The 95,538-nt window shown below is 57.3% G+C and carries 63 protein-coding genes and 3 tRNA genes; 27 read left to right on the forward strand and 39 right to left on the reverse strand.

The window, feature by feature from the left end; genetic code table 11:
- Positions 1-24: 24 nt before the first annotated feature.
- The 10 genes from HMPREF1323_RS09040 to HMPREF1323_RS07330 all read right to left on the reverse strand — a co-directional run bounded on the left by HMPREF1323_RS09040 (position 25) and on the right by HMPREF1323_RS07330 (position 13,932).
- A complete protein-coding gene (locus HMPREF1323_RS09040; RefSeq protein WP_009433561.1) occupies positions 25-804 on the reverse strand; it encodes a 3'-5' exonuclease in 780 nt (259 codons plus the stop codon).
- A gap of 5 nt (positions 805-809) precedes the next feature.
- Positions 810-2,588 (reverse strand): bifunctional metallophosphatase/5'-nucleotidase, encoded by a 1,779-nt coding sequence (locus HMPREF1323_RS07290; RefSeq protein ID WP_009433531.1) that lies wholly within the window; start codon positions 2,586-2,588, stop codon positions 810-812.
- Positions 2,589-2,632: 44 nt separating this feature from the next.
- On the reverse strand, positions 2,633-4,675 hold the full coding sequence (gene metG / locus HMPREF1323_RS07295) for a methionine--tRNA ligase (RefSeq protein ID WP_009433544.1): 2,043 nt from the start codon (positions 4,673-4,675) through the stop codon (positions 2,633-2,635).
- 81 nt (positions 4,676-4,756) lie between these two features.
- Positions 4,757-5,791: a UDP-glucose 4-epimerase GalE gene (gene galE, locus HMPREF1323_RS07300; RefSeq protein WP_009433559.1), complete on the reverse strand. Its 1,035-nt coding sequence runs from the start codon at positions 5,789-5,791 to the stop codon at positions 4,757-4,759.
- Positions 5,792-5,812: 21 nt separating this feature from the next.
- Entirely contained in the window at positions 5,813-6,409 is a 597-nt protein-coding gene (yihA, locus tag HMPREF1323_RS07305; protein ID WP_009433530.1) for a ribosome biogenesis GTP-binding protein YihA/YsxC, read from the reverse strand.
- A 394-nt stretch (positions 6,410-6,803) separates the two neighbouring features.
- Positions 6,804-9,320, reverse strand: a complete 2,517-nt coding sequence (locus HMPREF1323_RS07310) for a glycosyl hydrolase family 95 catalytic domain-containing protein (protein WP_009433538.1) — start codon at positions 9,318-9,320, stop codon at positions 6,804-6,806.
- A gap of 202 nt (positions 9,321-9,522) precedes the next feature.
- Positions 9,523-10,860, reverse strand: a complete 1,338-nt coding sequence (gdhA, locus tag HMPREF1323_RS07315) for an NADP-specific glutamate dehydrogenase (protein ID WP_009433563.1) — start codon at positions 10,858-10,860, stop codon at positions 9,523-9,525.
- 325 nt (positions 10,861-11,185) lie between these two features.
- Complete coding sequence (locus HMPREF1323_RS07320) at positions 11,186-12,418, reverse strand: ABC transporter permease (RefSeq protein ID WP_009433558.1); 1,233 nt, start codon at positions 12,416-12,418, stop codon at positions 11,186-11,188.
- A gap of 28 nt (positions 12,419-12,446) precedes the next feature.
- The gene (gene rbfA / locus HMPREF1323_RS07325) at positions 12,447-12,791 is read right to left on the reverse strand and encodes a 30S ribosome-binding factor RbfA (RefSeq protein WP_009433517.1); all 345 of its coding nucleotides are present in this window, start codon (positions 12,789-12,791) and stop codon (positions 12,447-12,449) included.
- 637 nt (positions 12,792-13,428) lie between these two features.
- Positions 13,429-13,932: a hypothetical protein gene (locus HMPREF1323_RS07330; protein ID WP_009433524.1), complete on the reverse strand. Its 504-nt coding sequence runs from the start codon at positions 13,930-13,932 to the stop codon at positions 13,429-13,431.
- A gap of 560 nt (positions 13,933-14,492) precedes the next feature.
- Here HMPREF1323_RS07330 and cas9 point away from each other — a divergent pair.
- From cas9 to HMPREF1323_RS07355, 5 genes are all read left to right on the forward strand, one after another.
- The gene (gene cas9 / locus HMPREF1323_RS07335; protein WP_198004378.1) at positions 14,493-18,080 is read left to right on the forward strand and encodes a type II CRISPR RNA-guided endonuclease Cas9; all 3,588 of its coding nucleotides are present in this window, start codon (positions 14,493-14,495) and stop codon (positions 18,078-18,080) included.
- A gap of 15 nt (positions 18,081-18,095) precedes the next feature.
- Complete coding sequence (gene cas1 / locus HMPREF1323_RS07340) at positions 18,096-19,019, forward strand: type II CRISPR-associated endonuclease Cas1 (protein WP_009433508.1); 924 nt, start codon at positions 18,096-18,098, stop codon at positions 19,017-19,019.
- Positions 19,001-19,339: a CRISPR-associated endonuclease Cas2 gene (gene cas2 / locus HMPREF1323_RS07345; RefSeq protein ID WP_009433512.1), complete on the forward strand. Its 339-nt coding sequence runs from the start codon at positions 19,001-19,003 to the stop codon at positions 19,337-19,339. Before cas1 ends, cas2 begins: the two co-directional genes overlap by 19 nt.
- Before the next feature lie 1,186 nt (positions 19,340-20,525).
- A tRNA-Asn gene (locus tag HMPREF1323_RS07350) sits at positions 20,526-20,599 on the forward strand.
- A gap of 55 nt (positions 20,600-20,654) precedes the next feature.
- Positions 20,655-20,728 (forward strand) — tRNA-Asn (locus HMPREF1323_RS07355).
- Positions 20,729-20,894: 166 nt separating this feature from the next.
- On the opposite strand, the gene trxB is transcribed toward HMPREF1323_RS07355, so the two are convergent.
- The 8 genes from trxB to HMPREF1323_RS07395 form a co-directional block, all read right to left on the reverse strand.
- Entirely contained in the window at positions 20,895-21,839 is a 945-nt protein-coding gene (gene trxB, locus HMPREF1323_RS07360; RefSeq protein ID WP_009433521.1) for a thioredoxin-disulfide reductase, read from the reverse strand.
- A 45-nt stretch (positions 21,840-21,884) separates the two neighbouring features.
- Positions 21,885-22,388, reverse strand: a complete 504-nt coding sequence (locus tag HMPREF1323_RS07365) for an RNA polymerase sigma factor (protein WP_044115306.1) — start codon at positions 22,386-22,388, stop codon at positions 21,885-21,887.
- Between the two features lie 152 nt (positions 22,389-22,540).
- Positions 22,541-23,209, reverse strand: a complete 669-nt coding sequence (ung, locus tag HMPREF1323_RS07370; RefSeq protein ID WP_009433519.1) for a uracil-DNA glycosylase — start codon at positions 23,207-23,209, stop codon at positions 22,541-22,543.
- Positions 23,206-24,078 (reverse strand): HAD family hydrolase, encoded by an 873-nt coding sequence (locus HMPREF1323_RS07375; RefSeq protein ID WP_009433502.1) that lies wholly within the window; start codon positions 24,076-24,078, stop codon positions 23,206-23,208. The genes ung and HMPREF1323_RS07375 overlap by 4 nt, the downstream gene beginning before the upstream one ends.
- Positions 24,079-24,152: 74 nt before the next feature.
- Positions 24,153-24,231 (reverse strand) — tRNA-His (locus HMPREF1323_RS07380).
- Between the two features lie 65 nt (positions 24,232-24,296).
- Positions 24,297-24,992: an RluA family pseudouridine synthase gene (locus tag HMPREF1323_RS07385; RefSeq protein ID WP_009433528.1), complete on the reverse strand. Its 696-nt coding sequence runs from the start codon at positions 24,990-24,992 to the stop codon at positions 24,297-24,299.
- 23 nt (positions 24,993-25,015) lie between these two features.
- Positions 25,016-26,812: a chloride channel protein gene (locus HMPREF1323_RS07390; RefSeq protein ID WP_009433513.1), complete on the reverse strand. Its 1,797-nt coding sequence runs from the start codon at positions 26,810-26,812 to the stop codon at positions 25,016-25,018.
- A 15-nt stretch (positions 26,813-26,827) separates the two neighbouring features.
- Positions 26,828-27,424, reverse strand: coding sequence for an L-threonylcarbamoyladenylate synthase (locus HMPREF1323_RS07395; protein WP_009433540.1), 597 nt, complete (start codon positions 27,422-27,424; stop codon positions 26,828-26,830).
- An 819-nt stretch (positions 27,425-28,243) separates the two neighbouring features.
- Between HMPREF1323_RS07395 and HMPREF1323_RS07400 the strand changes: the two genes are divergently transcribed.
- On the forward strand, positions 28,244-30,631 hold the full coding sequence (locus HMPREF1323_RS07400) for an outer membrane beta-barrel protein (protein WP_044124212.1): 2,388 nt from the start codon (positions 28,244-28,246) through the stop codon (positions 30,629-30,631).
- Positions 30,632-31,105: 474 nt separating this feature from the next.
- On the opposite strand, the gene rfbB is transcribed toward HMPREF1323_RS07400, so the two are convergent.
- Together rfbB and rfbD are read right to left on the reverse strand one after the other, a co-directional pair.
- Positions 31,106-32,146, reverse strand: a complete 1,041-nt coding sequence (gene rfbB, locus HMPREF1323_RS07405) for a dTDP-glucose 4,6-dehydratase (protein ID WP_009433547.1) — start codon at positions 32,144-32,146, stop codon at positions 31,106-31,108.
- A 19-nt stretch (positions 32,147-32,165) separates the two neighbouring features.
- The gene (gene rfbD, locus HMPREF1323_RS07410; protein ID WP_009433566.1) at positions 32,166-33,029 is read right to left on the reverse strand and encodes a dTDP-4-dehydrorhamnose reductase; all 864 of its coding nucleotides are present in this window, start codon (positions 33,027-33,029) and stop codon (positions 32,166-32,168) included.
- 2 nt (positions 33,030-33,031) lie between these two features.
- Here rfbD and HMPREF1323_RS07415 point away from each other — a divergent pair, with 2 nt between their 5' ends.
- Entirely contained in the window at positions 33,032-33,244 is a 213-nt protein-coding gene (locus HMPREF1323_RS07415) for a hypothetical protein (protein ID WP_044124213.1), read from the forward strand.
- Positions 33,245-33,347: 103 nt separating this feature from the next.
- On the opposite strand, the gene HMPREF1323_RS07420 is transcribed toward HMPREF1323_RS07415, so the two are convergent.
- From HMPREF1323_RS07420 to HMPREF1323_RS07495, 16 genes are all read right to left on the reverse strand, one after another.
- A complete protein-coding gene (locus tag HMPREF1323_RS07420; protein ID WP_009433541.1) occupies positions 33,348-34,073 on the reverse strand; it encodes a Bax inhibitor-1/YccA family protein in 726 nt (241 codons plus the stop codon).
- 73 nt (positions 34,074-34,146) lie between these two features.
- Positions 34,147-35,862 (reverse strand): OmpP1/FadL family transporter, encoded by a 1,716-nt coding sequence (locus HMPREF1323_RS07425; RefSeq protein WP_009433523.1) that lies wholly within the window; start codon positions 35,860-35,862, stop codon positions 34,147-34,149.
- A gap of 52 nt (positions 35,863-35,914) precedes the next feature.
- A complete protein-coding gene (locus HMPREF1323_RS07430) occupies positions 35,915-37,030 on the reverse strand; it encodes a hypothetical protein (protein ID WP_009433568.1) in 1,116 nt (371 codons plus the stop codon).
- A gap of 274 nt (positions 37,031-37,304) precedes the next feature.
- Entirely contained in the window at positions 37,305-37,829 is a 525-nt protein-coding gene (locus HMPREF1323_RS07435; RefSeq protein WP_009433564.1) for a hypothetical protein, read from the reverse strand.
- Between the two features lie 657 nt (positions 37,830-38,486).
- Entirely contained in the window at positions 38,487-39,215 is a 729-nt protein-coding gene (locus HMPREF1323_RS07440) for a glycosyltransferase family 2 protein (RefSeq protein ID WP_009433516.1), read from the reverse strand.
- 22 nt (positions 39,216-39,237) lie between these two features.
- Complete coding sequence (locus HMPREF1323_RS07445; protein WP_009433525.1) at positions 39,238-40,593, reverse strand: glycosyltransferase; 1,356 nt, start codon at positions 40,591-40,593, stop codon at positions 39,238-39,240.
- Positions 40,594-40,605: 12 nt separating this feature from the next.
- On the reverse strand, positions 40,606-42,126 hold the full coding sequence (locus HMPREF1323_RS07450; RefSeq protein ID WP_009433536.1) for a lipopolysaccharide biosynthesis protein: 1,521 nt from the start codon (positions 42,124-42,126) through the stop codon (positions 40,606-40,608).
- Positions 42,127-42,136: 10 nt separating this feature from the next.
- The gene (gene aroC, locus HMPREF1323_RS07455) at positions 42,137-43,255 is read right to left on the reverse strand and encodes a chorismate synthase (RefSeq protein ID WP_044124214.1); all 1,119 of its coding nucleotides are present in this window, start codon (positions 43,253-43,255) and stop codon (positions 42,137-42,139) included.
- A gap of 91 nt (positions 43,256-43,346) precedes the next feature.
- Positions 43,347-43,925 carry an FKBP-type peptidyl-prolyl cis-trans isomerase gene (locus tag HMPREF1323_RS07460; RefSeq protein WP_009433537.1) on the reverse strand — a complete coding sequence of 193 codons (579 nt, stop codon included), beginning with the start codon at positions 43,923-43,925 and terminating at the stop codon, positions 43,347-43,349.
- 525 nt (positions 43,926-44,450) lie between these two features.
- Positions 44,451-46,883, reverse strand: a complete 2,433-nt coding sequence (locus HMPREF1323_RS07465) for a translocation and assembly module lipoprotein TamL (protein ID WP_009433542.1) — start codon at positions 46,881-46,883, stop codon at positions 44,451-44,453.
- Positions 46,884-46,919: 36 nt separating this feature from the next.
- Positions 46,920-49,502 (reverse strand): translocation/assembly module TamB domain-containing protein, encoded by a 2,583-nt coding sequence (locus HMPREF1323_RS09355; RefSeq protein WP_410524588.1) that lies wholly within the window; start codon positions 49,500-49,502, stop codon positions 46,920-46,922.
- 2,239 nt (positions 49,503-51,741) lie between these two features.
- The gene (locus tag HMPREF1323_RS07475) at positions 51,742-52,830 is read right to left on the reverse strand and encodes a GDP-L-fucose synthase family protein (protein ID WP_009433534.1); all 1,089 of its coding nucleotides are present in this window, start codon (positions 52,828-52,830) and stop codon (positions 51,742-51,744) included.
- The gene (gene gmd / locus HMPREF1323_RS07480) at positions 52,830-53,897 is read right to left on the reverse strand and encodes a GDP-mannose 4,6-dehydratase (protein WP_009433549.1); all 1,068 of its coding nucleotides are present in this window, start codon (positions 53,895-53,897) and stop codon (positions 52,830-52,832) included. Before gmd ends, HMPREF1323_RS07475 begins: the two co-directional genes overlap by 1 nt.
- Before the next feature lie 53 nt (positions 53,898-53,950).
- Positions 53,951-55,000 (reverse strand): acyltransferase family protein, encoded by a 1,050-nt coding sequence (locus tag HMPREF1323_RS07485; protein ID WP_009433546.1) that lies wholly within the window; start codon positions 54,998-55,000, stop codon positions 53,951-53,953.
- Positions 55,001-55,053: 53 nt separating this feature from the next.
- On the reverse strand, positions 55,054-57,402 hold the full coding sequence (locus HMPREF1323_RS07490; RefSeq protein ID WP_009433543.1) for a transglycosylase domain-containing protein: 2,349 nt from the start codon (positions 57,400-57,402) through the stop codon (positions 55,054-55,056).
- A 283-nt stretch (positions 57,403-57,685) separates the two neighbouring features.
- Complete coding sequence (locus HMPREF1323_RS07495; protein WP_044124215.1) at positions 57,686-59,944, reverse strand: glycoside hydrolase family 20 protein; 2,259 nt, start codon at positions 59,942-59,944, stop codon at positions 57,686-57,688.
- Positions 59,945-60,413: 469 nt separating this feature from the next.
- On the opposite strand from HMPREF1323_RS07495, the gene HMPREF1323_RS07500 reads away from it, so the two are divergent.
- From HMPREF1323_RS07500 to HMPREF1323_RS07510, 3 genes are read left to right on the forward strand one after another with little or no spacing between them, the layout of a single operon-like run.
- Positions 60,414-61,406, forward strand: a complete 993-nt coding sequence (locus HMPREF1323_RS07500; protein WP_009433550.1) for a lipopolysaccharide kinase InaA family protein — start codon at positions 60,414-60,416, stop codon at positions 61,404-61,406.
- 3 nt (positions 61,407-61,409) lie between these two features.
- Complete coding sequence (locus tag HMPREF1323_RS07505; protein WP_009433509.1) at positions 61,410-62,957, forward strand: GH3 auxin-responsive promoter family protein; 1,548 nt, start codon at positions 61,410-61,412, stop codon at positions 62,955-62,957.
- Positions 62,958-62,972: 15 nt separating this feature from the next.
- Positions 62,973-63,215: a hypothetical protein gene (locus HMPREF1323_RS07510; protein ID WP_009433522.1), complete on the forward strand. Its 243-nt coding sequence runs from the start codon at positions 62,973-62,975 to the stop codon at positions 63,213-63,215.
- 88 nt (positions 63,216-63,303) lie between these two features.
- Here HMPREF1323_RS07510 and feoB read toward each other — a convergent pair whose 3' ends face one another.
- The 3 genes from feoB to HMPREF1323_RS07525 all read right to left on the reverse strand — a co-directional run bounded on the left by feoB (position 63,304) and on the right by HMPREF1323_RS07525 (position 67,444).
- On the reverse strand, positions 63,304-65,451 hold the full coding sequence (feoB, locus tag HMPREF1323_RS07515; RefSeq protein WP_009433507.1) for a ferrous iron transport protein B: 2,148 nt from the start codon (positions 65,449-65,451) through the stop codon (positions 63,304-63,306).
- Positions 65,432-66,427, reverse strand: coding sequence for a metal-dependent transcriptional regulator (locus HMPREF1323_RS07520; protein ID WP_009433511.1), 996 nt, complete (start codon positions 66,425-66,427; stop codon positions 65,432-65,434). Before HMPREF1323_RS07520 ends, feoB begins: the two co-directional genes overlap by 20 nt.
- Before the next feature lie 153 nt (positions 66,428-66,580).
- Complete coding sequence (locus tag HMPREF1323_RS07525) at positions 66,581-67,444, reverse strand: sigma-70 family RNA polymerase sigma factor (protein WP_009433515.1); 864 nt, start codon at positions 67,442-67,444, stop codon at positions 66,581-66,583.
- A gap of 964 nt (positions 67,445-68,408) precedes the next feature.
- On the opposite strand from HMPREF1323_RS07525, the gene HMPREF1323_RS07530 reads away from it, so the two are divergent.
- From HMPREF1323_RS07530 to HMPREF1323_RS07610, 17 genes are all read left to right on the forward strand, one after another.
- Entirely contained in the window at positions 68,409-69,842 is a 1,434-nt protein-coding gene (locus HMPREF1323_RS07530) for a TolC family protein (protein ID WP_044124216.1), read from the forward strand.
- 54 nt (positions 69,843-69,896) lie between these two features.
- Positions 69,897-70,931: an efflux RND transporter periplasmic adaptor subunit gene (locus HMPREF1323_RS07535; protein WP_009433551.1), complete on the forward strand. Its 1,035-nt coding sequence runs from the start codon at positions 69,897-69,899 to the stop codon at positions 70,929-70,931.
- Between the two features lie 18 nt (positions 70,932-70,949).
- A complete protein-coding gene (locus HMPREF1323_RS07540) occupies positions 70,950-74,099 on the forward strand; it encodes an efflux RND transporter permease subunit (protein WP_009433501.1) in 3,150 nt (1,049 codons plus the stop codon).
- A gap of 15 nt (positions 74,100-74,114) precedes the next feature.
- Complete coding sequence (locus HMPREF1323_RS07545) at positions 74,115-74,444, forward strand: PG0541 family transporter-associated protein (RefSeq protein WP_009433506.1); 330 nt, start codon at positions 74,115-74,117, stop codon at positions 74,442-74,444.
- A gap of 1,121 nt (positions 74,445-75,565) precedes the next feature.
- Entirely contained in the window at positions 75,566-77,968 is a 2,403-nt protein-coding gene (locus HMPREF1323_RS07550) for an anaerobic ribonucleoside triphosphate reductase (protein ID WP_009433565.1), read from the forward strand.
- A gap of 112 nt (positions 77,969-78,080) precedes the next feature.
- Positions 78,081-78,590 (forward strand): anaerobic ribonucleoside-triphosphate reductase activating protein, encoded by a 510-nt coding sequence (nrdG, locus tag HMPREF1323_RS07555; protein ID WP_009433573.1) that lies wholly within the window; start codon positions 78,081-78,083, stop codon positions 78,588-78,590.
- A 92-nt stretch (positions 78,591-78,682) separates the two neighbouring features.
- A complete protein-coding gene (gene rmuC / locus HMPREF1323_RS07560) occupies positions 78,683-80,032 on the forward strand; it encodes a DNA recombination protein RmuC (protein ID WP_009433514.1) in 1,350 nt (449 codons plus the stop codon).
- A 173-nt stretch (positions 80,033-80,205) separates the two neighbouring features.
- Positions 80,206-80,904, forward strand: coding sequence for a redox-sensing transcriptional repressor Rex (locus HMPREF1323_RS07565; RefSeq protein WP_009433504.1), 699 nt, complete (start codon positions 80,206-80,208; stop codon positions 80,902-80,904).
- Complete coding sequence (locus HMPREF1323_RS07570; protein WP_009433503.1) at positions 80,901-81,530, forward strand: fumarylacetoacetate hydrolase family protein; 630 nt, start codon at positions 80,901-80,903, stop codon at positions 81,528-81,530. The genes HMPREF1323_RS07565 and HMPREF1323_RS07570 overlap by 4 nt, the downstream gene beginning before the upstream one ends.
- Positions 81,531-82,264: 734 nt before the next feature.
- The gene (locus HMPREF1323_RS07575) at positions 82,265-86,533 is read left to right on the forward strand and encodes a cobaltochelatase subunit CobN (protein ID WP_232203997.1); all 4,269 of its coding nucleotides are present in this window, start codon (positions 82,265-82,267) and stop codon (positions 86,531-86,533) included.
- Between the two features lie 37 nt (positions 86,534-86,570).
- Positions 86,571-87,254, forward strand: coding sequence for a hypothetical protein (locus HMPREF1323_RS07580; RefSeq protein WP_009433567.1), 684 nt, complete (start codon positions 86,571-86,573; stop codon positions 87,252-87,254).
- A 20-nt stretch (positions 87,255-87,274) separates the two neighbouring features.
- Positions 87,275-87,874, forward strand: coding sequence for a MotA/TolQ/ExbB proton channel family protein (locus tag HMPREF1323_RS07585; RefSeq protein ID WP_009433526.1), 600 nt, complete (start codon positions 87,275-87,277; stop codon positions 87,872-87,874).
- A gap of 2 nt (positions 87,875-87,876) precedes the next feature.
- A complete protein-coding gene (locus HMPREF1323_RS07590) occupies positions 87,877-88,242 on the forward strand; it encodes a DUF2149 domain-containing protein (RefSeq protein ID WP_009433527.1) in 366 nt (121 codons plus the stop codon).
- A gap of 18 nt (positions 88,243-88,260) precedes the next feature.
- Positions 88,261-91,389 carry a SusC/RagA family TonB-linked outer membrane protein gene (locus tag HMPREF1323_RS07595; protein WP_009433520.1) on the forward strand — a complete coding sequence of 1,043 codons (3,129 nt, stop codon included), beginning with the start codon at positions 88,261-88,263 and terminating at the stop codon, positions 91,387-91,389.
- Complete coding sequence (locus HMPREF1323_RS07600) at positions 91,389-92,828, forward strand: RagB/SusD family nutrient uptake outer membrane protein (RefSeq protein WP_009433535.1); 1,440 nt, start codon at positions 91,389-91,391, stop codon at positions 92,826-92,828. The genes HMPREF1323_RS07595 and HMPREF1323_RS07600 overlap by 1 nt, the downstream gene beginning before the upstream one ends.
- A 29-nt stretch (positions 92,829-92,857) precedes the next feature.
- On the forward strand, positions 92,858-94,120 hold the full coding sequence (locus tag HMPREF1323_RS07605; protein ID WP_044124217.1) for a DUF4929 family protein: 1,263 nt from the start codon (positions 92,858-92,860) through the stop codon (positions 94,118-94,120).
- Between the two features lie 747 nt (positions 94,121-94,867).
- A partial coding sequence (locus HMPREF1323_RS07610; RefSeq protein WP_009433539.1) for a GLPGLI family protein occupies positions 94,868-95,538 on the forward strand: 671 nt, incomplete at its 3' end.

A 95,538-nucleotide genomic window follows, 5' to 3' on the forward strand; every position in this document is an offset into this window, starting at 1 on the left:
GTTTATAGCTATGCGTGGAGTGCGCTACACGATGAGCTGCCTAAGGCAAGCCGCGCAGAGGCGGATGTCACGCAGGCCCTTGTGGCGGAAGCGCACGTGGACGGCTGGCTGGTGTAGGTAGAGGTAGCCGAAGAGTTCGCTGAGCTTGGGATAGGCTGCCTCGCCCGAAGCGCGGCGCTTGAATCCTAAGACTCGCCCGCGCTCCATCGTGCAGAGGGTGGGGAGTGCCTCCAGCGAAGCTGTCGGTAGCCCTACGGTTTCCAGCTCTGAGAGGACAAGGGTGCGATGGAAGCGGACGTTGTGTGCGACGAGTACTTTCGCCTCGCTCACGGCTTGGAGCAAGCGCTCCAGCACGGGGCGTAGCTCCTCGCCCTCACACTCCATCTGCTCCGTCGTGATGCCGTGTAGGGCGGTAGCTTCCTCCGTTATAGAGGCACTACGGAGGATGAGGTGCGTCTCCTCGGAGAGGCAGGCACCTGTAGCGTCCAGCACCTGCCACGAGAGCAGGATAATCGGCGAGGGTGCGAACTCTATCCCTACCTCCTCTTCGTGGAGGATATCCTGCGTCTCGGTATCGAGGACGAGGTAGTGGGGGAGGGCTTCTCTTGGAGCAGGACTGTCAAAGAGTGGGGACGAATCGACATCGACCTCTACAGCGATAGGTGCGTCCTGTCGCTGTAGAGGTCGATGCGTATGTGCCGAGCGGAGAAGCTCCGAGTGGCGCTGAAGGCCCCATCTCAAGAGAAGCTGCAGGAGTACCAGCGCAAGAGGTACCAAGAGCAGAAGGAGTGGGGTAAGGCGCATAAGGCTTACTTCTTAGGGAAGAGGAAGGCACGGCTACGCTCTGCGGCGGCCTTTGCCCAGTCCTCGGGGAGGAAGCGCCAGTTCTTCGGGTCTACGGGGCGGACGACCTTGTGACGGCGGAAGAATTCTGCTAAGTAATAGGACTGGTCGTGCGAGGTAGCGCCGACGATACGCTTCGGCAGGTCTTCCTTTGCGATGCCAGAGCCCGTAGTGAGCATCCCCCCAGCACCTCCAGCACGGTAGGAGTTGACGGCTACACGATAGGTGCGGTCGAGGTCGAAGGGCTCGCTATGCCCCGTGAGGCGAAGTATTGTCACACGCTCGCCCTCGGGCTTGGAGAGGTCTACGGTGTAGTCGATGCCTTGCGCCGCGCTGTAGTTGTAGGGCGGTACGAAGGTCTTATACTTGTCCGTCGGCTGTGCTCCAGTGCGCAGGCGGATGAGCCCGCCATCTTCGGTGATGGAGGTCGCAGCCCAGCCTGCATAGGAGTGCTCGAGGTAGCCACGTATCTCACGACCCGTGAGCTGCATAGCGTAGAGGAAGTTAGAGAAGGGGCAGAACTTAAAGAGGTCGCGTACATAGACCTTGCCAGCGGGGAGGACGGCAGTGGTCTTCAGCGGTGCGGCAAAGGAGATCTCTGCGCCCACCGACTCGAGCTGCATACGGTGGATGATATCCATATAGGGTGTCGTACCGAAGAGGGCATCTTCGCCACGCACCTCGGAGGCCAGCTCACCGACTTCAGTAGCCAGATAGTCATTCACTGCAGCGTACTCCTGGGCGAAGTGGCGGAGGAAGACCGAGTCTGGCTCTACACCCTCGAGTGAGATGAAGGAGGGGACGAGCTGCTTGGAGATGATGCGGCCACCTTCCTTGCGTACGGTGATCTGGATGTCCGCGACACGATCGAGATGGTTCGCGGGATTGATGAGGAGGACAGAGTCCGTCGTGCTTCCCTCAGGGCGGATCCACTCCAGCTCCTGACGGTGGTCGTGCCCAATGAGTAGGAGGTCAATGCCCATACCCTTGTTCGCCAGCGCACGGCCAGCATTCTCGAGGTAATCGGGGTTGTCATTCTCCAGCCCGGAGTGCATCAGCACTACAAGGAGGTCGGGCTTCTCGCGCTGCTGGATGAGGGGTACCCAGTGTGCTGCCGAGGTGAGGATATCGTCAAAGTGCAGGCCTTCCCAGAGATGGGCAGGTACCCACTGGGGGATGGCAGGCGTCGTGAAGCCTAAGACGGCTACACGCAGCCCAGCACGGGTGAAGACGTGATAGGGCTTGAAGTAAGGCTCGCCCGTCTTGTCGGAGATGATGTTCGCTGCGATGAGGGGAAACTTACACTCGCGCCCCCACTTGTCGAAGACGCTATGCCCAGGCTCGATGTCGTGGTTGCCCATGGCGACTGCATCGTAGCCGAGGTAGTTCATCGCCGAGGAGACGATGTGCGTCGAGAGGGTGTCGACGTAGTTGTAGTAGTATGTCGGGGGCTCGCCCTGCAGGAGGTCACCAGCGTCCAGCAGTAGGGTCTCGGGGTCGGTACGACGGATCTCGCGCAGTACTGTCGAGAGGCGTGACATACTCCCTGTGCCAGGGCGGTCATTGAGGAAGTCATAGGGGAAGATATTCCCGTGGACGTCAGTCGTGTGGAGGATACGGAGCTTGTGTTGCGTGACACGGGGCGTCTTCTGCGCCCAGGCTACGGAGCCTAAGAGGAAGAAGAGGACGAGTACCCCTGCCCAGCGTACTGGGCTAAGGATACTCGTCTTGAGAGAGCTATTCATGTAAGTGGGTTCTTGGTCTGAATAATCAGGGGAGGGGCGAAGCCTTACTTGACTTCGCTACCAGGGGTGATCGGGCCCTGAGGCGTGATCACGCGGAGCTGGCCCGTCGTGCGATCGGCTGCGGAGAGGATCATCCCCTGCGACTCGAGGCCACGGAGCTTGCGTGGAGGGAGGTTGGCGATGAAGCAGACCTGCTTGCCTACCAGCTCCTCGGGAGCGTAGTGCTCAGCGATACCCGAGATGATCGTACGGCCACCCAGACCGTCATCGATGTGGAACTGCAGGAGCTTGTCGGCCTTAGGCACCTTCGTGCACTCGGTGACGGTACCCACACGGATGTCCAGCTTGAGGAAGTCCTCGAAGTCGATATTCTCAGCGATGGGGGCAGCGTGATCTTCGGCAGCCTCGTTGGCTTCCTTCGTCGCCTGCAGCTTCTGGATCTGAGCCTCGATGACGTCATCCTCGATCTTCTCGAAGAGGAGGCTGGCCTCGCCGAGCGTGTGCCCAGCTTCGATGAGGTCGCTACGGCCGAGGTCGGTCCATGCGGGGAGGTCGATGGCGAGCATCTTGCAGAGCTTCTCGCTGCTCATCGGCAGGAAGGGCGCGAAGGCAATGGCGAGGTTAGCCGTGATCTGCAGGGAGATGTTGAGGATCGTGGCGACACGCTCCATATCGGTCTTCGCCAGCTTCCAAGGCTCGGTGTCGGCGAGGTACTTGTTGCCAAGGCGTGCCAGATTCATTGCTTCCTTGAGAGCTTCGCGGAAGTGGAAGTTGTCCAGCTCACGCTCGATGGCGGCACGGACGGTGGAGAGCTCTGCGAGGGTCTCGCGGTCGAAGTCGGTCAGCGCACCGAGGGCGGGAACCTTCCCGTCGAAGTACTTCGAGGTGAGGACGAGGGCACGGTTCACGAAGTTACCGAAGACAGCTACCAGCTCATTGTTGTTGCGTGCCTGGAAGTCACGCCACGTGAAGTCGTTGTCCTTCGTCTCGGGGGCATTGGCCGTGAGGACGTAGCGTAGGACGTCCTGCTTACCAGGCAGATCCTCGAGGTACTCGTTGAGCCAGACGGCCCAGTTGCGGCTCGTGGAGATCTTGTCGCCCTCGAGGTTGAGGAACTCATTGGCGGGGACGTTCTCGGGGAGGATGTAGGAGCCTTCGGCACGGAGCATCGCAGGGAAGACGATGCAGTGGAAGACGATGTTGTCCTTACCGATGAAGTGTAGGAGGCGCGTGTCTTCGCTCTTCCACCACTTCTCCCAGCTGTCGGGCAGGAGCTCCTTCGTATTGGAGATATAGCCGATAGGCGCATCGAACCACACGTAGAGCACCTTGCCCTCGGCACCCTCTACGGGTACGGGGATGCCCCAGTCGAGGTCACGGCTCACAGCACGGGGCTGCAGGCCTCCGTCGAGCCAGCTCTTACACTGCCCGTAGACATTGCTCTTCCACTCCTTGTGGTCCTCGAGGATCCACTGCTTGAGGAAGGGCTCGTGCTTGTCGAGGGGCAGATACCAGTGCTTTGTCTTGCGGAGCTCAGGCGTAGCACCGGAGATAGCGCTCTTGGGATGGATGAGGTCGGTGGGGTTCAGCGTCGAGCCACAGGACTCACACTGGTCACCATAGGCGCGCTCATTCTGACAGCGGGGGCAGGTACCCGTGATGTAGCGGTCCGCGAGGAACTGCTTGGCCTCGGGATCGTAGTACTGCTCGCTCTCTTCTTCGATGAAGCCGCCCTTATCGTAGATGGTTCGGAAGATCGAAGAGGCAAGCTCACGGTGCGTGGCGCTCGTCGTACGGCCGTAGGTATCGAAGGTGATACCGAAGTCAGCGAATGACTTGCGGATGATCCCGTCGTAGCGGTCGACGATATCCTGTGGGGTCACGCCTTCCTTCTTAGCCTTGATCGCGATGGGCACACCATGCTCGTCGCTACCACAGACGAAGAGCACCTCCTCTCCTCGGAGTCGCAGGTAGCGGGCATAGATATCAGAGGGGATGTACACACCTGCCAGGTGACCGATGTGCACGGGGCCGTTCGCATAAGGCAGGGCGGCGGTGATGAGGGTACGCTTGAAGTTCTTCTCCATCTATATTCTTTCTATCTAAGCACCATACGAAGGGGTAGGACGGATAAAAGTCCTACCCCTCGGCGCGCATGATGCGGTATATTACTTATTCTTCTCAATGAGGCGCTCCTGCCAAGCCCAAGCAGAGCGGAGCGTGTCGGCGAGGGATTCCTTAGCTTCCCAGCCGAGGATGGTGTTGGCCTTCGTCGGGTCAGCCCAGACCTTCTCGATGTCGCCTTCGCGGCGGCCGACGATCTTGTGGGGGACCTTCACGCCCGTGACAGCCTCGAAGGTGCGGATGAGCTCCAGCACGCTGACGCCACGACCGGTACCGATGTTGAAGGTCTCCAGAGGCTCGCTGCCCTTGGAGTCGTCCAGCATACGCTCGATAGCGATGACGTGGGCCTTCGCCAGGTCGACGACATTGATGTAGTCGCGGATGCAAGAGCCGTCGGGGGTGTTGTAGTCATCACCGAAGACGCTGAGCTGCTGACGGATACCAGCGGCGGTCTGCGTCAGGTAGGGGATGAGGTTCTGAGGCACACCATTGGGGAGCTCACCGATGAGTGCAGAGGGGTGAGCACCGATGGGGTTGAAGTAGCGCAGGCGGATGACCTTGTAGGGTACACCTGCATAGACTACATCGTTGAGGATCTCTTCATTGATCTGCTTCGTGTTGCCGTAGGGCGAGAGGGCTACCTGGATAGGCGCTTCCTCGGTGACGGGCAGGATCTCGGGCTGGCCGTAGACGGTGCATGACGAGGAGAAGACGATCCCCTTGGTACCGTGGCGCTGCATAGCCTCGAGGAGGACGATCAGTGAGAGCAAGTTATTCTTGTAGTAGAGCAGAGGCTTCTGTACGGATTCGCCGACAGCCTTGCTCGCAGCGAAGTGGATCACGCCCTGGATCGAGGGATGAGCCGTGAAGATGCGCTCGATAGCTGCCTCGTCATTGCAGTCAGCCTCGTAGAAGATGGGGCGAATGCCGGTGATCGCTTCGATGCCATCAAGGACCTCGATATTGGAGTTCGACAGGTTGTCAATGCTGACGACCTGATAGCCAGCCTGGATCAGTTCGACGGTGGTGTGAGAGCCGATATAGCCGGTACCGCCAGTGACGAGAATGGTTCCTTTCATTGTCTTACTTTGTGGAGTCTATTATAATGTAGTGTTGATTTCTTCGATGTAGCCGAGGAGCTCGTCACGCCCCATACGCTCCTCCGAGGAGGTGACGAAGATCGGGGGAAGCTCCTCCCACTCTTCGTGAAGCTTGGCCTTGTAGGCCTCGACGTTGGCTGCGAGACGACCCTTGCTGAGCTTGTCGGCCTTCGTGAAGACCAGAGCGAAGGGGACGCCTTCCTCACCCAGCCATTGGATGAACTCCAGGTCGATCTTCTGGGGCTCGTGTCGGCAGTCGAGGAGCACGAAGAGCAGTACCAGCTCCTTGCGCTCCAGTATGTAGTCCTCGATCATACGTCTCAGGCTATCACGGCTATCCTTGCCGAGGCGGGCATAGCCGTAGCCGGGGAGGTCGACGAGATACCACGCATCGTTGATGATGAAGTGGTTGATGAGCTGCGTCTTCCCAGGCTTCTGCGAGGTCATAGCCAGCCCCTTGCGTGCGGTGAGCATATTGATGAGCGAAGACTTCCCGACATTGGAGCGCCCGATGAAGGCGTATTCGGGGAGTCCCGTCGTCGGGCACTTCTCCACGCGACTATTGCTGATGACGAACTCTGCAGACTTGATGACCATAGGCTTTATTACGCTTATCTAGTGGCTACAAAGATACGGCTAAAGAAGCAAATAGCTACATCTCGCTCAGCTACCTTGTGCTGTAGGCTCTAAGTCGCTTCCGTAGCCACTACGTGAGGCTTTCCATACCCCGTACTCCCGTCTTCATCGTAGAGGGTGGTGCGAACCTATATTGGTCGGCGGGCTGACCAATATAGGTCGCTGCATCGACCAATATAGGTTCACACACGGACCAATATAGGTCAGCCCGCCGACCAATATAGGTTCGTCAAGGCTCCTCGGTAGGAGCGATGAGCAGACCAATAAGTAAGGGGCACGAACCGCAGTCGGTTCGTACCCCTTACTTGTGTGCCTCTTCTTGAGAGAGCCTGTGATAGCGTGGCTTGTGCGTTCCTTAGGCCTTCTTCACGACCTCCAGACGATCACCCGCCTGCATCTGGGGCAGGCGCAGGCGACCTTGGTGGAGGAGCGTCTTCGTGTCTAAGGGGCGGCCATTGAGTCGGAGGGCGTAGCCACGACCTTCGCCAGGCAGGAGGAGCGTGTGACGATAGGCGTGGTGTGCCTCGAGGACTAAGCGGTCGAGCTCGCCTGCAGACCAGCTGAGCGAGCAGGTGGCATTGCCGATGACGCGCAGGCCTTGGATGCTACCAGCCTTCCATGCCTTGGGCAGTGCAGGCAGCGGGATGATGCAGCCCGTCTCACTGCTGAGGAGCATCTCCATGATGCCCGAAGAGCCGCCGAAGTTCCCGTCGATCTGGAAGGGCGGATGCGAGCTGAAGAGGTTGGGCTCTGTACCACTGCCGTAGGGCTTATTCGTCTTGGGATCGATGGCGTCGACGGGGCGGAGGAGCATGTTCAGCACCTCATAAGCACCCTCAGCATCGCCCAGTCGTGCGTGGAAGTTCACCTTCCAGCCCATGGACCAGCTGGTGCTGCTTGAGCCACGTGCGATGAGTGTCTTCTTCGCCCCTTCGGCTAGCTCGGGCGTGCCGTGTGGCGTGATCTCGCTCCCAGGGAAGAGGCCGTAGAGATGCGATACGTGGCGGTGGTGTGGCTCGACCTCCTTGTAGTCCTCCATCCACTCCATGATACGCCCGTCAGGGCCGAGGGTAGTGGGCTTGAGCTGGCGCAGTGCCGTGGAGAGGCTGTCAACGAAGGTGCGGTCACGACCGAGAGTCATCGCCGCCTCGCGTGTCGTGGAGAAGAGCTCGCGCAGGATCTGATTGTCCATCGTTGAGCCTGCAGCTACGGCTACGGCCTTGCCTTGGGGCGTGTAGTAGCTGTTCTCTGGTGAGGTCGTGGGGACATTGACGAGGTAGCCGCTCTTGGGATCCTTGACCAGCGTCGTGAGGAAGAAGCGTGCTGCTCCCTGCATCACGGGGTAGATGCGCTCGAGGTAAGCACGGTCTTGGCTGTAGCGATAGTGATTGTAGAGGTGCTCGCAGAGCCAAGCGGCAGAGGTATTCGTGGCGCCCCAGCTAGGATGCTCGCCAGGGGCGGTGAACTGCCATACGTTGCCGAGGACGTGCGTGACCCAGCCCTTAGCACGGTAGAAGGTGCGTGCTGTACGCTCACCCGAGGGTACGATGCTCTCGACCCAATCCGTGAGCGCCCCGACGGTCTCGGGGAGTGCACCCTTCTCGGCAGGCCAGTAGTTCATCTGTAGGTTGATGTTCAGGTGGTAGTCCCCATTCCAAGGAGCTTGGATGGTTTCGGTCCATATGCCCTGCAGGTTGGGAGGCAGAGCGCCAGGGCGTGTGCTGGAGATCAGGAGGTAGCGGCCCAGCTGCATATAGAGGGCAGCCAGTGCTGGGTCACGCTCAGGATGCTCGTAGTAAGCGATGAGACGGCGCTGGATAGGCAGCGATGAGAGTGCTGGGTCAGAGCCGAGGAAGCGAGCCTGTACGCGGTCCATCTGTGCAGTGAAGCGCTGGACGTGCTCAGCGAAGAGGTTGGCTTCGCCCACAGCCTTAGCTTGGAGCGTCTGCTCGATGCTGCGTGCCATGACGGGCAGGCGCTTGTCGTAGTAGTTGGTGTTGTGCGCGATGTAGAGCTCGACCGTGGGGGCATTCACTATGAGTAGCTCATCGCCACGGGTGATGAGCGTACCGCCCTGAGGCAGGACGGGGCGTACGACGATGGCGTAGCTCATGCCACGACCGCCCTTGCCGTCGGGGAGCTGACCCGAGAGCGTCAAGAAGCCTGCTTCGGCTGCGGGGTGCCCATTCTCGGGGCGGGAGAGGGAGAGGCGCAGCGTGTCACGACGTGCCTCTTCGCTGTGGTTCGTGAGGTGCACGACCTGCACCTCACGGCCGAGGACGCTGTATAGACGCTTCGTGCGATAGGCTTGCCCGTCGACGACGAAGCTCTCTCTGCTGACGCCTTCACTGAGGCTCAGCCCGCGGTAGTAGCCGCTGAGCTCGGGAGCTTTGTCCCAATTGAGGTGAAGGAAGCCGCCGACTTGGTAGCTGCCGTAGGGGGTATTCGCTCCCTGTCCGCGTCCGCTCCCTACGCCACCGCAGACGAAGGTGCGATAGATGAGGTCTTCGGCTTCCTTAGCACGTCCAGCGAGGAGGAGCTTACGGATGGCGGGGAGTTGCTTGTAGGCCTCGGCGTTCCAAGCGGTGGAGTCGACCGAGCCGCTCCACATGGAGCTTTCGTTGAGGGTGATCCTCTGATGCTGTACGCCACCATCGGAGAGCATCCCCAGGCGGCCATTGCCGAGGGGGAGCGCCTCCATCATGCTCGTGGCCGGGCGATCGAAGAAATAGGTGAGGCTCTCGCGGTAAGCCTGGTCTACGGAGGTCGTCGTCTTAGCCCGCGGTGCCGCCGTCGTGGGGCTGGCGAAGGCGTTGCCTGCGCTGAGGGCTGCTGCGACGAGGGTGCAGCGAAGTAGGGTAGTATATGCCATAGGACTTGTGCAAGCGATATGGAAGCATCGGCTCCCGTTTGCCCGCAAAGATAAGCCATTCTTCCGCCCAAGCATCAGTCTCGCCTCTCAGTTCCCTCCTCTCGGTCGTTTCGCTGGGGCTATAAAAAGGCTCAGCCCGCATTCCCCGAGCGTGGGGAATGCGGGCTGTAAGCCTTATGAAACTTGAGGGAAGGGTCGCTCCTTAGAGGACGCCCTGCTCGAGCATTGCCTGAGCTACCTTGAGGAAGCCAGCAACGTTAGCACCCTTGACGTAGTTGATGTAGTCTCCTTCACGGCCATGAGCCACGCACTGTTCGTGGATGTCGCTCATGATCTGGTGGAGCTTAGCATCGACTTCTTCGTTGGTCCAGTAGAGGTGCATAGCGTTCTGAGTCATTTCGAGACCAGAGGTAGCTACACCACCAGCGTTGACTGCCTTACCAGGAGCGAAGAGCATCTTCTTTTCTACGAAGTACTCAGCAGCTTCGGCCGTACAACCCATGTTCGACGTTTCAGCTACGATGGTTACGCCGTTAGCGTGGAGCATCTTAGCATCTTCTTCGTTCATTTCGTTCTGCGTAGCGCAAGGCATAGCGATGTCTACCTTCTGCTCCCAAGGCTTCTTGCCAGCGAAGAACTGAGCGTTGGGGAACTTCTTAGCGTAGTCAGAGACGACGTCGTTACCGCTGGAGCGGAGGTCGAGCAGCGCCTGGAACTTCTCGGGGGTGTTGATACCGTCTGGGTCGTAGACGTAGCCGTCAGGACCAGAGATGGTGACGACCTTAGCACCGAGTTCGGTAGCCTTCTGAGCTACACCCCAAGCTACGTTACCGAAGCCAGAGATAGCTACCGTCTTGCCCTTGAGGTCGATGTTGTGCTGCTTGCAGATGTGCTGTACGAAGTAGACAGCGCCGAAGCCCGTAGATTCGGGACGCAGGCGAGAGCCACCGAAGGTGAAGCCCTTACCGGTCATCGTACCCGTGTGCTCATTAGCAAGGCGCTTGTACTGACCGTACATATAGGCGACTTCGCGACCACCTACGCCGATGTCCCCTGCGGGTACGTCGGTGTCAGGGCCGATGTGGCGCCACAGCTCGCGCATGAAGCTCTGGCAGAAAGTCATGATTTCGCGGTCGCTCTTACCCTTAGGAGAGAAGTCAGCACCGCCCTTACCACCGCCCATAGGCAGCGTGGTGAGTGCATTCTTGAAGGTCTGTTCGAAGCCGAGGAACTTCAGGATAGAGAGGTTGACAGAGGGATGGAAGCGGATACCACCCTTGTATGGGCCTATAGCGTTGTTGAACTGTACGCGGTAGCCGATGTTCACATGGACTTTACCTGCATCGTCGATCCAAGGTACACGGAAGGTGATGATACGGTCGGGCTCTACGAGGCGTTCCATGATAGCTGCCTTTTCAAACTCGGGGTGCTGGTTGTAGACTTCTTCTACAGAGAGAAGAACTTCCTTCACAGCCTGGAGGAATTCCTTTTCCCCAGGGTGCTTTGCCTCGAGCGAGGCTAAAATCTCAGCGGATTTCATAACTGATCGATCTAATAGTTTTGCGTGTACGGCTCGTGTAGGAGCCTTGATTTCACAGCAAATATATGCAATGATTTTTACCTTGACAAATGTAGTAGCTTCTTTTAATTTCTTAGGAAAGAAGCGCATCTACACGGCTTTTCCGCTATGTGTGAATAGGGGTGTGAAAGGCAAAATAGCTGGTGAAAATCGTGTGTTATCCCTCGGTATCGTGGCAAATCTTTTGCTTTTCACTTCACCCTCCTTCCCTGCATTCATGAGCACAGCACACCACCCTATATATAATAAGGTATAGGAGAGGTGAAGACGATGGGGCGGAATGCGCCTAACCGCGGCGGAAGAAACGGGTGGGGTAGAGGGAGATGAGGAAGGAGAGCGCCGTCACCGAGACGAAGATGACGAGCATATCCAGCGGGCGTACATCCACGGGGAGTGCCATCGCCTCGATACCGCTACCGGAGCGGAGGATGCCGAAGCGTGCCTGCAGGAGGCAGAGTATCCAGCCGAGGAGCATGCCGACGCTGGTCCCCGTGAGGGCGATCAGTAGGCCCACACGGCGGAAGACCTGCTGCGTGAAGCTGGGTGGTGCACCGAGGGCGGTGAAGATACGGCTGTCGTCCTGCTTCTCGATGAGGAGCATAGCCAGCGAGCTGGCGACGTTGAAGGCCGCCAGGAGGAGGATGAAGAGTAGGATGAGATAGGTCATAACCTTCTCCATACGGATGAGGTAGGAGAGGTCTGGGTGCTGCTCTTCGCGGTCGAGGGCGGTAAGGCGGTCGCCGTAGAGTGCCTTCACCTGCTGCTTGAATTCGGAGGTCTTGACGCCTGAGCGGAGGTGGATGCCGAGAGCCGATACTTCGCTCTCCTCATAGTCGAGTACGTCCTGCAGGTCAGCTAAGGGGAGGTAGATCGCAGCATCCGTCTCTTGGCTCGTGGGCTGATACTGCCCGATGACCCGTGCCTCGAGGCTCTGGAAGGACGAGGCAGGGGCTAAGGGATTGGTGAAGCCGAGGCGCTTGGGGAAGAGGACTTCGGCAGCGGGACCATTGTGCTCGGTGCGGCTACTATCCTGCGGGAGCTGAATCGCTGCGCCGAGCTGGATGGGGGTGATGGGTGCACCTTCGGCGTCTACGAGGGTCGTCGCCGAGTGGAGCTCAGGCACATCAGCTGCACGCCCCATCGGGTAGACGGAGGCAAAGGCCGAGTCCACCCCGACGGCATCCACGACCCACTGCTGCTCCCCTACACGTAGGAGTCCCTTGCTCTCCAGGCGTAGGGCAATCGCTTCGGCACCAGCCTTCGTGAGCTTGGTGCGGTAGTCGGGGAACTTCTTCAGGTCGAAGACTCCGCCCTCGGTGTCTCTTAGGACGATGTCGGCATCGACCTGCTTTGTAGCTCCGAGGATCATCGCCACATAGCCATTGTACACGCCGACGACAGCCACCAGCGCCATAGCGACGACAGCGATGGCGACGGCAGAGAGTGCCGTCACATAGTTCACTGCATGCAGGCGGGTGCGGCTGAAGAGGTAGCGGAGGGCTATGCGGAAGCTGAGCACGGACGAGGGGCGGGGAGTGGGGAGGTCGTTACTTGTCGTTCAGCCCGAGGAGGCTATCGATGCGCTCGAGGTAGTCGAGTGAGTCATCGATGAAGAAGGTCAGCTCGGGGAGCTTACGCAGCTGCTTACCTACGCGCAGGCCGAGGTCATAGCGGATGGTCTTTGCGCTGGAGCGAATTGACTCGAGTAGCTCTTCGGCCTTATCCGAGGGGAAGATGCTCAGGCGCACACGAGCGATGCTGAGGTCGGGGCTCACGGTCACCGACGTCACGGTGATCAGTGTGCCGGGGATGCTCTGGGTCTGTATGCGGAAGAGGTCGCTGATCTCCTTTTGGATGAGTCGATTGATTCGGCTCATTCTTGTATTATCCATTGTCTCTGTCTTTTTGAATTACGCTTACAAAGTTAGTCAAAGCTCGCCTCATCTCCCGCCTCTACGCGGGCGGTCGGCGAAGGTCAGACGGCTGACTGCCTATGTGAAGACTGTTGCTGCGAGTCCTGTTCTCTATTTAGAGTGCTAAGGTGTCGCACACCCGGCTCCCCGATAGACCTCTCCGAAGTGCCCTTCGCCTTATTGCGCGTATTCCTCTTATTCAGCGGAGGAGAAAGTGTCCTTCTCGTGAATAAAAAAGTGCCTTCCCGTAGCGGTTTTTCTCTGTCTGCGCACGTAGTCTTAAAGACCAGGCACGCAAATCCAAATATCCACGTACGTAGATATTAGATCCACGTACGTAGTCCAAACTTATTTGCCACTCGTTCACAACTTTTTATCCCTATGCGGAGCAACAACCTAATAGAGGTTACTTCACAAAGCTATATAGCTCTACCCATGCACCCATATACCGATATATGGGATCATTGCGCAAGCCCACCTCTTCATTACTTGTACCTTCTCCTCGAAAAGAGAAGATCCCACTTGATGCACCCTCGGATGGAGCGGTGTCAAGTGGGATCTTGCTTGGAATAATGCGTCAGAGAGCGTGTGGCCCTTCTAAGTCGGGGTCGTTTGGCTAGTTGCCGTTAGCCTCGACTTTGTAAAATTCACTTGATAATGACTGTGAAGAGGTGAGTGTTACCTCCTTCTCGTAGGTCTTGAGGTACTTGTTCCCTCTATACTGCTTCACGCTCGTCTTTACCTTGATGGATGCAGGACCATTACTATTATCGGGTCTGCGTACGATAATACCAACATATAGCCCCGAACCCTTGTGGGTGAAGGTCGTGCGATAGGACTTTGCGATGGGGTCTCTCCACTCGGAGTTGTAGATGGTCTGAGAGACGAGCTTGCCGTCACGGTAGATGTCAGATCCCCCTTCGGGGTTGGCTGTGAAGTGGACGCTGATCGGAGCGGATGCACTGATCGAGACCTCTTGCTTCAGGTCTGCGCTGCCAAAGCCGCCGAATTCTCCGCCTGGCAGGTCACTCTTGCCACCGCAAGAGCTGAGCACTAAGGCAAAGGAGAAGAGGAGAAGAGATAGGATGCCGAGTCGGCGAATTGATTGTTTTGTAGCCATTTTACTTGTAGTTGATGATGAGGCGGAGGGAGGGTAGACCGAGCTATCCAGCTCCGCAGTAATGGTTCCGTTAAATGAATTGTACTTAGGGAAGGAGTGTAAGACGGGCTTCTTCTCCTACCTTAACTACAACGAGAAAATGTATGGATATGTTGTTTTCTCGCGGAAATATGTTCGTGTATAATAGTATGTAGTAAATAAAGGTAAACTGTCTTCGCATCGTATATACCCCGAATTCGCGGAGAAGCAGCCTCAGGATAGCTCACTTTTGGTGTAGGGAAAGTGGGTGTATGGTGAGCCCTCCTGTGAGATGTAAGTCGCTCATGGATGCGGTGTTGCTTGCTCGACAGCGGGGAAGTTGCTACATTTGTTTCAGTACTACGGCTGATCGTAGTGGCCTGACCTCTCGGTCTGATCACAAAAAAGAAGGGTGAGAACCTCACTTAAGAGGCCCCACCCTGGATGTTCTCACAACGGAATAAATCCTTATTGTGATTAGCTTTCAGATTTCGTTACTGCAAATGTAGCCATTTTTCTTAATATCAACACAACCAATGCTTATGAGCAAACATGTACTTGGTCTTGACCTCGGAGTAGGATCAATAGGGTGGTGCCTTATCGCCCTCGATGCGCAGGGAGATCCTGCCGAAATCTTAGGTATGGGGAGCCGTGTCGTCCCCTTAAATAATGCTACCAAAGCAATTGAAGCCTTTAACGCAGGGGCAGCCTTCACGGCGAGCCAAGAGCGGACGGCGCGCCGTACGATGCGCCGAGGCTTTGCCCGCTATCAGCTGCGTCGCTACCGTCTACGTCGGGAGCTGGAGAAGGTCGGGATGCTCCCCGATGCCGCACTCATTCAGCTCCCTCTGCTGGAGCTGTGGGAGCTCCGCGAGCGGGCCGCTACAGCTGGTCGGCGCCTGACGCTGCCCGAGCTGGGGCGTGTGCTCTGCCACATCAATCAGAAGCGTGGCTACCGGCATGTCAAGAGTGATGCCGCTGCCATCGTCGGTGATGAGGGAGAGAAGAAGAAGGACTCGAATAGTGCCTACCTCGCTGGTATCCGTGCGAATGACGAGAAGCTCCAGGCTGAGCACAAGACGGTGGGACAGTACTTCGCCGAGCAGCTCCGTCAGAATCAGAGTGAGAGCCCCACGGGCGGCATCAGCTACCGCATCAAGGATCAGATCTTCTCCCGTCAGTGCTACATTGATGAGTACGATCAGATCATGGCGGTTCAGCGCGTGCACTATCCCGATATCCTCACAGACGAGTTCATCCGGATGCTACGCGATGAAGTCATCTTCATGCAGCGCCCGCTGAAGTCCTGCAAGCACCTGGTCTCACTGTGCGAGTTCGAGAAGCAGGAGAGGGTGATGCGCGTCCAGCAGGACGACGGCAAGGGCGGTTGGCAGCTCGTCGAGCGCAGGGTCAAGTTCGGCCCGAAGGTCGCTCCGAAGTCCTCGCCCCTCTTCCAGCTCTGCTGCATCTATGAGGCGGTGAATAATATCCGTCTGACCCGTCCCAACGGCTCACCGTGCGACATCACTCCCGAGGAGCGTGCTAAGATCGTCGCACATCTCCAGTCAAGTGCTTCGCTATCCTTCGCCGCGCTGAAGAAGCTTCTCAAGGAGAAGGCGCTCATCGCAGATCAGCTTACCTCAAAGAGTGGACTGAAGGGGAATAGCACGCGGGTCGCTCTCGCCTCGGCTCTGCAGCCCTATCCGCAGTATCACCACCTCCTCGATATGGAGCTGGAGACGCGTATGATGACCGTCCAGCTCACCGACGAAGAGACGGGCGAGGTCACCGAGCGAGAGGTCGCTGTCGTCACCGATAGCTACGTCCGCAAGCCCCTTTACCGCCTGTGGCACATCCTCTACTCCATCGAGGAGCGTGAGGCGATGCGCCGTGCTCTCATCACGCAGCTCGGCATGAAGGAGGAGGACCTGGACGGCGGGCTCTTGGATCAGCTCTATCGTCTGGACTTCGTCAAGCCTGGCTATGGGAATAAGTCCGCGAAGTTCATCTGCAAGCTCCTCCCCCAGCTACAGCAGGGGCTGGGCTATAGCGAGGCGTGCGCAGCCGTCGGCTACCGCCACTCGAATAGCCCTACCAGCGAAGAGATCACTGAGCGCACACTTCTGGAGAAGATACCGCTGCTGCAGCGCAATGAGCTGCGTCAGCCCCTCGTTGAGAAGATCCTCAACCAGATGATCAACCTTGTCAATGCGCTCAAGGCCGAGTACGGCATCGATGAAGTCCGTGTCGAGCTGGCGCGTGAGCTGAAGATGTCCCGCGAGGAGCGTGAGCGTATGGCTCGAAATAACAAGGATCGGGAGGAGCGTAATAAAGGAGTCGCTGCGAAGATCCGTGAGTGTGGGCTTTATCCGACGAAGCCTCGCATCCAAAAGTACATGTTGTGGAAGGAGGCTGGACGCCAGTGTCTGTATTGTGGTCGGTCAATTGAAGAGGAGCAGTGTCTCAGAGAAGGAGGTATGGAGGTCGAGCACATCATCCCGAAGTCCGTCCTCTACGATGATTCCTACGGCAATAAGACCTGCGCCTGCCGCCGATGCAATAAGGAGAAGGGCAATCGCACCGCTCTTGAGTACATCCGAGCAAAGGGTAGGGAAGCCGAGTATATGAAGCGCATCAATGACCTGCTGAAGGAGAAGAAGATTTCCTACAGCAAGCACCAGCGCCTACGCTGGCTGAAGGAAGATATCCCCTCCGACTTCCTCGAGCGCCAGCTACGTCTGACGCAGTACATCTCTCGCCAAGCTATGGCTATCCTCCAGCAGGGTATCCGCCGTGTCTCCGCGAGCGAGGGTGGAGTGACGGCTCGGCTTCGTAGCCTCTGGGGTTATGGTAAGATCCTCCATACGCTCAACCTCGATCGCTACGACTCGATGGGCGAGACCGAGCGCGTATCTCGGGAAGGTGAGGCGACCGAGGAGCTTCACATCACAAATTGGTCGAAGCGCATGGACCACCGCCACCACGCTATCGATGCTCTCGTCGTGGCATGTACTCGTCAGAGTTACATTCAGCGACTCAACCGCTTAAGCTCTGAGTTTGGGCGGGAGGATAAGAAGAAGGAAGATCAGGAAGCCCAGGAGCAGCAGGCGACGGAGACCGGTAGGCTCTCTAACCTAGAGCGCTGGCTGACCCAGCGTCCTCACTTCTCAGTGCGGACAGTCAGCGATAAGGTCGCCGAGATCCTCATCTCCTACCGACCAGGGCAGCGCGTCGTCACCCGCGGACGCAATATCTATCGTAAGAAGATGGCTGATGGTCGAGAAGTCTCCTGTGTACAGCGGGGCGTGCTGGTACCACGAGGAGAACTTATGGAGGCATCATTCTACGGGAAGATCCTCTCCCAAGGGAGGGTGCGTATTGTCAAGCGCTATCCTTTGCATGACCTTAAGGGGGAGGTCGTAGATCCGCACCTTCGTGAACTCATCACAACGTATAATCAAGAGCTTAAGTCTCGAGAGAAGGGGGCACCTATTCCTCCACTTTGCTTGGATAAGGATAAGAAGCAGGAGGTGCGCTCTGTGCGGTGCTATGCGAAAACACTGTCTTTGGATAAGGCTATTCCCATGTGCTTCGATGAGAAGGGAGAGCCCACCGCATTTGTAAAGTCGGCGAGTAATCATCACCTCGCCCTCTATCGTACTCCTAAGGGCAAGCTCGTGGAGTCTATCGTGACCTTTTGGGATGCTGTAGACCGTGCACGCTATGGGATCCCCTTAGTCATTACGCATCCGCGTGAGGTCATGGAGCAAGTCCTACAGCGCGGGGATATCCCCGAGCAGGTGCTGAGCTTACTTCCACCCTCCGATTGGGTATTTGTTGACTCCCTTCAGCAGGATGAGATGGTCGTCATTGGTCTGTCGGATGAGGAGCTTCAGCGAGCTCTCGAAGCACAGAATTATCGCAAGATCAGTGAACATCTCTACCGTGTGCAGAAGATGTCTTCCTCATACTATGTATTCAGATATCATTTGGAGACGAGTGTGGCAGATGATAAGAATACTTCGGGGCGTATTCCTAAATTTCATCGTGTGCAAAGCTTGAAAGCTTATGAGGAGAGGAATATCCGTAAGGTGCGTGTCGACCTTCTCGGACGGATCTCTCTGCTCTGATGCCCCCCTGCTACCATGATGAAGCGAACGATCTATATCGGCAATCCTGCCTACCTCTCTCTGCGCCTCAAGCAGATGGAGGTGCGGCAGCCGTTGGATGATCGTGAGACGACGGTACGGACGATCCCGATAGAGGATATCGGGGTCGTCCTCCTCGATCACCCACAGATTACGATCACCCATGCCCTCTTAGGGGCTTTGCTCGAGAATAATTGTGCTATCGTGACCTGCTCAGCGACGCACATGCCCTCGGGACTACTCCTCCCGCTGGACGGGCATACGCTCCAGACCGAGCGCTTCCGTGCACAGCTCGATGCCTCGCTTCCGCTGAGGAAGCAGCTCTGGCAACAGACGGTGCAGGCGAAGATCCTCAACCAAGCCCATGCCCTGCATACCGTCTTGGGAGAGCCTGCGAAGAATATGCTCGCTTGGTCCCGACAGGTCAAGAGCGGGGATGCAGACAATCTCGAGGCGCGGGCAGTAGCCTTCTATTGGCGCAACCTCTTCATCTCCCTCCCGGGCTTTGTGTGGGAGCGAGAGGAGGCCGCTCCGAACTCACTCCTGAACTACGGCTATGCCATCCTCAGAGCCATCATCGCACGGGCCCTCGTCGGCTGTGGCCTCCTCCCGACACTTGGTATTCATCACCACAATAAGTATAATGCTTATTGTCTGGCAGACGATATCATGGAGCCCTATCGCCCCTATGTGGATCTGCTCGTCGTGGAGATCTGTGAGGAGGAGGGCTTCCCTACGGAGCTGACGAAGGAGATCAAGGCACGACTACTCGCCCTCCCGACGCTGGATGTGGAGATCGAAGGACAGCGACGCCCGCTGATGTTGGCAGCGACGCAGACCGCGACCTCGCTCCTGCGTTGCTTCACGGGGGAGGCCCGCCGCTTGGCTTACCCTCTCTTGTCATGCGAGCCAAGCGCCTAAGTGAATACCGCATCATGTGGGTCTTTGTCTTCTTTGATCTGCCTACGAGTACGCCTAAGGAGCGCAAAGCGGCTACCAGCTTCCGCCAAGAGCTCCTGAAGGATGGCTTCACGATGTTTCAGTACTCCATATATATGCGCCATTGTGCGAGTATGGAGCAGGCACAGACGCATGTGCGTCGGGTCAAGGCGATGCTTCCCGATGAGGGCGAGGTGGTGATTATGACGCTTACCGACAAGCAGTTTGGTATGATGGAGCACTTCTCTTCGCGCAAGCCGACCGATGCCGTTCAGCTCCCTGACCTCTTCGATATGCTGTGAGATCTTAGATCGGAAAAGTCGCCAAGTAAAGGAAAAGCCCGTGGATATCCACGGGCTTTTCTCTTTCTAAATCCTTCAGCTAAGTGCTTGTTCCATAGACTCCTTTGTAGGGTCTGCTGTATTAGCAAGTGTGAAGGTACGGAATCTGAAAGCTAATCACAACAGAGACTTATTTACTACTGTACATTTGGTGGTGATAGTAATAGGTTGTTGCTCCGCGCATAGATAAAAGTTGTGGACGAGTAGCAGATAAGTTTGGGCTACGTACGTGGCTCTAATATCTACGTACGTGGATATTTGGATTTACGTGCCTGGTCTTTAAGACTACGTGCATAGATAGAAGAATACCACTACGGGAAGACGCTTTTTTCTTCACGAGAATGGCACTTTTCCCTCTGCTGAATAAGAGGAATACTCGCGATAAGGCGAAGGGCTTGTGTATCACTTCGGAGAGGTGTAATCGTGTAAACCACTTCTGTCTGCCCGGCTGGGTATGGTTTGCCAATCAGATGGTGATGTGAAGCTATATAGGTCTCTGGGTTGACCTATATAGGTTGACTCGCTGACCAATGTAGGTTGGTGTTGTTTTCTTATCGTGGGATAGATGCTATCTGTGTGCTGAGCCTGTGGTATGTGCGGCGAGGGAAAAGGGAATGGAGTCACGGATGACTCCGTGACTCCACCATGAAGTGTCACCCAGAGACCAGCGGAGCTTGAAGTTATCGCGCTTATAGTTTGCTGGCGTGCTGACAATGCAAAGATAATCCTTAACTTTGTGTTGCGAGGTACTCCGAATAGGGGACGTCGCTCCGATTAGCCCTATCCTCTGTCCAGAGCATAGGGCTAATCCTTATAGTACAAGCCCCACTCAAGTCGAGTGGGGCTTGCTGCAAAAAGCGAACGTACGGAGCTTGAAGTGATCGCGCCATAGGTAAATACGATCGCTTCGCTGGGTGCAAAGATAGTTTGTCTTTTCCTTGTCTCATCTTCTATCTCCTTGCTGTAGAGAAGGCTAAGCTATGGAGGTGGCGGAGCTTGAGGGGATGGGGTGCACTCGCTGATAGCTCCCTTGATGACAGGCTTTGTGCTCTCGAACTCTGCAGAGTTGCGGGCAAGTGGGGGAGGCGTTTGCGTATATGAAGAAGTTGTATTACCTTTGCAACCGCAACAAAGAAGGTGGTAATACTCTTCCTTAGCTCAGTCGGTTAGAGCATCTGACTGTTAATCAGAGGGTCCTTGGTTCAAGTCCAAGAGGAAGAGCTTCTCCCGAGTATGGGCGAGACGAATGAGCCCCTTCTGACGCTGCATTAAGTACTCTTCCTTAGCTCAGTCGGTTAGAGCATCTGACTGTTAATCAGAGGGTCCTTGGTTCAAGTCCAAGAGGAAGAGCTTAGAGAAGGAATTAGATTCAGGGAGATACCCTCAGGTCCAATTACGAGGACTTGGGGGTATTTCCTTTTATGTCCCCCCGTAGAGTGGGACGAAGACTATATAATGACAGCGCCCCTGCTCACCGATGGTGGGCAGGGGCGCTGCGCGTATAGGGGAGTGTGATTTAGAGCCCGTGTTCGCCGAGGTAGCGCTCAGCTTCAATAGCGGCCTTACAGCCTGAGGCTGCAGCGGTGACCGCCTGACGATAGAGGGGATCTGCGACGTCGCCAGCGGCGAAGACACCAGGGACGCGGGTGCGAGGCGTAGGCCCTTCGGTCTTGATGTAGCCCACTTCGTCTACCTCGACGTAGTCAGCGAAGAGCTCGGAGTTGGGGTGGTGACCGATAGCGAGGAAGAAGCCATCGATGGGCAGGTCTACGCGCTCTTCATCGGGCTGGCCGAGGCGCTTGACGAGATGTGCGCCTTCGACGCCATCTTCACCGTAGAGGCCCACGGTATTGTGCTCGTAGAGGACGGTGATCTTCTCGTTGGCTTCGACGCGCTGACGCATGATGTCAGAGGCGCGGAGGTAGTCCTTACGCACGATCATATAGACGTGCGAGGCGAGGCTCGCCAGATAGAGTGCCTCTTCGCAGGCCGTGTCACCGCCACCGACGACAGCGACCTTCTTATTGCGATAGAAGAAGCCATCACAGGTCGCACAGGCCGAGACGCCCATGCCTGCGTACTTCTCTTCGTCGGGCAGGCCGAGGTACTTAGCGGAAGCACCCGTAGCGATGATGACCGTATCGGCTTCGATCTCGACACCTTCCTCAAAGGTGATGACGTAGGGAGCCTTAGAGAGGTCAGCCTTCGTCGCCAGACCAGATCGGATCTCCGTACCGAAGCGCAGAGCCTGATTGCGGAGGTCCTGGGTGAGCGCTGGGCCGGTGACACCCTCGGGATAACCAGGGAAGTTCTCTACATCCGTGGTCTGCGTGAGCTGTCCTCCAGGCTGGATGCCTTCGTAGAGGAGTGGGGAGAGGTTGGCACGTGAGGCATAGATGGCTGCAGTGTAGCCAGCTGGGCCGGAGCCGATGATGAGGCAGCGGCGATGTTCTCTACTCATACTTGCGTAGTCTATATGTGATGGTGATAGAAACAGGGGCGAGTCTTAGCGCATATCGCGGAGCTTCTTCTGGAGCTCTTGGCGAGCGAAGAAGATGCGGCTCTTGACCGTACCGAGGGGGATGCCGAGGGTATCGGCGATCTCGTTGTACTTATACCCAGCGACAAACATGGAGAAAGGCTCCTTGAGTGAAGGCTGCAGCTCGGCGATAGCCCCCGTGATCTCCTTGATATCCATGGAGCCCTCGGGGGTGTTGTGTCCGCCTTCGCTAAGCAGAGGTACGTTGTAAGCGTCGACGTTGGGGTCGATGAAGCTCTGCGTACGCACGAGCTTGTGGTAGTTGTTGATGAAGATATTGCGCATGATCTTCAGCACCCACCCCTTGAAGTTGACGTTGTCGACGAACTTATCGTAGTTGTTTAGGACGCGCAGCGTAGTGTCTTGCGTCAGGTCTTCTGCATCGGCTTCGTCCTTCGTCAGCGTACGCGCGAAGTTCTTCATATAGTCCTGCATGCCGATCAGGTCCTTCTGTATCTGTAATACGTCCATGTCTGTAATGCTCTATTTTGTATAGTGAGGCGGTGCGCCGAGGGGCAATGTGGCGAGCCGTTTAATATCTTTTTTACAAAGATACTATTAATTCTTCCACAGAAAGCACGGAACTTTATATAGGTATATTGATATACTCAATATAGAGCGTATCACCAGCGGATGGGCGCCTTGCCCCACTGGGTGAGGTAGGCATTCGTCTGGCTGAAGTGACGGCATCCGAAGAAGCCACGATGGGCCGAGAGTGGGGAGGGATGTGGTGCTTCAAGTACAAGATGGCGGGTGCGATCGATCATACTTCCCTTGCGTCGGGCAGGGCTTCCCCAGAGGAGGAAGACGACGTGGTCACAGCTGCGGTTGATCGTCTCGATGATGGCATCGGTGAAGGTCTCCCAGCCGAGGCCCTGATGACTCGCTGCCATACCGGCGCGGACGGTGAGGGTGGTGTTGAGGAGGAGGACTCCCTGCTCCGCCCACGGCAGGAGGTGCCCGTCAGGGATGATCGAGGGCTGGCCGAGGTCGGAGGCGATCTCCTTCTTGATGTTGATGAGGCTCGGAGGTATAGGGACGCCCGCTGGCACGGAGAAGGCTAAGCCCTCGGCTTGCCCTGCACCGTGGTAGGGGTCTTGGCCTAAGATGACGACGCGCACCGTGGGGAGGGGGCAGGCATCGAGGGCACGGAAGATGAGCCCTCCAGGGGGATAGATAGGGCCTTCATGTTGGTAAGCCTGGCGGATGCGGTCGGTGAGGATGCTGAAGTAGAGCTTGTCGAACTCAGGCGCAAGGGCGGTACGCCAGCTCTCGTCGAGGCGGATGTTCATCGTGTAGTCGGGAAGAGGGGTGGGAGGTCTGCGGAGAGGATCTGATGGACGAGACCACGCAGGTCTCCGTGCCGTGCGGTGTAGAAGAGGGCGTGCCCTACGGCGGCGAGGGCGTCAAGGTCATTGGCACCATCGCCCGTATAGAGTGTCGAGGCGAGCGCCCCTGCAGTCCACTCCTCGAGGAAGGCACGCTTGCCCTCGGCATCAATGATAGCCTCGGGATCAAGTCCGTCGAAGTCGCCATCAGCGGTATAGCGTACGGCACTCCCTACAAAGGCGGAGAGCCCAACTCGCTCACAGATATCTTCGACGAAGGGCTGGTAAGCCCCCGTGACGATAGCCGTAGGGAGAGAGAGCTCACGAAGGAGAAGCGTGGTGTCGGTGGGGAGCGTGATGCTTCGGATGACCGAGTGAAGGGCCTCACGGGAGAGCCCACGAAGAAGCTCGGTGCGGTGCATGAAGCTCTCACGGAAGGGTGTGGCGCCTGCCATAGCCGCTTCGGTCAGGGCAGTCATCTCCTCCGAGCGACCTAAGAGACGGGCCAGCTCGGGCAGCAGCTCCGTCGTTGTGAGCGTGCCGTCGAGGTCGAAGGCGACGTGCGTGACCTCGGCTGTGGCACTCGAGGCAGGGAGGTAGAAGGCGCTGTGTGTGGTGCGCCCCCAAGGGATGAGGTGGGTGAGGAGCTCACGGCGTAGCTCCGTCTCGCTCACGCTTCGCTCTGTAGGATAGCTGTAGAGCCTGCCCTGTGGAGTGTCCGTGATACTTACCTTCGGTGCAGTGCCTATCGTCTCAGAGAGGAGGGCTCTGAGCTGCTGATCCTCTCCGTCCGTAGGGCGAGAGAAGAGATAGAGGTGCTGCACGTGGGGCATCGAGGCGGCGTGAGGGTATGTGTATATATAAAGCAAGAGTGCTTGACTTCGATAAGCCAAGCACTCTTCAGTTTTGGGGGTGGAAGATGGGATTCGAACCCACGACACCTGGAACCACAATCCAGTGCTCTAACCAACTGAGCTACAACCACCATATAAATGCTCTGCTTTTCGCTTGAGCACTGCAAAGGTAATACTACTTTCTCAATTCACCAAACCTACTGCGCGATGGTGGCTTCGAGGTCATGCCATAGCCGTTCGTCGGGCACGGGAGCTGTGAGCGTGAGGGCTTCCTTGCTCACGGGGTGCGTGAAGGATATCTGTCTGGAAAGTAGGCTGATACTCCCGCCGGGGTTGCTACGAGGTGCACCATACTTCAGGTCGCCCTTGATAGGGCAGCCGAGGGCAGCGAGCTGGCAACGGATCTGATGATGACGGCCCGTGTGGAGCTCGATCTCAAGGAGATGATAGTGTTCGCCCGAGGCCAGTAGGCGATAGGAGAGGCGGGCGAGCTTGGCGCCAGGCGTCGCAGCCCCTTGGCGAGCTACGTAGCTCTTGTTCTGCGACTCATTGCGCACGAGGTACTGCTCGAGGGTGTCGGAGTGCTTCGGCGGGCGGGCGGTGACGACGGCCCAGTAGCGCTTCGAGACGTCTCCCGTGCGGAAGAGCTCGTTCATGCGGCTGAGTGCCTTCGACGTCTTGGCGAAGAGGACGAGCCCACCCACGGGGCGGTCCAAGCGATGGATCACGCCGAGGTACACGTTGCCAGGCTTGTTGTACTTCTCCTTGAGCCAAGCCTTGAGGGCTTCGCTCATCGGCTCATCGCCCGTCTTGTCGCCCTGGACGATTTCGCCGGGGCGCTTGCTGACGCAGAGGAGGTGGTTGTCTTCGTAGACGACGGTAGGCTTATACATACGGGGATATGGGGAGGGGAGACTTAGTCCCCGATGAAGGTGCAGTTGAGTACCTCGCGGTAGCTATTGAAGATCGCGCTCTTGCTGATGAAGCCGAGGTAGCGCCCTTCCTCATCGACGACGGGCATCTTCCACGCCTTCGTCTCGTCGAAGAGGCGCATGACCTCCGTCATCGGGGTCGCTGAGGAGACCTTGACCTCGGGGGTGACCATGATCTTACGCACCTTGTAGCGGTCGTAGAGCTCGGGGCGGAACATGATGTTGCGTACATTATCCAGCTCGACGATGCCGACGAGTACCCCGCGCTCATCGACCACGGGGAAGGAGTTGCGGTGGCTCACCGAGATGACGCTGACCATCTCACCGAGGGTCATGTCGGGGGAGACGACCTCGAAGTCACGCTCCAGTACGCTCTCCAGATTCATCAGCGTCAGTACGGCCGTATCCTTCTGATGCGTGAGGAGCTTGCCTTGCTCTGCCAGACGGAGCGAGTAGATACTGTGGGGCATAAAGATACGGATCGTGGCGAAGGAGGTCAGCGACACGAGCATCAGTGGCAGGAAGAGGTTGTACCCTCCCGAGAGCTCAGCGATGAGGAAAACACCCGTCAGTGGGGCGTGCATCACGCCAGCGATCAGCCCTGCCATACCGAGCAAGATGTAGTTCTTCGGGGAGATGAAGACGTTGAGCGAACTGAAGTAGTTCACCAGATAGGAGAAGATGAAGCCCGTGAGCCCGCCCATGAAGAGGGTGGGAGCGAAGAGCCCGCCACAGCCACCGCCCGAGTTCGTCGCTACGGAGGCGAAGACCTTGAAGAGGACGGTGAGGAGGAAGAAGGCGAAGACCACCCAGTAGGAGTTCGAGAACGCCTCGAAGATACTCCCGTCAAGGAGCTGCGTGTACTGCCCATCCAAGAGGATATTCACCGAGTCATATCCTTCGCCATAGAGCGGAGGGAAGACGAAGATGAGCAGGGAGAGGATAGCTGCCGAGATGAGGTAGCGCAGGCGGATGTCCTTGATGCGCTTCAGCTCGCTCTCGAAGCGGAACATCGTCTTCGAGAAGTACAGCGACATCAGCCCGCACACCACGCCCAGCAGGATCATCAGCGGGATGCGCTCGATATGATAGGGGTCGGTCTGGATGAACTGGAAGAGGATCTCCTTCCCTGAGAGGACGTAGGCCACGGCAGCAGCCGAGACGGAGCTGACCAGGAGAGGGAGGACGGAGGCCATCGTGAGGTCAAGGAGTAGGACCTCGATGACGAAGACAAGCCCTGTGATAGGTGCCTTGAAGATGCCCCCGAGGGCACCAGCGACACCACAGCCGATGAGGAGCATAAGGTTACGCTGCTCGAGGCGGAAGAGACGTCCGAAGTTCGACCCCACGGCTGCACCCGTCATTACGATAGGGCTCTCAGCCCCTACCGATCCCCCGAAGCTAATGGTCAGAGCACTGGCTATGATGGAGCTCCAGGTGTTGTGCGGCTTGATACGGCTCTTACGCTGGGAGATGGAGCTGAGCACCTTCGTCACCCCATGGCTGATGTCGTCCCGCACGATGTAGCGGACGAAGAGCAGGGAGAGGAGAATCCCCAGCGCGGGGAAGAGCAGGTAGAGGTAGTGATGATCCTCGATATTCTGGAGGATGAAGGTCTCGACGACGTGGATGATGAACTTGAGGAGAGCAGCCACAAGCGCCATCGTCACCCCGATGAGAAGGCTCAGGATGAGGAGGAAGTAGCGCTCGCTGATGTGGCGCTCTCGCCAGCTGATGAGTCGGTCGAGCAGAGGTGTGATGGCTTGACTGAAGGCAGACATCGGCGTATGCAGCGGCTATGGGCGTATGACCTTGACCTCGCCCGTGGGACCGAGCATGATGATCTGAGAGGGTTCATGAGGCGTCTCGTCGCTCTGACGGTACTTGACGACATAGTCTACGCCAGCGACGATCTCGGGGCTGATGCCCGAGAAGAAGAGTGGGGTAGGCTCCCCACTGATGTTGGCGGAGGTGGAGACGATGGGACGGCGCAGGCGCTTGCAGAGGGCGGAGGAGAAGAGCTCACGGCTCTGGCGGATACCGAGGGAGCCCCCTTCGCCGAGGAGGTTAGGCGCTACGCCTGTGGCGTGGGGATAGATGATGGTGATGGGGCGCACGGCGAGCTCCATAAGGTCATAGGCGACCTCGGGGACTTCGCTCACCAGACGCTCGACTTCGTAGGTCTCTGCTACGAGGACGAGCATACTCTTGCTGTCTTCGCGGCGCTTGAGCTCGTAGATACGGCGCACCGCTTCTTCGTTGGTGGCATCGCAACCGATACCCCACACAGTATCTGTGGGATAGAGGATGATCCCACCGCGGCGCAGGGTTTCTACAGCTTCGTCCAGGTCAGCTTTGTCGTAAGGCTCTTGAGTAATCTTCTTTGTGTCCATCTCCATATATATAATAGGTAAGGACAAAGGTACGACCTTTTCCCCGTAGTCGCTCTGCCCGAAGCGGGTAATTCGAGACAAATAGCAGAAAAGGAATAGAAGCTACGAAGCCGTAGGTCCTATTGTCACTTGGTCGTCCTATAGAGGAGGGTGGCGTGAACCTATATTGGTCGATGGTACCACCAGTATTGGTTCGTTGCGTGACCTCTATTAGATTGTTGCTCTGCATAGGGATAAAAGTTGCGGACGAGTGCCAGATAAGTTGGGGCTACGTACGTGGCTCTAATATCTACGTACGTGGATATTTGGATTTGCGTGCCTGGTCTTTAAGACTACGTGCATAGATGTGGAAAAACCACTACGTGAAGGCACTTTTTCTTCACGGAAATGGCACTTTCCCCTCCGTAGGATCAGAGGAATACGCGTGATGAGGCGAAGGGCTTGTGTATCTCTTTGGAGAGGTATATCGGGGAGCTGGGCGTGCGATGCCTTAGTATTCTAAATAGAGGACAGGACTCTCGGCAACAGTCTCTATATATGCCCGTGGGCGAACCAATATAGCTTGACGCGCTCTCCTACAGCTTCACTCCACTTCCTCACGGACGCTCGGCTGAAGTGCTGTGTCAAGCACGAATAGCCTGCACCTTGATGTGGGCGCCGTGTGAACTTGTTGCTTAATAAAATTGATGTAATTAACCGTACCTTTGCTATATACCTGCATATAAGGGAATATCAAGTTGCTTCCGTAGCTCCTCGATATCTATCACAAGTATGGGGCGCTCTGTCCCAGCGAGCTTATAACTACCACCACTAATAGCGATGAATAGATTTACGCTAAGGCTCTTCCTGTTTTGTATGGCGATAGGCTGTGCTATCTCGGGAAGTGCGCAGACAAAGGTCACGGGGAGAGTCCTCGACGAGAACTGCCAGGGAGTGGATGCAGCCGTCGTCATGCTGGTAGCTTCTCCAGGAGATGTCCTCGTAGAGTCCGTACTCACTGATGCTGTTGGGCAGTATTCGATCCTCCAGCGCAAGGGAGAGTTCCTCCTTTGTATAAGGGCGCTGGGCTATAAGGAGGTGAAGAGAAAGATGGCTATCGCCTCGGCCGATACACTCCCCGATATCCAGCTGGAGGTAGAGGATGTTTCCCTAAAGGATGTCGTCGTCACCGCTCGCAAGTCCCGCTCGCTGACCAGCGCATCCAATGGGAAGATCCGGATTCACGTCGCTCAGTCTTACCTCACAGATATAGGGACTGCGCTGGATGTGCTGAAGCATTCTCCAGGCATCTTGGTGAGCAACAAGGGGGATATCTCCTTAGCGCCCATCGGGGGAACAGCGATATATGTCAATGGGCGGAAGCTGATGCTAAAGGGGGAAGAGCTATCGGCTTATCTACGCTCGCTCCCCTCCTCAAAGATCTCCAGCATAGAGACTTCCCCGAGTCCGAATGCTAGCTTCGGGGCTGATGGAGCTGGTGGTGTCATCAATATCATCACGAAGGCATCCGTTCGGTCTGGCTTTTACCTCACCACCTCACACAGCTTCGCCTATTGGGAGAACCTTCGCCAGAGCTCGGATCTCGCCCTATCTTACAATACAGATAAGTGGCAACTGGGGCTCAATTACAATCACGCCATTGGGCATCACGCGATGGACTACGGCTATGAGAGGCTTCAGGATGGGAATAAGTATCTCTCCGAGACGGTAGATACCGATATGCGTAACACCTATTCGGCGGGGATTGATTTCTCTTGGCAGGCCACTCCGACGAGTAAGCTCTTCGTCAATAGCTCGGTGAATCTACTCGCTGGTCCTGGGGTCACAGCTACGGAGACCCAAGTCTATCAAGGGACAACTACGCTGGACGGCATCCTTCGGGCGCGTAATGACTATGTGGAGCAGAAGACTCTCCGCTACAGCAATAGCTTGAACTATCTCTATCGCCCATCTGACAAGCACCAGCTCTCCATCACTGCGGACTGGACACGCTTTGACGGCACAGCGCGCTGTGAGCAGCCCAACACCTACTACTCTGCGACCAACATGCTGGTGCGCTCGGACTTCTTCTACTCACAGCCCGACAAGGATATAGATATCTATGCGCTCCTGGCGGACTATAAGTACAAGCCCAATGATGAGAGTGAATGGCTCGCTGGTGCTAAGACCTCCTTCATCAGAAGCCACAATACCTTCCTCTTTAAGAAGAATGGAGCTGTCGATAACCAGCGCTCAAATACCTTCCACTATGACGAGGGGAATATCGAGGGCTATACGCAGTACACCCATACTCTGGGGAAGCTGGAGCTTAGTGCGGGGCTACGTCTGGAGTATATGCACACCTCCAACAGGCTCAATGCCTATTCCAGTCAGGACGGGGAGGAGCATAGCGATAGCCACCTACGACTCTTCCCCAACCTGAGTATCTCCTATGCCCTCAATGAGCAGATCAAGGTAGCCCTGCTGTATAGTCGCCGCCAAGATAAGCCCCGCTACGAAGATCTTAACCCCTTTGAATACCTGCTTGATGAGTTGTCCTATTGGAAGGGAAACCCCTTCCTCAAGCCACAGATTAGCAATAAACTTATCCTGAGCTATGTGTGGAATAGCCTCTCTCTTAACCTCTCTTACTCCAAGCTCGACGACTACTTCACCTCGATCACAGATGCGCTCGGGACGACGAAGACCGTCATGACCACGAAGAATGTCGGGGCACAGCAGCAGGTGGGGCTGGAGGGACTCTTCTCCAAGCGCCTTACCCCGTGGTGGGACTTCAGTGCAAATCTCGGCTTGTACTACTTCGTGAATAAGCTGGACTACGAGACCTACAAGGAGGAATACAAGCGCCCCTCATACCTTATGTCGGTGAGCAATAGCATCCTTCTTCCCCTTGGGCTTAACCTTGAATTGTCGGGTCGCTATAACTCCAAGCGACAGGGTGGGAGCTACGAAGTCATCAAGCCCAATGGTAGTCTGGATATCGGGCTTAGCCGTATGTGGGCTGATGATCGCCTGCGCCTCTCGCTCTTGATGACGGATATCTTCCATACCGATCGCTGGGACAACTATGGGCACAAGGGGGCATTGGACCTGACTACGTGGTTCGGTAGCGAAAGTCGTAAGGTGATCCTTCGCCTTAGCTATAGCCTCGGTAAGCAGAAGTTTAATAAGGTGGAGAGCAGCCTCGGCGAGCTGGATCGACTATAGCTTCGGCAAAGGGCTATGCACTTCTATAGGGGAGGGTTGTATGAACCTATATTGGCTGATGGCGCGACCAGTGTTGGTTCGTCGTGTGACCTATATTAGGTTGTTGGTCCGCGTAGGGATAAAAGTTGTGGACGAGTGGCAAATAAGTTTGGACTACGTACGTGGCTCTAATATCTACGTACGTGGATATTTGGATTTACGTGCCTGGTCTTTAAGACTACGTACATAGATGCTGGAAAACCACTACGTGAAGGCGCTTTTTCTTTACGAGAATGGCACTTTCCCCTCCGCTGGATAAGAGGAATACTCGTGATAAGGCGAAGGTCTTGCCTGATCTCTTCAGAGAAGAGCATATCAGGGGGCTGTGAGTAGTCCTGTAGGAGTGCTTTTCTTTTTCCCTAAATACATCGTGGGCTACCCTCAGAAGGAGAGGGTAGCCCACGTTGTGTTTGATGTGAGGAGGAGCAGATGGCCTTAGCTCACGCGCTGGCTGACGTGGTCGATCCAGTCTTGATGCTCGAGGTACCACTTCACAGTCTTCTCCAGACCTTCCTCGAACTGAAGGCTGGGCTCCCAACCGAGCTCGCGGTGTAGCTTCGACGAGTCGATAGCGTAGCGCAGGTCGTGCCCCGCGCGGTCGGTGACGAAGGTGATGAGCTCCTCGGAGTGGCCTTCGGGGTTGCCCAGGAGGCGGTCGGTGACCTTCACCAGCAGGTGGATGAGGTCGATGTTGCGCCACTCATTGAAGCCCCCGATGTTGTAGGTGTCGGCGGTCTTCCCCTCGTGGAAGATTAGGTCAATGGCGCGTGCGTGGTCTTCGACGAAGAGCCAGTCGCGGATGTTCTCTCCCTTGCCGTAGACGGGCAGGGGCTTGCGCTTGCGGATGTTGTCAATGAAGAGGGGGATGAGCTTCTCGGGGAACTGGTACGGGCCGTAGTTATTCGAGCAGTTCGTCACGATCGTTGGCAGGCCATAGGTATCGTGGTAGGCACGGACGAAGTGATCGCTGGAGGCCTTGCTGGCAGAGTAGGGGCTGTGCGGAGCGTACTTGGTCTCCTCGGTGAAGAAGCCCCCGCCGATCTCCAGTGCGCCATAGACTTCGTCGGTGGAGATGTGGTAGAAGCGCTTCCCCTCAAAGCGCTCGGGCGTAGCGCCCCACGTCACGCGGGCAGCTTCGAGTAGGCTCAGCGTACCCATGACGTTGGTGCGGGCGAAGGTGAACGGGTCGGAGATGCTTCGGTCTACGTGGCTCTCTGCCGCCAGATGGATGATACCGTCGATGGCATGCTCCGTGATGAGAGCACGCATGCGCTCGTAGTCACAGATATCAGCCTCGACGAAGGTATAGTTGGGGAGGCTTGCGACATCCTCGAGGGTCTTCAGGTTGCCCGCATAGGTGAGCTTATCCAGGCAGACGATGTGGTACTGTGGATACTTATTGGCCAGAAGTCGGACGACATGCGAGCCGATGAAGCCAGCGCCGCCGGTGATGAGAAGGGAGCGGTGATAGTGCATGAGTGGGTGGTGAAGAGGATTATTCGGGGAGTGAGGCGGTGAGCTGCAGGCATTCCTCCAGCGCGGTGCGCCAGTGGGGGATGGTGATGCCGAAGGCTTCGCGCACACGTGCCTTGTCGAGGACAGAGTAATGGGGGCGCTCCGCACGTGTCGGGTACTCGCTGCTACGGATGGGATGGAGCTGCGTACTGTAGCCCGAGAGGCGGAAGATGGCTTCGGCGAAGTCGTACCAAGAGCACACGCCTTCATTGGAGAAGTGGTAGAGCCCAGTCTTGTCGAGCTGTCTGTGCTCAATGATCCTCACGATGAAGCGTGCCAGATCGAGTGCCGAAGTTGGGGTGCCGACTTGGTCGAAGACGACGCGCATCTCGGGGCGCTCCTTGCCGAGGCGAAGCATGGTCTTCATAAAGTTCGCTCCATAGGGAGCGTAGAGCCATGAGGTGCGCAGGATGATGTGGCGGGGTGCGAGGCGCTGTATCGCCTCTTCTCCACGGCGCTTCGTCTGCCCGTAGACGCCGATAGGCTCCGTGGGCATATCCTCCGTGTAGGGTATAGAGCTGCGCCCAGAGAAGACGTAGTCGGTGGAGATATGGATGAGGAAGATGCCGAGGCGCTCGGTGAGCTCCGAGAGACGTGCTATGGCAAGGTGGTTGACTTCGTCCGCCTGCTCGGGCTCGTCTTCGGCACGGTCGACAGCGGTGTAGGCTGCACAGTTGATGATGACTTCGATACCCTCACGGGTCGCGAACTGCTCGATAGCCGAGGTGTCGGAGAGGTCCAGCGTCTCTCTCGTAGCGAAGTGATAGTGGTCGGTAGCGCCCTGAGTGACGTGCTCGATGCAGCGCCCGAGCTGGCCTGAGGCTCCGAGGACGAGGATCTTCATAGATGATCGGGAGTAAGATTGCATGTGGAGTTAAAAAAACGATGGACAGTAAGTCATCAGAGCTCTCTGTCCTTAAGGAAGAAGACTTCTGCTGGAAGCATCAGTCTATGCCGAATCTTGTAGCTGTCTTGCACGAATGGATCCTCTGGACAGAGGGCTTCGTTGTCGTCGTGCTTTCTGTGAGGACAGCCTTCATAGATGGATCGACAATGTAGGAGGATCAGTGCTGCTGCACTGTTATCGTTAGATAAAGGTATAAAAAAAGGGTGAGCTACCCGTCTGGGAGCCCACCCTCTATATCGTGATCTCGGCGAGAGCTTAGTTGCGTCTGCCGAGGATGCGGAGCAGGTAGAGGAAGAGGTTGATGAAGTCGAGGTACAGGTGGAGTGCACCGAGAAGGGCAATCTTCTTCGTACGCTCTTCATCGCCGATAGACTCCGCGACCAGTGACTTGATCATCTGCGTATCGTAGGCCGTGATGCCGACGAAGACGAGCACACCGACGTAGCTGATGATCCACATCAGCGTATCGCTCTGGAGGAAGAGGTTTACTACGGTAGCGATGATCAGCCCGATGAGTGCCATATAGAGGTAGCTACCCATCTTCGAGAGGTCGCGCTTCGTGAAGTAACCGAAGGCTGCCATCACACCGAAGGTCGCCGCCGTGATGAAGAAGGTCGAGGCAATAGAAGCACCCGTGTAGACGATGAAGATAGGGCTTAGCGTGACGCCACTGAGTACGGAGTAGAGTACGAAGGCCCCCGTCGCTATTGGGATAGAGAGCTTCATGATGCTACGTGAGAGGTACCATACCAGAGCAAGCTCACCGATGCAGAGACCCCAGAAGAGCCCTTGGTGCTCAAATAGGAAATCTAGAAGGTTGGAGTCGGCGACGAAGAGAGCAGTAAGCCCCGTGATAGCCAGACCGAGGGTCATCCATACGAAGGCACGTACGACAGACTGACGCACGAGTGCGGGGAAGTCATAAGCGATGCGTGATGAGCTGAGTGGTTCGTCCTGGAAGGGGAATCGAGAGTTGTTCATGCGATGTGTGTAATGGAGATTTTGATATCAATATGCGGGGCAGGTGCTGAGACACCTGCCCCACGTTGGTTCCTTAGAATCGGATAGAGAGGGTAGCTACTGCCTTGTGACGCTGGTTCGTCTCCTTGATAGCCTGCATACCTACGAGTTCATCGGGCTTGACCTTACCTGCACGGATGTCAGCATCCGAAGCATTGAGGTAGGAGCCGTAGTCGTTGACGTAGGGGAAGGCGAAGGTGCGAGCCTTGGTGTCGGAGTAGACGTACGCCAGATCCAGCGAGAGGCTGGGGGTGATGCGGAAGCCTGCACCGAGCGAGTAGCTATTCTGGCTGTCGGGGAGGGTATAGTGTACCGCAGAACCCGATACGAGTACTTCGGTCGATGCCATGTCACCCTTGAGACGAGCGTTCTTGACGGGCGAAGAGGAGTAGCGATAACCGGCACGCAGGGCGATGCGGTTGCTAAGCATAGCTTCGGCACCGAGTCGGACGGTGTGGACACCACCAAAGTTCGTCTTCAGGCGAGCGTTGTCTTCCTCGAAGCCAATCTCACTGCCGTCATATTCGTCATAGGTGCTGTTGCTGAGGCGCAGAGAACCACTCGTATAGTCGTAGTCAGCGCTGATGAAGCCATGACGACCGATGAAGTAAGCACCACTGAGCCCGAAGCGCCAGTTGCCACGCAGTGCGTAGGTGTTAGCTGCATTCTTAGGCGTGACGACCTCGTTGGCCTTGTTATTATACCTGCCGAGGCTACCTGCCTGGAAGTCCATCTTCATCGAGTAGAAGGTGGGCGTATAGAGCGAAGCACCGAGGCGAAGCCCTTCGACAGGCTCGTAGAGAAGTCCGAGGCCGACGCTACCTCCGAAGCCTGATATGCTTCTGGTGTTCTGCAGCGTCAGGTAGTTGTTGCCACGGAAAGCCTCGTGGTAGTACGATGCCATCTCATAGTCCAGCGAGGAGAGCGTGAGGGCTGCCCCGAAGTGCAGGGCATCATTTGCCTCAAAGCCGAGGGCGATATCGTAGTCGGTGATATTCCCCTTCTCGCGTAGTACGAGGTCAGCGTTGTCGGGTAGACCGATGCTGGGCTTTGGATAGGGCGTCCCATCGGGAGCGGTGCTATACATATAAGCCGAGCGATAGCTTCTGCTGCCATTGTCGATATCGATCCATCCTGCGCCAGCACCGAGGATCGACATCCAGGGTATATAGTCGTTCTTAAAGGCTGCAGTCGTGGTGATGTAGCTCTTCTCGAAGTATTTATCGACGTTAGGGGATCGCTGGTTGTCGTAGCGAGCGTTATTCGTACGCGCAGCAGAGAAGTCTGCCAGCGAGGAGAAGTTCGCGCTCTGGGGCAGTGTAGCCGAAGCGTGGAGCTCGCGGTCGAAGCGCCCTGCATTGCGAATGCTGAAGGCGAAGGATACGGGGCCACGTGAGGCTCTATTCGTACCAGCCTGATAGGAGAACTCCTCAAAGAGGAACTTCCCCTTCATGTCCTGAGAGGTTGATGTACCGTACCAGACACCACGGTCGGTGCCGAAGCCACCACCGAGGGTCAGCGAGAGACGGTTGTTCCCACGGAAGAGGGAGATCCCCGCAGGGTTGCGTACGAGAGAGGCGACGTCAGAGCCCACGGCACCCATAGCGCCCGAGAGGGCAGCATAGCGTGCTGATCCTACAGGCTCATGAGGAGAGCCAAGGCGGAAGGCCTCCATCTCACTCTGTGCACTCAGTGATAGGGGTAGGAGGCTCAGTGCCACTACGCCTAAGATCTTATGCTTGATGTTCATGAGTTACCAGTCTAATCAAGGTGGAGTAAACGATATACCCTTAGGGCAAGTCTTAGCGACGACGTGGGGGAGCCGTGTAGCCACCGCCACCTCCAGAGTTGGAGTTGTTCGTCGAGTTTGAAGAGCCCTGGTCATAGCTGCGCTGAGGATAGCTGTCGTAGCTACGCTGCTGCTGTACAGGGCGGCTCTGCTGCGTGTGGGGATAGTCGCTGTAGATCGTACGACTCTGCTGTGACATACTACCCTGATCGTAGGAGCGCTGTGGGCCGATGTAGCCCTGATCGCGTACGCTGGAGTAGGCTGAGTAGCCACTTGAGCGGCGAGTCGTCGAGCGAGCCCCGTGCGAGTAGGGATTGTTGTAGTAGTGCTCGTTGTAGGCACGCGTAGCAGCCCCAGCGGCATAGCCGTAGTAGTAGCCGGGATAATAGCCACCGTAGTAGCCGTCATACCAGCCTCCATAGCGAGAGCCGTAGTACCCACCATAGTAGCCACGGGTGTAGCCATAGTAGTAGGGATCGTAGTAGCCCCCATACCAGCTACCGTAGTAGCGGGGATAACCGTAGTAGTAAGAGGAGGTGTAGAAGGGATCATACCATGAGCCCCAGCCCCAGCTGGTACCCCAGCCCCAGCGACTTCCCCAGAAGGGATCGCTGCTGCCTACGCGTACATAGACATCGGGTCCCGCATAGCGGTAGTCGATATCACTATACCAAGGGTCTGCGTCGATGTAGACGCGACGGGCTCCCTGGATCGTCATCGAGCCATCTCCGTAGAAGCGGCTGAGACGAGAGGAGTAGGGGCCGTAGACCTCTGCACCACCATCCTTCTGGCGCTGCTCCTTGAGCAGACGGCCCAGCTCGCTGCGGGTCAGCGTGATGGTGTCTTCGGGCAGGGAGAGGTGCCCATTGTATGCATCGATCTCACGATCGGCCTGCTTCTTCTTATAGTTGGCGATGAGTGCAGCCTGTTCCTTTTCCCAGGCTTCACGCTCGGCCTTCTCGGCGGCGCGGCGTAGCTCGGCCTTGCGGCGCTCTTCCTTATCGATCTTCTTGAGGTCGCTGCGGCGATAGTAGGCGTCGTCGAGGTACTTGTTGTCGGTCTGCGCCAGGGCAGCCGTACCTGACAGGAGCCCCACTCCCATCAGGAGGAATAGCTTCATTGTCTTCATAAGTCCAGTACGTCTTTATTATTCTATATATCCGTTGTCTTAGGCCCACGCTACGGCTTTTCACTCTCCTGGGTGGAGAGGCGCATTGTCGGGGTTTACAACGGTAAAGTTAGCATTTGTTTACGAATAGCAAAGCGCGTGCCAGTACTCCCGACTTCTGGTTATTTGTCCAGAAATGTCCGCTATCCTATGTCAAGATGACGTGATGTGCGGTCGGAGTACTGCTCTTGGATATGCTTCGTAGTCTGCCGAGAGACCCTACGAGAGGAGGTGATTAGTTGGGGAGAGTGGTCGTCGGAGCGATAGAGTTGTTGGTCTCGCTATCGTCACCATTCTCCTTATTGTACTCTTCGACGAGCTGCTTGAGGGCGCGGTGGTAGAAGGCGACCGTAGAGGCCAGAGCGTCGCTCATGCGGAGCGCGAGGCGGTCTATGGGCGTACCAGGCATGATGAAGGCTTCGACCGAGAAGACGATATCGCCCTCTTCATCGACATAGGCCTTACTGACCTTCTGGTCGAAGTCCGTCTTGGCGCAGGCCTTGTAGAGGAAGGCTTCGTGCACGTCATCGAAGGCTGCACGCTCAAAAGTGGCACGTACGAGGAGGAACTCAGGGTCATCCTCACGGTAGTAGAAGCAGCAGAAGATGCCTTCGTTCTTATAGACGATGCGGATCTCGTTGTCGCGCTCGGGGCGATAACCTTCCTTGGAGAGTGCTTCTAAGATCGTGGGGAGGACAGACGAAGGTGCGAGAGTCGCTGCCTCGCTATTCTTTTTGGTAAACTTATCAAAAAGTGCCATTGCTCTAACTAAAATTGGTTTGTATTTGACAATGGCCCATGCAGCTTGCGCTATGTGGGCTTCTACACAAAGATAACCTTTTAGGGATTAATAGCCTTTTAGGCTCCGTGTGGAAGTAGGGCTTACGCATCAAAATCGCTGGGCTGTATCGAGGAAGTAGCTACCAGCGTGAAGCGGATTATTCGGTAAACTTGCCCTGTATTGAGGCTGTTTCGCAGTCTCCTGCCCTCTATTTATTCAGCTAAGGTATTGCACGCCCAGCTCCCCGATATACCTCTCCGAAGTGACCAGGCAAGCCCTTCGCTTTATCGCGAGTATTCTTCTTGTTATGTGGAGGGAAAAGTGCCACTCTCGTGAAGAAAAAAGCGCCTTCCCGTAGTGGTATTCTTCTATCTATGTACGTAGTCTTAAAGACCAGGCACGTCAATCCAAATATCCACGTACGCAGATATTAGAGCCACGTACGTAGCCTAAACTTATCTGCCACTCGTCCACAACTTTTATCCATACGCGGAGCAACAACCTATGCCTATACTAACCCTTTTAGATCAGCGGTATTGCACACACTATATATAAGGTAGAGGTCTGCTCCGATGGGCTGTGTAGCCTCGGGGCAGACCTCGGTAAGAGGGCGGAATAAAGTCGGGAGGGGCAGGCTTAGCGCTTGCGGTCGACGAGGAAGCGCAGGTGCTGCAGGACGGTCGTCACGAGTCCGTAGTGGTGGCGCATGACGTGGAAGCGCTCGATGAGGGAGGCGCGATGGTTGGCTGTCGTCGTCCCTTCGTTGAGGTAGAGCGCTATGGGCTCGGGGTAGAAGGCTGTGGTCTTGGCTTCCTTGAGTACACGGATGCACCAGTCGACGTCGGCAGAGAAGCGGTAGTGTAGATCGTAGTGGGGCGAGATACTTCGCTTAGCGACGAAGGCCTGATGACAGACGAGCATCCCCGCGCGGAAGCTACGCCAGTCGAGCTGGTGAGGAGGGCGCAGGCGTCTTAGCCCGAGGTCGTGATCTTCGGCATCAATGAGACGCGTGTCTCCGTAGAGTACGTCGGGGAGGCTGTCGCCCGTGCAGGTAGCTCGGACGAGATCCTCAACGGTGGTGGGGCTGGCCAGGGCATCGCCTGCATTGACGTACCATACGTAGTCGCCCGTAGCTCGGTCGAGCCCCTTATTCATCGCATCATAGATCCCCTTATCACGTTCGCTATAGATCTCGGCCTCGGGAGCCAGCTCGCGGACGAGCTCCAGCGTGTTGTCCTTAGAAGCTCCGTCGATGATGAGGTACTGGATGTTCGGATAGGTCTGTGCCGAGACGCTGCGGAGCGTGCGGGTGATCGTGCTGGCAGCGTTGTAGCAAATCGTGATGATGGATATACGTGGTTGCATCGTAGCAGGCGGGTATAGGTGATTATTCAGCGGAGCTGTCTCTGTCAAGCGCCGTGCGGTAGAGCTCCACAAGGCGGGAGGCTACGGCAGGTGCTCCGAAGCGCTGGGCGCTCTCGCGGCAGGTGCGGGGGGAGAAAGCCCCTGCGTCGTCTCGCTCTCGTCCAAGGAGGGTAGCGAGGCGATCGGCATAGACCGCCGTGTCATAGGCGGGGACGAGGTAGCCATTGACTCCGTCGAGGATGATATCTTCGGGCCCCGAGCAGCGGAAGCTCAAGGCGGGGGTGCCCACGGATAGTGCTTCGACGAGCGTCTGCCCGAAGGTCTCATAGACGCTCGTGGAGATGAGTACGTCTGAGGCGGCATAGAGGCTCGCCAGCTGTGCGCGCTCACGGATGCTCCCGAGGGCGATGTGGGGAAGAGCGAGGCTGTCGAAGTAACCCGCACGGCGGATGCCCCCTACGAGCAGGAGTGTCGTGCGCTCGGCGATCTCAGGATGGCGGAGCTGGAGCTGCTCAGCGATCTCCATCAGGAGGTGTGGCCCCTTAACTTCATCATCGAGGCGGGCAGCGACGATGGTGACGTAGTAGCGCCCAGCCTCGCGGGTGAAGGGTGGGGGTGTCGCAGCTGCTGTCTCAGGAGAGAAGAGGCTGAGGTCAATGGGATTGGCGAGGATAGCAGGCGCTCCATAGCGCTGCATCAGTGGGCTTCGCTCGAAGAGCTTGGCTTCGGCACTGCTGACAGCGATATAGCGGAAGGGCTTCTCTGCGAGGAAAGCCTTCTTCCGAAGAGTCGTCCGTGAGAGGTCGTGCTCTTGATTACTCGCCAGGAGGGGGCAGTAGCCGCAGCCTGCTTGGTAGCGTGGACACTCCTTAGCGCCCTCACGCCCCAGCTCCAGAGGGAGGTGACAGATACCTGTGGCAGCCCACAGGTCGTGCAGGGTGGAGAAGACGGGCTTACCGAGGGCAGCGAGCTTCTTGAGGGTGGTGAGGGAGAGGAAGCCTTGGTTGATCCAATGTAGGTGAAGGATATCGGCTTCCCTTACCCACGGGTGCGAAGCGATATCACAGCCCCAGCGTGCCGTCGAGACGCGGAAGAGGTGCTGCCGAGAGCGGCCGTTGCGCAGGTAGATCTCCAGGCGCTCGAGGAGGAAGGCCGTCTTGGCCCAGAGGCGTCGTGGGGTGGTATCAGCGACGGAGGCGATACGCTCATCCTCCGTACTCTTCTTCACGACGAGCATACGTACCTCGATGCCGACAGCCGTGAGGGCATCAAGTAGGCGGCGACAAGCCTCTGCCGCTCCGCCGCCCTCGTCAGAGGTGCAGAGCAGAAGTACGCGAAGGGGCGCTTTGCCTTGGGGACTTTTCGGGAGGCTCGTCACGTGTCGGTGGGATTAGCGGCGTAGGCGCTTGGGGAGCTTGCCCTCGAGCATACTCATCAGCTCAGGCGTGATGCGCAGAGCCAGGAGCGCGAGGAGCAGACCCAGCCCCACGAGAGCCGAGCGGACGAAGAGGTCGATCCATACCGAGCTGAAGGTGGGGAGGACGGCATCAATGCCCCATGCCACGGCTGCGATCGGTATCAGAAGGAGCATACGACTGGTGAAGGGACTGACGTGCATCTTCACACTCAGCAGGAGCTGCTGCAGGCCGTAGCTCACGATATTTGTGAGGAGCATCGCCAGCGCTGCGCCGAGTGTGCCGTAGGCTGGGATGAGGAAGACGGTGGAGACGAACGACATCACGAGCACGCTGATCGTGTAGTAGATATTCCACTTGTAGTAGCGTGAGGTGCTGACGACCGTATGGCTGCAGGTCAAGGTCAGCTCGACGAGCTTCGCCAGCCCGAGGTAGAAGAAGATCCACTTACCGCCGGTGAACTGCTCGCCATTGGGCATGATACCGAAGATGTTGTCGATATTCACCCAGATCATCGCGAAGATCAAGAGCCCCGAGAGGAGCTGATAGAAGGCCACGAGGCGGTAGACCTCCTCGACGCGCTTCGTGTCGCCGTGCTTCGCTGCCTCGGCGATCTTCGGAGCTGCCACATTGAGGATGGCGCGCATCGGTATCTCGATGATCGAGACCATATAGAAGGCCATCGTATAGACCCCAGCGGAGGAGAGTCCCCCGCGGTCGATGAAGGCTACCATGAAGAGGTCCATACGCCCCGCCAGCGTGATGCCCACCGAGCTCAGCGTATAGAGTGCCGTATAGCGATAGAAGCCACGACGCATCTCGGGCGAGACGTAGCTGGGGTTGTGGCGAAGGCTCAGCGAGGTGATCTGCCCGAGGTAGACACCGCTGGCGAGCATACAGATGCCGAAGCTCCCGATGAAGCCCCACACCATCGTCGTGAAGTCAATGTAGCCGAAGGCGTAGAGCAGGTAGGCAGCGAGCTGGAGTACACGCAGGAGCACCTCCTTGATGCCCTTCGGTACCGCTACATGCATCAGCTGGTAGGTGTAGAGCTCGAAGATCGTCCAGCCCATCGTGAAGAGTGTCAGCGGTATCACGGCATAGTAGAAGTCCGCGAGTAGTGGGCTTCTGTCGCTGTAGAGCGACATCAGCGGGCCCTTGGCAAGGATGTAGAGGAGCGTCATCAGCACGGCACCGATCGCCCCGACGACTGTCACGTAGTAGAAGAAGCCGTGGTTCGGCCCGTCCTCAGCGCGGTAGGGGTTGGTCTCGGAGTCGCGGAAGAAGGGGAAGTAGCGACTGAGTGAATAGGTCATCCCGAGCATGCCCAGCCCTGAGAGCTGTGTCGCCAGCTCGGGCAAAAGGCGCGTCAAGCCAATCTCCTCGGGAGTGAGGAACTTGGCCAAGATGAAGAAGGTCGTCAGGAAGCCTATCCCGACGCCTATGTAGGTCACGATGGTACCAGTGATACTTTCCTTTGCTGCTACGCTCGCCATGTATAGTTGTCTATCCTCGCTCCGCAGTAGAGTAGGCGCGGTGGAGGAGATAAAAGTCCATAAGGGTAAGGGCCGTCATCGCCTCGACGATGGGTACGGCACGTAGGGCGACGCATGGGTCGTGGCGCCCCGTGATAGAGAGGGTAGTGGGTGTGCCATCAGTGCGACAGGTCGTCTGCTCGCGTCCGATGGAGGAGGTGGGCTTGAAGGCCGTGCGGAAGGTGAGTGGTGCACCCGTGCTGATGCCACCGAGGAGACCACCGCAGTGGTTGGTCTGCTGCTCGATAGCCCCTGCTTCGGTGGAGACGAAGGGATCGTTGGCCGCTGACCCGTACTCAGAGGCGAGTGCAAAGCCATCGCCTATCTCGAAGCCTCGAGCGGCATTGATACCCATCATCGCTGAGGCCAAGCGGCTGGAGAGCTTGTCATAGAGTGGCTCGCCTAAGCCTGCGGGGAGGCCATCGACACGGCAGGAGATGACCCCTCCGATGCAGTCGCGGCTATCGCGTGCCTCGGCTACGGCTGCAGCCATGCGCTCTGACGCCGCCTTGTCGGGGCAGGGGACGACCTGCTCATAGCGTCTCTGGAGGAGCACCTTATCGCCCTCGGTGAGATGAATCGCCTCATACAGATGGCTGTCATCATAGTGGACAGTCCCGACTTGACTGAGGTAGGCGGAGATGCGCACACCCTCGGCTCGTAGCCACTGATCACAGAGAGTACCTGCGACGACACGCACGACGGTCTCACGCGCTGAGGCTCTCCCGCCACCTCGTGGGTCGCGGTGTCCGTACTTCGCCTGATAGGTGAAGTCGGCATGCCCAGGGCGGTAAAGGTCACTGAGCTGTGAGTAATCTTGGCTTCGTGTGTCGGCATTGTCGATGACGAAGGCAATGGGAGTGCCCAGCGTCCGCCCCTCATAGATACCCGAGAGGAAGCGTACCTTGTCGCTCTCGCGCCGTGGGGTAGTGAGGTTGCTTCGTCCGCCTTGTCTGCGACGTAGAGCTTCCTCGATAGCGGCTTCGTCAATGGTGAAGCCTGCAGGGAAGCCGTCGAGCACACCACCGAGGGCGGGTCCGTGGGACTCACCGAAGGAGGTTAGGCGAAGGAGCCTGCCGAAGGTATTCATCGTGATGGGCGGGTGAAGGGGGTGATATAGCAAAGCACGGATGCCCACGAGCCTCAGGCTCAGGGTATCCGTGCTCTATGATTACGCGTGCTTAGTGGCAGCCACAGCCACCGCCGCAACCACCTTCTTCGTGGCCTTCGTGATCGTGGTCATGGTCGCAGCCACAGCCGCAGCCACCATCATGCCCGCCGAAGAACTGCTCGATCTCCTCGGGCGTAGCATCGTGGACTTCCTTGATAGCGCCGATGAAGTGGAGGTCTTCGCCTGCCAGGGGGTGGTTGAAGTCGAATACGACGACTTCGTCCTTGATCTCAAGGACGCTACCACGGATGATCTGCCCGTCGGGCGTGTGCAGGGGCAGCGTAGCACCTTCGACGACCAGAGCGTCGAGCTTGCCTTCGCTGTCTACGAAGATCTCACGGGGCAGCTCCTGGACGGCTTCGTCAGAAGGCTCGCCGTAGGCATCTTCGCACTTGAGGACGAAGTCGAACTTGTCCCCTGCCTTGAGGCCGAAGAGCTGCTTCTCGAAGGCGGGCAGCATCATACCCATGCCCTGGATGTACTCCAGAGGACGGTCGGGGGTGGTCTGCTCCATCAGGATACGCTCGTTCTCATCACCGACGTACAGCTCGTAGTCGAGTGCGACGAACTTATTAGGTGCTATCGTCATAATCTACACTATGATATTTAGGATGTGAATAATGGGATGCTCCTACCTCATACAAGGCGGGAGGCATCGCCGAACTGGCGCAAAGTTAGCTAATTCTCACCGAATAGCTTGAGGTGTGCGCTGCCACTGCATAGAGCTTCGTCGTTACCGCGAGTATTCCTCTTATCCAGTGGAGGGAAAAGTGTCCTTCTCGTGAAGAAAAAAGCGTCTTCCCGTAGTGGTATTCTTCTATCTATGTACGTAGTCTTAAAGACCAGGCACGTAAATCCAAATATCCACGTACGTAGATATTAGAGCCACGTACGTAGTCCGAACTTATTTGCCACTCGTCCACAACTTTTATCCCTACGCGGAGCAACAACCCAATATAGGTCACTTCACAAAGCTATATAGGTCGTGATGCGGACCTATATAGGTTGACTCAGCGACCAATATAGGTTCGTACCCCTTACCGCTATGGGTCTGGGGTAGCACCTTCGTGGAGATGAGGGAGGAAAGAGGGGTAGGCGCCTTTGCTGTAGCGACTTAGAAGGGGTAGCCGATAGCCAAGTGGAAGCCTAAGGCATCGCGGAAGCTGGGGATATTGTACCAGCCACTTCGTGTCGTCTTATAGGGGAGGTGGAGGCCCACACCGACATCGAAGCGCACGACGAGGAACGAGAGGTCATAGCGCAGACCTGCTCCCGTACCTACGGCGACTTGGTCGAGGAACTTACCCAACGAGCCTGCTTCGCTGAGTGCAGCCCCAGGACGAGAGGTGTCGGGGCGCAGGAGCCATACGTTCCCCGCATCGAGGAAGACGGCACCGTAGCAGCTGCCGAAGAGGTGACGGCGGAACTCGGCGTTCGCCTCGAGCTTGAATTCGCCCACGCGGTCCATGAAGGAGTAGGCATTGACGGTCGTGGGATTGTAGCTCCCTGGGCCAAGGCTTCGTACCGTGAAGGCACGGATACTATTGGCTCCCCCGACGTAGAACTGCTCGATATAAGGTGCCGTAATGGCATTGCCATAGGGATAGATAGCTCCCGTAGCGAAGTGGGTAGCCAGCGTCTGCTTGCGGTCGATGCGGTAGGAGTAGCGGAGGTCAATGGCAGCCTTGACGAACTGTGCGAAGGGCACACCGAAGAGCGTCTTCGTGTCATTGTACTCACGACCGAAGGCCCTCATCGTAGCATTGACGAGGTTCCCAGCCTCACTAATTTCCCCCGAGAGCTGCATGTAGTGTGGGCTGTCGTCCTCGCGGTGGGTATAGGTGAAGCCGTAGCCGATCTTGGGGATGAACTGATTGCTCAAGCTAAGCCCAAGGGCGGGGTTGGCGAGGATGAGCTGGTCGAAGCGCTCCGTCGTACGGGTCAGCCGAGTGAAGTTCAGGCTGAGCGGCGTGATACGATGGCTCCATCTGCTCGACGGCTGGAAGTTGTAGTCCATCGTGAAGGAGAGGGAGCGTAGGGTATAGTAGCGCGCGTGATTGACACTCTGCAGAGCGACCTTGAAGCTCGTCGACGTCGGGTACTTGTAGTACGCATCGATGAGGCGAGGGAAGAGGATCGAGGGGAAGGTGAGGGAGAGGTCGGCACCGAGCTGATAGCTATTGATAGACACCGAGTAGGAGTCTGCAGGGCTACGCCCCGTCTGCCACTCATAGGAGCCAGAGACGCTGGCGGAGAGCTTCTCTCCTCCGCCGAAGACGTTGCTTCGCTCGATAGCTGCCGAGATACCTGGCCCGATGAAGCCCGTAGACTTACGCATGAAGGCCGTCCCGAGGTAGGTGCTCCAGGGCTTGTCCTTCCTGAGGAGGATCATCAGATCGAGCGTGCCGATGCTGTCTGCGACGCTCGAGAAGGTGGGGCGCTGTACGGCGGTCGAGTCGCTCGTGCTACGCATCGCTGTGCTATCTACCGCTGTGGAGTCCTTGGTGAAGGTCTCACGAGGGGTGAAGTAGAATTCTACGGAGGAGAAGGCATTGAGCCCCGTGAGTGCCGATAGTGTACGCTCCTCCTCAAGACTGCTGTAGAGCTTGCCAGGGCGGATGCGGATACGGGTCTTCAGTGCACCAGGACGGACGATGGGGCGCCCCGAGTAGTACAGAGCGATGCTGTCGGTGAGGGCTACGCTATCCGTCGTGGTGAGGTTCGTGGGGGCTTCAGGATCTTCGGGGAGCTGGCGGAGCATGATCTTCCCCACACGCCACTGGCGCAGTGCTTCGGGAGGTGTGGTCGCAGAGAGCACTGTGCGTAGGTTCACACGCTGCGGGGTGATGAGGGTATCAGCTTCGTAGCCGATGTGCTCAGACTTGAGGTAATAGTAGCCGTGCTCACGGAGGAAGGCACGGGTGACGGTGCGGTCATCCTCGAGCGCAGCGATGGAGAAGGGGCGTCCCTTCTGTAGGGCACTGAGGCGGTGATGGTAGAAGTATCTCCCAGGACGGATGTAGACACGAGGGAAGTATTGCACGCTGTCTAAGAGGAAGAGTGGACCCAGCTGCATCTTGTAGTCCACACGTGCCTGCATAGAGTCGGCTGTGGCGGGGATGATCTCGGAGCTGGTCGTAGCTCGGAGGTAGCCGTGCTCACGGAGCGTCTGCTGGGCGACCTTGGCACGCAGGCTGGGGCTGACGTCTCGCATCCAGACGGGCTTGGCTGTGAGGCGACGCATCACGCGCCCCGCAAGCGTAGAGTCCGCAGAGAAGTGCATGTAGATAGCAGGGCTCAGGAGCGCAAAGGGGAAGCGTATAGAGCTGCTGCCGAAGACCGACCCGTTGGGCGCATAGTTGAGGCGCTCCTCGGCAGCGGCTATCGCCTGCTCAGCGTAGGAGTGCTGGGGGCGATCGGAGACCTCGATCTTGCGGATACCTATATAAATCTGATCATCTGGACCCTGATACTTCCTTATCGAGCACGCCCCGAGAGCGAGGAGTATGAGGACGGTAAGGAGGCGGGTAGTGAGACGGATATGCATAAGTGGGATAGGTGTAGATAGGGAGGGCTGGAGGCCTTACTTCGCTTGGTAGCGGAGAGTGGGCATCGAGTCGCTCGTGAGGCTCGGCTGAGTCGAGAGCGTATCGAGACGGGGCTTCCATGCTTGGCGGAAGAGCGTCGTTGTGGTGTCGGTCGTCGTCTTCTTGCGCTTACGGCGGAAGAGGTCGAGTAGGCTGGACATCTTGCGGCGTATGACATACCCCACACCCGTCTCGGAGAACTCCCCTTCGAGGACGTTATCGGTGACGAGCTTGTGGTAGAGACTGAGGTACTGCTCACCGCTCTTATCGAGCTGGTACTGCAGCGATACGTTGTCGAGGAAGGTCTGCCCCTGGTTCGTCACGCCTGCGCCACTCTGCACCTTGCCCCCTACGATGATACGTATGCGGTCATTGTAGAAGCGGCGGCTGAAGCTATAGGTGAAGTCCGTGCGAGCAGCCTCACCCGAAGAGCCATCGTAGTGGTCGACGCCGAGGTTGAGGTCGGTGCCTTGGAGGAGCTTGCCTGCGGTCTTGTTGATCTGTGACTGCAGGAGTGAGGTCAGTGCGGAGTTGAGGTCCAGATTGCCTGCCCCCGAGCCACCTGCCAGATACATACCTGTCGCCATAAGGGCGATGGCTTGCTTGCTCTGCTCTTCCTTGGTCATCGTCGAGATGCTATTCTGCACGGAGAGGTTCTCCGGAGCGGAGATGCCGAAGCTGAGGTTCATCTTGCTGACGTAGTCCTTGATGAGGATGCTGACGTTGAAGTTCACACGCTGGGAGTTCTCCGATGAGCTGGATACGGTGGCCTTGACCTTATTGACCGCGGAGAAGTTGAGGTAGGGGTTGGATATCGGTCCCGTCCACGTGAGGGTGCTGGTGGGGTCGATGGAGAAGCGCTTATTGCCTACGACGGGGAGGGTGTAGCTCAGCTCGCCACCACCACTCATCTCGTAGCGTCCCGTCATGCTCATCTCGCCGTAGGGCGGATAGGTGAAGTGGAGCGTGCCGCCTCCCTGAGCATGGACATAGTCCGTGCCGCCAGCCGTGAGGTCAGCGCCGATACGTACCGAGGGATCCACGTTGATCGTTAGGTTCACATCAAGCCCGCCGAGAGAGGTGGGGGCAACCTCTACCTTCTTGGTGAAGAGGGTGTCTGAGAAGTCTATGAACTGGACGAGCTGGTCTGTCTGCTGGCTGGCTGTCAGCGGGTCTTCGCGCATGACGTAGGTGCAGTTTGTACCGCTGAGTACGTTCACACTACCGCGGACGCGCAGTGAGGTAAGGGGACCCGTAGCCACCATACGTGTCGAGGCGATGATCTTACCATAGAGGAGCTGGTCGTCGCGGGTGGGGCGAGGCTCGTCGAGGAGGGTCAGCTCATCAGAGGTGATGCGTAGCGAAGCCGTAGCCTGTGGTGTGGTACTCTTACGTATCGAGCCATCGATATAGATTGCCTTCTTCGGATCTCCTGAGGGACGTAGCGCATAGTGGTCGAAGAAGATATCTGAGCCCTCCATGCGTACGGGGATAGAGTCGAGAGCAAGGTGTGTCCCGTAGGCGTTGAGGTTCAGCATACCCTTGTTTAGGTGCATCTGCCCCGAGAGAAGTGGCTCGGTGAGCTTCCCTGAGAGTCTGATACTCCCGTCGGCAGTCCCCGCAAGCGTGGTACTATTCTCCGCGAGGAAGGGGTTCGCAAGCTCCAGCGGGAAGGAGGTAAGCGTGAGTGTTCCCTTGAGCGGAGATACCTTCTCACGAGGATAGTAGATCCCATCGATGCTCATCGCAGGCTGACCGTTGTAGCCGATCTCCCCTGTGATGTAGTGGGAGTCACCGCTACGTGGCTCGTAGAAGAGGGAGGAGGTGAAGTGGCCGAGCTTCTTGTCCTCGTAGCGTAGGTCGCTGATGGAGAGGTCGCCTGAGATCGTAGGCTGCTGGCTGAGGTCGCCCTTACGCTGATAGTGGACGTCGCCGAAGAAGATACCACCGACATCGGGTAGCCCCAGACTGCGGTAGTCCTCAAGATGGAGGTTGCTTATGCTGAGTAGGATGTCCTGTACTCCTGGTGTATCTTCGGTGCCCTGCAGGGAGAATTCGCCTCGCTTCTCGCCGGTGAGCTTGAGTGAGCCGAGGAGGAAGTTGTCCCGCTTGCGCAGGCTGAGCAGGTTGTCGGGGTTGATGGCGTAGTCATTGGAGGCGATACGCAGGCGGTCACCGAGGAAGTGGAGCTGGTAGGCTTCGCCCGACCAGCTGCCCGAGGCCTCGGCTGCATGTACCGTTTGTCCTCGCTCATCCTGATAAGAGACGTCGAGGTGCCCGCCCTGTAGGCTTGTGCGCAGGTCGGTATTGATGGTGAAGCCCTCCTGCTCGCGGAAGTGGGACTTCATCACCGTACCGAAGAGTGCGAGGGACATACTGTCGCCTCGTGCGATGGCTGTGCGCTCGGTGGAGATATTGAGCTGGGCCGCGTTGATGCGGAGGGTATCAACGCGAAGATCGGAGAGGCCTACGGAGCCACTGATACCCTCTTGGGGGGAGGTCGCGAGGTTAGCCGTCAGAGAGCCTACAGCGATACGCTGCTCTGCGAGGTAGTAGCGGAGAGGGTTGTCCTTGCCCATGGAGAGACTGAAGGTCGCCTTCGGAAGGTGGACTGCAAGGTCCTCAAGGTACTTCGTCGCGGACTTCCCCGAGGTGATGAGGTCGATCTGACGGAAGGTCTCATCGAGGAGCGTGGTGACTTCCTTCTGCGCTATGGTAGGACTGGCCTCGACGTAGAGCGAAGATTTCATATCGCCCGAGGTGAGGCTCGCATGGATATCTTGCGGCGAGGTGGAGACGTGAAGCTCGGCTCGAGGTGGAGCGATCTTCTCATTACCCATAGTGAAGTTCATCCCGTCGAGTACGGCCTGTATGGTGTGCGTGTCCTTGAGGTCGGAGCGGAGCTCACCTTCTAGACGTAGCTTCCCTGCAAGGGGCGTCTCGGAGAAGCCCAGGCGCTGGAGGTCGAGGTCAACGAGCTCCAGCCCGATGCCTGTATTGATGCCTTGGCGGGAGAAGATCCCATCAAGCTGAAGCGTGAAGTTCGCCCCAGGGTTCATGCTGTTGAGGGAGAGGCCAAGGTTCCCCGATTGGAGGGAGCCGTCGAGGGTAATGTCTCGTAGGTGTAGACTCCCGCGATTCGCTTCATGTAGTCGGCCTCGGATAGAGAGCTGCGTGTGGGGACTGAGTGGATCGAAGCCGCGACCCTGAAGAGCTACGTCAAGGCTAACCAGCCCGATGGAGTCCTGAGGCATGAAGTGGCGGCCATCAATATCCTGTGCCTTCAGCACGAGGTCATAGGTCTTCGTGGCCTCAGTGAAGTGCCCCTTCAGCTGGAGCTTGCCCGTGCCCTCCTCTGCTGTGAGGTCACCCACATAGCGACCTCGACGTATGTCGATGTCGCCAGAGATCGTGAGGGGGCTGGGGATGCGATAGGTCTTAGCTTGCTCGGGTGCGAGGAGGCCGAGGAGAGTATTGGCCTTGGGGCCTACACGGCCACGGAGCTTGAGACGGCCCGAGCGGTGCATCTCAAGGACTTCGCTGAGCGTACCCGAGAGATTGAGGTCGAGGATGTCGGGCCACTTGAGCTCGGCCTGACGAATCTGTATTGCAGTGAGTGTCCCCGTCAGCTCAGCCTGCATCTTGAGTGGAGCGAGGAGGCGGTGGCGGGCAAAGGTGTTGAAGAGTTCGCGCCCATCAGGGGTCTCTTGGAGCGTCTTACCTGCGAAGAGAAGGATGTCCTTGATGCCGAGAGAGGTGTTGGTAGATAGCTCCAGCTGTGCCTTGCGGTCGGACTGTAGGAGGCTCCAGGGCATGGAGAGATAGCCCTTAATGGAGGAGGCATCGGTGATGAGGTCAAGCCCATCAAGGCGCATAGCAAGGCTGTCCATCTGATAGCGTCCGCTGAGATGGAGGAGCTTCAGCCCCGACTGCTCACGGAGCTGTGCGTGCCGTAGAAGGAGGCTAAGTCGCATACCCTCAGAGTCAATGTCCTCACCCTCGAGGTGTAGGTCATGGAGCTGGATATGCTGGGGATCGAAGAAGGGTAGCTTGGAGAAGTTCTGGTCAATGGAGTAGCGTAGGCTCTTCGCATCGATCTTGGTGTGCGCGACCTGGAAGCGCATCTTATTGAGGTCAGCTTCCCCGCGGTCGATCTTGAGGCGGTCAACATCCGCATCGATGAGGAGTGAATCCAGCGGCATGGCAACCTCAATGCGAGTCTTCTGCAGGTCGATCTCGCCAGTGCGGATGAGCCACTTCAGCGGCTCACTCTCTTCCTCAGGCTTCTTCGTGGTGTCGGTCGAGTAGTAGCGGATGTAGCCCCCCTGGGTCGTGAGGCGATTGAGGTCAACGCGTTCCTTGTTGAGATCGACGAAGAGCTGCTCGGCAGTGGCTGCTGGGAGGTGTACTTGGAGGAGACTCAAGCCGAGGCTGTCGCGCTGATTGTAGGTCAGGCTGTCGAGGGCAATACGAGGGACCTCGACTTGGCTGTCGAAGAGGGGGCGCAGGGTGGGGGAGAGGCTGAGTGCCCCGACCGAGATAAGGGTGTCGCCAGGACTGCGGAGGACCTGTAGCTTCTGAAGCGAGAGGTCGAGGGGGAAGGCGAGATGAATGTTCCCGACAGATACCTGCATCCCTGTCTTCTCCGATAGGTAGGCAGCGGTGCGCTGTATGACAAAGCGCTGCACGGGCGGTACGTATAGTAGTACTGCTACAAGAAGAACTAGGACGAAGGGCGTGAGGAGGATTCCCCACAAGATACGCTTGATGTACTTGGAGCGTCGGGACATCTCAGACGAGGTTGCTTCGGGGATGCTGTTAGTGGGTACGGTACCAGTCGAAGAGGCGCTGTACGCCGTCCTCGATCTCTACCTGATGGTGCCAGCCAAGGCTGTGGAGCTTCTCTACAGAGGTGAGCTTGCGCATCGTGCCGTCGGGCTTGGTGCTGTCCCACTCGATGCGCCCCTCAAAGCCAATCGTGCGGGCGATAAGCTGTGCCAGCTCACCGATCGAGATCTCCTTCCCCGTGCCGATATTGACGTGGCAGTTGCGGATGGGGCTACCATCTTGGGGGCAGAGTGAGCGGAAGTCCGTATTGAGAAGGATATGTACCGAGGCATCGGCCATATCTTCACTCCAGAGGAATTCTCTCAGCGGACGGCCTGAGCCCCAGAGGTTGACCTGGCCAGGGAGGATGCCGAAGCGCTCGAGGAGCGTGAGGATAGTGGCCTCATCTCCCGTGCCGTCTTCGCCAGCGACGGGGCGCTTGCTGAGGTCTATGCGTACAGCCTGCCAGTCTCCGTGCTGCAGACGATCGGCAAGGTAGATCTTGCGGATCATCGCGGGTAGGACGTGGCTATTCTCGAGGTGGAAGTTATCGTTGGGGCCGTAGAGGTTCGTCGGCATGACTGCGATGTAGTTCGTGCCGTACTGGAGGTTGAAGCTCTCACACATCTTGAGCCCTGCGATCTTAGCGATAGCATAGGGCTCGTTGGTGTACTCCAGAGGAGCAGTGAGGAGGGCTTCTTCGCGGAGAGGCTGCTCGGCCTCTCTGGGATAGATGCAGGTGCTGCCGAGGAAGAGGAGGTGCTTTACGCCGTGGCGGAAGCTCTCTCCGATGACGTTCTGCTGTATCTGGAGGTTGTCGTAGATGAAGTCAGCGCGGTAGGTATTGTTCGCCATGATCCCCCCGACGTGCGCTGCCGCGAGGATTACCGCCTCAGGGCGCTCCTCATCGAAGAATGCACGTACAGCGACCGGATCCGTGAGATCCAGCTCACCGTGGGTACGGCCGACAAGGTTGGTGTAGCCACGCTGCTCGAGGTTGTGCCAGATAGCGGAGCCTACGAGCCCACGATGCCCCGCGACATAGATCTTGGTCGAAGGGGAGAGTTTGGGTGAGTCCATTAGGCGTGCTTGTGGGATTGGACGTAGGCGACATCATGGCGTACCATGATGCGCACCAGCTCTTCGAAGGAGGTCTTGCTGGGATTCCAGCCGAGGAGCTCCTTGGCCTTCGTGGGGTCGCCCAAGAGGGTTTCCACTTCGGCAGGGCGGAAGTACTTCGGGTCAACCTCGACGAGGACGCGATCTGTGGCGATATCGATACCACGCTCTTCGACGCCTTCACCCTCCCAGCGTAGGTCGATACCTACCTCGTGGAAGGCGCGCTCGGTGAACTCACGTACGGAGTGCTGCTCACCTGTAGCGATGACGAAGTCCTCGGGGGTGTCGTGCTGCAGCATGAGCCACATACACTCGACATAGTCACGGGCATAGCCCCAGTCGCGCAGGGCACTGAGGTTCCCGAGGTAGAGCTTGTCCTGTTCGCCAGCGGCGATACGAGCAGCGGCGAGGGTGATCTTGCGGGTGACGAAGGTCTCGCCACGGCGCTCACTCTCGTGGTTGAAGAGGATGCCGTTGACGGCGAACATACCGTAGCTCTCGCGGTAGTTTTTCGTGATCCAGAAGCCGTAGAGCTTAGCTACCCCATAGGGAGAGCGGGGGTAGAAAGGCGTCGTCTCACGCTGGGGGATCTCCTGCACCAGACCAAAGAGCTCGGAGGTCGAGGCCTGATAGATCTTCGTCTTCTTCTCTAGCCCGAGGATGCGGACGGCCTCGAGGAGGCGTAGCGTACCCGTGGCGTCGGTCTCAGCGGTGTACTCAGGTACATCGAAGGAGACCTTCACATGGCTCTGTGCTGCGAGGTTATAGATCTCGTCGGGCTGGGTCTGCTGGATGATGCGGATGAGCGAACTGGAGTCAGTCATATCGCCATAGTGCAGGTTGAGTGCCCGACCACGCTTCATGTCGCGCACCCACTCCTCGAAGTAAAGGTGCTCGATACGCTCCGTATTGAAGGACGAGGAGCGTCGGATGATACCATGGACTTCGTAGCCCTTCTCGATGAGGAACTCTGCGAGGAAGGAGCCATCCTGGCCCGTTACCCCGGTGATGAGTGCGACCTTATTCATTCTTAATATTGTCGTGAGCTTAATGCTGTCGTTGCCACTATCTCTTAGATGCCTTATGAAAGAGGTTCACCGTAGAGTAGGAAGCGCAGATATTTATTGGTCCTCGTGATGGAAATGAGTAGGAGTGTTGGGACGAGTACAATGCCACTTGTAGCCAAGCCCAAGATTGCCTGGAAGGCAAATTGCGCTATCGGTGTAGAGGATAGAGTTTCCTCATAGGACCTGAGAAAAGCAAGATCTGGCAAGAAGAAGTAGTGGATGAAGTATATAGGGAGTGAGATTCTGCCTAGGTATGATAATACTTTGATCCATTTTTTCTCCTCTTGTGCTGTCGCAATAGCTTGGCATGTAGCGCTGTAGATAAATCCTAATCCCAATATTGTAAGGAGGGTATCTTGCAGAGGAAATGTGTAGCCCAAGGCTCTGATGAGGAAGAGAACACAGAATCCTATAAATCCAATTACCCCAGCTATTTCACTTCGAAGAGTCTCGTTGAGATTGTGGTATTTACCGATTATATGCCCAAGTACAAGGTACTTGTAGAGGTGTGCTATTTTATATAATACTAAGCCGTTGCATAGCCTTGAATTGAGTGTGTATAGGTAGGCGATGAGTAGCTCAGCGATGACGGCTGAAAGAAATAGGCCTGCCACATAGAGCTTGGTATACAAGTTCTGGGTCTGCTCCTTCTTCTGAACAGAAGAAAGAAGTAGGTGTAGAACTCCTTGGGCAAAGAAGAACACCCCGAAGATAAGAAACAAGGCATAGGTAAACCAATACGATCCTACCATGCTTTGGAGGGGTAACCCCACTTCTCCAGATATGATGATCGAATGTAGCTCTGCAATAAATAGTAGGGGGAGGAGCAGTCGGAGCACCTTGCCTTTCCAGTAGCTATACACCCCGTATCTCGTCCACGTGGGAGGCCGTTGCGTGAAATAGCCAGAGACAAGTACGAAAAGAGGCATGTGCACGGTGTAGATGATGTCTTCCAAGGCCGAGTATGCGCCTTGCAAGCTTGTTCGGTAGACGTGCCCTATGACTACCAAGAGGATTGCAATCCCCTTGAGTACATCAAATTCTATCGCGCGTTGCTGTGCCATGCTCTTTTCGTAACAGAAGATCTGTCGGTGTCTGTCTTCCTACCTGTCCTTCCTTAGAAAGGGGAGTAGGAGCTTGTGGAGTCGGGATTGACACCCTCGTAGATCTCGACGGCCTCATCGCTATTGCCTGCGTCGTAGCAGGGCGAGAAGCCCTCGGGGAGCTGGAAGGGGATATTAGCGAGGTAGCCGAGCTTGCTGTCTCCGTAGACCTTCTTGAGGAACTTCCCGAAGATAGGCAGTGCAGCAGCCGCCCCCTGACCGAAGGCCATGGAGTTGAAGCGCACGCTACGCTCTTCACCGCCTACCCAGCAGCCAGCGACGAGGTCGGGAGTGAAGCCCATGAACCACGTGTCACTATTATTCTGCGTCGTACCGGTCTTACCGCCCAGAGGCATCTGCAGGCCGAAGGAGGAGCGTAGGCGTCCCCCCGTACCGCCGTTGACGACGTTCTGGAGCATGTAGAGCATCTTGTGTGCGGCATCGGCGGTCAGCACCTCGGTCATCTTCGGAGCGAAGGTCGCGACGATATTGCCGTGCATATCCTCGATCTGAGTGACGAGGATGGGATCCACACGTACGCCGTCATTGACGAAGGTGGTGTAGCCCGAGACCATCTCGCCGACGGTCGCTTCGGGAGTACCGAGCGACATAGCCATCGTAGCCTCGATGGGGCCACGCAGACCATAGCTCTCCAAGAGACGCTTGAAGGTCAGCGGAGAGGTGCGGCTCATCAGCTCAGCCGTCACCCAGTTGTCCGAGTTCTGAAGTCCCCACTGGATGGAGACCATCTCACCGACGCGGCGGTGGTTGGTATTACGTGGGGTCCAGGTCTGCCCATTGTCAAGGCGGTAGGTACGCTGTACGTGGAGGACCTGATCGCAGGGAGAAGCCCCGTCGATCATCGCCAGAGAGTAGAGGAAGGGCTTGATGATAGACCCCGTCTGACGGCGCCCGTCAGACACCATGTCGTACTGGAACTGGGAGAAGTTGATGTCACCCACATAGGCCAAGACGTGACCGTTGTGAGGGTTCATCGCTACGAAGCCCGAGCGGAGGATCCCCTTCATGTAGCGGATCGAGTCGAGGGGCGTCATCACCGTATCACGCTGACCACCCCAAGACCAGACCTGCATCTTCGTCTTGCGGTCGAACTGTGCACGGATCTCCGAATCCGACAGTCCGTCCTCCTTGCCTAGACGCCAGCGTTCAGACTGGCGGATGGCACGCTCAAGGATCTTCTTGCGCTGGTCGGTAGAGATCGAGGTGCTGAAGGGGTCGCCACCACGAGCACGGCGCTCGCGGTCGAAGGCTGGCTGGAGATACCCTGCGAGGTGCTCCTCGACGGCCTCCTCAGCGTAGCGCTGCATGGCGGGGTTGATCGTCGTATAGATCTTCAGCCCGTCTGTATAGATATTGTATGGGGAGCCGTCAGGCTTGCGGTTCTTATTACACCAACCGTAGAGTGGGTTCGTCTCCCACTGGATGCTGTCGTCGCGGAACTTATCGTACTGCCACGAAGCATAGTCGCTGCGGTCGGGCTTGTCTGCCATCATGATCTTACGCAGGTGCTCACGGAAGTAGGGGGCTATACCCTGCTTGTGGTCCATGCGGTGGAAGGATGTCTTGATGGGGAGGCGTGAGAGGGAGTCGACTTCGCGCTCTGTGAGGTAGCCAGCCTTCTCCATCTGCTGGAAGACGGTGTTGCGTCGCTCCATGGGGAGGGGGCTATTAGCTCGGAGGATGGGGTTGTAGATAGAGGGGTTCTTACACATCCCGATGAGCATCGCTGACTCCTGGAGGTTAAGCTCTGCGGGCGTCTTGCCGAAGTAGGTGAAGGCTGCCGAGCGGATCCCTACGGCGTTGTAGAGGAAGTCGAACTGGTTCAGATACATCGCCAGGATCTCCTCCTTCGTGTAGTAGCGCTCGAGCTTAGCTGCGATGACCCACTCCACGGGCTTCTTCATCATACGGGTGAAGAAGTTGGAGCTGGGAGGAGAGTAGAGCATCTTAGCCAGCTGCTGGGTGATGGTGCTACCACCCCCTGCGCTCTTCTGCTGCAGGAGACCCGTCTTGAAGATGGCACGGGCGAGCGAACGGAAGTCAATACCCGAGTGACCCTCGAAGCGAACGTCTTCCGTAGCGATGAGAGCCTTGACGAGATTGGGGGAGAGGTCCTTATAGTCAACGAGGACGCGGTTGGAGCCCAAGTGGGCATAGGAGCCGATGACCTCACCATCAGCGGCGAGGACCTGTGAGGCGTATTTGTCGATCGGGTTCTGAAGCTGCTCGATCGGGGGCAGGTAGCCTATCCACCCCATGGAAATAGCGAAGATACCGCCTAAGATGCTTATCCAGACCAGTGCAAAGGTCAGCCAAAGCAAGGACTTGATCTTATGTTTCATCTAATAATTTATCATCTGTCACCTCTTCATAGGTGGGCTATGAAATTGCCCCAAAGAGGTGCTGTGGAATGCCCGTTCTCCGTCTGGATCCACGGGCGCATACTTGGCACAAAGTTATTAACTTTTCCCTACTTATTGGAGAGTAGGCTTATCGCTTAGCGGTAGGAGGGAGGTCGATGAGGAGAGAGGGCCTATACGAGCCGTCCCCAGATGAGCGGTATCTCGCTCGTCTGGGGACGGTGTCATATATATTATGGTATAGCCGCTGTGGCTACTGAGAGGCTTAGTGCACGATGATCTCGTCGCAGAAGATGAAGTGACCAGCCGAGCGGTTGTTGCTTGCCTTCACGCGGACGTAGCGCGCACGCTCCTTCATCGGGAAGGAGAAGGTCTCGAAGACGGGCTTATAGATGTCCTCAGAGGTGAGTGTCTTCTGGCGAGCTACGCTACGGAAGTTCACGCCGTCGTCACTCAGGAGGATCTCTACATCACCGGGCATGTAGACCCACTGGACGCGCTCCTGCATGAACTTGGCGAAGATGTGGCTGAGCTCCGTCACGGTACCGAGGTCGATCGTCACGTCCATAGGTGAGGTGAAGCCCTGCCAGCGACCATCGAGGTAGGTGGGCGTACCACGCACGCCATCGATGAGGGCGCGTGAGCCACCTGCGGTGTAGCGCTCATTCCACGTGCAGTCGTTGTAGGTGATCTTCTTGCCTATAGCCTTGTGGTAGTCGGTGCGGAAGGAGATCATAGGGGCAGCATCGATCATCTTGTCGCCCTCGAAGAGGCGGGCTTTGACGATGAGGGAGTCGCGTGAGGTAAGAGGCGTACCCGTGTAGCGAGGCGAGCGAGCTGTGGGCTCTGTGCCGTCCGTCGTGTAGCGAATGTCGGCTGTGGGGCGCTCACTGTCAAGGCTTACAGAGACGAGGTGCTTCACGGTGTCGACCTCATTGATGGCGGCGATACGGCGCAGAGGGTAGACGTTGATGCCACGCTTCTTGAGTGCAGGGACGTGGTAGTTCACACGCGTCAGGAAGTTCTTATAGTCACGATCCTGCTGGGGCGTCCATGCAACTTCCGAGAGTGCCAGGATACGGGGGAAGAGCATGTATTCGGCATGGGGCTCATCGAGGACGTACTCCGTCCAGAGGTTGGCCTGCACACCGAGGACGTGCTTGGTCTCGGCAGGCGTCAGCTCCTTAGGTACGGGGTTGTACGAATAGATCTTCTCCAGAGGGATGAAGCCGCCATTGGCGCGGGGCTCGTGATCGGACTCACGCTGATAGAGGTCCAGATAGACGTGGCTATTGGGGGTGAGGATGACATCGTGGCCTTCCTTGGCAGCCTGGATAGCGCCCTCTTCGCCCCGCCAGCTCATGACCGTAGCGTCGGGAGCGAGACCACCCATGAGGATCTCATCCCAGCCGATGAGCTTGCGCCCCTTGCTGTTGAGGTACTTCTCGATACGGCGGATCATATAGCTCTGGAGCGCGTGGTCGTCCTTGAGTCCTTCGCTCTTCATGCGTGCCTGACACTTGGCGCACTTGCTCCAGTGCTGCATCGTGGCTTCGTCACCACCGATGTGGATGTACTTCGAGGGGAAGATCGCCATGACTTCGTCGAGGATATCTTCGAAGAACTTGAAGGTCTTCTCATTCCCGATACATACGTCGGAGTTCTCGAAGGCCCATTCGTTGAGACAGCTTAGCTCGGGATAAGCAGCGAAGATCTCGTTGCTATGTCCCGGGAGTTCGATCTCGGGGATGACCGTGATGCCGAGTCGGGTAGCGTGGTTGAGTACGGCATGGATGTCCTCCAGGCTGTAGTAGCCGCCGTAGCTCCCAGGGGTGCCTTCGTCGACAAAGCGGCGATCCTTCTGCCACCACTGGTCCCAGTCACTAACTGTGCGGAAGGCGGCCTTCTTCGTCAAGAGGGGGTACTTCTTCGAGGGGAAGCGCCAGCCACCACCGTCGACGAGGTGCCAGTGGAAGCGGTTGAGCTTATAGCGAGCCATCTCATCCAAGAGACGGATGATCATATCGCGGTTCATGAAGTGACGCGAGACGTCGAGCATCACACCGCGATAGGCCAGGCGTGCTGAGTCAGTGATGGTGAGGTAGGGTAGGGCTCCTCCGTACTGCTGGGTGATCTGCAGGAGGGACTGCGTACCCTGTCGGAGACCCGCTTCATCACGGGCAGTGAGGGTGATACCCTGCTTGCCGATCTCGAGGCGGTAGCCTTCGAGGCCTGGGACGGAGGCATCGAGACGGGTCGTGATGAGACCCTTCATGCGGCCCTTGGAAGCGGTCGTGGTGAAGGACTGCTTCTTGAGTCCGTCGCTGAGGGAGGCAGGTGCTCCAGCGGAGAGACGGAGGATACGGGGCAGACGGAGCGTGCCCGTGCCATAGGTGACGCTTACGGGGCGTGGGATGAGCTGAAGGCTATCCACAGCGGCCTCAGCCTGAGTCGCGAAGAGGCTCGTCAGGGAGAGGGACAAGGCGAGTGCCGTAGAGCGTAAGCCCTGGGTAGTCATTCGCATAGTGCTGTCGTATGTAACTATTTAGAGGGTGAAGATATTCGTGTATCTACAAAGATAGCTCTTCCATAGTGCCCTGCAATAATAGGGAGTGGTGGTAACCTATATTGCTTTGCGCTCCGACCTATATAGCTTTGTGAAGCGACCTCTATTAGGTTGTCGCTCCACGTAGGGATAAAAGTTGCGGACGAGTGGTAGATAAGTTTGGACTACGTACGTGGCTCTAATATCTACGTACGTGGATATTTGGATTTACGTACCTGGTCTTTAAGACTACGTGCGTAGACAGAGGAAAAGCACTACGTTATGGCGCTTTTCCCTTCACGAGAAGGACACTTTTCCCTCCGCTGAATAAGAGGAATACTCGCGATAAGGCGAAGGGCTTCTCGCGCTCCAAGCAATGGGCGGGGATAGTTTGTATCTTTGCTACTGAACCACGGCGAAGGTCTTCGCCCCTAATGATACGAAAGATTTGCTCCGATATCACAGCGTCGTCCCCGAGGGTGAGGCCCTTCTGCCCCAGCTCCTCGGCTATATTCACCTCCACGAAGGGGGGAGCAGCGAGCTCCCTCCAGCGGTGCATATCACCGAGATCTACCGCGGGCGCAATGTCCTCTATCGTGTCGAGTGCCCCGAGGGGGACTTCACGATCAAGCACTTCGGGCGCTTGGCGCTCCTGCGTCGCCTCTACTACGGCTGGACGAACTCCAGTAAGGCACGGCGCTCCCTGCTGAATGCCGTACAGCTCTCGGCCTATGGTATTGCTACCCCCGAGCCTATCGGCTATGCCGAAGAGCGGAGCGCACTGGGTGGTCTTGAGGACAGCTATTACGTCACGCGCTACCTCGCCTTCACGGGGGCCAACCTTCAGCATGAGGCTCGCTCGGGTGAGGTCAATGAGTCGCTGACGCGTGCGCTGGCTACTTTCCTCGCCGAGCTCCACGAGTGTGGTATCGTACATGAAGATCTCTCGCCAGGGAATATCCCCTATATATATGATCGCGCGAAGGAGGAGTACACGTTCATGCTCGTCGACCTGAACCGCATGCACTTCACCGCTACTCCGCTGAGCCTGCGTGCAAGCATTCGCAATCTCGATCGCCTCTTCGCCCATCCGCGTGCTACCGAAGCTCTCGGTCGTGCCTATGCTGAGGCGCGAGGCTGGGATCCTGCTGTGGTGCAGCCTGCCCTCGAGGCGGCCTGCGATAGCTTCTGGCTTCACCGCCTACCGAAGCTGGCACTGCGCTATGCCCAGCGCGCCGAAGGGATGAGCGCCCCCACCTTCCTCCGTCACTACAATGCTTATCTCCGCTGGCGTCGCCTGCGTCATCTCTGCCCCATCGGGAGCTGGCAGCGTGCACTCCATACCCGCGAGTCGGCCTTCTATACCCGCTATCTCGAGGTAGAGGACGTGCGCCGTGCACTCGCCAAGCGTGAGAACTATCCCCATACCCCCCTCTCTTAGTCTATGGATCTCAAGACCAGTCTCGTCTATCAGGTTGCGAAGCTTCGTCTACGCCGTATCGAGCAGTATGCTACACGTGCCGAAGAGCTTCAAGCTGAGCAGCTCCGCCATATCCTCGCCCGTGCAGCCCGCACTGACTTCGGGCGCCGCTATGGACTTACCCGCAAGACTACGTACAGCTCCTACTGCACCGATGTGCCCATCGTAGACTACGAGGGGCTGAAGGACGATATCGAGCGTATGACCCGTGGCGAGCGTGATGTCCTCGTGCCTGGGTCTTGCCAGTGGTTCGCCAAGTCCAGCGGTACGACGAGCGACCGCAGTAAGTACATCCCCGTACCCTATCTCCATCTGCAGGACTGCCACTATCGTGGTGGGAGCGATGCGCTGTGGATCTATCTGAGGAACTATCCCGACTCCCGCTTCTTCTCGACGAAGGGGCTCGTCCTCGGGGGGAGTCACAGTCCTATGCCCCTGAGTGGAGGCAAGACTTTCTCGGGTGACCTCAGTGCCATCCTCGTCGAGCACATGCCACTTCTCGGAGATATGCTCCGTGTGCCTTCGCGCGAGACGCTCCTGATGAGCGAGTGGACTGCGAAGATGCAGGCCATCGTGCAGGAGGTCGCCACCGCACGTGTGGGGAGTCTCTCGGGTGTGCCTTCGTGGATGCTCGTCCTACTGAAGGAGGTGCTCCAAGCTACGGGGCGCGAGTCGATCACCGAAGTATGGCCCGACCTGGAGGTCTTCTTCCACGGGGGGATTAGCTTCACTCCCTACCGCAGCACCTACGCCGAACTTATCCCCTCTGAGCGTATGCGCTACGAGGAGACATACAATGCCAGTGAAGGCTTCTTCGCTATCCAGGATGACCCAGCTGAGGCGGGGATGCTCCTGATGCTGGACTATGGGATCTTCTACGAGTTCATCCCGCTGGATGAGCTACCCGCCTCGGGTGACTACTCGAGCTGTCGTGCCCTCCGTCTGGAGGAGGTCGAGCTCGGGCGTGACTACGCCATGGTCATCTCGAGCTTAGGTGGCCTCTACCGCTACATCATCGGCGATACGGTGCGCTTCACCTCGCTCCACCCCTACCGCATCGTCATCACGGGCCGCACGAAGCACTTCATCAATGCCTTTGGCGAGGAGGTGATGGTCGCCAATACCGATGCGGCACTGAGCGAAGCCTGCCGTCGTGATGGCCGTGCACGCGTGAGCGAATACACGGCTGCGCCACGCTTCTTCCTCGACGAAGGGAAGGGTCGCCATGAGTGGCTCATTGAGTTTGAGGAGCCTCCTCGTGACCTCGCGACATTTACCTCCGACCTTGATACTGCTCTGCGCGCACTGAACTCCGACTACGATGCTAAGCGCTATGAGGATATGACGCTCCTTCCGCTCACGGTAGACGTTGCTCCGAAGGGACTCTTCCACCGCTGGCTCGAGAGCGAAGGCAAGCTCGGTGGGCAGCACAAGGTGCCACGTCTCTCCAACAGCCGTCACTACCTCGAGGCACTCCTTGCCCTCGTCACGCCTTCTTCCACCGAACTTTAATCTTCCCTCAGCAGTATGAAGTCGATCAAGCTCCGCGTCCTTCTACTCCTCCTCTATCTCGTCGTCCTCGGGGTGTACCTCTATCCCAAGGGTGCATCACTCTCGGATCCCGCAGGCGTGCAGTGGCTCGCTGTCATGGGCGGTACGCTGCTGGTCATCGTCCTGCTCTTCCTCGTGCTGCGCTATCGCGAGCGACGCCGTGATCATGCCGAGTACGGCTATTACCCCAAGGACGAAAAGGATAAGACGGAGCGCTAACCCCCTCCGATCCATCGTATAAGATAAAGGCTGAGCCCTCCCACAGTGGGAGGGCTCAGCCTTTATCTTATGGAGTCGTGATGCCCGTCTACGAGAGGAAGCGCCAGAGACCAGCCACGATGACCGTCGTGATGATCCCGAGGCCGAGGGGAAGGAGCACCGAGAGGAGCGTCCAGCGAATGCTGTGGGTCTCCTTGTAGATCGTGTAGATCGTGGTGCTACAAGGGTGGTGCAGGAGGCAGAAGAGCATCATACAGACACCCGTCATGAGCGTCCAGCCACCACTCTGTAGGATAGCGAAGGTCTCTGCATCGCCGCCCTCCATCAGCACGCCAGCATCGCCCCCAGCATTGCCGATGACCAGCGTCGTCAGCATCAGCACTGTGGGTATGACGACCTCATTTGCGGGGATAGCCAGCAGGTAAGCCAGCAGGATCACGCCATTGAGCCCCATGAAGTAGCCCGGCGTGTCGAGTAGGCGGATGAGGTGCGCTGCCACGCTCTCACCACCGATATGCACATTACACGTCAGCCAGATGAGGGCTCCAGCAGGAGCGGAAAAGACGAGGGCACGCCAGAGGACGATAAGTGTGCGGTCGATGACCGAGGTATAGAGTGTACGCCAGAACTGCGGTGGACGGTAGGGCGGTAGCTCGAGGTGGAAGGTCGATACTTCGCCTCGCAGCACGGTGTGAGAGAGTACCCATGAGGAGGCGAACATGACCCCGATACCCAGCAAGACGATGGTGAGTACCGCACCGATGCTTGCCAGTCCAGCGTAGGCCGTCGGCACGGCAGCCCCGATGAAGAGCGAGGCTAAGAGGATCTGTGTAGGCCAGCGCCCATTACACACCGAGAAGTTATTCGTGATGATAGCGATGAGGCGCTCGCGCTCACTGTCGATGATACGGGTAGAGACGACGCCAGCAGCATTACAGCCAAAGCCCATGCTCATCGTGAGGGCCTGCTTGCCGTGGGCGCCACTGCGACGGAAGAGTTCGTCGAGATTGAAGGCGACACGGGGGAGATACCCGAAGTCCTCGAGGAGGGTGAAGAGCGGGAAGAATATCGCCATCGGCGGGAGCATCACCGAGACGACCCATACCATGGAGAGGTACACGCCGTCGATGAGGAAGCCCGTCAGCCACCAGGGACTGCCCCAGCCAGCGAGTGTGGTCTTGAGGAAGGGATGGAGCGTCCCGACGAGGACATTGCTGAGGAGTGAGGAGGGATAGTTCGAGCCGATGATCGTGAGCCAGAAGACACCACCCAGCAGGAGCAGCATGATGGGGAATCCCCACAGGCGGCTGGTGAGGATCCTATCCAGCCGCACGTCGAGTGGTAGACGGCCTGAGGCATAGGCCTGCACGACGACCTCGGAGCAGATACGATAGGCATCCGCATAGATCGCTTCGGTGAGCTGGTCGTGGAAATTCTCCCCGATCTCGATATGCACGCGACGGGCTAAGTCGAGTAGCTCAGGCTTGTCGAAGCGGCTGATGATCGAGGGATCTTCCTCGATGAGGCGGTAGGCTACCCAGCGACTATTTGGTACGGTGGGGTAGAGCCTCTGTATCTCGGCCTCGAGCGTGCTGATGGTTTGCTCGGTGCGCTCGGGTAGGCGGCTCTTGCGGTAGGGCGTGCAGGGGATCTCGCCGAGGGCTACACCACGTACCGTCGAGAGAAGCGTGTCGATGCCCTTCCCTGAGCGTGCACTCGCCCCGACGACGGGGATGCCGAGGCGACGGGAGAGGCCGTTGAGGTCGATCTCGATCTTGTTGCGCCGTGCCTCATCGAGGAGGTTGACGCAGAGCACGGCCTTGTCGGTGATCTGGAGCACCTGCAGGAGGAGGTTCATATTGCGCTCCAGGCGGGTCGCATCCGCTACGACGACCGTCACGTCGGGGCGTGAGAAGAGGATGAAGTCACGTGCGATCTCCTCATCCTCCGACGTGGAGGATAGGGAGTACGTGCCAGGGAGGTCGATGATGGTATATACGTCGCCGGCGTAGGCGAACGACCCCTCGGCCTTACCTACGGTCTTGCCGGGCCAGTTGCCCGTGTGCTGCTTGAGGCCGGTGAGGGCGTTGAAGACGGTGCTCTTCCCCGTGTTGGGGTTCCCCGCCAGAGCGATGGTGAAGCGCGCATCCTCGGTGTGCTCGCCACGGCGCTGCAGGGTAGAGGCGGGGCAGGCGGCGCAAGAGGCGCAGGCGGAGTTATTCGGTTGCTGATGCATGGGGACGTTGGATGAGGATGTATCGGGCCTGATCATGGCGTAGAGCGATAGCGGCTCCACGCACGATATAAGCCGTGGGATTGCCTAAGGGACTGTGCATATCGATGCGGATCGAGCTGCCACGTACGAAGCCGAGGTCCATGAGACGGCGGCGCATAGCTCCGCGGCAGGAGGGGGAGAGGCCGAGGATCGTGGCCTCTACACCCTCGGGTAGTCGGGTCAGACGTATCGTGTCTTCGGAGTGGCTCTCCTTCAGCTCTTCTTCCTTGGCGGGGCGAAGGGTAAGAGCCACAAAGGCGAAGGTCGGGAGCTCTAAGGCTTCTCCCTCGTAGTAGATCTGTGAGCGGGCACTCTCGAGGCGATCGAGTCGGAAGAGAGAGTCACGTGTCAGCCCTGCGTCGATGAGTAGGCGGAAGCTCTCGGGCTCGTCGTCCTCGATGTGCTCGACGTAGTACCACTGACCTTCTGTTAGCTCTTCGATGGAGAGGCTGTGCGGGATAGCAGGCTCGGTACCTTGGCTCGTGGGGATGGGGTCGCCGTGTGGGTCGAAGAGCGGATTGCCCAGTAGGCGAGCGATACGCTCGTGCTCACGCTCGGTGAGCTTATGCTCCTCGGCGTGGGCGATGCGGTGCCAGTCCTCGGGGACATAGCCCGAGTGCTCGGCGAGATAGAGCTCGTAGAGGCGGTGGGCACGTGTCAGCTCGAGGGCACGCTGTCGGCCCGCTTCGGTGAGGCGCAGGGCTCCAGGCTCGGTGAGTCCCTCGCGTTCCAGCTCACGCTGTAGGGCTTCGAGTTGCTCGGGTGAGAGGTGCAGGTCGCGCGAGGTGAGGCGGTCGGGAGCCTTACCTGTGCTCTTCTCGTGGTCGTAGAGCTGCTTGAGGAGATCCTCCGCCTCGGTCTTGCGCGTGAGGCGCTCGGGCAGGAGGTGCAGACGCTGGAGGTAGCTGACCAGATCGAATGTACGGCGTCGCTTCATAGATCTTGGTATGAGGAGGAGTGCCCTGTGATGTGGGGCAACGAATGGTCTAAAAAGAAGAATGGCTACGCACGAGAGCCCGTGCGTAGCCATATAGATGGGCGCCTTGCTTCTCCTGCCTTAGGGGAGATGGGCGGAGGCGGATGTGAGGCGTTAGCCTAAGTAGGGCTTGAGGGAGGCGCAGAAGCTCTCCTGACGCAGACGGCGGATAGCCTTCTCCTTGATCTGACGGACACGCTCGCGAGTGAGGCCGAACTTCAGACCGATCTCCTCGAGGGTCATCTCCTGACCACCACCGATACCGAAGAAGAGCTTGACGATCTCAGCTTCGCGCTCGGAGAGGTTCATCAGTACCTGATCGATTTCCTTCGAGAGGGACTCGTTCATCAGGGTGCGGTCTGCGTTGGGGGCATCTTCGTTGACGAGCACGTCAAGGAGGCTATTGTCCTCACCATCGACGAAGGGAGCGTCTACGGAGATATGGCGACCAGATACCTTGAGGGTATCGGTGATCTTGTCTTCGGGGATGCCGAGCTCCTTAGCGAGCTCCTCGCTGGAGGGCTTACGCTCGTTCTCTTGCTCGAACTTTGATAGGGCCTTGGTGATCTTGTTCAGCGTACCGACCTGGTTGAGTGGCAGGCGGACGATACGGGCTTGCTCTGCGAGCGCCTGCAGGATGGACTGACGGATCCACCATACGGCGTAGGAGATGAACTTAAAGCCTCGGGTCTCATCGAACTTCTCTGCGGCCTTGATCAGCCCGAGGTTGCCCTCGTTGATCAAGTCAGGCAGGGAGAGCCCTTGGTTTTGGTACTGCTTAGCTACTGATACGACGAAGCGGAGGTTGGCACGGGTCATCTTGTCAAGAGCCTTGCGGTCGCCACGCTTGATGGCCTGGGCAAGCTCTACCTCTTCTTCGATAGTGATCAGTTCTTCTCGGCCGATCTCCTGGAGGTAGCGGTCCAGGGACTGGCTCTCTCTATTAGTAATCGACTTCGAAATCTTTAGCTGTCTCATTCTTCTACTTCTTAATTGTCCGGCTCAGTCTGCTCATCGCCTCTCCTGCATGTGGAGTAGGGGACAAGACGACGAAGCCCACGTGGCCCGCTCGGGGGAGTGTAGCACGTGCGACGGTTTACTATTCCTACTTATGCTTGCGAAGTCCGTGAAGCACTCATGGCATCCTATTCCTATCTCTATAATATATGGTGCTCCCTGTGTTGTCTTCAGTGGGGCACACCGACCTTACGAGTCCCGTGTCGTAGGGATGGATGGTGGAGCGCATCAAGGCATGCGCGCACGACACCCGAGAGAGCATCGTGCACCTAATCAACTACAAAGATACCACATTTGTTTTATTTTGTGATGAGATTTCCAGGGGCTCCGCATCAAAGTACGCTCCTCATCAGCAGGTCGTATTCCTCTTATCCAGCGGAGGGAAAAGTGTCCTTCTCGCGAAGAAAAAAGCACATTCCCGTAGTGGTATTCTTCTATCTATGTACGTAGTCTTAAAGACCAGGCACGTTAGTCCAAATATCCACGTACGTAGATATTAGATCCACGTACGTAGCCCAAGCTTATCTGCCATTCGTCCACAACTTTTATCCCTACGCGGAGCAACAGTCTCATATTGGTCAGTGGGTGGATCTATATAGGTTCGCTGGCTGACCTATATAGATTCGTCGGGCGACCAATATAGGTCCACCCACTGACCCATATAGGTTCATATCACCCCCCTCGATGAAGTGGTGCTACCACCCTTCCGGAGCTAAGGTGGATGACACTATGGGAGGGTAGGGAGATCTTGCGCTTGGATGGGCTCGATGCTGCTGCGGGGAAATGGGCGGATGTTGTACCATATTACGCTAAGAATAGTTCATTCTTCGCTATTTGTATCTTTGTGTGAACGAACGTATCTCCCCTGTGTTGTGAAGGAGAAGTGCACCTCGTGTATGCGCGAGGACCTATTATTATATAATGTATGAGTAAGATAAATTCCCCGAAGCTTTGGCAGCCCAGTATGTGGGCCTTAGCACTCGGGATCATTGCCCTGCCTGCGACGCTACAGGCGCAAGATAAGTCCGCTGAGACGGAGATGATCATCACCAAGGATCAGCTCTCCCTCACGCTCAATGATGCTGTACGCATCGCTCTGGAGAAGAGCCCTACGCTACAAGCTACCCTCCTCGGTATTGACGGGGCGAAGTATGATCAGAAGAAGAATCGTGGCTCACTCCTGCCGAAGGTCAGCCTCTCGAGCTCCTATAGCTATATGCTCAAGAAGCAGAAGGTCTACTTCGGTGATATGGGCGGCTCGGGCTCTCCCATGGGGGGCTTCTTCCCCGATGACGGGATCGAGATGGGGCAGACGCACTCTCTGCAGGGCGGTGTCAATGCGGGTATGGCGCTCATCGCTCCGCAGCTCTGGGCTTCACTCAAGCTGGATAAGGAGGCCGTGGCGCTGGCCGAAGAGAAGGCACACGGCTCGAAGATCGATCTGGTGGCTGAGGTGAAGAAGGCGTATATGGCTGTACTCCTCGCACAGGAATCCCTACGCGTGCTGGAGGCGAACTATGCCAATGCACAGGCCAACTATAAGGATATCGCAAATAAGTACCAGCACGGGCTCGTCGCTGAGTACGACAAGATCCGAATGGAGACGCAGATGAAGAACGTCCTGCCGAATGTCGTGGCAGCACGTACCGCCGTGCGTCTTGCTGAGGCGAAGCTGAAGGTCGTCATGGGAGTGCCTCTCGAGACCCCCATCACGGTCACCGAGCATCTGGCCGACTACAAGGATCGTGTCTATCAGCACCTCCCTACCGAGAGTGCTGCGATCTCGCTACAAGACAATAGCACGCTGCGTCAGCTCGACCGCCAGGGTCGCCAGCTTGATGCTGCACTCCACGTCAAGCGCATGGCCTATATGCCGACGCTCTCGCTGAGCTTTACCTATCAGTATAGCTTTGCTTCGGATAAATTCCATCTGGACGACCGCAAGCGCTGGAGCCCCTTCTCTACTATAGGCCTCTCGCTCGACGTGCCTATATATAATGGTGGTGCGCGTGGCAATGATGTCCGCTCCACCGAGGTTCAGATCCGTCAGCTGGCAGCTCAGCGTGTGGCTGCAGAGAGCCAGCTTCGTCTCGGGCTGATGAATAGCGTGAGTGAGCAGAAGACTGCCCTCGAGCAGTTCGTCTCCGCGCAGGACGCCGTGGCTACGGCAGAGCGTGGTCATAGTATCGCTGAGGTACGCTACAAGAGCGGTGCGGGTACCCTGCTTGAGCTGAATGATGCCGAGACCGCCCTCCTGCAAGCTCGTCTCAACTACAGTCAGGCCATCTACAACTATATGGTCGCTGTCTACTCCCTCGATGCTCTCAAGGGCGAGGGCCTTCCTGTGGAAGTGAAGTAACATCCCTTCCTTCCCTTTTTTCCATTATACAAACTATAAGAATAAGATAAGAAGATGATCTCGCAGAAGACCATTAAGACCCTGAGCCTTGCCCTCTTGAGTGCTGGGCTCCTCGCCAGCTGCTCCTCCTCGTCCTCGAGTAAGGCTACCGAAGAGCAGAGTGCTGACACCGTTCGCCTCGTCGAGGTAGCTACCGCAGAGATGCGTGCGCTGAACCTCTCGGAGGAGTTCACCGCCCAGCTCGAAGCTAAGGTGGTCAATAACATCACCGCGCAGGCTGGCGGTCGCCTCAAGCAGCTCCTCGTCAAGGTCGGTGACCGCGTAGGCGCTGGTCAGGCCGTGGCTCGCATGGAGGCTACGCAGGCATCACAAGCACAGATCCAGCTCGCTGACGCTAAGACGAACTTCGCCCGTATGGACGAGCTCTATAAGGTCGGTGGCGTGTCAAAGGCGCAGTGGGAGCAGGCTAAGAGCGCTGTCGATCAGGCGAAGCTCGCCTACGGCAACGCTGCGGAGAACACCGTGCTGCGTAGCCCCATCAGTGGCTTCGTCACGGCGAAGAACTACGACAATGGGGATATGACTTCTCCCCAGCTCCCTGTCGTCGTCATCCAGCAGATCGCACCCGTCAAGGCTGTCATCGGTGTCTCCGAGCAGTACTACTCTTACCTGAAGAAGGGCGCAGCAGCGACCCTCTCCGTCGATGCCCTCGGCGAAGAGACCTTCAGCGGTGTCGTCACGAATATCTTCCCCACGCTTGACCCCGTCACGCATACGGTATCTACCGAGATCGAGGTGGCGAACAAGGATCTCAAGCTCCGCCCAGGGATGTATGCCCGTGTGCACCTTGACTTCGGTACGAAGGAAGCCCTCACCGTACCCGACAAGGCTATCGTCCGTCAGGCTGGTAGCGGTGCACGCTATGTCTATGTCTTCTCTGCTGGCAAGGCCGTCTACCGTGCGGTAGAGCTTGGTCAACAGCAGGGGGATCTCTATGAGGTCGTCAGCGGGCTCAATGCTGGAGATCAGGTCATCATCTCTGCGCCCTCTAACCTCAAGAACGGGCTCTCTGTCAAGCTCCGTAAGTAATTCAGCTAAGCGTCTGCTATGAGTATTTACGAAACCGCCGTACGGAAGCCCATCACTACCGCCCTGATCTATGTGGCGATAGCGGTACTTGGGCTCTTCGCACTCTCTCGACTCTCCGTCGAGCTGATGCCGAAGACCGAGACGACCAACGTCATGGTCGTCACCTCCTATCCCGGTGCCAGCGCCGCGGATATCGAGACGAATATCTCCAAGCCCCTTGAGAACTCGCTCAATGGTATTGACCGTCTCAAGCATATTACCTCGAAGAGTCAGGATAATTCCTCGGTCATCACGCTGGAGTTCCGCGCTGGTACTGCCATCGCGGAGGCTACGAATGATATCCGTGACAAGCTCGATGCGATCTCGGATTACCTGCCTGCGGGGGCTAAGAAGCCGACAATCTTTAAGTTCAGCACGAGCTCGATCCCTGTGGCCATCCTCTCGGTCGAGTCCGAGGAGAGTGCCTCTGGGCTGTCGAAGCTCTTGGAAGACCGTGTCAGCAACCGCCTGCAGCGTATCGATGGCGTCGGTACGGTGAATATCTCCGGTGCCTCTAAGCGCGTCGTGCAGGTCTACTGTGACCCCACGAAGCTCGAGGCTTACCACCTCACTCTGGCGCAGATCTCCCAGCTCATCGGTGCGGAGAATGTGAACATCCCTGCGGGGCAGATTGACCTCGGCTCGCGTACCAACTCCATCCGTGTGCAGGGGGAATTCACCGATCCTATGCAGCTCGGCTCGATCATCGTGACGAGTGTCGGCGGGAAGGACATCTATCTGCGCGACGTCGCTGAGATCAAGGATACCGTCGGGGAGCGCCGGCAGGAGAACTTCGTCAATGGGAAGAGCGGTGCTATCGTCATGATCACGAAGCAGGAAGGCTCGAACTCTGTCGAGATCGCCCGCCAGATCCGTGCTGCCCTTCCCGAGATCCAGCAAAACCTCCCCTCGGACGTCAAGATCGGCTATCTCATCGATACCTCGAGCTTCATCGTCAATACGATCGATTCGCTCCAAGAGACCATCATCATCACCTTCGTGATCGTGGTGCTCGTCGTCCTCTTCTTCCTCGGGCGCTGGCGTGCTACCTTCATCATCGTCCTCACGATCCCGATATCGCTCGTCGCCTCGTTCATCTACCTCCTCGTCTCGGGGAACTCGCTGAACGTCATATCGCTCTCCTCGCTCTCCATCGCCATCGGTATGGTAGTCGACGACGCTATCGTGGTACTGGAGAACGTCACGACGCACATTGAGCGCGGGAGCTATCCCAAGCAAGCTGCCGTACATGCTACCAATGAGGTCGGTATCTCGGTCGTCGCCTCTACGCTGACGATGCTCGCCGTCTTCCTGCCGCTGACGATGATGCCCGGCGAAGCTGGGCTGATGTTCCGCCAGCTGGGGTGGAGTATCAGTATCGTGATGATCGTCTCTACGGCAGCGGCACTCTCGCTGACTCCGATGCTCACCTCGCAGCTCCTGAAGCGCAATGAGAAGAAGAGCCGACTGTCCGAGAAGATCTTCGCTCCTATCAATGCCTTCCTCGGTAAGCTGGATGCGCTCTATGCTCACCTCTTGGGCTGGGCCGTCCGTCACCGCCGTGCGACTGTGGCTATCGCCTTCGGGATCTTCGCTCTCAGTCTTGCGAGCCTCACCTTCATCAAGACCTCGTACATGCCGAAGCAGGATGTGGGCTTCATCGAGGTTACGGCCGAGCTCCCCGTCGGTACCCGTGTCGATGAGACGCGTCGTCTGAGCCTCGACCTCGACAAGCGTATGCGTGAGGAGATCCCCGCCATCCAGACCGCATCCATGACGGTAGGGCAGGCTGGTGACGGCGACTCTTGGTCGCTCATACAGGACAATGGCTCCAATATCATCTCGGGCTACATCGGTCTGCGTCCCCGCTCTGAGCGTACGCTCTCACAGGACGAAGTGTCTGATAAGCTCCGTAAGCTCCTCGCCTCCTACCCCGAACTATCTTCGTATAGTGTGACGACGGGCGGAGGTGCCAACGGTAATAATACAAGTGGCGTCACGCTCGAGATCTATGGTCAGGACTTCTCCGAGACCGATACCTATGCGCGTCAGCTCCGTGAGGAGATGGAGAAGAGTAGCACGACCTCGGGTGTCACCATCAGCCGTAAGGACTACGTCCCTGAGATTCGCTTCGTCTTCGACCGCCAGAAGCTCGCCGAGAACGGGCTGAACTTAGCCTCGGCATCCTCCTATCTGCGCTCTGCTGTCAATGGGACCATCGCTTCGTACTTTCGTGAGGATGGGAATGAGTATGATATCCGTGTCAGCCTCGCTCCTGGGGCGCGTCAGTCTCTGCAAGACCTCTCCAGCCTGCAGGTCTATACGCCTCAGGGTAAGACTCTTCGCCTCTCTGATCTGGGGCATATTGACGAAGCCTTCACGCCTCCTACTATCGAGCGTAAGGACCGTAGCCGTGTCATCACGCTCTCCCTCACACCTACGCCTGGCGTCCAGCTGAGTGAGCTTGTCGGGAAGCTCAACGAAGTCCTCGCCGCTCACCCCGTACCCTCGGGCAATGTGAGCTACAAGATCACGGGGGCTTACGAGAGCCAGCAGGAGACCTTCGGCGACCTCACGACGCTGATGCTTCTGATCATCATGCTCGTCTTCATCGTGATGGCAGCACAGTTTGAGAGCCTTGTTGACCCCTTCGTCATCATGTTCTCCGTGCCATTTGCCTTCTCGGGTGTCTTCCTCGGCCTTCTGATCACGCAGGTGCCACTTGACACGATGTCGTTCATCGGTCTGATCATGCTCATCGGTATCGTGGTGAAGAATGGTATCGTGCTCATCGACTACATCCGTCTGTGCCGTGAGCGTGGTATGGGCATCGCTAAGGCCGTGACGACCTCCGGTAAGTCCCGTCTGCGCCCTGTGCTCATGACGACGGCTACGACCGTCCTCGGTATGGTGCCTATGGCCCTCGGTATCGGTGAAGGCTCTGAGATGTGGCAGTCGATGGGTATCACAGTCGCTTGGGGGCTCTCGATCTCCACGCTGGTGACCCTCGTCCTCATCCCCACGCTTTACGCTGCTCTCGAAGCTCGTCGTATTGTCCGTGAGCGCAAGAAGCTCGAGAAGAAGCTCGCTACGCGCGCCGCAGAGAAGGCGCTTGCTGCCAAACACTAATCCCCCCACCACGCTATGGATAAGTATCAAATGTTCGCCCCCGAGCAGCCGATGAAGACCGTCTTCATCACCTACAATCAGGCCTATCACGATATCATCGTGCGCCTGCTCACTAAGATGAGCCTCCGTGGTTACACCTCCTTCGAGCGGGCTCAGGGCCGTGGCTCGAAGACGGGGGAGCCGCATATCGGTGACCACGCTTGGCCTACGATGAACTCGGTGATGTACGTCATCGCTCCCGAGACACGTGTCCCCGAGCTGCTGGAGCGCCTGCGTGCGCTGGACGAAGCGACGCCTGACCAAGGACTTCGCGCCTTCGTCTGGGCTGTCGAAGCGATGATTTAAGTTCGCCTCTTCGGCAGGCTACGGCCTCGCTTCCTTCCCTTTCTTACGGTATACGCCCCGCGCTGTGATCGTCCGATCCAGCGCGGGGCGTGTCGTATATATATGGATGGGAGAGGGGCGGCTATTAGAGCTTGCAGCTTCGCTTCTATGGAGAGGGAAGAGACTGTTGCTGCGAGTCCTGTCCGCTATTTATTCTGCTAAGGCATCGGCGCCCAGCTCCCCGATATGCCTCTCCGAAGTGATACACAAGCCCTTTTCCTTACTGAGAGTATTCTTCTTATCCAGCGGAGGGAAAAGCATCGTTCTCGTGAAGAAAAAAGCGCCTTCACGTAGTAGTTTTTCCATATCCATGCACGTAGTCTTAAAGACCAGGTACGTCAATCCAAATATCCACGTACGTAGATATTAGATCCACGTACGTAGTCCAAACTTATCTGCCACTCGTCCGCAACTTTTATCCCTACGCGGAGCAACAACCCAATATAGGTCACTTCACAAAGCTATATAGGAATCAGTCTAAAGCTATATAGCTTTCTTCGCCATCCTATATAGCTCTGCCCGCGTACTCCTATACCTATTATGAAATCAGTACTGGTCACTCGTGTGAGCAGTACTGGTACGATAGGGTGAGTAGTACTGGTTTGCTTGCTGACCAGTAGTAGTCGCCTTTTTGATCTGTGGAGGTGTGGCTATGATGCTGTGGTATAGCCTGTTGTTTTGCTGAGGAGATGGCGGGGATTTCACTCCCGATATAAGTTGCCTCTTGGGGGGCTTGAGGAACTTGTGAATAGGGGCTACGTTTTCCACCTTCGGCGGGTGGATATTTTTTGTCCCGAAGAGTCAAAAAAACTTTCCCTCGATCTTAATTTCGAAAGATAATTTAACCGATCGGTGTACAACTACTGATTGATGTCGCGAGCAATACCCCGATGCTTAGCGGGCTGTAGAGGTTGTGGATAACTTTTCCCTTCGGATGTGTGTAACCCTATGGATAAATGCATACATTTGTCCCAGTACCCGACGTTGCTCCCCCCGAAGAGATCAATCGCCTTGATCAGGGAGGAAGAAAGGGTCGGCCAACCACAACCTAACTACACAACTACACAACTACTTAAGATCCTATGGGACAAGAGTCGATTTACATCCTCAAGCGGGATGGAAGTCAGCAACCTTATGATGGCGAGAAGATCCGCAGTGCCGTCGATAAGGCCTTCCGTGCGGCAGGCCTCATCGATGAAGAAGGCTATGCTCTCCGTATCGAGTCACTCATCCAGACAGAGCTCTGTCATCGCAATGCTCAGGTCGCCGTCGAGGAGATCCAAGACCGTGTCGAGGCTGAGCTGATGAACCTCGCGCCTCAGGTCGCCAAGAAGTACATCATCTATCGTGAGTGGCGCACCGTCCAGCGTGAGAAGCGCACGACCCTCAAGCGCACTATGGATGGTATCGTCTCCATCGAGAAGAATGATATCAATCTGGGCAATGCGAATATGAGTGCCTACACGCCCTCGGGGCAGATGATGACCTTCGCCTCTGAGGTGACTAAGGACTATGCGATGAAGTACCTCCTCTCGGCGCCCTTCGCTCGTGCTCACGCTGCGGGAGATATTCACATCCACGACTTAGACTACTATCCTACGAAGACCGCTACGTGCGTGCAGTACGACCTGGCGGATCTCTTCGAGCGAGGCTTCCACACGAAGAATGGGAGCATCCGTACCCCACAGAATATCCAGAGCTACGCCACACTCGCGACGATCGTCTTCCAGACGAATCAGAACGAGGAGCACGGCGGGCAGGCTATCCCAGCCTTCGACTTCTTCATGGCCCCTGGCGTGCGTAAGACCTTTATCCGTCAGCTCGCCGACCGCCTCCTCTATGCGCATAGTCTCCTCTCGGGGAGAAGCCTCACGGATGAGGAGCGTAAGGGCTTCGTCGAAGCACTCCGTGGCCTCGAGCCCCCTCTCGCTCATACCGATGCTGCAGCCGAAGCTCTCGCTGCCGGCCTTGAGCGTATCGGCTGTCAGCTCCCCGCTACGGCCGTGCGTCTTGCCCTCGAAGAAGCCTATCAGCGCACCAAGCGCGAGACCCATCAGGCGATGGAGGGCTTCGTGCACAACCTCAATACCATGCACTCGCGTGGTGGTAATCAGGTCGTCTTCAGCTCGGTCAACTATGGTACCGACACCTCCGAAGAGGGGCGTATGGTCATCCGTGAGCTCCTCGCTGCTACCGTCGAGGGCTTAGGCCAGGGCGAGGTGCCTATCTTCCCCATCCAGATCTTCAAGGTAAAGGAGGGCGTGAACTACTCCGAGGCTGACTATGCGAAGGCACAGGCAGACTTCGCTGGTGCGCTGGCGGGGAAGTATACCTTCGAGACGCCGAACTTCGACCTCCTGCTCTTGGCGTGTAAGACGACGTCGCACGCTCTCTTCCCGAACTTTGTCTTCCTCGATACGCCCTTCAACCAGCATGAGCTCTGGCGCGCCGATGACCCGAAGCGCTACCTGCATGAGATCGCTACTATGGGCTGCCGCACGCGCGTCTTCGAGAATGTCTGCGGGCCCAAGACCTCTGTTGGGCGTGGGAACCTCTCCTTCACGACGATGAATCTGCCCCGACTGGCTATCGAAGCCTCTCGCCGTGCCCAGCGTGAGCTCCCTACGGCTCCTGTGGAGCAGCAGCAGGAGCGTGCAAGGGTACTCTTCCTCGAGTCGGTGCGTGAGATGGCTACCTTCATCGGTGACCAGCTGCATGAGCGCTACCTCTACCAGCGCTCGGCCTTAGCTCGTCAGTTCCCCTTCATGATGGGTAATGACGTGTGGAAGGGTGGTGCAGCCCTCGCTCCACAGGACGAAGTGGGCTCGGTCTTCGACAGCGGCACCCTCGGTATCGGCTTCATCGGCGGGCATAATGCGATGATGGCTCTCTATGGTGAGGGCCATGGACGCAGCGACCGCTCTTGGCAGACGCTCTATGATGCCGTGCAGGTGATTAACGAAGTCGTGCGCGAATACAAGCAGAAGTACCACCTCAACTACTCTGTCCTTGCTACTCCTGCCGAAGGTCTCTCGGGGCGCTTCACCCGCATGGACCGCAAGCGCTACGGCATCATCCCTGGGGTCAATGACCTCGACTACTATGTGAACTCCTTCCACGTCGACGTGCGCGAAGAGATCGGTATGCACGACAAGATCCGTCGTGAAGCGCCCTTCCATGCGATCACGCTCGGTGGGCATATCAGCTATATCGAGCTCGATGGCGAGGCGAAGAAGAATGTCTCCGTCATCCTCAAGCTCGTCAAGACGATGAAGGATACGGGTATCGGCTACGGCTCGATCAACCACCCCGTAGATACGTGTCAGGACTGTGGCTATCGTGGGATCATCTACGATAAGTGCCCCGTCTGTACCAGCGATCGCATCGCTCGTCTGCGTCGCATCACGGGCTATCTCACCGGTAGCCTCGAGAGCTGGAACTCTGCTAAGCAGGCAGAGGAACACGACCGCGTGAAGCATCACTGATCCTCCCAACTCATACTATTAAGCAGCTGACGAAGAGCCTGGGTCCCGAGGCGGCTCCCCGCCGACGGACTCCAGGCTTCGTCTTATCCATCCCACTCCTCACCCCGTCTCCGTGCGCCTCCTCAACGTCTATCGTGAGAGTATCAGTGATGGCCCAGGCCTTCGCTACTCAATCTATCTGGCTGGTTGCCGCCACGCTTGCCCGGGATGTCACAATCCCGAGAGCTGGTCGGCCGAGGCGGGTATTCCCCTTACCGAGGAGGTGCTCAGCGATATGATCACGGAGATACGGGGCAATTCTCTCCTGGACGGCATCACCGTCTCTGGGGGAGATCCCTTCTATGATCCCACAGCTCTTACTACGCTCTTAGCACGCCTACGACGTGAGACGGGGCTGTCGATCTGGTGCTACACGGGCTATACGGTGGAGTACCTCCTGCAGTCAGAGGCGCATCGCCCCGCGCTGGAGTTCATCGATGTGCTCGTCGATGGCCCCTTCGTCCAGAGCCTTCTTGACCCGCGTCTCTACTTCCGTGGTAGTCGCAATCAGCGGCTGGTGCATATCGATCACAGTGTACCCCTGTCCGAGGCGGCACTCTCGTTCCTCGATGATGCCTTCTGAGGCGCACTCTTGCTGTCTCAAGCCTTCTCCTTATCTTTATATCTCACGGGGGCTTCCCCTGCTGACACATCCACTTACCTTCCTATTAGACGATGATCTACTTCCTTGGGGCACTCTGCCTCGTCTTCCTCGTGCTCTTCCTCTACGCAGGGAAGCGCATCAAAGAACTGACTGACGTAGCTGCAGCCGCTGAGCGTGCCGAGCATGAGAAGGCACTCGAGCTCAAGATGCTGGAGACGAAGCTCCAGACGACTGCCGAGGCACATCAAGAGCTCCGCCAGCGCTACGATGCCCTCCAGCAGAAGGCTGATGAGGCCGCTGTGAGCCTTGCTACCGCCAAGACCGAGCGTGCCAGCCTCGCCTCCGAGCTGGAGAAGCTCCAGGCAGAGAAGGGCAAGCTCGCCGAAGAGCTGCGCGATAGCTTCCGTGCTGTAGCGAATGACATCATGCGCGAGCGTACCGAAGATCTCGACAAGCGTACGAAGGAGACCCTCTCTCCGCTGCGTGAGGATCTCAAGCGCTTCGGTGAGCAGGTTGATAAGACCTATCAAGAAGAAGCGCGCGAACGCTTCAACCTCAAGGACTCCATTGAGAAGCTCATCCTTCGCAGTCAGGAGATCAGTCAGGAGACCACCAGCCTCACACGTGCCCTGCGTGGTGATAGTAAGGTGCAGGGCGACTGGGGTGAGTTGGTCCTCGAGCGCATCCTTGATCAGAGCGGGCTCATTCGAGGAGAGCATTACTTCGTGCAGGAGACGCTGCGTGATGAATCGGGAGCGGTCATCACGACGGGTGATAACCGTGGTGGCCTTCGCCCTGACGTCATCGTGCGCTACCCCAATCGGGGTGCCATCGTCATCGATAGTAAGGTCAGCCTCACAGCCTATGCACGCTATGTCGCCGCTGAGACAGACGCGGAGCGTGACCAAGCACTCAAGGAGCACCTCCTCAGCCTACGCAAGCATATCAATGAGCTCTCAGGCAAGCGCTACGAAGAGTACACCGAGGGTTCGCCGAACTTCGTCATGCTCTTCATCCCCAATGAGCCCGCCTACACCATAGCGCTCGCCCACGATCCCACCCTCTGGGAGGAAGCCTATCGGAAGAATGTCGTCCTCATCAACGGCACGAACCTCATCGCTGCCCTGCGTATGGCGCAGGATATGTGGCAGCGTGATAGCCAGCAGCGCAATGTCTTGCAGATCGTCGACGAGGCGGGTAAGCTGTATGATAAGTTCGCCACCTTCTCCGAGACCTTCCTCAAGATCGAGAGCAAGCTCGAGGATGCGCAGAAGGCGTTCGGTGAAGCTAAGGGCCAGCTGCGTGATGGTCGTGGCGATATCCTCGGCCGCTTCGATAAGCTGAAGGCGCTGGGAGCCAAGACGAAGAAGGCACTGCCAGGCGGTATCCAGTCTCCAGCATCAGCCTCCGAAGACGAATAGCCTTCACTTCTCTGCGGAGATCGATAGGCCTAACTAAGTGCGACAGCCAGCTATCCTCTTACGGGATAGCTGGCTGTCGCGCTCTTGTCGGGAGGGATATACTACGAGGCTTCGTATTGAATTCGTAAATTTGTACTCATCAGGAATAAGATCACTTACTTAAACGACTATAAATGGCTAAATCTAAGGACGAGAAGAAGCGCAATGGGATTATCCCCGAGCCGACGCTGCGCCGACTCCCTTGGTATCTCTCCTTTGTAAAGCTTCTCCAAACAGAAGGACATAAGTACGTCTCCTCGCCCCGTATTGCTTCGGGTGTCGGAGTCGATGCTGCGCTCGTAGCAAAGGACCTTTCGTACGTAGAGCTTCAGGGGCGTACACGCGTCGGCTATGAGACGGAGGCTCTCATCAACTACCTCGAGGAATTCCTCGGCTTCACGAAGCGTCATCAGGCTTTTCTCGTCGGTGTCGGGAGCTTGGGCTCTGGGCTCCTTTCGGACAAGGGGCTACGGCAGTTCGGCCTTGAGGTGACCGCAGGCTTTGACGTCGCTGAGGATATCATCGGTACGGAAGTCTCGGGGATCCCCGTCTATCATATCGATGAGCTGGCGACACGTATCGAGAGCGAAGGCATCAAGATCGCCATCCTCACCGTACCTATCCTACAAGCTCAGCTGATGACCGATCGCCTGGTGCGTGCTGGTATCCGTGCGCTGTGGAACTTTACGCCCGTTCGCATCCAGACCCCCGACCACGTCGTCGTGCAGAATACCTCGATGTATGCGCACCTGGCACTGATGTTCACCCGCATGAAGGTGCTCCAGGAAAGTCAACCTACTACCCCTACCAGTAAGCCTCGCTCCAGCCGATGAAGATCTTAGGCGTAGGCTTCAATTACCGCCCGCACGTAGCCGAAGCTCCTCAGCTCGGCCTTCCTAAGCAGGCGGTAGATACTCCTCCACTCTTCTTCCACAAGGGCGATGCGCTGCTCAAGCCCCGCACGCCCTTCTTCCTCCCCGATATGGGTTCGTCCATCGAATATGAGGCGGAGCTGGTCATCCAGATCAGTCGGGTGGGGAAGTGCATCGCTGAGCGCTTCGCCCATCGCTACTATGATCGTGTGACGGTGGGTATTGACTTTACGGCACGCGACATCCAGCGACATGCTATGGCTGAGGGTCGTCCGTGGCTGGAGGCTAAGGTCTTCGACGGCTCGGCTGTCGTAGGAGAGTGGCTGGACAAGACGGCTCTGGGTTATCCCGAGCGCCCCATCGCCTTCTCGCTACGGCGGGACGGAGAGGTGGTGCAAGAGGCCGATAGCTCGGAGATGATCCATAGCTTTGATGCGTTGATTGCCTATGTGAGCCGCTTCCAGACGCTACGTATGGGTGACCTCATCTTCACAGGGACACCCGCAGGTGTCGGGCCTATAGCTATCGGGCAGACCCTCGAGGGCTTCATCGGCGAGCGCAAGGTGCTCCACGTCCCCATCAAGTAGCTGGCTACCCTTCCGTGTAGGCCACACCCCATCGCCCCACTGATCCGCTTGTGATCGGTGGGGCTTTTTTGTGCCTTGCGCAATGGTCCCATATAATAGGTGTATAGGTGCGTCGGTAGAGCTATATAGGATGGCGAAGAAAGCTATATAGCTTTGGCCTGATTCCTATATAGCTTTCTCTTGATTCCTATATAGCTTTGTGAAGTGACCTATATTGGGTTGTTCCTCCGCGTAGGGATAAAAGTTGTGGAGGAGTGCTATAAAAGTTTGGGCTACGTACGTGGCTCTAATATCTACGTGTGTGGATATTTAGATTTACATGCCTGGTCTTTAAGACTACGTACATAGATGCGGAAAAACCACTACGTAAGGCGCTTTTTCTTCACGAAAAGGACACTTTTCCCTCCGCTGGATAAGAAGAATACTCGCGATAAGGCGAGGGGCTTGTGTATCACTTCGGAGAAGCATATCGGAGAGCTGGGCGTGCGATGCCTTAGCACAATAAATAGAGAGCAGGACTCTGCCGCAGCAGTCTCATTAGATGTGGGGAGAGTTAACGCCGATAAGTTGTGTCTATACCTATATATAGGTTGTCTATGTGGGGGCAAATAACTATTCATAGGTATTTACTCGCCTCCTTGTAGCCTATAACTTTGCTTGCTAATTTCCACCCCTGTGTCTATGCGGGTCTGTGGGGAACATGAAGCAGAGATAATATATAAGTTATAAGCTATATGAGTGACATGAAATCGGCATCCCGTAGTAAGCGCCTGCGTCGCTTCCTCTTCGGAGGGATTGCCCTCGCCCTTGTCGCCCTCGTCGCCTACTTTGTCTGGGGACGCTATGGGTCGACGACGCGCATCGCCCTGGTGAACTTCCCCGGCTATCAGTCTTCGGGGATCATCCTTTCCAACGACAATAAGCACGTCCGCTATGACGAGCTGGAGCAGGGGGATATCGATAAGTTCGACAGCTACGACTGCGTCCTGGCCTTCGGTATGGGCCTCAAGTGGAATGATGAGCAGCGTGCCGAGATCAAGAAGCTGGGTGATAAGGGCCTCCCTATCAAGGTCGTCTATGCTACGACGAAGGAGAATGAGATCTCCAGCCTCGATGCAGCTAAGGACCAGCGCATCAGCGAGTATCTCGACAACGGGAATAAGAAGAACTACCGCTCTCTGTCACACTATATCCGTCGCTATATCGACGGGAAGAAGTGGTTCGCTCCCGAGCCTGATTCGGTAGCTCCCAGCTCGGCCGACGTCTACTACCATCTTGATGAGAACGTCGCCTTCGATAAACTCGCCGACTACGAAGCCTATATCAAGAAGCAGGGCTTCTATCATGAGGGGGCGAAGAAGGTCCTCGTCATCGGGGGGCTCAACGATCCCTTCAGCGGCAATAAGCAGAACCTCGATAGCCTCATCACCAGCCTCGACCGTGCGGGGCTCAATGTCTATCCCATCTCTTCCTTCTCTGACCGCCTCCGCTTCATCCAGGAGGTCTCACCTGACCTCATCATCCACTTCCCTCACGGACGTATCTCGATGATGGGGGGGGATCGCGTCGTCGAATACCTGCGTGAGCGCAATATCCCCGTCATCGCTCCCCTGACGCTCATGACCAGTCGTGAGGAATGGGAGGCTGATCCGCAGGGTATGATGGGGGGCTTCCTCTCACAGACCCTCGGTATGCCCGAGCTTGATGGAGCTATTTATCCCTACGTACTCACTACGCAGGAGAAGAATGACGACGGGCTCTACGTCCTCAAGGCTGTACCCGAGCGTCTCAAGAAGCTCACCGAGCTGGTGCAGCGCTTCCTCACCCTGCAGACCAAGCCCAATAGCGAGAAGAAGCTCGCTATCTACTACTTCAAGGGCCCTGGGCAGGAGACGCTCGCAGCGCAGGGTCTCGAAGTCGTGCCCTCGCTCTACAACCTCCTGCTCCGCCTGAAGGCTGAGGGCTATAACCTCACGGGGCTCCCTACGGATGTGAAGGCCTTCGAGGCGCAGCTGATGCGCGAAGGTCCCGTCATCCAGTCCATCGCTGGCGGGCAGATGGAGGAATACCTCAAGACGGGTAATCCTGCTTGGGTCGATAAGGCGGACTTCGATAAGTGGATTGCCGAAGACCTGACGCCCCTTCAGATCAAGGAGCTGGAGGAAACCTACGGCCCCACGCCAGGGAGCTACATGACCCGTACCTCTTCGGCTGGTACACCACAGCTTGCTGCTACGCGCATCCAGTACGGCAATGTCGTCCTGCTCCCTCAGCCTGTAGCGGGTATCGGTAGTGACAACTTCGCTATCGTGCACGGTGCCGCTTCGCCTCCCCCTTATCCCTATGTCAATGCTTACCTCTGGGCTCGCCACGTCTTCGGGGCAGATGCCTTGATGCACTTCGGTACGCATGGGAGCTTGGAGTTCACCCCGAAGAAGCAGGTCGCACTCAGCGCCAATGACTGGGGTGAAGCACTCATCGCACCTTACCCACACTTCTACTATTACACGATCGGGAATATCGGGGAGAGCATGATGGCTAAGCGTCGCTCTTATGGTAGCCTCATCTCCTATATCACCCCTCCCTTCGACGAGAGCAAGACGCGTCATATCTTCTCCGACCTGCAGCAGGCCATCGAGAAGTATTACGAGCTGAAGGAGCCTGCGGCGAAGGATACGCAGAGCCTGGCGGTGAAGAAGCTCGCTGTCGGCCTCGGTATCCATCGTGAGCTCCGCTTAGACTCGATCCTCACGAAGCCCTATACCGCTAAGGACGTCGAGCGTATCGACAACTTCGCTGAGGAGATCGCCTCAGAGAAGGTCAATGGTCAGCTCTATGTCACGGGCGTGCGCTATACCCCAGCGAAGACGACCTCCACTGTGCTGGCGATGACGGCTGATCCCATCGCTTACGCCAAGGCTCGACTGGATCGTCTGCGTGCCGCTCAGCCCATCGACAATACAAGCAATAAGCACCGCTTCTATAAGGAGTATCTCCAGCCCGCTCAGCAGCTCGTCCGTGGCATCCTCGCCTCGGGCTCGGTGAGCGAAGCTACCGTCCTCTCCTATGGTGGTATCACGAAGGAGCAGCTGGAGCGTATCCATGCACTCGCTGCGCCTAAGAAGCCCATGGGTATGAAGGCGGCTATGGCTGCTGCCAAGGGCGATAACAGTAAGTTGGGAGGTAAGCCTACTCGCCTCGATCAGATCCGTGGCGGTAGCCTCAAGGATAAGCCCGCTGGTCATCCTGGTGGGCACCCAGGGGGTAAGCCTCAGGGACACGCTGCCGACACGCCCGAGCCATCGAAGAAGGAGCGGGATGAGATGGAGGCCGTCACCGAGCTGGAGCGTGCTATCCTCAACGTCATCACCTATCGTGATGCCCTGCAGAATAGCCCTCGCCTCGAGCTTGATGCTACGATCAATGCCCTCAACGGGGGCTTCACCGCACCCTCGTCGGGTGGTGATGCCATCGCCAACCCACAGGCTGTGCCTACGGGTCGCAACCTCTATTCGGTCCGTGCTGAGAGCACACCTTCGCAGCGTGCGTGGAGTCAGGGCGTACAGCTCGCTCAGGCTACACTGAAGGCCTACAAGGAGCAGCACGGCAAGTATCCCACGAAGGTCAGCTATACCTTCTGGAGCAGTGAATTCGTCGAGACTGAAGGGGTGACTATCGCCCAGGTGCTGTATATGCTCGGGGTCGAGCCCGTGCGCTCGCAGTTTGGCTCGGTCGAGGATGTTCGCTTGATCCCCACCTCCGAGTTGGGTCGCCCACGTATCGACGTCGTCATCCAGACCTCGGGACAGTTCCGTGACCTCGCAGCTTCGCGCCTGGCGCTGATCACGAAGGCCGTCGAGCTGGTCGCTTCTCTTGGTAAGGAAGATCAGGAAAACTATGTCGCTGCTGGCTCTGTCGCCACGGAGAAGGAGCTCGTCGAGCAGGGCCTTTCGCCTAAGGAAGCCCGTGAGCTGGCGAACGTCCGCATCTTCGGTGGTGTCAATGGTATGTATGGTACCGGCATCCAGGAGATGGTCACCTCTGGAGACAAGTGGGAGCAAGAGAAGGAGATCGCTGATGTCTATCTGAATAATATGGGTGCTGCATACACCGGTAAGCAAGAGGACTGGGGACGCTTCGTCAAGCCCCTCTTCCGTGCTGCACTCAAGAATACCGACGTCGTCGTGCAGCCCCGTCAGAATAATACTTGGGGAGCGCTGAGCCTCGACCACGTCTATGAGTTCATGGGTGGTCTTACGCTCTCGGTGCGTAATGTCACGGGGAAGGATCCCGATACCTATCTCGCTGACTACCGCAACCACAGCAACATGCGTATGCAGGACCTTAAGGAGGCTATCGGCGTCGAGAGCCGTGCTACCGTCCTCAACCCTGAGTACGTGAAGGAAGTCCTGGCTGGTGGCGCGAACAGTGTCGCTAATATCACCGAGGTCGTCACCAACACCTACGGGTGGAATGTGATGAAGCCCGAGGTCATCGACAAGGAGCTCTGGGATCAGCTCTACGATATGTATATCCGCGACGTCAATAACCTCGGTGTCGCTTCGGCCTTCGAAGGGAAGAGCCCCGCAGCCCTCGAGGAGATCACAGCTGTGATGCTTGAGACGGCTCGTAAGGGGATGTGGAAGGCTTCACCCGAGCAGCTCTCTACGCTTGCCCAGCGTCATTCGGAGCTCGTGGCTAAGTACGGCCCCTCAGGTGGTGGTATGTCGGCGGACAATAAGAAGCTCCGTGCCTTCATCTCCCAGCAGCTCTCTCCCGAGGCCGCCAAGCAGTACCAAGCTCAGATGAAGCAGATGGACGAAGGTTCTTCGGCCGATGCCCCCAGCCAGAATGGTATGGTGATGAAGAAGGAGACGGTCGCTGATCAGGCTGGAGCCGTGACGCGTAGCTTCAATGGTCTATGGATCGTAGCTGGGGTAGCTGTCCTCTTCATCGGGCTCCTCGTCCTCCTGCGTATCAAGCGTCGCCGTGATGCTGAGTAGTCCCCTGATGCTAACCTCTATCTTCTCGGTGTAGCTGATGGAACTCGTCGTCCAGATCCTCCTGCTCTTCATCATCGTAGCCTCCGTGCTACGCCTCTCTTTTGAGCGGGGCTGGATCATCCCCACACTCTTTGCTGTCGTGGCAGCTGTCTTCGTCTACTTGACCTATCCCTATGCGATCGAGCAGACGAAGACCGGCCTCGCAGCCTATATCGCCGACCGCTCGCTACGTGAGTATGCAGCCATCTTCATCTCGCTGGATGTGGCACTCATCGTGGCCTACAGCTTCTCCCGTCTGAGTCACCCACGTGGTCGAAGGGGTAGGGTGATAGCCTTCCTCCTACGCCTCTATCCAGGGGTGCTTATCTTCCCCGTGCTCTTCTATCTGCAGTCGACGCTGATCTTCGCCCTGCCTGGGATGGCCTTCGGGGTGGTCTCCCTCCTCCTTGCCGCAGGGACGGTGGTGCTCCTGCTGGGCCTTACCTTCCTCTTGCGCTTCCTCCTGCCCGAGGAAGAGCAGCGTCTGGAGGTGCTCTTCTTAGTAGAGCTCTTTGTCTTCATCCTCGGGATCATCGCTTCGGTCGATGAGACCATCCGTATGGCACCCACCGAGAGCCCCATCCAGTGGAGTGGGCTGGTGCTGACCCTTGGCATCGGACTGCTGTGCTTTGCCGTGGGCTACTTCGCTCCCCGTATCCGTCGATCACTTAAACACAAATAATATATAATATACCCGCACTTATGGATCAGATATCCAAGGTACTCTTCGTCATCTCGAATAGCCTCCTCATCCCCGACATCCTCTTCCTCATCATCCTCTTTATCCGTTCGCTCATCCTCGTCGGGGGCTTCTACAATAGCTTCATGCAGCGTCGTCGTATGAATACGCTCCTCGGCGATGTGCGTGCTCTCAATGCTGGGAACCTCTCCGAGCTGTCGGGCCGCCTGCCTAAGTCCAACCGCTCTCCCTTTATTGACCACCTTGATGACTTGCTCACGCGCGAAGGCCTCACGGAGGACTATGCGAACTACGTCATCAGCAGCTACGAGAATGTCTGCGAGAAGGACCTCTCCCTCTCTAAGCTCCTGACGAAGGTCGGTCCCGTGCTCGGTCTTGTCGGGACGCTCATCGCTATGAGCCCTGCGCTCGTCGGTCTCTCCTCCGGGGATATCGGTGCGATGGCCTATAATATGCAGGTCGTCTTTGCTACCACCGTCGTCGGTCTGGTGATCAGCTTGGCGGGTCTGGTGACTCTACAGTACAAGCAGCGCTGGTATACCAAGGATGTAGCACTCCTTGACTACATCTCTTCACTCCTTCTTGATAGCCGTACGAAGTAACTATGGGACGCAAGCCACGCCGCCCGAGCAAGCTCATGCAGGGTGAAGATACCGACCCTCTGACCGTCGTCGTCAACCTCTTCGACGTATCCATGGTCTTCGCCGTCTCCCTCATGGTCGCTATGGTGATGAACATGAATATGACCGAGGTCTTCACACAGGAGGACTTCTCTGTGGTGAAGAATCCAGGGAAGGAAAATATGGAGATCATCACGAAGAAGGGCGGTAAGATCGAGCGCTATACCCCCTCTAATGAGAAGACCGATAAGTCCAGCTCCCGCGGTCGCCGTGTCGGTGTCGCCTATGAGATGGAGGATGGTCAAGTCTATTACGTCCCCGAGGACGCCCTACCTGCTGAGTCAAAGTAGTTTCTTTTACCCTCATATATGCCGCAGACCAAGCTCCTGCTGACCCTCTTGACGAGCCTGACGCTTAGTGCTGAGCTCGCTCTACCTCCTCTTGCTGCTGCACAGACCACTCAGCAGACGACGGCCTTCACCATCACAGGCGCCGTCGTTGAGCGGGATGGTAGCCCCCTCTACGGGGTGATCGTCCGAGCAGGGAATGCTAAGACGATGACCAATGCAGGCGGTCGCTTCACGCTGACCCTTGCCACACGGCCCGAGGACGGACGCCAAGCTCTCACCCTCTCCGCTGTCGGAAAGAAGACCCAGCAAGTGACCTTCGTCGAAGGTCATCCGCTCCGTGTCGTCCTCGAGGATGCCGTCGGGGAGATCAAGGAGGTCGTCGTCCGTGCCCGCCCCAATATCAATGCCCTTGACCTACGTGCCCGCTCGGGTGTCGTGGCACAGGTCGATATGAAGCTCCTTGCGCAGAAGCCGATGATCGACCTCTCACTGGCGCTTCAGGGTGCTGTGCCTGGGCTCACTGTCGTCAATCGTGGTGAGCTCGGTATGAAGCCAGAGATCCGTATCCGTGGCAATAACTCCTTCACCAAGGGCGATGCTGCCAATGAGCCCCTCTATGTGCTCGATGGGAAGATCATCTCTCCACAGGCCTTCATGACGCTCAATCCACTTGACATCCGTGAGATCAAGGTGCTCAAGGATGCCGTAGCGACAGCGCTCTATGGGGTGAAGGCTGCCAATGGCGTGCTGGAGATCTCCTCACGCCGTGGTGTCTCGGGCCCCATGTCGATTAGCCTCAGTACGCAGGCCGGTGTTACGCTACGCGGCCGTCAGACTACGACGATGATGGATACGGATGAGAAGCTCGAGCTGGAGCGCCGTATGCAGGTGACCACCGCGCCGGGCTACCTCTTCTCCCCAGACTTCATCTCGTCTGCGACGCTCAGCGACCTCCGTCAGAGCTATCAGTCGACGCTCGGTATCGCCCCGACGTGGACGCGAGAGGAGTACTTGGCCTACGGGAGCAGACAGCTTGATTCCCTGCGTCAGATCCATACGAACTGGTGGCACGACCTCATTCGCCCCAATTCCTATCAGAGCCACAACCTCAGCTTGCGTGGTGGGAGCCAAGATGTGACCTACTACGTCTCGGGCAACTTCTCCCGCCAAGGTGGGCAGCTGGAGGGCAATGATACCAAGCGCTTCACTCTCACTAATAGCCTCGACTGGCAGAGTCGCCTCGGCTTCGTGTCGCTTGGCCTCACGGGAGGCTATGCTAAGACGAATAGCCCGAATAGCAGTGACTTCAGCCCCCAGCAGCTGGTCTACGAGCTTAACCCCTATGAGACGAAGAGCTCGACACAGCTCTTCTCCTACCCTGGACGCAAGTACAGCGACCTCACGGGACAGTTCCGTCGCTGGACGAAGGAGATCCGCTTCGGTACAAGTCTGAGTGCTAACCTCCGTCCCTTCGAGGGGATGCAGCTGGATGCTGTCCTTGGTCTTGACTACGTGCTCAATGAGAGTGAGCAGATCACTCCCGCTACGGCCTACAGTGAGGTGACGCGTCGCCGTCCCATCGAGCGAGGGATGATCTCTGTGGGGAAGAATACCGACTTCAACTACTCGGCTAATCTTCGTGCGACCTACCAGCGTCTCTTCGCAGAGAAGCACGATTTCAGTATCTCTGCCAATACCGACTACTACTACAGCGAAGGCCGCCTGCTCTCGGTGACGGGGCATGGTATCGGCCTGCAGGAGTATCTGGCAGGGGTGAACAAGGGACTCACGTCAGCAGACCTCCGCCCCGACTTCTCCGGCTCTAACGCCACATCCGCTCAGCTGGGCTTCGGCCTGGCTACGGGCTATACGTATGATAAGAAGCTCGATCTCTTCGCTGCCTACAAGGCGGATGCCTCAAGCCTCCTGCCCCGTGACAAGCGCTGGAATACCGCGTGGGCACTCGGTGGAGGCCTGCATCTTGAGGAGCTTCTGCCCTTCCTCCGTGGTGGAAGCCTACTGACGGGGCTTGGACTAAAGGCTTCGTGGGGGCTGACAGCAAGCCTCGGGGGGATTACCTCAGCCTCAGCTGTGCCCATCTTCTCCTACCAGCAGAGCTCCTTCTACGCAGATCAGTATCGCCTCATCCGTCTCTCTACCCTCTACAATGACCGCTTGAAGCCCGAGCAACTCAAGAGTGTGGACCTCGGCCTTTCCGTGCAGCTGGCTCATGCCCACACGCTCGATGTGAACCTCTACCGCCGCGATACGAAGGATGCTCTGATCATGACGGATATCCCAGCGAGCAACGGCTTCCTCTCGATGCTGGATAATGTCGGTAGTCTGCGTAATGAGGGGGTGGAGCTCTCTGCTTCCTCTCGCCTTCTTAGCGGTGAAGACTGGCGCCTCTCGCTCCGTGCAGCCTTGGCCTACAACCGCAGTAAGGTGCTCGACCTCTATGGGAAGACCGCCCTCTATTCGGGCGACAATGTCTACCCCGACTACGAGGTAGGGCGCTCCTACGACTATGTCTATGGGCTGGATGCTCTTGGGGTCAATCCACTCTCGGGCGAACTGATGTTCCGTGACCGACAGGGGGCAGAGCAGAGCTTCGGTAAGACGATCGTGCGCGATGACCTCGTGGGTATCGGCTACCGCACACCACCCTATACGGGTACCTTCGGCCTGACCTTCGGGTACAAGGCGCTGGAGCTGGATGCGCAGTTCTACTATGTCTTCGGGGGCTTCAAGGCCTATTCGATGACCTACGTGCGTGGGGTCTCCGATGTAAATAAGAATGCCATCGCAGGGCAGGTGTCCCGCACGTGGTTCGCCCTCGGTGACGAAGATCGCCTCTATCCCAATCCACGAGCGGGGACGCAGACCTTCAACAACCTCTCGCACTATCCCAATACGCGGATGATCTCGCGCAGTGACTACCTGCGTCTCTCGATGCTGAGCCTGCGCTACCGCCTCTCTTCATCGCTGCTACACCATCTGGGCGATGTCGTGAAGTACGCTACGATAGCCCTACAGGGATCGAACCTCTTCACGCTTACGCCGTATAAGGGTGGTAGCCCTGAGTCGGGTACCTATGACCTCGGTGTGCAGCCCGTCCTTACCCTTCACCTCAATCTCAACTTCTGATGTCCTTGCTTCTCCGACGCTCTGTGCTACGGATGCTCTGCTCTGTCCTCGCGGTGGTACCCTTCCTCTCGGCTTGCTCACTGGATATCCCCGTGGAGAATGAGTTGACCGACCCGAAGGCAATCTCCTCCGTGCAGACGGCTTATGAGGCGCTTGCCTCCGCCTATAGCTCCTATCCGAAGGTAGAGCTCGAGCTTAGTCTCCTCTCCGACGAGCTGGTGCCCACGCATCGTGCCAGCCAAAGCCCGCAGATGGCGCAGCTCTATGCCTATACCGACTATGCCCTGCAGAGTCTGGCCTCTGACCTCTGGTCGGGCTACTACGAGACCATTAAGGATGCGAACGCTGTGCTCGTTCGACTCCCCGACCTCCGCTCACGACTCTCCTCTGCTGAGCAGCTCCAGCTCGACTACCTTGCAGGTGAGGCGAAGACCCTCAAGGCGCTCTCTTACCTCCAGCTCCTCCAGCTCTTCGCTACACCCTATGATGATGCCAAGCATACGGGTGGGATCATCCTCAAGGACCGTGTGGAGCGTGAGGAACTTCCACGTAGCACAAAGGCCGAGACGGTGCAGGCTATCGAGCGTCTGCTGAAGGAAGCCCTCACGGCTTTCGACACGACGACGCGCCCGCCCTACGGCTCTGCCCCAGGCTTCGTCAATGCCGCTACGGCTCGTGCACTCCTTGCTCGCCTCTATCTCTATGCTGGTGAATGGGCTAAGGCCGAGGAAGTGACCCGCACACTCGTTCCCGCGATGCTCTCCGCGTCGATGGTCCCCACGACACCGCTTGCTTGGTCGCAGGGTGCATCTACTATAGCCCTCTTCGCCAGCTCGGTGCCCGTGACCTACTATAATAGTATCTACGCTCAGGCGAAGTCGGCTACTAATGCGACCTACCAGCTTCCCCAGCGAAGCTACTTTGCCTCGACGGACCTCCGTCATCGCAGCTATGCCCTTGACAGCACCCTGCAGGTCGATGCTACCACGACCCGCTCGCTGCAGATCATCGGGAAGTATGCTGCCTTCCTCTTCGCTGGAGGGCTCCCTTCTTACAACTGTGTCGTCCGCACGACCGAGCCTATCTTCCTGCGTGCTGAGGCCTTGGCTCGCAGTGGTGATCAGACGGCTGCACGCGACCTCCTCAATAGCTACCTCCGTCTGGTCGGTGCAGATGAGGTCGCTTCGACCGTGACGGACAGTGCTCTTATCGATGCTATCATCGCCGAGAAGGCTCGGGAGTTCGCCGGCGAAGGCCTACGCTTCTTCGACCTCAAGCGTCTGGGACTACCTATCAAGCACTATACCCCCAATGAGGAGCGTGTCTCCCTCACACTACCAGCAGGGAGCTACAAGCGCACCCTGCCACTGCCCGCCTCCGAGCGCTCGAATAAGAACCTCGGGGCACAGAACCCTGGGTGGCCTGAGCTTACCCATTGATCTCATCCTTTTACTATCGTATCTCCATTATGAAGACTTCCCTTTATCATCGCTTACGGAGCATCGGGGCCATCGGGCTCTTCTCCCTGCTCCTCCTTTCGCTCCTCCCCTCGTGTGCGAAGGATACCCCCGACAATAAGTATCGTGGGGAGAATAAGATCCAGCTGCGTCTGCCCGACGGCTCTCGCTCGGTGCTCATAGCTGCGACCTCTACCTCTCCTATTAAGGTCACCGTACGACTGACCTCTCGTCGCACGGATGCGGTCACGCTACAGCTCAATCTTACGGGCGAAGCTGCCTCATCCCTCACGCTCTCCTCGAAGACGCTTACGATCCCCGCAGGTCAGCTCGAGGGAGAGGTCGTCATCACACCTTCGGCTAAGGACGTGACGACCCAGCAGCAGGCCAAGCTCTCCGTCACGTCCGCTGCCTCGGGTCTGATGGTCGAGGGCGATCTGACGATCACGATCTCGCCCTTCCCCGTGTGGACACCCACAGCTGCTCAGCAGGCGCTCATCGACGGCTATCGTGCCAAGGGTATCGACCTCTCCACGATCCTCGGCTATCATACGGTCGAGGGGAGTGTTGACTGGGCGGGCTTTACCGACCCTGACTATGGTAGGGATATCCGTTCGAAGGCCACCTGGCGCATCAGCGGTGCTACGATGCTCGTCGAGTTGAGTGACCGTACTACGGCCGACCAGCCCGTACTGAAGTTCTCATACAACGCCCTTGGTCTGAACGATATCTATAAGAAACTCTGGGACGGCTATACGGTCGATAATCTCATCTACTTCTATGCCGAAGGGACATCAAGTCTGGAGGTGATGAAGGCGATCAACTGGACGCAGTCCTCACCTGAGACCTTCAATGTCGTGCTGGACAACGTCCGTGTGAATGCCTCCACAGGTACGCTCGCCTTCACGGGCAAGCGTCTCTCGGGTATGCCTGCGACTTATCCGCTCCGTGAAGACGAGTCAGATAGCCCCATCGTCGTACCCTTCACCTACGAGTCCTCGGTATGGACGCGTGTGATGGCGAAGATCGCAGCTGAGCCTACCTTCAAGGAGACGGTCGAGTCGGCCGATGGGATGGAGCTGTACAGCATCCTCTCCAATACGGGTATCGACGAAGATCGTACGGCTGAAATCAATGCTACCGAAGGCCATTACGTGAAGCCCGAAGGGAAGATCGACCTCAAGAAGGGTACGCTTTCCTTCACGTTCCCCTTCCACGGCTACAACTCGGATTACTATTCGGTGGTGAAGGTGACTTCGCAGCAGCGCAAGTAAGGCACCGCACATTGCCACTCTAAATACCCGCCCCCGAGGCTGTCTGACTGCTCCATAGTCAGCGGCCTCGGGGGCGGGCTTTTATCGGGTAGGGGAGATGCTGTTCCTTATGAGACCTTGCGCAATAGTTTCATATAGGTATATGGGTGGATAGAGCTATATAGGATGGTGAAGAATGCTATATAGCTTTGGACTGATTCCGTATAGCTTTGTGACGCGACCTATATTAGGTTGTTGCTCCTCGTAGGGATAAAAGTTGTGGACGAGTGTCAGATAAGTTTGGACTACGTACGTGGCTCTAATATCTACGTACGTGGATATTTGGATTTGCGTGCTTGGTCTTTAAGACTACGTGCGAGATAGAAGAATATCACTACGTGAAGGCGCTTTTTTCTTCACGAGAATGACGCCTTTCCTTCCGCTGGATGAGAGGAATACTCGCGATAAGGCGCAGGGCTTGCGCATCGCTTCGGAGAGGCATGTCGGGGAGCTGGGCGTGCGATGCCTTAGCACTCTAAATGGAGGACAGGAATCTAAAGTCGCAGTCTCGAGTTGGTGTGGGTGTTTTTTTATATACTTGCAGTGGAGTACGCAATCTCCATTAAGACACATACTACGCAGCCGTAGAATCTAAATCATCGTATGAAGAAACTCCTCTTTTCTTTGCTCCCTCGTCCACGAGACTTGGCAGTACCCCCACGCACCTGTACGTCCCTTCGTCATAAATGTGTTGAAGCCAGTACCCTATTGGTAGGCATTTTATTTGTCCTTATCTCTATCCCTACGGCCTTTGCTCAGGAAGTGTCCTCGCTGGGTAAGCTTGGTACGGAGCGAGTCGACTCCGTGAAGAAGATGGTCGTTGATACCGCGAAACTTCGACTACTATATAAGTGTACCTACCGCCCCGACACGGCCAACCTGAAGCGGGAGGGTGAGGCTTGGCGTCTTCTGCAGGTGGGGTCGCATGCGACGAAAGAGTGGACGATGGGGGCAGCGCGCATCGATTCACTGCGTGATGCCTCGGCTGCTCAAGGGCGGACTTGGATGGAGATCTTACCGCTCTATATGGGCGCACTCTCTCAGCAGGCGGGGGACTATCAGATGATCCTTGCGGATATGAGGAGCGGTGTGCTTACAGAGCAGAACAACATAGTCGTAGATGAGTACCTCTACGAGGAGCCTATTCCTACACAAAGGTGGGAGTCGCTTCCTGGAGATACGACCCTCCTCGACTACCCTTGTCGCCGAGCAAAGACCCACTTTCGAGGGCGTGACTTCATCGCTTGGTATACCGATGAGTTACCCTTTAGTGTCGGGCCTTGGAAGTTCTCGGGTCTTCCGGGACTGATCCTCTGTGTCTATGATACGCAGCGTCACTATGTGTACGAAGCTGTGGGGCTGGAGTATGCTAAGGCGGG

It is taken from the genome of Porphyromonas sp. oral taxon 279 str. F0450, assembly GCF_000292995.1.
Lineage (GTDB): Bacteria > Bacteroidota > Bacteroidia > Bacteroidales > Porphyromonadaceae > Porphyromonas > Porphyromonas pasteri.

Excerpts from the sequence above, each read along its gene's own strand:
- HMPREF1323_RS09040 (WP_009433561.1), bottom strand. The coding sequence starts at position 804 with ATGCGCCTTACCCCACTCCTTCTGCTCTTGGTACCTCTTGCGCTGGTA.
- HMPREF1323_RS07290 (WP_009433531.1), bottom strand. The coding sequence starts at position 2,588 with ATGAATAGCTCTCTCAAGACGAGTATCCTTAGCCCAGTACGCTGGGCA.
- metG (WP_009433544.1), bottom strand. The coding sequence starts at position 4,675 with ATGGAGAAGAACTTCAAGCGTACCCTCATCACCGCCGCCCTGCCTTAT.
- galE (WP_009433559.1), bottom strand. The coding sequence starts at position 5,791 with ATGAAAGGAACCATTCTCGTCACTGGCGGTACCGGCTATATCGGCTCT.
- yihA (WP_009433530.1), bottom strand. The coding sequence starts at position 6,409 with ATGGTCATCAAGTCTGCAGAGTTCGTCATCAGCAATAGTCGCGTGGAG.
- HMPREF1323_RS07310 (WP_009433538.1), bottom strand. The coding sequence starts at position 9,320 with ATGGCATATACTACCCTACTTCGCTGCACCCTCGTCGCAGCAGCCCTC.
- gdhA (WP_009433563.1), bottom strand. The coding sequence starts at position 10,860 with ATGAAATCCGCTGAGATTTTAGCCTCGCTCGAGGCAAAGCACCCTGGG.
- rbfA (WP_009433517.1), bottom strand. The coding sequence starts at position 12,791 with ATGGATAATACAAGAATGAGCCGAATCAATCGACTCATCCAAAAGGAG.
- HMPREF1323_RS07330 (WP_009433524.1), bottom strand. The coding sequence starts at position 13,932 with ATGGCTACAAAACAATCAATTCGCCGACTCGGCATCCTATCTCTTCTC.
- cas9 (WP_198004378.1), top strand. The coding sequence starts at position 14,493 with ATGAGCAAACATGTACTTGGTCTTGACCTCGGAGTAGGATCAATAGGG.
- cas1 (WP_009433508.1), top strand. The coding sequence starts at position 18,096 with ATGATGAAGCGAACGATCTATATCGGCAATCCTGCCTACCTCTCTCTG.
- cas2 (WP_009433512.1), top strand. The coding sequence starts at position 19,001 with ATGCGAGCCAAGCGCCTAAGTGAATACCGCATCATGTGGGTCTTTGTC.
- trxB (WP_009433521.1), bottom strand. The coding sequence starts at position 21,839 with ATGAGTAGAGAACATCGCCGCTGCCTCATCATCGGCTCCGGCCCAGCT.
- HMPREF1323_RS07365 (WP_044115306.1), bottom strand. The coding sequence starts at position 22,388 with ATGGACGTATTACAGATACAGAAGGACCTGATCGGCATGCAGGACTAT.
- ung (WP_009433519.1), bottom strand. The coding sequence starts at position 23,209 with ATGAACATCCGCCTCGACGAGAGCTGGCGTACCGCCCTTGCGCCTGAG.
- HMPREF1323_RS07375 (WP_009433502.1), bottom strand. The coding sequence starts at position 24,078 with ATGCCCCACGTGCAGCACCTCTATCTCTTCTCTCGCCCTACGGACGGA.
- HMPREF1323_RS07385 (WP_009433528.1), bottom strand. The coding sequence starts at position 24,992 with ATGTATAAGCCTACCGTCGTCTACGAAGACAACCACCTCCTCTGCGTC.
- HMPREF1323_RS07390 (WP_009433513.1), bottom strand. The coding sequence starts at position 26,812 with ATGTCTGCCTTCAGTCAAGCCATCACACCTCTGCTCGACCGACTCATC.
- HMPREF1323_RS07395 (WP_009433540.1), bottom strand. The coding sequence starts at position 27,424 with ATGGACACAAAGAAGATTACTCAAGAGCCTTACGACAAAGCTGACCTG.
- HMPREF1323_RS07400 (WP_044124212.1), top strand. The coding sequence starts at position 28,244 with ATGAATAGATTTACGCTAAGGCTCTTCCTGTTTTGTATGGCGATAGGC.
- rfbB (WP_009433547.1), bottom strand. The coding sequence starts at position 32,146 with ATGCACTATCACCGCTCCCTTCTCATCACCGGCGGCGCTGGCTTCATC.
- rfbD (WP_009433566.1), bottom strand. The coding sequence starts at position 33,029 with ATGAAGATCCTCGTCCTCGGAGCCTCAGGCCAGCTCGGGCGCTGCATC.
- HMPREF1323_RS07415 (WP_044124213.1), top strand. The coding sequence starts at position 33,032 with ATGATCGGGAGTAAGATTGCATGTGGAGTTAAAAAAACGATGGACAGT.
- HMPREF1323_RS07420 (WP_009433541.1), bottom strand. The coding sequence starts at position 34,073 with ATGAACAACTCTCGATTCCCCTTCCAGGACGAACCACTCAGCTCATCA.
- HMPREF1323_RS07425 (WP_009433523.1), bottom strand. The coding sequence starts at position 35,862 with ATGAACATCAAGCATAAGATCTTAGGCGTAGTGGCACTGAGCCTCCTA.
- HMPREF1323_RS07430 (WP_009433568.1), bottom strand. The coding sequence starts at position 37,030 with ATGAAGACAATGAAGCTATTCCTCCTGATGGGAGTGGGGCTCCTGTCA.
- HMPREF1323_RS07435 (WP_009433564.1), bottom strand. The coding sequence starts at position 37,829 with ATGGCACTTTTTGATAAGTTTACCAAAAAGAATAGCGAGGCAGCGACT.
- HMPREF1323_RS07440 (WP_009433516.1), bottom strand. The coding sequence starts at position 39,215 with ATGCAACCACGTATATCCATCATCACGATTTGCTACAACGCTGCCAGC.
- HMPREF1323_RS07450 (WP_009433536.1), bottom strand. The coding sequence starts at position 42,126 with ATGGCGAGCGTAGCAGCAAAGGAAAGTATCACTGGTACCATCGTGACC.
- aroC (WP_044124214.1), bottom strand. The coding sequence starts at position 43,255 with ATGAATACCTTCGGCAGGCTCCTTCGCCTAACCTCCTTCGGTGAGTCC.
- HMPREF1323_RS07460 (WP_009433537.1), bottom strand. The coding sequence starts at position 43,925 with ATGACGATAGCACCTAATAAGTTCGTCGCACTCGACTACGAGCTGTAC.
- HMPREF1323_RS07465 (WP_009433542.1), bottom strand. The coding sequence starts at position 46,883 with ATGCATATCCGTCTCACTACCCGCCTCCTTACCGTCCTCATACTCCTC.
- HMPREF1323_RS09355 (WP_410524588.1), bottom strand. The coding sequence starts at position 49,502 with ATGGGCAAGGACAACCCTCTCCGCTACTACCTCGCAGAGCAGCGTATC.
- HMPREF1323_RS07475 (WP_009433534.1), bottom strand. The coding sequence starts at position 52,830 with ATGGACTCACCCAAACTCTCCCCTTCGACCAAGATCTATGTCGCGGGG.
- gmd (WP_009433549.1), bottom strand. The coding sequence starts at position 53,897 with ATGAATAAGGTCGCACTCATCACCGGGGTAACGGGCCAGGATGGCTCC.
- HMPREF1323_RS07485 (WP_009433546.1), bottom strand. The coding sequence starts at position 55,000 with ATGGCACAGCAACGCGCGATAGAATTTGATGTACTCAAGGGGATTGCA.
- HMPREF1323_RS07490 (WP_009433543.1), bottom strand. The coding sequence starts at position 57,402 with ATGAAACATAAGATCAAGTCCTTGCTTTGGCTGACCTTTGCACTGGTC.
- HMPREF1323_RS07495 (WP_044124215.1), bottom strand. The coding sequence starts at position 59,944 with ATGCGAATGACTACCCAGGGCTTACGCTCTACGGCACTCGCCTTGTCC.
- HMPREF1323_RS07505 (WP_009433509.1), top strand. The coding sequence starts at position 61,410 with ATGGATCTCAAGACCAGTCTCGTCTATCAGGTTGCGAAGCTTCGTCTA.
- HMPREF1323_RS07510 (WP_009433522.1), top strand. The coding sequence starts at position 62,973 with ATGAAGTCGATCAAGCTCCGCGTCCTTCTACTCCTCCTCTATCTCGTC.
- feoB (WP_009433507.1), bottom strand. The coding sequence starts at position 65,451 with ATGCATCAGCAACCGAATAACTCCGCCTGCGCCTCTTGCGCCGCCTGC.
- HMPREF1323_RS07520 (WP_009433511.1), bottom strand. The coding sequence starts at position 66,427 with ATGAAGCGACGCCGTACATTCGATCTGGTCAGCTACCTCCAGCGTCTG.
- HMPREF1323_RS07525 (WP_009433515.1), bottom strand. The coding sequence starts at position 67,444 with ATGAGACAGCTAAAGATTTCGAAGTCGATTACTAATAGAGAGAGCCAG.
- HMPREF1323_RS07530 (WP_044124216.1), top strand. The coding sequence starts at position 68,409 with ATGAGTAAGATAAATTCCCCGAAGCTTTGGCAGCCCAGTATGTGGGCC.
- HMPREF1323_RS07535 (WP_009433551.1), top strand. The coding sequence starts at position 69,897 with ATGATCTCGCAGAAGACCATTAAGACCCTGAGCCTTGCCCTCTTGAGT.
- HMPREF1323_RS07540 (WP_009433501.1), top strand. The coding sequence starts at position 70,950 with ATGAGTATTTACGAAACCGCCGTACGGAAGCCCATCACTACCGCCCTG.
- HMPREF1323_RS07545 (WP_009433506.1), top strand. The coding sequence starts at position 74,115 with ATGGATAAGTATCAAATGTTCGCCCCCGAGCAGCCGATGAAGACCGTC.
- HMPREF1323_RS07550 (WP_009433565.1), top strand. The coding sequence starts at position 75,566 with ATGGGACAAGAGTCGATTTACATCCTCAAGCGGGATGGAAGTCAGCAA.
- rmuC (WP_009433514.1), top strand. The coding sequence starts at position 78,683 with ATGATCTACTTCCTTGGGGCACTCTGCCTCGTCTTCCTCGTGCTCTTC.
- HMPREF1323_RS07565 (WP_009433504.1), top strand. The coding sequence starts at position 80,206 with ATGGCTAAATCTAAGGACGAGAAGAAGCGCAATGGGATTATCCCCGAG.
- HMPREF1323_RS07570 (WP_009433503.1), top strand. The coding sequence starts at position 80,901 with ATGAAGATCTTAGGCGTAGGCTTCAATTACCGCCCGCACGTAGCCGAA.
- HMPREF1323_RS07575 (WP_232203997.1), top strand. The coding sequence starts at position 82,265 with ATGAGTGACATGAAATCGGCATCCCGTAGTAAGCGCCTGCGTCGCTTC.
- HMPREF1323_RS07580 (WP_009433567.1), top strand. The coding sequence starts at position 86,571 with ATGGAACTCGTCGTCCAGATCCTCCTGCTCTTCATCATCGTAGCCTCC.
- HMPREF1323_RS07585 (WP_009433526.1), top strand. The coding sequence starts at position 87,275 with ATGGATCAGATATCCAAGGTACTCTTCGTCATCTCGAATAGCCTCCTC.
- HMPREF1323_RS07590 (WP_009433527.1), top strand. The coding sequence starts at position 87,877 with ATGGGACGCAAGCCACGCCGCCCGAGCAAGCTCATGCAGGGTGAAGAT.
- HMPREF1323_RS07595 (WP_009433520.1), top strand. The coding sequence starts at position 88,261 with ATGCCGCAGACCAAGCTCCTGCTGACCCTCTTGACGAGCCTGACGCTT.
- HMPREF1323_RS07600 (WP_009433535.1), top strand. The coding sequence starts at position 91,389 with ATGTCCTTGCTTCTCCGACGCTCTGTGCTACGGATGCTCTGCTCTGTC.
- HMPREF1323_RS07605 (WP_044124217.1), top strand. The coding sequence starts at position 92,858 with ATGAAGACTTCCCTTTATCATCGCTTACGGAGCATCGGGGCCATCGGG.